This window comes from Cyanobium gracile PCC 6307, from assembly GCF_000316515.1.
In the GTDB taxonomy this organism is placed as follows: domain Bacteria; phylum Cyanobacteriota; class Cyanobacteriia; order PCC-6307; family Cyanobiaceae; genus Cyanobium; species Cyanobium gracile.
The window spans coordinates 2,686,034-2,798,141 of the sequence record NC_019675.1 but is presented as its reverse complement, the minus strand read 5'-3'; the positions used below and the strand labels follow the sequence as shown (position 1 = coordinate 2,798,141).

General features: G+C 70.0%; 102 protein-coding genes and 3 pseudogenes (2 of these 105 cut by a window edge). 53 read left to right on the top strand and 52 right to left on the bottom strand.

Going from position 1 to position 112,108, the window contains the following annotated elements:
- The 3 genes in view from CYAGR_RS16640 to cysC are tightly spaced (at most 44 nt apart) and all read left to right on the top strand, a layout consistent with a single transcriptional unit that may run on beyond the window.
- Window positions 1–697, top strand: the 3' portion of a protein-coding gene (locus CYAGR_RS16640; protein WP_015110392.1) for a phytanoyl-CoA dioxygenase family protein. Its footprint begins 314 nt before the window's first position; 697 of the gene's 1,011 nt are visible here — the last part of the coding sequence; its start codon lies beyond the left edge, outside the window; its stop codon occupies window positions 695–697.
- A complete protein-coding gene (locus tag CYAGR_RS13465; protein WP_015110391.1) occupies window positions 690–1,013 on the top strand; it encodes a translation initiation factor in 324 nt (107 codons plus the stop codon). The genes CYAGR_RS16640 and CYAGR_RS13465 overlap by 8 nt, the downstream gene beginning before the upstream one ends.
- Before the next feature lie 44 nt (window positions 1,014–1,057).
- Entirely contained in the window at window positions 1,058–1,684 is a 627-nt protein-coding gene (gene cysC / locus CYAGR_RS13460) for an adenylyl-sulfate kinase (RefSeq protein ID WP_015110390.1), read from the top strand.
- Here the strand turns inward: cysC and CYAGR_RS13455 are convergent.
- Window positions 1,659–2,744, bottom strand: a complete 1,086-nt coding sequence (locus tag CYAGR_RS13455; protein ID WP_015110389.1) for an AI-2E family transporter — start codon at window positions 2,742–2,744, stop codon at window positions 1,659–1,661. The two genes, cysC and CYAGR_RS13455, sit on opposite strands and share 26 nt — an antisense overlap.
- A 94-nt stretch (window positions 2,745–2,838) precedes the next feature.
- Window positions 2,839–3,396, bottom strand: a complete 558-nt coding sequence (gene purE / locus CYAGR_RS13450; RefSeq protein WP_015110388.1) for a 5-(carboxyamino)imidazole ribonucleotide mutase — start codon at window positions 3,394–3,396, stop codon at window positions 2,839–2,841.
- A 48-nt stretch (window positions 3,397–3,444) separates the two neighbouring features.
- Here purE and CYAGR_RS13445 point away from each other — a divergent pair, with 48 nt between their 5' ends.
- Window positions 3,445–4,680 carry an N-acetylglucosamine-6-phosphate deacetylase gene (locus CYAGR_RS13445; RefSeq protein WP_015110387.1) on the top strand — a complete coding sequence of 412 codons (1,236 nt, stop codon included), beginning with the start codon at window positions 3,445–3,447 and terminating at the stop codon, window positions 4,678–4,680.
- Window positions 4,681–4,711: 31 nt separating this feature from the next.
- Entirely contained in the window at window positions 4,712–5,452 is a 741-nt protein-coding gene (gene bchM, locus CYAGR_RS13440; protein WP_015110386.1) for a magnesium protoporphyrin IX methyltransferase, read from the top strand.
- Between the two features lie 135 nt (window positions 5,453–5,587).
- Here the strand turns inward: bchM and CYAGR_RS13435 are convergent, their stop codons facing one another.
- From CYAGR_RS13435 to CYAGR_RS13425, 3 genes are read right to left on the bottom strand one after another with little or no spacing between them, the layout of a single operon-like run.
- Window positions 5,588–6,646 (bottom strand): pseudouridine synthase, encoded by a 1,059-nt coding sequence (locus tag CYAGR_RS13435; protein ID WP_015110385.1) that lies wholly within the window; start codon window positions 6,644–6,646, stop codon window positions 5,588–5,590.
- On the bottom strand, window positions 6,630–7,427 hold the full coding sequence (locus tag CYAGR_RS13430) for a response regulator transcription factor (protein ID WP_015110384.1): 798 nt from the start codon (window positions 7,425–7,427) through the stop codon (window positions 6,630–6,632). Before CYAGR_RS13430 ends, CYAGR_RS13435 begins: the two co-directional genes overlap by 17 nt.
- A 9-nt stretch (window positions 7,428–7,436) precedes the next feature.
- On the bottom strand, window positions 7,437–8,015 hold the full coding sequence (locus tag CYAGR_RS13425; protein ID WP_015110383.1) for a hypothetical protein: 579 nt from the start codon (window positions 8,013–8,015) through the stop codon (window positions 7,437–7,439).
- Between the two features lie 6 nt (window positions 8,016–8,021).
- Between CYAGR_RS13425 and CYAGR_RS13420 the strand changes: the two genes are divergently transcribed.
- Both CYAGR_RS13420 and CYAGR_RS16635 read left to right on the top strand, forming a co-directional pair.
- Window positions 8,022–9,164, top strand: coding sequence for a cysteine desulfurase family protein (locus CYAGR_RS13420; protein WP_015110382.1), 1,143 nt, complete (start codon window positions 8,022–8,024; stop codon window positions 9,162–9,164).
- Between the two features lie 25 nt (window positions 9,165–9,189).
- Complete coding sequence (locus CYAGR_RS16635; protein ID WP_015110381.1) at window positions 9,190–10,023, top strand: hypothetical protein; 834 nt, start codon at window positions 9,190–9,192, stop codon at window positions 10,021–10,023.
- Window positions 10,024–10,048: 25 nt separating this feature from the next.
- On the opposite strand, the gene CYAGR_RS13410 is transcribed toward CYAGR_RS16635, so the two are convergent.
- Together CYAGR_RS13410 and rsmH are read right to left on the bottom strand one after the other, a co-directional pair.
- Window positions 10,049–10,633, bottom strand: a complete 585-nt coding sequence (locus CYAGR_RS13410; protein ID WP_015110380.1) for a DUF456 family protein — start codon at window positions 10,631–10,633, stop codon at window positions 10,049–10,051.
- A gap of 10 nt (window positions 10,634–10,643) precedes the next feature.
- Window positions 10,644–11,558 carry a 16S rRNA (cytosine(1402)-N(4))-methyltransferase RsmH gene (gene rsmH, locus CYAGR_RS13405; RefSeq protein WP_015110379.1) on the bottom strand — a complete coding sequence of 305 codons (915 nt, stop codon included), beginning with the start codon at window positions 11,556–11,558 and terminating at the stop codon, window positions 10,644–10,646.
- 43 nt (window positions 11,559–11,601) lie between these two features.
- On the opposite strand from rsmH, the gene CYAGR_RS13400 reads away from it, so the two are divergent.
- From CYAGR_RS13400 to CYAGR_RS13390, 3 genes are all read left to right on the top strand, one after another.
- Window positions 11,602–12,786 (top strand): NAD(P)H-quinone oxidoreductase subunit H, encoded by a 1,185-nt coding sequence (locus CYAGR_RS13400; RefSeq protein ID WP_015110378.1) that lies wholly within the window; start codon window positions 11,602–11,604, stop codon window positions 12,784–12,786.
- Window positions 12,783–13,196 (top strand): DUF2752 domain-containing protein, encoded by a 414-nt coding sequence (locus CYAGR_RS13395; protein WP_015110377.1) that lies wholly within the window; start codon window positions 12,783–12,785, stop codon window positions 13,194–13,196. The genes CYAGR_RS13400 and CYAGR_RS13395 overlap by 4 nt, the downstream gene beginning before the upstream one ends.
- Before the next feature lie 157 nt (window positions 13,197–13,353).
- Window positions 13,354–14,172, top strand: a complete 819-nt coding sequence (locus CYAGR_RS13390; protein ID WP_245552528.1) for an acyl-CoA desaturase — start codon at window positions 13,354–13,356, stop codon at window positions 14,170–14,172.
- A 12-nt stretch (window positions 14,173–14,184) separates the two neighbouring features.
- Here CYAGR_RS13390 and CYAGR_RS13385 read toward each other — a convergent pair whose 3' ends face one another.
- The gene (locus CYAGR_RS13385; RefSeq protein WP_015110375.1) at window positions 14,185–14,871 is read right to left on the bottom strand and encodes a hypothetical protein; all 687 of its coding nucleotides are present in this window, start codon (window positions 14,869–14,871) and stop codon (window positions 14,185–14,187) included.
- 130 nt (window positions 14,872–15,001) lie between these two features.
- Here CYAGR_RS13385 and CYAGR_RS13380 point away from each other — a divergent pair, with 130 nt between their 5' ends.
- Entirely contained in the window at window positions 15,002–15,445 is a 444-nt protein-coding gene (locus CYAGR_RS13380) for an acyl-CoA thioesterase (RefSeq protein WP_015110374.1), read from the top strand.
- Here CYAGR_RS13380 and CYAGR_RS13375 read toward each other — a convergent pair.
- The 5 genes and pseudogenes from CYAGR_RS13375 to menA all read right to left on the bottom strand — a co-directional run bounded on the left by CYAGR_RS13375 (window position 15,442) and on the right by menA (window position 19,258).
- On the bottom strand, window positions 15,442–15,633 hold the full coding sequence (locus tag CYAGR_RS13375; protein WP_015110373.1) for a hypothetical protein: 192 nt from the start codon (window positions 15,631–15,633) through the stop codon (window positions 15,442–15,444). The two genes, CYAGR_RS13380 and CYAGR_RS13375, sit on opposite strands and share 4 nt — an antisense overlap.
- Window positions 15,633–15,899, bottom strand: a complete 267-nt coding sequence (locus CYAGR_RS13370) for a TM2 domain-containing protein (protein ID WP_015110372.1) — start codon at window positions 15,897–15,899, stop codon at window positions 15,633–15,635. Before CYAGR_RS13370 ends, CYAGR_RS13375 begins: the two co-directional genes overlap by 1 nt.
- Before the next feature lie 564 nt (window positions 15,900–16,463).
- Window positions 16,464–16,790 (bottom strand): annotated as a pseudogene (locus CYAGR_RS19650) (AMP-binding protein); the annotation flags it as partial.
- Between the two features lie 462 nt (window positions 16,791–17,252).
- The gene (locus tag CYAGR_RS13360) at window positions 17,253–18,272 is read right to left on the bottom strand and encodes an enolase C-terminal domain-like protein (protein ID WP_015110370.1); all 1,020 of its coding nucleotides are present in this window, start codon (window positions 18,270–18,272) and stop codon (window positions 17,253–17,255) included.
- Window positions 18,269–19,258, bottom strand: a complete 990-nt coding sequence (gene menA, locus CYAGR_RS13355; RefSeq protein ID WP_015110369.1) for a 2-carboxy-1,4-naphthoquinone phytyltransferase — start codon at window positions 19,256–19,258, stop codon at window positions 18,269–18,271. The genes CYAGR_RS13360 and menA overlap by 4 nt, the downstream gene beginning before the upstream one ends.
- A gap of 71 nt (window positions 19,259–19,329) precedes the next feature.
- Between menA and CYAGR_RS13350 the strand changes: the two genes are divergently transcribed.
- Window positions 19,330–20,721 (top strand): isochorismate synthase, encoded by a 1,392-nt coding sequence (locus CYAGR_RS13350; RefSeq protein ID WP_015110368.1) that lies wholly within the window; start codon window positions 19,330–19,332, stop codon window positions 20,719–20,721.
- Between the two features lie 12 nt (window positions 20,722–20,733).
- Here the strand turns inward: CYAGR_RS13350 and gshB are convergent, their stop codons facing one another.
- Together gshB and CYAGR_RS13340 are read right to left on the bottom strand one after the other, a co-directional pair.
- Window positions 20,734–21,723 (bottom strand): glutathione synthase, encoded by a 990-nt coding sequence (gene gshB / locus CYAGR_RS13345; RefSeq protein WP_015110367.1) that lies wholly within the window; start codon window positions 21,721–21,723, stop codon window positions 20,734–20,736.
- On the bottom strand, window positions 21,720–21,998 hold the full coding sequence (locus tag CYAGR_RS13340) for a glutaredoxin domain-containing protein (RefSeq protein WP_342662065.1): 279 nt from the start codon (window positions 21,996–21,998) through the stop codon (window positions 21,720–21,722). The genes gshB and CYAGR_RS13340 overlap by 4 nt, the downstream gene beginning before the upstream one ends.
- Before the next feature lie 177 nt (window positions 21,999–22,175).
- Between CYAGR_RS13340 and CYAGR_RS13335 the strand changes: the two genes are divergently transcribed.
- From CYAGR_RS13335 to CYAGR_RS13300, 8 genes are all read left to right on the top strand, one after another.
- Window positions 22,176–22,970: an FUSC family protein gene (locus tag CYAGR_RS13335; RefSeq protein ID WP_015110365.1), complete on the top strand. Its 795-nt coding sequence runs from the start codon at window positions 22,176–22,178 to the stop codon at window positions 22,968–22,970.
- Window positions 22,943–23,998, top strand: coding sequence for an FUSC family protein (locus CYAGR_RS13330; protein ID WP_245552527.1), 1,056 nt, complete (start codon window positions 22,943–22,945; stop codon window positions 23,996–23,998). The genes CYAGR_RS13335 and CYAGR_RS13330 overlap by 28 nt, the downstream gene beginning before the upstream one ends.
- Window positions 23,999–24,030: 32 nt before the next feature.
- Window positions 24,031–25,156, top strand: a protein-coding gene (gene prfB, locus CYAGR_RS13325) for a peptide chain release factor 2 (protein ID WP_156818482.1) whose coding sequence is annotated in 2 segments (ribosomal slippage) — window positions 24,031–24,105 and window positions 24,107–25,156 — 1,125 coding nt in all. Because the reading frame shifts where the segments join, the coding sequence is not laid out codon by codon here.
- 21 nt (window positions 25,157–25,177) lie between these two features.
- Window positions 25,178–25,372 carry a DUF3285 domain-containing protein gene (locus tag CYAGR_RS13320; protein ID WP_015110362.1) on the top strand — a complete coding sequence of 65 codons (195 nt, stop codon included), beginning with the start codon at window positions 25,178–25,180 and terminating at the stop codon, window positions 25,370–25,372.
- Window positions 25,369–25,905 (top strand): rRNA maturation RNase YbeY, encoded by a 537-nt coding sequence (gene ybeY / locus CYAGR_RS13315; RefSeq protein ID WP_015110361.1) that lies wholly within the window; start codon window positions 25,369–25,371, stop codon window positions 25,903–25,905. The genes CYAGR_RS13320 and ybeY overlap by 4 nt, the downstream gene beginning before the upstream one ends.
- Before the next feature lie 68 nt (window positions 25,906–25,973).
- Window positions 25,974–26,447: a diacylglycerol kinase family protein gene (locus CYAGR_RS13310; RefSeq protein WP_015110360.1), complete on the top strand. Its 474-nt coding sequence runs from the start codon at window positions 25,974–25,976 to the stop codon at window positions 26,445–26,447.
- Between the two features lie 9 nt (window positions 26,448–26,456).
- Window positions 26,457–27,053, top strand: a complete 597-nt coding sequence (locus CYAGR_RS13305) for an anthranilate synthase component II (RefSeq protein WP_015110359.1) — start codon at window positions 26,457–26,459, stop codon at window positions 27,051–27,053.
- Window positions 27,054–27,096: 43 nt separating this feature from the next.
- Window positions 27,097–27,891 (top strand): MBL fold metallo-hydrolase, encoded by a 795-nt coding sequence (locus CYAGR_RS13300; RefSeq protein ID WP_015110358.1) that lies wholly within the window; start codon window positions 27,097–27,099, stop codon window positions 27,889–27,891.
- Between the two features lie 22 nt (window positions 27,892–27,913).
- Here the strand turns inward: CYAGR_RS13300 and CYAGR_RS13295 are convergent, their stop codons facing one another.
- On the bottom strand, window positions 27,914–29,083 hold the full coding sequence (locus CYAGR_RS13295; protein WP_015110357.1) for a pyridoxal phosphate-dependent aminotransferase: 1,170 nt from the start codon (window positions 29,081–29,083) through the stop codon (window positions 27,914–27,916).
- Window positions 29,084–29,160: 77 nt separating this feature from the next.
- On the opposite strand from CYAGR_RS13295, the gene speG reads away from it, so the two are divergent.
- Entirely contained in the window at window positions 29,161–29,706 is a 546-nt protein-coding gene (speG, locus tag CYAGR_RS13290; RefSeq protein ID WP_015110356.1) for a spermidine N1-acetyltransferase, read from the top strand.
- A gap of 124 nt (window positions 29,707–29,830) precedes the next feature.
- Here the strand turns inward: speG and CYAGR_RS13285 are convergent, their stop codons facing one another.
- The gene (locus tag CYAGR_RS13285) at window positions 29,831–31,249 is read right to left on the bottom strand and encodes a hypothetical protein (protein ID WP_043325890.1); all 1,419 of its coding nucleotides are present in this window, start codon (window positions 31,247–31,249) and stop codon (window positions 29,831–29,833) included.
- 175 nt (window positions 31,250–31,424) lie between these two features.
- Window positions 31,425–35,063 (bottom strand): hypothetical protein, encoded by a 3,639-nt coding sequence (locus CYAGR_RS13280; RefSeq protein WP_015110354.1) that lies wholly within the window; start codon window positions 35,061–35,063, stop codon window positions 31,425–31,427.
- A 180-nt stretch (window positions 35,064–35,243) separates the two neighbouring features.
- On the opposite strand from CYAGR_RS13280, the gene CYAGR_RS13275 reads away from it, so the two are divergent.
- The 3 genes and pseudogenes from CYAGR_RS13275 to CYAGR_RS19305 all read left to right on the top strand — a co-directional run.
- Window positions 35,244–35,912, top strand: a complete 669-nt coding sequence (locus CYAGR_RS13275; RefSeq protein ID WP_245552526.1) for a Crp/Fnr family transcriptional regulator — start codon at window positions 35,244–35,246, stop codon at window positions 35,910–35,912.
- Window positions 35,913–36,053: 141 nt separating this feature from the next.
- Window positions 36,054–36,569: pseudogene (locus tag CYAGR_RS19645) on the top strand (adenylate/guanylate cyclase domain-containing protein); the annotation flags it as partial.
- A 150-nt stretch (window positions 36,570–36,719) separates the two neighbouring features.
- Window positions 36,720–37,190 (top strand): annotated as a pseudogene (locus tag CYAGR_RS19305) (AAA family ATPase); the annotation flags it as partial.
- Window positions 37,191–39,138: 1,948 nt separating this feature from the next.
- Here CYAGR_RS19305 and CYAGR_RS19300 read toward each other — a convergent pair.
- From CYAGR_RS19300 to argS, 6 genes are all read right to left on the bottom strand, one after another.
- Complete coding sequence (locus CYAGR_RS19300) at window positions 39,139–40,404, bottom strand: hypothetical protein (protein WP_245552525.1); 1,266 nt, start codon at window positions 40,402–40,404, stop codon at window positions 39,139–39,141.
- A gap of 35 nt (window positions 40,405–40,439) precedes the next feature.
- On the bottom strand, window positions 40,440–41,522 hold the full coding sequence (locus CYAGR_RS13265) for a saccharopine dehydrogenase family protein (protein ID WP_015110350.1): 1,083 nt from the start codon (window positions 41,520–41,522) through the stop codon (window positions 40,440–40,442).
- Window positions 41,522–42,544 carry a polyprenyl synthetase family protein gene (locus CYAGR_RS13260; RefSeq protein ID WP_015110349.1) on the bottom strand — a complete coding sequence of 341 codons (1,023 nt, stop codon included), beginning with the start codon at window positions 42,542–42,544 and terminating at the stop codon, window positions 41,522–41,524. The genes CYAGR_RS13265 and CYAGR_RS13260 overlap by 1 nt, the downstream gene beginning before the upstream one ends.
- A 33-nt stretch (window positions 42,545–42,577) precedes the next feature.
- Complete coding sequence (locus CYAGR_RS13255) at window positions 42,578–42,877, bottom strand: hypothetical protein (RefSeq protein WP_043325882.1); 300 nt, start codon at window positions 42,875–42,877, stop codon at window positions 42,578–42,580.
- A gap of 268 nt (window positions 42,878–43,145) precedes the next feature.
- Entirely contained in the window at window positions 43,146–45,305 is a 2,160-nt protein-coding gene (locus tag CYAGR_RS13250) for an NAD(P)-binding protein (protein ID WP_015110347.1), read from the bottom strand.
- Window positions 45,306–45,358: 53 nt separating this feature from the next.
- Window positions 45,359–47,182 (bottom strand): arginine--tRNA ligase, encoded by a 1,824-nt coding sequence (gene argS / locus CYAGR_RS13245; protein ID WP_015110346.1) that lies wholly within the window; start codon window positions 47,180–47,182, stop codon window positions 45,359–45,361.
- A gap of 260 nt (window positions 47,183–47,442) precedes the next feature.
- Here argS and CYAGR_RS18555 point away from each other — a divergent pair, with 260 nt between their 5' ends.
- The 5 genes from CYAGR_RS18555 (at window position 47,443) to CYAGR_RS16630 (ending at window position 55,666) form a co-directional block, all read left to right on the top strand.
- Window positions 47,443–48,213 carry a hypothetical protein gene (locus CYAGR_RS18555; protein WP_156818481.1) on the top strand — a complete coding sequence of 257 codons (771 nt, stop codon included), beginning with the start codon at window positions 47,443–47,445 and terminating at the stop codon, window positions 48,211–48,213.
- A gap of 362 nt (window positions 48,214–48,575) precedes the next feature.
- A complete protein-coding gene (locus CYAGR_RS18550; protein WP_156818480.1) occupies window positions 48,576–49,433 on the top strand; it encodes a hypothetical protein in 858 nt (285 codons plus the stop codon).
- 436 nt (window positions 49,434–49,869) lie between these two features.
- Entirely contained in the window at window positions 49,870–50,631 is a 762-nt protein-coding gene (locus CYAGR_RS18545; protein ID WP_015110343.1) for a hypothetical protein, read from the top strand.
- Between the two features lie 257 nt (window positions 50,632–50,888).
- Window positions 50,889–51,764 (top strand): hypothetical protein, encoded by an 876-nt coding sequence (locus CYAGR_RS13240; protein WP_015110342.1) that lies wholly within the window; start codon window positions 50,889–50,891, stop codon window positions 51,762–51,764.
- 1,349 nt (window positions 51,765–53,113) lie between these two features.
- A complete protein-coding gene (locus tag CYAGR_RS16630; RefSeq protein WP_015110340.1) occupies window positions 53,114–55,666 on the top strand; it encodes a zinc-dependent metalloprotease family protein in 2,553 nt (850 codons plus the stop codon).
- A 16-nt stretch (window positions 55,667–55,682) separates the two neighbouring features.
- Here CYAGR_RS16630 and grrM read toward each other — a convergent pair whose 3' ends face one another.
- From grrM to mnmE, 6 genes are all read right to left on the bottom strand, one after another.
- A complete protein-coding gene (grrM, locus tag CYAGR_RS13230; protein WP_015110339.1) occupies window positions 55,683–56,858 on the bottom strand; it encodes a cyclophane-forming radical SAM/SPASM peptide maturase GrrM/OscB in 1,176 nt (391 codons plus the stop codon).
- The gene (grrA, locus tag CYAGR_RS13225) at window positions 56,855–57,286 is read right to left on the bottom strand and encodes a GrrA/OscA1 family cyclophane-containing rSAM-modified RiPP (RefSeq protein WP_015110338.1); all 432 of its coding nucleotides are present in this window, start codon (window positions 57,284–57,286) and stop codon (window positions 56,855–56,857) included. Before grrA ends, grrM begins: the two co-directional genes overlap by 4 nt.
- Before the next feature lie 56 nt (window positions 57,287–57,342).
- Complete coding sequence (grrP, locus tag CYAGR_RS13220; RefSeq protein ID WP_015110337.1) at window positions 57,343–58,296, bottom strand: extracellular substrate binding-like orphan protein GrrP; 954 nt, start codon at window positions 58,294–58,296, stop codon at window positions 57,343–57,345.
- 110 nt (window positions 58,297–58,406) lie between these two features.
- Complete coding sequence (gene nadC, locus CYAGR_RS13215; RefSeq protein ID WP_015110336.1) at window positions 58,407–59,282, bottom strand: carboxylating nicotinate-nucleotide diphosphorylase; 876 nt, start codon at window positions 59,280–59,282, stop codon at window positions 58,407–58,409.
- 11 nt (window positions 59,283–59,293) lie between these two features.
- On the bottom strand, window positions 59,294–60,031 hold the full coding sequence (locus tag CYAGR_RS13210; protein WP_015110335.1) for a DUF4079 domain-containing protein: 738 nt from the start codon (window positions 60,029–60,031) through the stop codon (window positions 59,294–59,296).
- A 106-nt stretch (window positions 60,032–60,137) separates the two neighbouring features.
- Window positions 60,138–61,556, bottom strand: a complete 1,419-nt coding sequence (gene mnmE, locus CYAGR_RS13205; RefSeq protein ID WP_051017143.1) for a tRNA uridine-5-carboxymethylaminomethyl(34) synthesis GTPase MnmE — start codon at window positions 61,554–61,556, stop codon at window positions 60,138–60,140.
- Between mnmE and CYAGR_RS13200 the strand changes: the two genes are divergently transcribed.
- Both CYAGR_RS13200 and CYAGR_RS13195 read left to right on the top strand, forming a co-directional pair.
- Window positions 61,555–62,040 (top strand): DUF2062 domain-containing protein, encoded by a 486-nt coding sequence (locus tag CYAGR_RS13200; RefSeq protein ID WP_015110333.1) that lies wholly within the window; start codon window positions 61,555–61,557, stop codon window positions 62,038–62,040. The genes mnmE and CYAGR_RS13200 overlap by 2 nt on opposite strands.
- A 14-nt stretch (window positions 62,041–62,054) precedes the next feature.
- The gene (locus tag CYAGR_RS13195) at window positions 62,055–62,576 is read left to right on the top strand and encodes a GNAT family N-acetyltransferase (protein WP_015110332.1); all 522 of its coding nucleotides are present in this window, start codon (window positions 62,055–62,057) and stop codon (window positions 62,574–62,576) included.
- 4 nt (window positions 62,577–62,580) lie between these two features.
- Here CYAGR_RS13195 and CYAGR_RS13190 read toward each other — a convergent pair whose 3' ends face one another.
- Complete coding sequence (locus tag CYAGR_RS13190) at window positions 62,581–62,769, bottom strand: hypothetical protein (protein WP_015110331.1); 189 nt, start codon at window positions 62,767–62,769, stop codon at window positions 62,581–62,583.
- 112 nt (window positions 62,770–62,881) lie between these two features.
- Entirely contained in the window at window positions 62,882–64,348 is a 1,467-nt protein-coding gene (locus CYAGR_RS13185; protein ID WP_015110330.1) for a protein adenylyltransferase SelO, read from the bottom strand.
- 328 nt (window positions 64,349–64,676) lie between these two features.
- On the opposite strand from CYAGR_RS13185, the gene CYAGR_RS13180 reads away from it, so the two are divergent.
- Both CYAGR_RS13180 and CYAGR_RS13175 read left to right on the top strand, forming a co-directional pair.
- A complete protein-coding gene (locus CYAGR_RS13180; protein ID WP_015110329.1) occupies window positions 64,677–65,747 on the top strand; it encodes a glycosyltransferase family 4 protein in 1,071 nt (356 codons plus the stop codon).
- Window positions 65,740–67,857: an amylo-alpha-1,6-glucosidase gene (locus tag CYAGR_RS13175; protein WP_015110328.1), complete on the top strand. Its 2,118-nt coding sequence runs from the start codon at window positions 65,740–65,742 to the stop codon at window positions 67,855–67,857. Before CYAGR_RS13180 ends, CYAGR_RS13175 begins: the two co-directional genes overlap by 8 nt.
- A gap of 17 nt (window positions 67,858–67,874) precedes the next feature.
- Here the strand turns inward: CYAGR_RS13175 and CYAGR_RS13170 are convergent, their stop codons facing one another.
- The gene (locus CYAGR_RS13170; RefSeq protein WP_015110327.1) at window positions 67,875–70,196 is read right to left on the bottom strand and encodes a RelA/SpoT family protein; all 2,322 of its coding nucleotides are present in this window, start codon (window positions 70,194–70,196) and stop codon (window positions 67,875–67,877) included.
- 97 nt (window positions 70,197–70,293) lie between these two features.
- Here CYAGR_RS13170 and CYAGR_RS13165 point away from each other — a divergent pair, with 97 nt between their 5' ends.
- Both CYAGR_RS13165 and CYAGR_RS13160 read left to right on the top strand, forming a co-directional pair.
- Window positions 70,294–71,904 carry an ABC transporter ATP-binding protein gene (locus tag CYAGR_RS13165; protein WP_015110326.1) on the top strand — a complete coding sequence of 537 codons (1,611 nt, stop codon included), beginning with the start codon at window positions 70,294–70,296 and terminating at the stop codon, window positions 71,902–71,904.
- 23 nt (window positions 71,905–71,927) lie between these two features.
- Window positions 71,928–72,452: a YqhA family protein gene (locus CYAGR_RS13160; RefSeq protein WP_015110325.1), complete on the top strand. Its 525-nt coding sequence runs from the start codon at window positions 71,928–71,930 to the stop codon at window positions 72,450–72,452.
- 26 nt (window positions 72,453–72,478) lie between these two features.
- On the opposite strand, the gene CYAGR_RS13155 is transcribed toward CYAGR_RS13160, so the two are convergent.
- Entirely contained in the window at window positions 72,479–72,973 is a 495-nt protein-coding gene (locus CYAGR_RS13155; RefSeq protein ID WP_015110324.1) for a DoxX family protein, read from the bottom strand.
- Window positions 72,974–73,122: 149 nt separating this feature from the next.
- Here CYAGR_RS13155 and glgX point away from each other — a divergent pair, with 149 nt between their 5' ends.
- Window positions 73,123–75,252 carry a glycogen debranching protein GlgX gene (glgX, locus tag CYAGR_RS13150; protein WP_015110323.1) on the top strand — a complete coding sequence of 710 codons (2,130 nt, stop codon included), beginning with the start codon at window positions 73,123–73,125 and terminating at the stop codon, window positions 75,250–75,252.
- On the opposite strand, the gene CYAGR_RS13145 is transcribed toward glgX, so the two are convergent.
- Entirely contained in the window at window positions 75,191–76,165 is a 975-nt protein-coding gene (locus tag CYAGR_RS13145; protein ID WP_015110322.1) for a VOC family protein, read from the bottom strand. The genes glgX and CYAGR_RS13145 overlap by 62 nt on opposite strands.
- On the bottom strand, window positions 76,162–77,031 hold the full coding sequence (locus CYAGR_RS13140; protein WP_216593351.1) for a DMT family transporter: 870 nt from the start codon (window positions 77,029–77,031) through the stop codon (window positions 76,162–76,164). Before CYAGR_RS13140 ends, CYAGR_RS13145 begins: the two co-directional genes overlap by 4 nt.
- 233 nt (window positions 77,032–77,264) lie before the next feature.
- On the opposite strand from CYAGR_RS13140, the gene CYAGR_RS13135 reads away from it, so the two are divergent.
- The gene (locus CYAGR_RS13135; protein WP_015110320.1) at window positions 77,265–78,071 is read left to right on the top strand and encodes an SDR family NAD(P)-dependent oxidoreductase; all 807 of its coding nucleotides are present in this window, start codon (window positions 77,265–77,267) and stop codon (window positions 78,069–78,071) included.
- A 26-nt stretch (window positions 78,072–78,097) separates the two neighbouring features.
- Here CYAGR_RS13135 and CYAGR_RS13130 read toward each other — a convergent pair whose 3' ends face one another.
- Window positions 78,098–79,549: an NAD(P)/FAD-dependent oxidoreductase gene (locus CYAGR_RS13130; protein ID WP_015110319.1), complete on the bottom strand. Its 1,452-nt coding sequence runs from the start codon at window positions 79,547–79,549 to the stop codon at window positions 78,098–78,100.
- A gap of 161 nt (window positions 79,550–79,710) precedes the next feature.
- On the opposite strand from CYAGR_RS13130, the gene CYAGR_RS13125 reads away from it, so the two are divergent.
- The 10 genes from CYAGR_RS13125 to CYAGR_RS13080 are packed head-to-tail and all read left to right on the top strand — an operon-like array spanning window position 79,711 to window position 91,475.
- Window positions 79,711–80,208 carry a DUF2231 domain-containing protein gene (locus tag CYAGR_RS13125; RefSeq protein WP_015110318.1) on the top strand — a complete coding sequence of 166 codons (498 nt, stop codon included), beginning with the start codon at window positions 79,711–79,713 and terminating at the stop codon, window positions 80,206–80,208.
- Window positions 80,208–80,831: a DUF2231 domain-containing protein gene (locus tag CYAGR_RS13120; protein ID WP_015110317.1), complete on the top strand. Its 624-nt coding sequence runs from the start codon at window positions 80,208–80,210 to the stop codon at window positions 80,829–80,831. Before CYAGR_RS13125 ends, CYAGR_RS13120 begins: the two co-directional genes overlap by 1 nt.
- A 13-nt stretch (window positions 80,832–80,844) precedes the next feature.
- Window positions 80,845–81,783, top strand: coding sequence for a cytochrome c oxidase subunit II (locus CYAGR_RS13115; RefSeq protein WP_015110316.1), 939 nt, complete (start codon window positions 80,845–80,847; stop codon window positions 81,781–81,783).
- Window positions 81,784–81,787: 4 nt separating this feature from the next.
- Window positions 81,788–83,458, top strand: a complete 1,671-nt coding sequence (locus tag CYAGR_RS13110) for a cytochrome c oxidase subunit I (RefSeq protein ID WP_015110315.1) — start codon at window positions 81,788–81,790, stop codon at window positions 83,456–83,458.
- Window positions 83,455–84,063 (top strand): cytochrome c oxidase subunit 3, encoded by a 609-nt coding sequence (locus CYAGR_RS13105; RefSeq protein WP_015110314.1) that lies wholly within the window; start codon window positions 83,455–83,457, stop codon window positions 84,061–84,063. The genes CYAGR_RS13110 and CYAGR_RS13105 overlap by 4 nt, the downstream gene beginning before the upstream one ends.
- Before the next feature lie 3 nt (window positions 84,064–84,066).
- Complete coding sequence (locus CYAGR_RS13100; protein ID WP_015110313.1) at window positions 84,067–85,581, top strand: GMC oxidoreductase; 1,515 nt, start codon at window positions 84,067–84,069, stop codon at window positions 85,579–85,581.
- Between the two features lie 59 nt (window positions 85,582–85,640).
- A complete protein-coding gene (locus CYAGR_RS13095; RefSeq protein WP_051017237.1) occupies window positions 85,641–88,310 on the top strand; it encodes an MGH1-like glycoside hydrolase domain-containing protein in 2,670 nt (889 codons plus the stop codon).
- Window positions 88,311–88,318: 8 nt separating this feature from the next.
- Complete coding sequence (locus CYAGR_RS13090; RefSeq protein WP_015110311.1) at window positions 88,319–89,959, top strand: GMC family oxidoreductase; 1,641 nt, start codon at window positions 88,319–88,321, stop codon at window positions 89,957–89,959.
- Between the two features lie 8 nt (window positions 89,960–89,967).
- Complete coding sequence (locus CYAGR_RS13085; RefSeq protein WP_015110310.1) at window positions 89,968–91,263, top strand: NHLP bacteriocin system secretion protein; 1,296 nt, start codon at window positions 89,968–89,970, stop codon at window positions 91,261–91,263.
- The gene (locus CYAGR_RS13080; RefSeq protein ID WP_015110309.1) at window positions 91,260–91,475 is read left to right on the top strand and encodes a hypothetical protein; all 216 of its coding nucleotides are present in this window, start codon (window positions 91,260–91,262) and stop codon (window positions 91,473–91,475) included. The genes CYAGR_RS13085 and CYAGR_RS13080 overlap by 4 nt, the downstream gene beginning before the upstream one ends.
- Here the strand turns inward: CYAGR_RS13080 and CYAGR_RS13075 are convergent.
- From CYAGR_RS13075 to CYAGR_RS13050, 6 genes are read right to left on the bottom strand one after another with little or no spacing between them, the layout of a single operon-like run.
- Entirely contained in the window at window positions 91,436–93,136 is a 1,701-nt protein-coding gene (locus CYAGR_RS13075; RefSeq protein ID WP_015110308.1) for a TolC family protein, read from the bottom strand. The two genes, CYAGR_RS13080 and CYAGR_RS13075, sit on opposite strands and share 40 nt — an antisense overlap.
- Window positions 93,133–93,402: a hypothetical protein gene (locus CYAGR_RS13070; protein ID WP_071881597.1), complete on the bottom strand. Its 270-nt coding sequence runs from the start codon at window positions 93,400–93,402 to the stop codon at window positions 93,133–93,135. The genes CYAGR_RS13075 and CYAGR_RS13070 overlap by 4 nt, the downstream gene beginning before the upstream one ends.
- 5 nt (window positions 93,403–93,407) lie before the next feature.
- Window positions 93,408–93,680 (bottom strand): hypothetical protein, encoded by a 273-nt coding sequence (locus CYAGR_RS13065; RefSeq protein ID WP_015110306.1) that lies wholly within the window; start codon window positions 93,678–93,680, stop codon window positions 93,408–93,410.
- 42 nt (window positions 93,681–93,722) lie between these two features.
- A complete protein-coding gene (locus tag CYAGR_RS13060; protein WP_015110305.1) occupies window positions 93,723–94,673 on the bottom strand; it encodes an RluA family pseudouridine synthase in 951 nt (316 codons plus the stop codon).
- Entirely contained in the window at window positions 94,673–95,629 is a 957-nt protein-coding gene (gene ylqF, locus CYAGR_RS13055; RefSeq protein WP_015110304.1) for a ribosome biogenesis GTPase YlqF, read from the bottom strand. Before ylqF ends, CYAGR_RS13060 begins: the two co-directional genes overlap by 1 nt.
- Window positions 95,629–96,012 (bottom strand): universal stress protein, encoded by a 384-nt coding sequence (locus tag CYAGR_RS13050; RefSeq protein ID WP_015110303.1) that lies wholly within the window; start codon window positions 96,010–96,012, stop codon window positions 95,629–95,631. Before CYAGR_RS13050 ends, ylqF begins: the two co-directional genes overlap by 1 nt.
- A gap of 142 nt (window positions 96,013–96,154) precedes the next feature.
- Between CYAGR_RS13050 and CYAGR_RS13045 the strand changes: the two genes are divergently transcribed.
- Entirely contained in the window at window positions 96,155–97,360 is a 1,206-nt protein-coding gene (locus CYAGR_RS13045; protein ID WP_015110302.1) for a phosphoglycerate kinase, read from the top strand.
- A 49-nt stretch (window positions 97,361–97,409) separates the two neighbouring features.
- Here the strand turns inward: CYAGR_RS13045 and CYAGR_RS13040 are convergent, their stop codons facing one another.
- The 4 genes from CYAGR_RS13040 to CYAGR_RS13025 all read right to left on the bottom strand — a co-directional run bounded on the left by CYAGR_RS13040 (window position 97,410) and on the right by CYAGR_RS13025 (window position 100,796).
- Window positions 97,410–97,796 carry a hypothetical protein gene (locus CYAGR_RS13040; RefSeq protein ID WP_043325876.1) on the bottom strand — a complete coding sequence of 129 codons (387 nt, stop codon included), beginning with the start codon at window positions 97,794–97,796 and terminating at the stop codon, window positions 97,410–97,412.
- A gap of 98 nt (window positions 97,797–97,894) precedes the next feature.
- A complete protein-coding gene (locus CYAGR_RS13035) occupies window positions 97,895–99,292 on the bottom strand; it encodes an ATP-binding protein (RefSeq protein ID WP_015110300.1) in 1,398 nt (465 codons plus the stop codon).
- A complete protein-coding gene (locus CYAGR_RS13030; protein WP_015110299.1) occupies window positions 99,270–99,995 on the bottom strand; it encodes a response regulator in 726 nt (241 codons plus the stop codon). Before CYAGR_RS13030 ends, CYAGR_RS13035 begins: the two co-directional genes overlap by 23 nt.
- Before the next feature lie 3 nt (window positions 99,996–99,998).
- On the bottom strand, window positions 99,999–100,796 hold the full coding sequence (locus CYAGR_RS13025; RefSeq protein ID WP_015110298.1) for a hypothetical protein: 798 nt from the start codon (window positions 100,794–100,796) through the stop codon (window positions 99,999–100,001).
- A gap of 77 nt (window positions 100,797–100,873) precedes the next feature.
- On the opposite strand from CYAGR_RS13025, the gene CYAGR_RS13020 reads away from it, so the two are divergent.
- Window positions 100,874–101,956, top strand: a complete 1,083-nt coding sequence (locus tag CYAGR_RS13020; protein ID WP_015110297.1) for a UDP-N-acetylglucosamine--N-acetylmuramyl-(pentapeptide) pyrophosphoryl-undecaprenol N-acetylglucosamine transferase — start codon at window positions 100,874–100,876, stop codon at window positions 101,954–101,956.
- On the opposite strand, the gene CYAGR_RS13015 is transcribed toward CYAGR_RS13020, so the two are convergent.
- Window positions 101,940–103,076, bottom strand: coding sequence for a pyridoxal phosphate-dependent aminotransferase (locus tag CYAGR_RS13015; RefSeq protein WP_015110296.1), 1,137 nt, complete (start codon window positions 103,074–103,076; stop codon window positions 101,940–101,942). The two genes, CYAGR_RS13020 and CYAGR_RS13015, sit on opposite strands and share 17 nt — an antisense overlap.
- A 109-nt stretch (window positions 103,077–103,185) precedes the next feature.
- On the opposite strand from CYAGR_RS13015, the gene CYAGR_RS13010 reads away from it, so the two are divergent.
- The 4 genes from CYAGR_RS13010 (at window position 103,186) to CYAGR_RS12995 (ending at window position 107,686) form a co-directional block, all read left to right on the top strand.
- Window positions 103,186–104,097: an AAA family ATPase gene (locus tag CYAGR_RS13010; protein ID WP_015110295.1), complete on the top strand. Its 912-nt coding sequence runs from the start codon at window positions 103,186–103,188 to the stop codon at window positions 104,095–104,097.
- The gene (locus CYAGR_RS13005) at window positions 104,084–104,995 is read left to right on the top strand and encodes a DUF58 domain-containing protein (protein WP_015110294.1); all 912 of its coding nucleotides are present in this window, start codon (window positions 104,084–104,086) and stop codon (window positions 104,993–104,995) included. Before CYAGR_RS13010 ends, CYAGR_RS13005 begins: the two co-directional genes overlap by 14 nt.
- Window positions 104,965–106,836: a transglutaminase TgpA family protein gene (locus CYAGR_RS13000; protein WP_051017142.1), complete on the top strand. Its 1,872-nt coding sequence runs from the start codon at window positions 104,965–104,967 to the stop codon at window positions 106,834–106,836. The genes CYAGR_RS13005 and CYAGR_RS13000 overlap by 31 nt, the downstream gene beginning before the upstream one ends.
- Before the next feature lie 70 nt (window positions 106,837–106,906).
- Window positions 106,907–107,686, top strand: coding sequence for a pentapeptide repeat-containing protein (locus CYAGR_RS12995; RefSeq protein WP_245552523.1), 780 nt, complete (start codon window positions 106,907–106,909; stop codon window positions 107,684–107,686).
- A 13-nt stretch (window positions 107,687–107,699) separates the two neighbouring features.
- Here the strand turns inward: CYAGR_RS12995 and CYAGR_RS12990 are convergent, their stop codons facing one another.
- The 4 genes from CYAGR_RS12990 to CYAGR_RS12970 form a co-directional block, all read right to left on the bottom strand.
- Window positions 107,700–109,928: a type II secretion system protein GspD gene (locus tag CYAGR_RS12990; RefSeq protein ID WP_015110291.1), complete on the bottom strand. Its 2,229-nt coding sequence runs from the start codon at window positions 109,926–109,928 to the stop codon at window positions 107,700–107,702.
- A 133-nt stretch (window positions 109,929–110,061) separates the two neighbouring features.
- Window positions 110,062–110,499: a hypothetical protein gene (locus CYAGR_RS18540; protein ID WP_043325874.1), complete on the bottom strand. Its 438-nt coding sequence runs from the start codon at window positions 110,497–110,499 to the stop codon at window positions 110,062–110,064.
- 381 nt (window positions 110,500–110,880) lie between these two features.
- Window positions 110,881–111,603, bottom strand: coding sequence for a PilN domain-containing protein (locus CYAGR_RS12975; protein WP_015110289.1), 723 nt, complete (start codon window positions 111,601–111,603; stop codon window positions 110,881–110,883).
- On the bottom strand, window positions 111,600–112,108 hold the 3' portion of the coding sequence (locus tag CYAGR_RS12970) for a type IV pilus biogenesis protein PilM (protein WP_043325868.1). 370 nt of this gene lie beyond the right edge of the window; the window shows 509 of its 879 coding nt (coding positions 371–879); the start codon falls outside the window, past its right edge; the stop codon is at window positions 111,600–111,602. Before CYAGR_RS12970 ends, CYAGR_RS12975 begins: the two co-directional genes overlap by 4 nt.

The following is a 112,108-nucleotide window of genomic DNA, read 5'->3' as shown; positions in this document are numbered from 1 at the left end:
GGGGCTGAAGCTCAACGACCTGCACCGTTACTTCGAGGCGGCCCGCTCGCTGGCCTTCGCTGATCCCATCATCCACTTCCTCGATGAACTCTTCGGATCGGCGCCGGGGCTGATCCAGACGCTCACCTTCTGGAAGAGCAGCGAGCAGTCCCTCCACCAGGACTTCTCCTACGTGCACCACCACAGCCGCCTGGGCCACCTGGCCGCCGCCTGGATCCCCCTGGAGGACATCAGCGATCGGGCCGGACCGCTCGTCTATTACAAGGGCTCCCATCGGCTGGAGGCCGATCAGTTCTACGACTGGAACGGGGGCGGCATCCTCGCCAGCCGCGACGGCGATCCCCGCAGGGCGGCAGGCTACGGACCGTACCTGGAGGCCCTGATCGACGCCCAGGGCTGGACCCCGAGCATCTACCTGCCCCGGCGGGGGGATGTGCTGATCTGGCACGGGGCCCTGATCCACGGCGGCACCCCGATGCGCGATCCCAGCCTCACCCGCCGCTCCTACGTCTGCCACTACACGGCCGCCGCCGGCCACAAGGCCATGGCCCGGCACCGCGTCGGGGATGGCTACGACTTCTCCGAGCCCCCCACCCTGCCCGAGACGATGCACCCCAGGTCGCTGCCCTCCCGGCTGGTCGCCGCCGCCGGCCGCCGCCTCAAGCAGCTGATCGCCGGAGGGCCCGTCAATGCCTAAGGGGGGCTGGCGGGAGTTCAGCGGGCCGGACAGCCTGGAGCGGCCGGAAGCCGCATCGGCGACGACGCCCAAGGCCCTCCAGAAAGTGCGGGTGCAGCGCACCCGGGCGGGCAAGGGGGGGAAGCTGGTCACCGCCATCACCGGTCTGGAGGCGGCCGAGGCCGAGGCGCGCCAGCTGCTCAAGCGACTTAAGGCCACCGCTGGCACCGGCGGCACCCTCAAGGACGGGGTGATCGAACTGCAGGGCGACCACGTGGCCGCCGCCCTGGCCGCCCTGGAGAAGGACGGCTACCGACCGAAGCAGGCGGGGGGGTAGGGGAGAATGCGGCCCGAAGCCACCGCCCCGTTTCCGTGTCCGAGATGACCTCGCCGGCCAAGGCCACCAACATCGTCTGGCACCACTCCACCGTGACCCGGGCCGCCCGGGCCCACCAGCGGGGCCACCGCAGCGCCATCCTCTGGTTCACGGGCCTGTCGGGGGCGGGGAAGAGCACCCTGGCCAATGCGGTGAATTCGGCCCTGTTCGAGCAGGGGCTCGCCTGCTACGTGCTCGATGGCGACAACGTCCGCCACGGGCTGTGCAGCGATCTGGGCTTCTCCGACGCCGACCGGGAGGAGAACATCCGCCGGATCGGTGAGGTGGCCAAGCTGTTCCTGGATGCCGGCGTGGTGGTGCTCACCGCCTTCGTCTCCCCCTTCCGGGCCGACCGTCAGCGGGCCCGGGAGCTGGTGGCGGCGGGTGATTTCCTCGAGATCCACTGCGCCGCCGACCTGGCGGTCTGCGAACAGCGGGACACCAAGGGGCTCTACGCCAAGGCCAGGGCCGGCCAGATCAAGGAGTTCACCGGCATCTCCAGCCCCTATGAGGCCCCGGAGGCCCCCGAGCTGCGCGTGGCCACCGGCGAGCAGAGCCTCGAGGACTCGGTGGCCCAGGTGATGAACGAACTGGAACGGCGCGGCATCATTCCGGCGCCGGCGGATCCCTGAACGGTTCGGCGCGCAGGCGCAGGGCCCAGGCATCGAGGAAAGTCTTGGCGCAGCTGGCCACCGGCACCGCCAGCAGCAGACCCAGCAGTTCCCCCAGGCCCAGCAAGCCCCCCAACCGGGCGCCGATCGGCAGGCTGATCAGCAGCCAGGCCGGCTGCAGGCCCACGATCGACCCCATCAGCCGCGGCTGGATCACCTGGTCGACCACCTGGCCGACACTGATCGCCACCGCCAGCACCTCCAGGCCGGTGCGCGGATCCTCGAGGGCCAGCAACACGCTCACCCCCACGATGGTGAGGGCACTGGCGTAGGGGATCAGGGTGGTGAAGCCGATCGCCACGGCGAATAGGACCCCATAGGGAATCCCCAGCAGGGTGAACACCAGACTCTGGGCGCCGCTGAGGATCAGGGCGAGCACCACCTGGCCGGCGAAGTAGCCCCGGAAGGTGCGATCCAGGGTGCTGAGCACCAGGGCGCGGGTGCCGGAGGGAAGCCATTCCGCCAATCCCTTGGCGATGCCTTCGCCCCCCAGCAGCAGGAACACCGCCAGCACCAGCACGATCACCGTGTTGACGGTGATGCTGACGGTGGCCCCCAGGATTCCCAGCACCTGCTGGCTGAGCTGGGAGGCGATCTTGCTGGTGCGGGTGATGAGATCGCTGCTCAGCCCGCCGAAATCGGTGGGCAGCCCCCGCTCGGTGGCCCAGCGCTGCAGCTGCCCCAGCAGGGTTTCCCCCTCCGCCAGCCAGCCCGGAAGGGCGAGCACCAGGTCGCCGAGCTGCTCCACCAGGCGCGGCACCAGCACCAGGGCCGCCAGCACCACCGCCGAGAGGCTCAGCCCCAGGACCAGCAGCAGGGCCAGGGCCCGCGGCAGCCCCCGCTGGATCAGCCAGCGGCTGGGGATGTCGAGCAGGAAGCCCAGCAGGGCCGCCGTCAGGAACAGGGCCGGGAACGGCGCCAGGGGCACCAGCAGCTGGCGCAGCACCCAGAGGTTGAGCACCAGCAGGGGCAGGGCAAGGGAGAACCGCAGCCAGGGGGGCAGGACCAGCCGCTCGAGCATCTGCGGGAGCGGGGCCTGGCCCCGGAGGATCGACGATCGCCGACCAGCTTGGCCTGCCGGACCGGCACCAGCCAGGGGGAAGGGGCCCAGGTCCTCATCCCCGGCCCATCTGCTCCAGATAGGCGGCGCCGCCCAGGGCCTGGAGGCGTGCATCCTTCGCCACCACCTGGTCGTGCAGGCCCCGGCGGTAGGCCTCCAGGGCCTGGGCGAGCACCGGATCGGCGATCGCCAGCATGGCGGCCGCCAGCAGGCCGGCGTTGAGGCCGCCGCCGATCGCCACCGTGGCCACGGGGATCCCCGCCGGCATCTGCACGATCGAATGGAGGGAGTCCACCCCGGAGAGGGCCTGGCTGCGCACGGGCACGCCGATCACCGGGAGCATGGAGAAGGCCGCCACCATGCCGGGCAGGTGGGCGGCGCCGCCGGCTCCGGCGATGATCACCTTCAGGCCCCGGGACGCGGCCGCCTCGGCGAAGGCCGCCATCTCCCGCGGGGTGCGGTGGGCCGAGAGCACACGCACCTCGCTGGCCACCCCCAGCTGCTCCAGGATCCGCGCGGCCGGCTCCAGGGTCGGGAGGTCGGAATCGCTGCCCATGACGATCGCCACCCGGGGCGCTGGGGCGTCGGCGGACGGGGCGGCTTCGGGGTCCATGGGGCGGGGGCGGCGAGGATGGCATTGTCCCGTCCCGCCGCTGCCCGGATGCGCTGGCTGACCAACCTGCGACTGGCGGGCGATGACCCGGCCCGGGCCGAGGCGGGCTGGCGCTGGCGGGTCGGTGTCGACGACGGGGGGCGGATCGCCCGGGTGCGGCCGACGCCCCCGGGCAGCCGGGCCGGAGGCGAGGACTGGGACGGCGACTGGCTGTCCCCGGGAGGGGTGGACCTGCAGATCAACGGCGGCATGGGGCTGGCCTTTCCCGAACTGAGCTTCGACGACCTGCCCCGCCTGGAGGCCTTACTGGAGCTGCTGTGGAGCGACGGGGTGGACGCCATCTGTCCCACCCTGGTGACCTGCGCCCCGGAGGCCCTGCGCCGGGCCCTGGCGGTGCTGGCCGAGGCACGCCGCCGGCACCGGCCCGGGCGCTGCCGTCTGCTGGGCGCCCACCTGGAGGGACCGTTCCTGGCGCCGGAGCGCCGGGGCGCCCACCCGGCCCAGCACCTGCAGGCCCCCAGCCGGGCCGCCCTCGAGGGGCTGATCGCCGGCTTCACGGGCGGCCCGGACGCCGATGTCGCCCTGGTGACCCTGGCCCCGGAACTGGAGGGGGCCGACGCGGTGATCGCGGCGCTGCGGGCCGCTGGCGTGGTGGTGTGCCTGGGCCACAGCGGCGCCGATGCGGTCCAGGCCCGCCGGGCCTTCGCCCTGGGGGTGGGGATGCTCACCCACAGCTTCAATGCCATGGCCGGGCTGCACCACCGTGCCCCGGGCCCCGTCGGGGAGGCCCTGCTGCAAGGGGAGGTGGCCCTGGGGCTGATCGCCGACGGCGTCCACGTCGACCCCACCATGGCGGTGCTGCTGCAGCGGCTGGCGCCCCGGCAGGTGGTGATCGTCAGTGATGCCCTGGCCCCCTACGGACTGGCCGACGGCCGCCACCGCTGGGACGAGCGCGTCCTGCTGGTGGAGGACGGCAGCTGCCGGCTGGAGGACGGCACCCTGGCGGGGGTGACCCTGCCGCTGCTGGAGGGGGTGCGGCGACTGGCGGGCTGGGGCGGCCTGGTGCCGGCGTCGATCGCCGCCGCCACCCTGGCGCCGCGGCGCCTGCTGGGGGAGCGGCAGCCGCTGGAGCAGCTGCTGCTGGGGCGGCCCCTGGCAGACACCCTGCGCTGGAGCACGGCGACCGACGGGCACCTGAACTGGCGACGCCCCGCGGCGGTGGCCGGCGGATCTGCGGCGATGGCCGGTGGATCCGAGGCGGTGCCCCAGGCCCCAGCTCCCTAGGATCCGGCCCACCTGAACGGCCCTGCGCCCCATGCCCCCGGAACTGCAACCCCCCGCACCCGCTGAGGTACATGCCGAGACGCAGGCCGAGAAGGCCGAGGTGCAGGCCTACTTCGAGAGCACCGGCTTCGAGCGCTGGAACCGCATCTACAGCGACAGCGAGGAGGTGAACCGGGTCCAGCGCAACATCCGCCTCGGCCATCAGAAGACCGTGGACGCGGTGCTGGCCTGGCTGCAGCAGCAGGGCGACCTGGCGAGCCGCAGCTTCTGCGACGCCGGCTGTGGCGTCGGCAGCCTCAGCTTGCCCCTGGCGGCCCTCGGGGCCGGCTCGATCGCCGCCAGCGATCTCTCCGCCGCCATGGTGGCCGAGGCCAGCCGCCGGGCCAGCGAGGCTGGTGTGGCCTCGGAGCGGCTGAGCTTCAGCGTCTCCGATCTGGAGAGCCTCCAGGGCCGCTACGACACGGTGATCTGCCTGGACGTCTTCATCCACTACCCCCAGGCGGCCGCCGAAGCGATGGTGCGCCACCTGGCCGCCATGGCCGAGCGGGAGCTGATCGTCAGCTTCGCCCCCTACACGCCGCTGCTGGCGGTGCTCAAGCAGATCGGCCAGCTGTTCCCAGGGCCCAGCAAGACCACCCGCGCCTACACCCTGCGGGAAGACGGGATCGTGGCGGCGGCGGCCGCCGCGGGCTTCCGCCCCGTGCACCGCAGCCTCAACCAGGCGCCGTTCTACTTCTCGCGCCTGATCGCCTTCGAGCGCACCCCGGCCTGATTCGCCCCTGCGGGGATGTCTGGAGCGATTCATGGTCCAGGGACTTGGCCTGTGGGCCTCGCTCAAGGGGATGTCTGATTCTGTACAGGTTGTACAGGCCTTGACGGGATGCCTCGAACAGCCCTGCAGGGCCGATCAATCGAGGCCCTCCGCCGGTGGGGCCTCCAGCTCCAGGGCCAGCCCTTCCGGCGGCTGCAGCCGCAGCCAGCGGGCCTGGAGCCGGTAGCCGCCCTCGCCGGGCAGCCCCCCTGGGCGGGCCCGCCCGCCTGGCACATACAGAGGATCCCCCCGCAGCGGCGCCCCGATGGCGGCGCAGTGGATGCGGATCTGGTGGGGCCGTCCGCTGACGATCGCCACCTCGACCAGATCGGCCTCGCTGCCCTTCGCCAGCAGGGTGAGCTGGCTGCGGGCCGGCAGGGCGCCCGGATCGCCGGCCTCGGCCGCACACCAGATCTCCCCGAGCGGCGGGTGGGGCCGCCGACCGATCGCGGTGGTGATCGCCAGGCTGTCGCCGGTCGCCAGCGCCAGCCGGCCCGGCACCAGCAGGGCCCGGTAGAGCTTGCGGCAGGGCGGGGCCCCGCCACCAACGCCGCCACCGACCCCGCCACCCACGCCACCACTGGCGCCATTGGCGAGGGAGCCCGTGCTTTCCCGCAGCTGGGCGCTCAGCCAGGCGCGGCTGGCCGGCCGGCGGGCACACACCAGCAGACCGGAGGTGAAGCGCCCGAGGCGGTGCACCGGCCGCGGAACGCCGCCGGGGTCGCCGCCATGGCGGCGCTCCAGCAGCCGCAGCACCGTGTGCTCCAGGAAGCCGCCCGCCGGCAGCACGGGCAGGCCGCTGGGCTTGTCGATCACCAGCAGATCCCCGTCGTCATGGATCACGCCCCAGTGGGCCGGGACGGCGGGCTCCGGCCAGGGGGGACGCTGCCATACGAGTCGATCAGCGCCGGCAAGGATCGCATCGGCCCGCAGCGGCACCCCGTTGCGGCTGATCTCGCCGGCCGCCAGACGCCGTTCCCATACCGTCGCGCTGGTGTGGCCGTAGCGGCCGGCGTAGAAGGCGACGACCCCCAGGCCGGCCGCCGCGGGGGAGATGCGGTCGCGGTAGGCCCAGCCGCCGTTGGGGCGGGAGGGCAGCCAGCCCGGCGGCAGGCTCAGAGCCAGGGACGGGGGAACATCAATCCACCAGCCCATGCTCAAGGGCGAAGCGCACCAGTTCGGTGCGGCTGGCGGTGCCGGTCTTGATGAACAGCCGGCTGACGTACTTCTCGACGTTGCGGATCGAGGTCTCCAGGCGGCGGGCGATCTCCTTGTTCATCATTCCCTCGGCCACCAGCTGCAGCACGCTCGCCTCGCGGGGGGTGAAGTCGAGGCGGACATCGCTCACGGGCTTGCGGGTGCTGCCGCCGCTGCCGGTGCCGGAGCCACCGCCGCCCCCCAGCATCGAGCGGATCTCGGTGATCTGGCGCGCCATGGCGCCGATGTCGGCATCGGCGAAGCGGGCCGCCTCCGCCAGCAGCCGCTCCTGGCGCCGCACCACGTTGCGCACCCGGGCCACCAGCTCGTCCGGATCGAACGGCTTGGGGATGTAGTCGTCGGCGCCGGCCTGGAAGCCGGCGATGCGATCGGCCGTCATGCCCTTGGCGGTGAGGAAGATCACCGGCGTGCCGCCGAGCCGCTCATCGGCCCGCAGACGCTTCAGCAGGCCGTAGCCGTCGCAGCGGGGCATCATCACGTCGGTGATGACGACATCGGGCATCTGGGCCTGGGCGGCCGTCCAGCCCTCCTCGCCGTCATTGGCGGTGGTGACGGCGAACCCCTCGTCCTCCAGGTAGGCCTTGACCGCCGTGCGCAGGCCGGGCTCGTCATCGACCAGCAGCAGCCGCACCGGGGTGCTGACGGCGGCTTCGGACCCCTCCGGCGGCCCGGACGGCTCGGGAATGGGGCCGGCGGCGGCGGAGGGTTCCTGGCTCATGGGGGAAATCTATCGACCAGGACCAAGCACCACCTGTTCCCGCTCGGGCAGGAGGCCGCTGTAGCCCAGCTGGCGGGCCACCGGACCGAGGCTGGCGGGGTCCCTGCCGGCCTGCTCGGGCACGCACACCGCCCACCACATCAGATGATCGAGGCGGTTGGCCGGGGTGATCACCCCGCCGGGGTTGAGCTCGCGGATGATCAGGCGGCGGGAGCTGCCGGTGATGCGCAGGGGGGCGGTGACGCTGCAGCCGATCTTGTCGGTGGCGACGGTCACCCGGTCGTCGAGCTCCTCCCACACCTGCACGCGCCACATCCCCGCCTGGGCCGGCTCGGGCACCAGGCCGTAGATGCCCACCACCTCCCGGCCCCGGTGGGTGACCCGGTCCAGCAGCACCCGGAAGCCCTTGGGCCGGTTCTCCTCGTTGCTGCGGGACGGCTCCTGGGCGACCGCCGGGCCGGGCAGGGCCAGGGGGACGGCCGCCGTCACGGCGACCGCGGCCAGGGTGAGCGCCACCAGCGGGGCGATCGGCAAGGCCGACCCCAGCCGCAGGGGGGGGGCACCGAAGCAGCGGGGACGGATCAGCATGGCCCCATGCTGACGTACCTCGACCACCACGCGAGCACCCCGTGCGATCCGGCGGTGGTGGCGGCCATGGCGCCCTGGTGGACGGCGAACGCCGCCAACCCCTCCAGCCGGCTGCACCGGCCGTCCCTGGAGGCGGGCGCGGCGGTGGACATCGCCCGCCACCGGGTGGCCGGGGCGCTGGGCATGGCCGACGACGCGGTGATCTTCACGAGCGGCGCCACCGAAGCCAACAACCTGGCGTTGCGCGGGGTGGCCGAGGCGGCCCTGGAGCGGGGGGAACCTCGCCGCCGGCTGGTGACCCTGGCCACGGAGCACCGGGCCGTGCTGGAGCCGCTGGCCTGGCTGGAGCGCCATGGGTTTCCCCTCACCGTGCTGCCCGTGGCGGCCGATGGCCTCGTGGACCCCGACCGGCTGGCGGTGGCCCTGGGGCCCGACACCCTGCTCCTGTCGGTGATGGCGGCGAACAACGAGATCGGTGTACTGCAACCCCTGGCCGGCATCGGCGCCCTCTGCCGCGACCGGGGCGTGCTGTTCCACTGCGACGCCGCCCAGGCGGTGGGCCACATCCCCCTGGCCATGGCCGACCTCGGCATTGACCTGCTCAGCCTCAGCGGCCACAAGCTCTACGGACCCAAGGGGGTGGGGGCCCTGCTGCGGCGCCCGGGGGTGCCCGTGGCCCCCCAGCAACTCGGCGGCGGCCAGGAGGGCGGGCTGCGGGGCGGCACCCTGCCGGTGCCGCTGATCGTGGGCCTCGGCGCTGCGGTGGCCGGCGCCCTGGCCGACCGGGAGGAGAGGGCCGGACGGCTCGGGGCCCTGCGGGACCGGCTCTGGGAGGGGCTGGCGGCCCTGGGCGGGGTGCGCCGCAACGGCCATCCGCGCCAGTGCCTGCCCCACAGCCTCAATGTCAGCGTCGGGGGCGTGGACGGCGCCCGTCTGCACCGCCAGCTGCGCCGGGTGCTGGCTGTGAGCAGCGGTTCGGCCTGCAGCCAGGGCAGCCCCTCCCACGTGCTGGCCGCCCTCGGCCTCGACCGTCGCGGGGCCGGTGCCGCGATCCGCTTCGGCCTGGGCCGGGGCACCACGGCGGCGGACATCGACCTCGCCGTGGCGGCGGTGGGCGAGGCGGTGGCGGAGCTGCGGGGGCCTGTCTAGCTTTCGGGCCTGCGCCCTTCCCCTGATGTCCACACCCGGCGGTCGGCAGGGGCCCCGGCTCAACTTCGGTGATGCGCTCCAGGAGGGCTGGAGGGCCTTCAGCCGCAGCCCAGGCCCCTTCGTCGGCTTCCCCCTGCTGGTGGTGGCCCTCCAGTTCCTGATCCAGCCCCTGCAGAGCCGCATCAGCAGCGGCGGCGTGGCCTCCAGTGACCCCGTCGACTGGGTGTTGTACCTGATCGGGCTGACCGCGAACCTGCTGCTGAATCTCTGGTGCGCCATCGGGCTGGTGCGCGGCGCCGGCAGCGCCCTGCAGGGCGGCCACCCCTCCCTCGGGCAGCTGATGCGCTGGGACGGGGAGGCCTTCCTGCGGCTGCTGCGTGCCTGGCTGGTGCTGGTGGCGATGGTGGCGGTGCCCCTGCTCGGCCTGCTGCTGCTGGTGGGCGGGCCCCTGGCCCTGCTGAGCCTTTACGCCGACCAGCTGGTGCCGTTCAGCCGCACCCTGGTGGAGGTGCTGGGATTGAGCCTGGCGGTGGTGTTCGCCCTGCTGCTGGGGGTGGTGCTGCTAGGGGTGATCTACCTGGCGATCAACCAGAGCTTCCTCACCCAGATCGTGCTGTTCGAGCGCGCCGGCTCCCGGACCGCCGTGCAGCGCGGGCGGGCCCTGGTGGACCCCAGCTGGCTGATGGTGCTGCTGCTCACCCTGATCGAGAGTCTGCTGGTGCTGCTGGGTCTGCTGGCCTGCCTGGTGGGCGGCTTCGTGGCCTGGCCCCTGGTGGTCTGCATTGCCACGGCGGCCTACCGGCAGCTGGTGCTGGCCGGCGGTGGCACCGATCCCCTGCCGCCCCTGCCCGGCCGCTGAAGGCGCTGGGGCGGCCGCCGCCGTCTCAGCCTCCGGGCCCGGGGGCGAAGGGGCCCGCCGTGAGCAGCACGAAGCCCAGCACCCCCACCAGGGCCAGCAGCAGCTGGGCCACCCGGCTCACGAGCATCCCGGCCACCACCGCCAGGCCCACCAGCAGGGACCGCCGCAAGCGGCCCAGGCCGGGCGGGCCGAGGGACGGCGGGGCGGTGATCAGCTCTCCCAGGCTGGCGCCCAGCAGCGGCCCCACCAGGGCCCCCAGCAGGGGCCCGCCCACCGGCAGGGCCGGCAGCAGCCCCAGCAGCCCCACCACCAGCCCCACGCCGGCACCGACGTAGCTCCAGCGGGTGGCCTGCAGCCGGGCCGGGCCGAGCAGCAGGCCCAGGGCCTCGGCCCCCCAGCCCAGGAGCAGCAGCACCACCGCCAGCACCAGGGCCGGCCAGCCGGCCGCCCAGCCGACGGCCCAGCACCAGAGCAGGGCGCCCACGGGCAGCAGGGTCAGGCCGGGCGCCACCGGCAGCACGGCGCCGGGGATGGCGAGGGCCTGGATGAGCAGGGCGATCCACCAGAGCAGATCGGCGCGGTCGAGGCTGGGCAGGTAGGCCGGGGTCATGGCAAACGGCTCAGGCCACGCGGCGGGCCACCCGCAGCTTGGCGGAGCGGCTGCGGGGGTTGGCCTGCTCCTCCTCCTCACTGGCCACCAGCGGCTTGCGGGTGAGCCGCTCCAGGCGGGGGTCACTGAGGAAGGCGGTCTTGACGCGCCGGTCCTCGAGGGAGTGGAAGCTGATCACCGCCAGCAGACCGCCGGGCACCAGCCAGTCGGGGGCCCGCTCCAGCAACCGGTCGAGGGCACCGAGCTCGTCGTTGACCGCGATCCGCAGGGCCTGGAAGGTGCGGGTGGCCGGGTGGATCCGGCCGTGGCGCGCCTTGGGGGGGAAGCAGCCGGCCACGGCATAGGCCAGATCGGCCGTGGTGCGGCCGCTGCCGGCCCAGGGGCGTTCGGCCACCAGGCGCCGGGCGATCCGGCGCGACAGCCGCTCCTCGCCATAGCCGTGGATCAGGTCCGCCAGCGCCGACTCCTCCAGCCGGTCGATCAGCTCGGCGGCGGTCTCACCGGCGGCAGGATCCATGCGCATGTCCAGGGGGCCGGGGGCGCGGAAGCTGAAGCCCCGGCCGGGCTCGTCCAGCTGGGGACTGCTGACGCCCAGATCGGCCAGCACCCCCACCAGGGGGGCGGGCGGGGTGAAGTCGGCGAAGTTGGCGGCCTGGATCATGGCCCGATCGCCGAAGGGGGCGAGCCGCTCAGCAGCCGCGGCCCGGGCGGCGGGGTCCCGGTCGAGGCCGATCAGGCGCAGAGCGGGGTGCTCCGCCAGCAGCAGGGCACTGTGGCCGCCTCCGCCGAGGGTGCAGTCGAGCAGCAGCGCCTCCCGGGCATCGCCAGCCCCGTCACCGGCGCCGGCCGGTTGTCCAGGCAACCCGGAGAAGGCTGCAAGCACCGAATCGGCCAGAACCGGGAGATGGGCGAACGAAACGGCCATCTCACCTTCCTAAGATCCCGGCACTCCGTTCCTTGCGAAGGGCATGACCCAGCTCGAGACCCGCACCGAGCCGATGGTGGTCAATTTCGGCCCCCATCACCCGTCGATGCACGGGGTGCTGCGGCTCGTGGTGACCCTCGATGGCGAGGACGTGATCGACTGCGAGCCGGTGATCGGCTATCTCCACCGCGGCATGGAGAAGATCGCCGAGAACCGCACCAACGTGATGTTCGTGCCCTACGTGAGCCGCTGGGACTATGCGGCGGGCATGTTCAACGAAGCGATCACGGTGAATGCGCCGGAGAAGCTGGCCGACGTGCCGGTGCCGAAGCGCGCCAGCTACATCCGGGTGCTGATGCTGGAGCTCAACCGCATCGCCAACCACCTGCTCTGGCTCGGCCCCTTCCTCGCGGATGTGGGCGCCCAGACGCCCTTCTTCTACATCTTCCGGGAGCGGGAGATGATCTACGACCTGTGGGAGGCCGCCACCGGCCAGCGGCTGATCAACAACAACTACTTCCGCATCGGCGGGGTGGCCGTGGATCTTCCCTACGGCTGGCTGGAGAAGTGCGCCGACTTCTGCGACTGGTTCGGCCCCAAGATCGACGAGTACGAGAAACTGATCACCAACAACCCCATCTTCCGCAAGCGGATCGAGGGACTGGGTGTCATCGGCAGGGAGCAGGCGATCAACTGGAGCCTCTCCGGTCCGATGCTGCGGGCCTCCGGCGTGCCCTGGGATCTGCGCAAGGTGGATCACTACGAGTGCTACGACGACTTCGAATGGTCGGTGGCCTGGGAAAAGGAGGGCGACTGCTATGCCCGCTACCGGGTGCGGATCGAGGAGATGCGCCAGTCGCTGAAGATCCTGCGCCAGGCCATCACCATGATTCCCGGCGGCCCCACCGAGAATCTGGAGGCCCGGCGGATGGCGGAAGGCAAGAAGAGCGAGTGGTACGGCTTCGACTACCAGTACGTCGCCAAGAAGGTGGCGCCCACCTTCAAGATTCCCGATGGTGAGCTCTACTGCCGGGTGGAATCCGGCAAGGGCGAACTGGGTGTGTTCATCATGGGCAACAACGACGTCACACCTTGGCGCTGGAAGATCCGCGCCGCCGATTTCAACAACCTCCAGATCCTTCCCCACATCCTCAAGGGGGCCAAGGTGGCCGACATCATGGCCATCCTGGGCTCGATCGACGTGATCATGGGATCGGTGGATCGGTGAACACCGCCGGTCGGCGCTGGATCCGCCGGCTGGAACGCTGCGGCCCCCTCCTGCCGCTGGGGGCCACCGGCCTGCTGGTGCTGAAGGGTCTGCATCCTGGCCTGCCTGGCTTCAGCTGCCCGTTGCGGGCGCTCACCGGCATCCCCTGTCCCACCTGCTACCTGACCCGGGCCACGGCCGCGAGCCTGGTGGGTCGCTTCGACGACGCCATGGCCCTGCACGCCTTCGGCCCGGTGGTGGCCGCCGGCCTGGTGGTCTGGTCGCTGGCGGCCCTGCGGACCCGCCGGCTGGTGCCCCGGGTGCTGCGGGGCTGGCACTTGGCGGCCATGGGCGTGCTGCTGCTGCTCTACTGGGCCGGCCGGATGGGCCTGACCTATGGCATCGGCCTGCAGGCGTTTCCGCTCCGATGAGCACCAGGCACGCACGGCCAGGGCCAGCCTGAGGAGCGGAACTCGGCTTCAGAACTGGAATGGCTGGCTCGGCGTCCCTAAGCCAGCGCCTAGTGTGAAGCCGTGTTTACAGAAGTTCCCCCTGGACAGCGGTCGTGTTCGATTTCTTCTCTATGCCTTGGGGCCGCTCTTCATCCTGGTGTCGCACCTCGGTTGCCTGCTGCTGCTGGTCACCGGGCTGAGCCTGACAGCAGCGGGCTGGGCGCTGGCGCTCTACCTGATCCGGATGCTGGCCACCACCGCGATCTACCACCGCTTGATCACCCATGGCAGCTACCGGGCGCCAAGGCTGGTGCACTGGATCGGTTCCCTGGTGGGGGCCTCGGCGGGGCAGATGGGACCGAGCTGGTGGAAGGCCCATCACCTGGCCCACCATCGCCATGTGGACACCGACCTCGATCCCCATTCGCCCTTGAAGCCACAGGCGGGCCTGGGTGGGTTCTGGCGCTCCCAGGTGGGCTGGCTGCTGGAGCCCTCGTTCTTCCCGGAGCGGTTGCCCGCCGATGTGGAGGCCGATCCTGTGCTCAGGCTGATCGATCGCCTGCATTTCGTTCCGCTGCTGGCTCTGGGCTGGGTCTCCTATCTCCTTGGCGGACCCGAGTGGCTGGCGGCCTTCTTCCTGAGCACCACCTTGCTCTTCCACGGAGTGGCCACGGTGAATTCCCTGGCCCACATCGCCGGTGAGCGGCCGTTCATCACCGACGACATGAGCCGGAACAACGGCTGGGTGGCGCTGATCACCCTCGGTGAGGGCTGGCACAACCTGCATCACGCCTTCCAGTGGTCGGTGCGACAGGGCTACGGGGTGCGGGGCGGCCGTATCAGGCCGCTGCCCGATCCCACCTACGTCTTCATCCGCGGCCTTGAGCGTCTGGGCTGGGCGGATCGGCTGCGCCTGCCGGCGGCGGAGGATCTGCTGGAGCGGGCACGCCCGTGAGTGGGTGGCTCCTCAGCTGAGCACTCCCCGGTGGTAAGCGGCGTTCTGGATGTAAAAGGTGGCCACCGGCACCGCCACCAGCGAGCCCAGGAAGCACGTGAAGATCGAGACCACCAGCACCAGCAGCCAGGCCAGAAGCTCGATGCCGGCGAAGATGCGGCCCTGGGGGGATCCGTAGACGGCCTGGAACGAGGAGGAGAAGGCGTCCAGGATGGGGCTGTCAGTGAGAAACACCTTGTTGACGTAGATCGGCATCACCAAGGTGACCGCGAGGCCCGGCAGGATGCAGAGGACGAAACCGACGACGGCCACCACGGTGAACAGCACCCCCGCCAGGAGATAGCGGACCGGCCGGTGCAGCAGCACCCGCAGGGCAGCTTCGGTGTCGATGATCTCGCCGCTGGCGTAATGCATCGCCGGGACGGCCACAAACAGCACCCCGACAAGATTGGAGAGGATGGTGAAGGGCAGCTGCACCAGGTTGCCGAGCACCGCCGCCAGGCCGGCCGCGGACTCCGCACCCGCGGCGCCGCTGGAGAGACCCACCCCCAGGGCGGTGAGGGCCAGGGAGGCCACGACGCCGATGACGCCGATGACGATCGTGACCACCCAGATCAGCAGGATGGTGGGGATGTGGGCCAGGAAGGCCGCCCAGGCCTTGGAGATGCTGGGGGGCTCGTAGGCGATCTCGGCGGCCAAGGGGGAGGGTTCGTACTGGGCGGAACCTAGAGGCGTTCCGCCAGGCCAGCAACGGAACCGGGAGGCCGGCGGCGGCCGAGGGGCGCCAGCATGGGGCCTGGGAGCGCCCCGCCGGCGCAACGGAGGTTGCATGTCCCCATCGGACCCGGCCGACTGGCTGCTGCTCTGCCGCACGGTGCGCTTCGGTGACACCGATGCCGCCGGGGTGATGCACTTCCACCAGCTGCTGCGCTGGTGCCATGTGGCCTACGAGGAAAGCCTGGAACGGTTCGGCATGGCCGCCGGCGCCCTCTTCCCCGGTCCGGGGCGGACGCCGGCCGTGGCCCTGCCGATCGTGCATGTGAGCGCCGACTACCGGCGGCCCCTGGCCTGCGGCGATCCCTTGGCGATCGAGCTGCGGCCGCTGCAGCTTGATGGCGGCAGCTTCGAGATTGGCTACCGCTTCCTGCACGACAGCCAGGAGGCGGCCACCGGCCTGACCCGGCATGTGGCCATAGACGTCGCCAGCCGGCGGCGGACGGCCCTGCCCGACGCCATCGTGCGGTGGCTGGAGGCCAGCCGCACGGGCCCCTAGCGGCGGTGGATCCCGGCCCAGGCCAGGGCGCCCAACTGCAGCGGCAGCAGCGCCGCCATCAGGGCCAGGGGGTGCAGGCCATCATGGGGCGTGGATGCCAGGGCCAGGAAACTCACCAGACCACCTCCCGCCACTAGGAGGAGGGCCAGCCGCCGCGGCCGACCCGCTGCGGGCCGGAGCACGGGCATCAGAACCACTCCCGGGTGGCGTCGATGTACTGGGCCTGGAACTCCTCGGGGGACTTGGTGAGGTAGATGACGCCTTCGATCACGCCGATGATCCCCATCACCGAGGCCCCGAAGCCGCAGGTGAGCACCGTGACCAACAGCATGATCAGCCCGGCCTTGCTGTAACCCAGGACGAACTTGTGGATGCCAAGCGACCCCAGGAAGATGGCCAGCAACCCTGCCGCCAGCTTCTTGTTGCTGGTCTCGACCTGTTGACTTTCGGTCATGGCGGCAGGCGCGGTTCAGAAGGCTTCTAGCGAGTCCAGCCAGCGCTGCCAACGTCCCCGTTGCCATTTGCCTGCGGCGGTCGGGGCCAGCGAGGGGCAGAGGTGCCAGCTCCGGGGCCGCTCGGCGGGGGGCCAGGCGGCCGTGATGGCCTGCAGCTGCCCCAGCAGCTCCGCCCCTTCCTCCTTCAGGCGTGGCCGAACAAGGGCCACCAGCCGTTCCCCCCACTCCGCATCGGACCGGGCCAGCAGCAGCACCGCGGCCGGGCCCGCCCCCCGCTCCGCCGCCTCGGCCTGCAGCCGTTCCTCCAGCCGCTCAGGAAACACCGTCTCACCGCCGCTGTGCAGGGCCCCATCGAGGCGGCCGAGCAGCTCCAGCCCCTCGGGCCCGATCCGGCCGCCGTCGCCGCTGCGCCACCAGCCATCCGGCTGCAGCGGCAGGGGCTGCAAGCGGCCCGCCACCAGCCGGCCGGGGCTGAGGCGACCGCAGCGCACTTCCACGGCCCCGGAGGCGCCATCGAGGCGCAGGACCACATCCGGCAGCGGCGCGCCACAGCCCGGCACGCCGGCCAGAAAGCGCTGCGGGGGCAGGGCACACACCATGGCGGCGGTCTCGGTGGCGCCGTAGCAGGGGGCCAGGGGCAGGCCGGCGCGGCGGGCGGCGGCGGCCAGCGGAGCCGGCAGCCCCGCCCCACCGACCCAGATCAGGGCGCAGCCGGCCAGCCAGGCCGTGGCGGCGGGGCTGGCCATCAGCCGGGCCAGCTGGGTGGGCACCAGCGAGAGCAGCACGGGACGCCCCCGCGGCAGGGGACAGGCCTCGGGCAGGAACTCCGGCCGGCGCAGCAGCGTCGGGGCCAGCCAGCGCCACTCGCCCCCCCAGCGGCGGGCCCGCACCAGCGGCAGCAGGCCGCTGACGTGGTGCAGGGGCAGAGGGTCGAGATGGAGGCAAGACGCCGGCTCCAGGCCCAGGCCCTCCAGCCAGGCGGCGGTGGCGTCGGCGGAGGCCTGCAGGTGGGCCAGGGGCTGCAGACACCAGTGGCGCCCCCCGCTGCTGCCGCCGCTGCCCACCACCACGGCGGCCCCGAACCGTGCCAGGTCCGCCAATTCCTCCGGGGCGCCGCCGAGGGCCGCGGCCAGCTCCCCCTCCTGCCCCGGACCCGCCAGGGCCACCAGCCGATGCCGCCCCCAGGCCTGCTCCAGGCGGGCCGCCGCCGCCTCGGGGTCGGCCCGGGCGGCATCGAGCAGCAGGGGCGCCCAGGGGGGATCGGCCACGCGGGGTCTCGGTGGAGCGCCACGGGCAGGCGGCGCTGTGGGGGCACGCTAGGGCTGGTGGGGGGCGGGGGCGCCCGCTCCGACTCAGGCCGCCGCCGCCCAGACCCGCTCGGGGTCCGGATCGAACAGGGGGCCGGCGGGGGACCAGTCGGGGGCCAGGCCGGGGGCCACCGGCGTCGGCCCCCGCCATTGCAGGGCCGCCAGGTGGGCCGTCCAGCGGGCACCGATGCCGGTCTCAAAGCCGGTGCTGAGCATCAGCCGGGGCGCCCCCCGGCCCAGCTGGGCCAGCAGGGGCCGGGGATCCCCGTCCTGGGACGGACGTCGCACCTGCCAGCCCGCCCACCGCCCTCGCAGCTCGGGCCACTGCCGCAGGGATTCATCCAGGGCCACCGGAATCCGCAGGGCCAGCGCCTCGAGGCCCACCTGGTCGTTGGCGGCCAGGGGCTGCTCCAGCCACTGCAGCCGCGGCTCCTGCTCCAGCCGTTCGGCCCAGGCGACGGCGGTGGCCCGGTCCCAGCCGCCGTTGGCGTCGAGCCGCAGACGGCCATCGTCCGGCAGACGCTCCAGCAGCCGCTCCAGCAGGCGCCGCTCCAGCCCATCGGCCGCCGCCGCCACCTTCCACTTGAAGGTGGGCGGCGACGGGGGCAGCAGCGTTGGCGACCGGGGAGAGCCGGTGAGCCCCCGCTCCAGGGCGGCGAGCATCGCCTCACCAGCGGGGAGCAGCCAGGCCGATGGGGGAGCGGCCAGCCAACCACCGGCGGCCTCGCCCACCTCGGCATCGATCTCCGCCAGGGCGCCCCCCAGGGCGAAGGCCAGGCTGGGTGGAAGGGCGGGCAGGCTGCGCTCCAGGTCGTCCCGCTCCACGGCGGGGCCGAGGCCCTCCATGGCGGCGGCAACGGCGTCGATTTCGCCCGGGTCGAGCGGGGCCGCCTCGCCCCAGCCGACGCCGCCCCCTTGGCCCTGCAGCCGCAGCAGCCAGCCCCGCTTGGCCGCCACCGCACCCGCGGCCGTCTGCAGGGGGCGGGGCAGCCGGAAGGCGAAGGGCCTCACCCCCAGCTCCAGGGGCCCCTGCGGCCCCGCCCTCCCGTCCGCCCTGGCGCTCACCGGCCCGCCAGCGCCGTCAGCCAGGGGCCCAGGGCCAGGCCGCAGGCGAGCCCCAGGCCGTTGAAGGCCTGGAAGCGCAGAGCCAGGAACTTGCTGCCGATGATGCGCTCGGGCTGGTGGTGCTCCTCGCCAAGAAGCCGGATCAGGGCCCGGGCCGGCGGCAGGCCGATGGCCCCCAGCAGGGCCGTGAGCGGCCACCAGCCCAGCAGCACCGGCGCCCACTGGAGCGCCAGGGCCGCGGCCACGAACCAGGGCACCAGGCCGGCGGCGCGCCGGGTGCCGAGGCGCACCACCGGCGAGCGCTTGCCGTGGGCGGCGTCCTCCTCCACCTGGTGGAAATGGGAGCAGAACAGCACCAGGGTGGTGGCCAGCGCCGGTCCGCTGCCCAGCAGCAGGGCGGCCCCCCAGGGCACCCCGCTCGCCCCCTCACCGGCCGGACCCAGGGCCAGCAGGGCGGCGGCGGTGGCGCAGGGGCCGAAGGCCAGCCAGCAGAGGGGTTCCCCCAGGCCCCGGTAGCCGAGGCGGAACGGGGGCCCCTGGTAGAGGTAACCCAGGCCGCAGCAGAGCAGCACCAGCAGCAGCACGGCGGTGCTGCTGCGCAGCGCCACCAGGGTCATCAGGGCCAGCCCGATCACCAGGCAGCCGTTGGCCAGGGCCAGCACCCGGTCCCGCCGGCCGGTGAGGTTGACCAGCGAATGGGGCTTGCCGTGGGTGTCCACGCCGGTATCAGCGTCGAAGACGTCATTGGCGAGGTTCTCCCAGGCCAACAACAGCACGGCCGCCAGCAGGAACAGCAGCAGCTGCTCGGGCCTCAGGCCCAGACCCTGACCCAGCCGCCAGCCCGCCGCCAGCAGCACCGGCATCACCGCCACGGCATACATGGGCCACTTCACCGCCGCCCGCCAGAGGCGACCGCGAGAAGAGGCCTCCGAGGCGGCCCCACCCCCCGCGGCGTAACGGCTTGCGACGACCTGTGGCTCAGACATGGGGGCCGCGGGCGTTGGGCGGGGAAAGGCCCATACATTTGAGCAGCCTTCCGCCCCGGTCCCGCGGCCCCTTGGTGCAGGCCCCTGCCACCTTCTCCGCGCTGCTCTCGACAGCCACCGCCGCCAGCCGGCGTCTGGAGGAGGCGGGAGTGCTCAGCCTGGCCCTGCCGATGGCCGCCCTCGACCCCCTCGTGGCCCTGACCCACCTGGGCACGGGCGGCGACTTCCGCTTCCTCTGGGACGGCGCCCCGGGGCTGAGCATCGCCGCCGCCGGCCAGTGCAACAGCCTGGAGCTGAGCGGCCCGCGGCGCTTCGAGCTGGCCCAGCGCTTCAGCAGCCTCAGCCTCAGCCGCCTGGCCACCGCACCGTCCCCCTGCCCGGCCCTGGCCCGGCCCCGGGTGCTGCTGGCCTTCGCCTTCTTTGAGAGCCCCCTGCACCCCGGCACCGGGGCGGCGGGGGTGCAGGCGGTCCTGCCCACCTGGCAGCTGAGCCGCCAGGGCCGCCACTGCTGGCTGCGGCTGCAGCGCAGCCTGGGGGGCGATGTCACGGCCCGCAGCGTGGCCGAGGAGCTCTGGGACACCCGCCGGCGGCTCGAGACCCTGGCCGGCCGCGGCCCTTCCGCGGCGGGCCGGGGCACCCCGGTGGGCATCGCCCATGGCTCCCCCTGGCACGCGGGCTACCGCTCCGCCCTCGACCGGGCCCTGGAGCTGGTGGAGCGGGGCGAGCTGCAGAAGCTGGTGCTGGCGGTGCGCCAGCACCTGGTGCTGGATGGTGCCCTCGATCCCCTCAGCCTGCTGTCGCACCTGCGCCGCAGCCAGCCCGGCAGCTGCCGCTTCCTCTGGCAGCGCTCGGAGCGGGAAGCGCTGGTGGGGGCCTCGCCGGAACGCCTGCTCACCCTGCGGCAGGGGCAGCTGCGCAGCGATGCCCTGGCCGGCACCGCGCCGCTGGGGGAGCCCGCCGACCTTCTGCTCCAGTCGCGCAAGGACCGCCACGAACACGAGCTGGTGGTGGAGACGATCACCGCCGTGCTGCAGAAGGCGGGCCTGGATCCGCGGCGACCGCGGCGGCCGCGGCTGGCCCGCCACGGCTCCCTTGTGCATCTGCACACCCCGATCACGGCGTCACTGCAGGGTCAGGCCCCGCTCAACCTGGCCGAAGCCCTCCACCCCACCCCGGCGGTGGCGGGCCTGCCCCGGCGCGAGGCGATGGCCTGGCTGCGCAGCCTGGAGCCGTTCGAGCGGGGGCACTACGCCGCCCCGATCGGCTGGATCGACACCGAGGGCGACACGGACCTGCGGGTGGCGATCCGCAGCGGCACCCTGCGGGGCCGGCAACTGGAGCTGACCGCCGGGGCGGGTCTGGTGCGGGGCTCCCACCCCGAGCGGGAGCTGCAGGAGGTGGCGCTCAAGCTCGGGGTGCTGCAGCAGCAGCTCAACCTGCCGGTGGCGGCCGGCTTCGGCTGAGCCGGTCGGCCCTCAGCCGGCCAGCAGGCGCTCGATCACCTGATCGGCCAGGGGGCGGCGGCCCAGCCGCTCCACCTCCCGCACCCCGGTGGGGCTGGTGACATTGATCTCGCTGAGCCGGCCGTCGATGACGTCGATGCCGACGAAGAACAGCCCCTCGGCCCGCAGCACGGGCGCCAGTTCGGCGCAGATGCGCCGCTCGGCGTCGGTGAGGTCGGCGGCGACAGGAGCACCACCCAGGGCCAGGTTGCTGCGGAACTCCCCCGCCTTCGGCAAACGGTTCACGGCGCCGAGGGGCTCCCCGTCCACCAGCAGGATCCGCTTGTCGCCGGCGGTGACCGCGGGCAGAAAGGCCTGGACCATCACGGGCAAGGTCTCCTGGAGGGTGACCAGTTCCAGCAGGGACCGCAGGCCGGGGGCCGCCGCCGTGGCCCGCACCACCCCCTGGCCGGCCCGGCCCGCCAGGGGCTTGAGCACCACCTCCTCATGGCCGGCGGCGAAGGCGGCCAGCTGCTCCACCCGGGCACTGACCAGCGACGGCGCCATCAGATGGCTGAAGCGCAGCGCACCCAGCTTCTCGTTCCAGGACCGCAGGGCCGCCGGACAGTTGAGCACCCGCACCCCGAAGGGCTCGGCCAGCTCCAGAAGCTGGGTGGCGTAGAGGTAGGCCTCATCGACCGGCGGATCCTTGCGCATCCAGATCCAGCGGAAGTGATCCAGGGGCAGGTCGCGGGGCTCGTCGGCCTCGACCCAGGGATCGGGCACGCTCCAGCCCTCGGCGGTGGCGGCCATCTCCGCCAGTCGCACCGGCTGGGCCCAGGCCCGGGGCCGGTGGCGGCCGTCCTCCGCAGCGGCGCTGGAAAGATCGGCCTGGGTGCAGACCCACACCGCCAGACCGGCCCGCTGGGCCGCCTGCATCAGGGCCACGCTGGAGTCCTTGGCCGGCCGCAGCCGCGTGATCGGATCGACCACGAACAGCTGGGCGTCCCGATCGCGGCTCACGCGCTCAGACGCAGGATGGGGCCCAGCTCACCGGCCGTGTGGAGCTTGGCGAGCTCCACATAGCCGCCGATGGCGATGCCGTCGATGAAGATCTGGGGAACGCTGGTGCGCCCGCCGGAGCGCTTCATCATCACTTCCTTGTTGATCTCGTCGTCGTCGATGATGAATTCGTTGTAAGTGACCCCGAGCCTGTCCAGCAGACCCTTGGCCCGGATGCAGTCAGGGGAGAAGCGAAAGGTGTAGATCTCCACCTTGGCGGGGGGCTTCACCTCCACGGCGTCCTGCCCGGATTGCTCTGGGGGGACTCCTGGGATCTCCATCCGGTCACTCGTGGGGCGTCGTGGCGCAGCTTAAGGGGATCGCCCACGCCCCACCAGATCCGCCTGTGCCGATCCGCGCAGGCCCGGCATCCTGTGGCCTGATCTCCCGGCGCTGCATGGTCCGTCGGCTCGATGCGCCCCCGTCCCCCTTCACCCCAGCAGATCCGCAACGCCCTGCAGGTGGGGTTCGCCGGGTTCCTCGCGGCCGGCATCCACGCGGCGGCCGGACCGGACGTCAACGCGATCGACGGCTTCTATGTGGTCTATGGCGCCGCCCGGAGCCTGCTGCCCACACCGGAGGCGTCACGGGAGGCGGCGTTGGCGCGGATCGTGGGGACCGTGTTCGGCGGCGCCGTGGTGGTGCTGCTCACCCTGGCCCTGCACAACTGGCTGGCCATCGGCATCGGCTATGTCCTGATCCAGCGGCTGGGACGCCGGCTGGGGCTGAGTCCGGCCACGCTGATGAACGCCGTGATCATGACCGTCCTGATCCTGGCGGTGCCGGCCCACGAGCGGATGGGGGGCTGGTACGTCGTCGACAGGACCGGCTGGCACCTGCTCGGGCTGCTGCTGGGCATGGCCGTCGAGCGTCTGTTCTGGTTCCGCTCACCGCTGCAGCGCCTGGAGGACAGTGAGCGGGGTCTGGAGGGCCGGATCGATGCCCTGCTGGCCGGAACGTCCCGCGACGGGGCGGAGGAGCTGATCGGCGCCTACGGCGCCCACTGCGCGGTGCGCGCCGCCGTGCTGCGCAGCCCCCAGGCCCCCGGCCTGGCGAGTGAAGGCATGCAGCAGCGGCACGAGGCCCTCGAGCAGGCGCTGCGCCACGCCGTCGCCATGGTGCGGGCGCCGGCCGTGCTGCGCTCCATCGATGCCGACGCCTGCCGCGAGGCCCTGCTGCGGTGGCGGGCCCTGACGGCAGCGCCATGACAGCCCAGGGACGGTCGGCCGTGATCGTGCGCAACGGGGCGGTCCTGGCGCTGGTGGTGGCCGCCTGCCACCATCTGGCGCTTCCGGAGGGCCTGTTCCTGGCCTTGGGGGTGCTCACGATTCTCGAGACCGACCTCGGCGGCGGCGTGCTGGCCGGGCGGGAGCGGATCATCGGCACCCTGCTGGGACTGCTCGCCGTGGTGATCGGCGCGGGCATCCTCGGCGGCCTGTCCAGCGCCCTCGGCGTCTTCGTGGGTCTGACCCTGGTGCGGCTGTTCGGCTTCGCCGCCGGTCTGACCAGCGGCTTCGTGGTGGGCGGGCACATGGTGGCGGGCAGCCTCATGAACCACGGCGACGCCTGGTGGCACTACGTCTTCTGGCGGATGGTGATGACGATCCTGGGGGTGATCCTCGGGTTGCTGGTGTCGCGGCAGATCTACAGCCAGCGGTCCGCCAGCGCCTGGCAGGCCTCCTGTGACGGCTGGCTGCTCGATCTGGCCCGGTTCCTGGCGCGAGTGCCGGACAGTCCCGAGCCGGAGGAGGCGTTTGCCGCCCTGCGGGAGCGCCGCAATGGCCTGCGCCGCCGGTTGCCCCAGCTGGCGGCGGAGCGGACCCTCATCCACGGCCAGCCGGACGAGGCGGTGCTGCGGGCCCAGCAGCAGCTGCAGCACGGCAGCACGGTGATGAGCGCGGCCCGGGATCTCTGCCTGCTGCTCCGGCAGGGGGCCCCGGCGGAGTGGATGCCGCCCGGGCTGATCCCGCGCCTGCTGGACAGCGGCCGGAGCCGGATCGAGGCGCTCATCGAGGGGCGGGACGCCCCTGACGCGGTGGCGGACCTGGGCCGCTGCCGGGAGCAGCTGAGCGCGGCGCTACCGGAGTCGCCGGCGGCGCCCCAGGCCACCGATCCGCAGCCCAAGGAAGCCCGGACCCAACTGCTGATCGCCAGTCGGCTGCTGCTGCTTGCGGAGGCCCTGATCCGGCTGCCCCGCTCCCCGCAGCGCCCGGGGCGGCCGGAAGCGGGGCGCTGATAGGGTCGAGCCATCGCCGGATTCGCTTCCCCTTGCTGGATCTCACCGACTTCAAGCGCGACCTCTCCGAACTCACCGACCGCCTGGGCCATGCCCAGGACTGTCTTTGACGTACCGGCCCTGAAAGCCCGCCAGCGGGACCTCGAGCAGCTGGCCTCCCAGCCCGGCTTCTGGGACGACCAGCAGCAGGCCCAGAAGCAGATGCGCCAGCTGGATGAGGTGAAGGCCCAGCTGGAGCAGTTGCAGCAGTGGCAGGCGGCCATCGATGATGCCCGCGCCACCCTGGAGCTGTACGACCTGGAGCCCGATGAGGAGCTGCTCGGCGAGGCCAACGGCGGCCTGCAGAGCCTCAAGGGGGCCCTCGACCGCTGGGAGCTGGAGCGCCTGCTGAGCGGCCCCTACGACAAGGAGGGGGCGGTGATCTCGATCAATGCCGGTGCCGGCGGCACCGACGCCCAGGACTGGGCCCTGATGCTGATGCGGATGTACACCCGCTGGGCCGAGGACCACGGCATGAAGGTGACCGTGGACGAGCTCTCGGAAGGGGAGGAGGCGGGCATCAAGAGCTGCACGATCGAGATCGACGGCCGCTACGCCTACGGCTACCTGCGCAACGAGAAGGGCACCCACCGGCTGGTACGGATCTCTCCCTTCAACGCCAACGACAAGCGCCAGACCAGCTTCGCCGGCGTCGAGGTGATGCCCAAACTCGAGGAGGAGGTCAAGCTCGACATCCCCGAGAAGGACCTGGAGGTCACCACCTCCCGTTCGGGCGGCGCCGGCGGCCAGAACGTCAACAAGGTGGAGACGGCCGTGCGGATCCTGCACATCCCCACCGGCCTGGCGGTGCGCTGCACCCAGGAGCGCTCCCAGCTGCAGAACAAGGAGAAGGCGATGGCGCTGCTGATGGCCAAGCTGCTGGTGATCGCCCAGGAGCAGCGGGCGGCCGAGATCGCCGACATCCGCGGTGACATCGTCGAAGCGGCCTGGGGCAACCAGATCCGCAACTACGTGTTCCACCCGTACCAGATGGTCAAGGACCTGCGCACCGGCGAAGAGACCACCGACGTGCAGGGGGTAATGGACGGGGATCTGGATCCCTTCATCCAGTCGCTGCTGCGCCAGGGTGTGGAGATCGCCGCCGACGCGGCCGCCTGATCCCCCACCGCAGCGCCCCCCATGCCCGAGCGCCCCAGCCCCCCGCCCGCCCCCGCCGCACCGGGGGAGGAGAGCCCCAGCTTCGTCAAGCTCGCCATGCGCAACATGGTGCGCAAGGGCCGCCAGAGCCTGCTCCACTTCGGCCTCACCGCCCTGGGCCTGAGCGGTTTCCTGCTGCTGATCGCCTGGCTGGGGCGTCCCAGCCTGCCCGGATGACCACCCCGGTGGCGGCGCCGGAGATCGACCTGGCCTTCAGCCTGGAGTCCGGGGGCTCCGGCGACGCCCCGTCCCCGGAGCCGCTGGCGGACCCCACCGTGGCCGAAAGCCTCTGGAGCGCCCATCTGGGGGCCTGGCTGGCCCAGCTGCTGCCCGAGCTGCCGCCAACCCTTCGCGCCGCGGGCTACAGCCTGGGGCTGGAGCTCACTGGCGACGCCACGATCGCGGAGCTCAACCAGGCCTGGCGCCAGCACAGCGGCCCCACCGACGTGCTGGCCTTCGCCGCCCAGGAGGAGGCGCCGCCGGCCCCGGCGGGGGCGGAGCCGGACTGGCTGGAGCTTGGCGATATCGTCATCTCCCTCGACACGGCCCGGCGGCAGGCCGAGGCGGCCGGCCACGGCCTGAGGGAGGAGCTGCTGTTCCTGGCCAGCCACGGCCTGCTGCACCTGCTGGGCTGGGATCACCCTGATGACGACAGCCTGGAGGCGATGCTGGCCCGGCAGACGGCGCTGCTGGAGGCGTCCCCCTCCTGACAGGGGCTGTTCCCAGCGACCATCGGCGGTAGGGTGCCGCTTGTCCCTCCAACGGCGGTGCGATGCCGATGTTCGTTCCCGAGGAACATCCGCCGGCCCTCCGCCAAGTAGCCAGCGACGTGGCCAGCGACGTGCACCGCCGCGGCAGGCGCCTGAGGGTGGGGGCGTGGAAGGTGGCGGGCGACCTGCCGGCGAGCTTCCGCTACGCCGCCCAGGGCCTGGCCTACGGCTTCGCCAGCCAGCGCAACTTCCGCATCCATGTGGTCACCGGCGCCGTGGTGTTCGGCCTGGGACTGTGGCTGCGGCTGGCCGCCGACCGCCTGGCGGTTCTGGTGCTCACGGTGGCGGCGGTGCTGGTGCTGGAGCTGCTCAACACCGCCACCGAGGCGGTGGTGGATCTCGCCATCGGCCGCCAGTTCCACCCCCTGGCCCGCATCGCCAAGGACTGCGCCGCCGCCGCCGTGCTCGTCGCCGCGCTCTCCTCGCTGCTGATCGCCCTGCTGCTGCTTGTGCCCCCTCTGCTGATCCGCCTCGGCGTCTAGACCGTCCCCATGCTCCTGGTCCTCGACAACTACGACAGCTTCACCTTCAACCTGGTCCAGTACCTGGGTGAACTGGCCGCCGACCACCCCCTCGCCGCCGAGGTGCGGGTGGAACGCAATGACGCCCTCGACCTGGAGCAGATCCGGGCCCTCGACCCGGCGGCGATCCTGATCTCCCCCGGCCCCGGCGACCCGGACCAGGCCGGGGTCTGCCTGGAGGTGCTGCGGGAGCTGGGGCCCACCGTGCCGGTGCTGGGGGTGTGCCTGGGTCACCAGTGCCTGGCCCAGGTGTTCGGGGGGCGGGTGGTGCGGGCCGGCGAACTGATGCACGGCAAGACCTCACCGGTCCACCACCGCGGCACCGGAGTGTTCGAAGGGCTGCCCGATCCCCTCACCGCCACCCGCTACCACAGCCTGATCGCCGAGCGGGAGACCCTGCCCGACTGCCTGGAGATCACCGCCTGGCTGGAGGACGGCACGATCATGGGCCTGCAGCACCGCGAGCATCCCCACCTGCAGGGGGTGCAGTTCCACCCGGAGAGCGTGCTCACCCAGGCCGGTCACCAGCTGCTGGCCAATTTCCTGCGCCAGGCCTCCCACTGCTAGTTTCGCGCCACATCCCGGGCCCGGTGGGGCCAGACGCAACTCCATGGTTGACCCCACCAGCCGGTCCGCGACAGCGCTGACCGGATCCGCGACAGCCCTGCGCAGGACCACCACCGCAGGGCTGCGCCTTGGCGCAGGTCTGGCCCTGGCGGCCGGGCTCACCCTGCCGATGCCGGCGGTGGCCCAGAAGGGCGGCGGCGTCTCGATCACCCATCTCGGGCACAGCGCCCTGCTGATCCAGGGGGGCGGCGCCCGGGTGCTGGTCAACCCGTTCCAGGCCGTCGGCTGTGCCGCCGGCCTTCCCGTGCCCCGCGTCAGCGCCGATGTGATCCTGGCCAGCAGCCTGCTGAAGGATGAGGGCGCCCAGGTGGCCAGCGGCAAGTTCCTGGTGAAGCCTGGCTCCTACCGGCTGGCCGGTCTGCAGATCGAGGGCATCGCCGCCCCCCACGACCGGGTGGGCGGCCGCCGCTTCGGCAACGCCACCCTCTGGCGCTGGCGCCAGGGCGGCCTCGACATCGCCCACCTCGGTGGCACCGCCGGCCGCCTCGGCCCCGCCGATCGGGTGCTGCTGGGACGCCCGGATGTGCTGATCATCGGCGTGGGCGGCGGCGGCAAGGTCTACACCGGCCAGGAGGCGGCCGAGGTGGCCCGGGAGCTGCAGGCCCGTCGGGTGATTCCCGTGCAGTACACCACCGGCAAGCCCCCGGCCGGCTGCGACCAGGGGTCGGTGGAGCCGTTCCTGAAGGCGATGGTGGGGGCCACGGTGCGCCGCAGCGGCCGCACCATCTCGGTGGTGCCGCCCCTGGGGGATGGGGTGGTGGTGGAGGTGATGCGCTGAGGCCGGCAGCGGCCCTCGCGCCTCACCCCAGGCCGTCGATCCGGCGGTAGGCCTCCCAGAAGCGCTCCATCTGGGCGCCGGTGCCGAGGCTGACCCGCAGGGAGCCGTCGATCAGCGCCTTGCCGGCCATCGAGCGCACGAGGATGCCGGCCTGGCGCAGGTCGGCCTCCACCGCCGCGGCCGGCCGGCGGGGCCAGAGCAGCAGGTAGTTGCCGCCGGCGGCATGGTGGCGCACGCCCGACTGGCGCAGCTGGGCCACAAGCCGGTCGCGGGCGCGCAGCACCTCGGCCACGTAACCGTCCACATAGGCCTGGTCGGCCAGGGCGGCATGGGCGGCGGTGACCGCGAAGCTGTTGATGTCATAGGGCCCGCAGACCCGGCCCACCCGCTCCACCAGCGCCGGAGCGCCGATGGCGAAGCCGATGCGCAGGCCCGCCAGGCCGGCCGTCTTGGCCAGGGAGCGCAGCACCAGCAGATTGGGAACGGCGGCGAACGGGTCGGCCTTCCCCGCCGCTCCCTCCGCCCCCGCCAGCAGGGGCGGCAGCACGCTGTCGCCGGTGAAGGCCTCGTAGAGCTCATCCACCACGACCAGGGTGTCCGGCGCCGCCGCCGCCAGCTCCAGAATCCGCTCGGGCTCCAGCCGGGTGCCGGTGGGGTTGTTCGGGTTGCAGATCAGCAGGATCCGTGGGGCACCCGCCGCCGTTCCCGGGGCCTCCAGGGCCGCCCGGATCGCCTCGAACGGGAAGACGAAATCCGGCAGGCGGTAGGGAATCGCCTCGATCACCATGCCCTGCATGCGGGCACAGGGGGTGTAGTAGCCGAAGGTGGGGCTGGTGGTCAGCAGGCGGTCGCCCGGCGCTCCGAAGGCCTGGAAGACGGCATGGATGGCGGCATCCACGCCGTTGAACAGGCCGATGTGGCCCGGCGTCAGGCCCAGGCCCCCGAGCGAGCGCACCACCGCCTCCCGCAGGCCGTCGTACTCCGGATAGATGGCGTAGTGATCGGCCGGGATGGCGCGGATCGCCTCCACCACCTGCGGACTGGGGCCGACGGTGTTCTCGTTGAAATCGAGCCGCAGCAGACCGCGGCGCCCCTCCAGGGGGGCGCTGTAGGCCGTGAGGGTCTCCACCTCCGGCCGGGCCCGGGGGCAGGGGGGAACGGTCGGGCTCTCGCCAGGGGTGGGGCTGGGCACGGCGGCGGAGCTCAGATCGCTGCGACTGCCATCCTGCAGCGCAGCCCTACCGTCTGTGCACGTCGAACTGGAATCCGGTGACGCGATCAGAGCTGGCCCTGCGGGCCCTGGAGCGGGGCGACCTGAGGTTCATCCACGATCAGGTGAACAACCGCAGCGTGATGGCCTACTGGTTCGAGGAACCCTACGAGTCGTTCGATGAGCTGGAGGATCTCTACAACCGCCACATCCACGACAATGCCGAGCGCCGCTTTGTCGTCGAGAACCGGGCCGTGGAGAACGGGGCCAGGGAGCTGATCGGCCTGGTGGAGCTGATCGAGATCGACTACATCCACCGCCGGGCCGAATTTCAGATCATCATTGCCCCGGAGCACCAGGGCAAGGGCTACGCGCGCCTCTGCATCCACAAAGCCCTCGACTACTCCTTCACCATCCTGAATCTCCACAAGATCTACCTGTCCGTTGCCGTTGACAACGCCAAGGCCCTGCACCTCTATCAGCAGTGCGGCTTCGTCGAAGAGGGCCACCTGGTGGGTGAGTTCTTCATCGAAGGCCAGTACCGGGACGTCAAACGCATGTACATGCTTCAGGAGAATTATCTGGCCAGAATGCCCAAGGACTGAGGGCCAGCGCATCGGCCGCGGATGGCGACCGGGGAGGGCCTGAACGGCGCCCTCCAGCGCCTGGAGGAGCTCAGAGGCGCTCAGAAAGAGGAGCTCAGAGGAACTCAGAGAAGCCCAGCGGAGGTCAGACGATCCCGGAGGCGGCAATCGTGGCGTTCGGGATGTCCAGCTTCCGGGCGATCTGATTGGCGATCTTGGCGCCCAGCCACACACCACCGATGTGGCCCAGTTCACGGGGGGTGGCCGGGACACCGATGACATCATCCTCGCTGCCGGGAAGGCGGGTGGTGATGCCATCGCATAGCCGATGCACACCCAGGTAGACCCGGCTCACCGCGTTATCCACCATCGCCTCCCACAGGCTGCCGTAACTCAGGGTGAGATGGTCCCGCGGCCACGGGATGCAGGGATCCCTGTTCCGACCATCGAACTCATCGGAGACGAATTCGAAGCGCACATCATCCAGGCCGCTGCCGGTTGGATCGAAGCTGCTCACACCCCGGGCCACCAGGAACAGGCGCAGCAGTTGGAAGGCCGCCGCACCGAGGGTGGCGTGGCCGGAGGGATAGGAGGGAAGATCGGGCGTCAGACCCGCCCCGGTGGCGTTGGCATCCGGACGGCCCAGGGGCAACCGGCTGGATTCGGCGAGCCCCTTCCCCACAACGGCCTCCCGGATCCCCACCGCCGGACGGCCCATCCTGGGGGTCGGGGCGTATTTGTAGTACCAGGCATCAATGCCCGCATCGGCCATGGCCACGGCAGCGCCAGCGATGACAGCCAGTCCATCCAGCCCCTGGAGCTGGCCGGGATGGCGTTTCTCGATGCCGTCGAGCACCGTCAGCACCACCTGCAGATAGAGGCGGGGTGGGGTTCCGAGCTCCTGGGGGCCGTCATACGCCCAGGCGATGCCGATGACCTCTTCGGCGAGGGTGCGGAAGGCCGGATCGCCGGTGGCGTGGTGGATCTCACCCTGGGCGGCGACGGTCTCGGCGTCGAAGCGACCGGGGGGCGGCGGGACATCCATCACCCGGGTCGCGGCCAGTGGTGTGGCGTTTCCCCAGTCGGCCCCCGCAAAACCCTGGGTCGGCTGGGTCGGTGCCGGCTTGTGGTGGCAGGGCGTGCCGTCGGGCGTGCCTGCGGCGCGCGCCTTGCTGAGGTCGTCGATGCCGAACTGGTGAACGGCCTTGCCGTAGGCCCTGCCGGCCATCTCCACCGGCGTCCTGGCCGGACCCATGGCGAAGTCGTCGAGCCATTGGCGCCAGGCCCGCTCCAGCATGGAGGCCTGGTTGGGATAGCGAAGCCGGAGCACCTGATGACAGGCGGCCGCGGCGGCCAGATCCCTCTCCTTCGGGCTGGGGAAGGGGAGCAGGCCGGCGGGGATGGGAAGGCTGAGCAACTTCATGGCGGAGCCAGCGACGACGGACCTGACGTCATGCAGGGCCGCCAGGGCCATGCCGAGGGCCCGAGCCGTGAGGAAGGGGCCCCTCTGGTCACCGGAGGACAGGGAATGGGTGTGGTCCCGGCGAACACACTCCAGGCTCATGTCAACCCAGAAGCGCGTTCTGGTGCCACCTGCCGTCATGGTTCTGTCCGTGAAGGGCCACCTGATTGTGTGGAGGCATCCCGGAACGACCTGGGCCTGGGATCACCCAATCCCGTCCTGTTGATGGTGGCTGGGTGTCATCACGATGACAGCACGATGACCGAGCTCTCGATCCTCAACAGCGCAGCTGATGCACCAGCCTGCCCCGCAGCGGTGGCTCGATCGCCGCCGATTCGGCACGGATGAGCCTGACCGCGAGGGCCAGGGGTGGGGCGGCCAGCGCCAGCTTCGGACGGCTCTGGGAGCTCCACCACTCGAAGCCCAGCCCCGGGACCGTGGCCACCCGGTGGGCCATGGCATGGAAGAACACGTAGGCGGCCAGCAGCCGCCGGAGGGATCCGAAGCGGGATTCCCGGATCGCCTCGATCCCATCGTCGCTGGGGAGGCGGATGCCGTTGCCGCAGCCCCCATGGATCGGGCTGGGGATCACCAGGGCGGCCTGAAAGCGCTCGGCGGTGATGCAGGGATCGGAACTCAGGGCGACGATCTCTGGACCGGCACCCAGGTGACGGAGGCCTTCGGCCTGCCGTGCCGCCCCGATCACCGCATCGGCGTGGGCCCGCTGGCGCTGGCTGCAGCGGCCATCGGGAACCCCCAGGAACAGCAGGGTGCCGCGCACCAGCCGATGGGCGTAGCCGTGGGGGAGGGAATCGGCGGGATCCGCACCATGAACATCGACGGCCGTGAGGCCATAGCTCAGGGCGAAGAGCTTGCTGACGAAGTGGCTGAGCAGTTGGTGCAGCCCCTCGGCCTCGCCGATCACCAGGCTCCGCCGACCGATACGGGCCAGGGGCTGGCGCCCCTGAAGGAACCTCAGGCCCAGGGTCCAGCACCAGGGACCCAGGACGTAGAGGGCCACATCGGCGGGCAGGCTCAGGGCCAGCAGCAGGGAACCCATCCCCTCCCCTTCGACCAGGCCGGCCAGCGGCAGCAGGGCGAGGGTGAGGCCCCGGAACAGGGGCATCCCCCATCCCAGGCTGCCGATGACGTAAAGCGCGTGGATCAGCCAGGCGGCCGGGGTCTCCAGGACATGCCAGGCCCACCGCCTGCCTTCCTGCACCAGCCGGCGGGAGACGGCGCTGGGGCGGGGCTGCCCGCCCTCGTCGGCACCGATGATCTCGCGGACATCGTTGACCAGAAGCTGGTCCTCCATGGTCTCGAGAGCCAGCAGCGCCTCCGGTCGCAGCCGCAGCCCCAGGGGGCGCTGGTCGGGGAAGGCCTGCTGGACCTGGCGGCAGAGGCTGAACAGCAGCTCGGTGAGGGTCTGGTGCATGGCCGCCACCGTGGCGGTGGCCGCCTCGGAGGTGCGGCGGCCGGCCGCCGTGGTGAACAGCCGATGGCGGCGGGCCTGGTCGGAGCCATCGGGGCCTTCGGGGTCCGGCAGCGGAGACGCCGGCAGGCTGTCCGGGTCGCCGATGATTAGGAAGACGTCCTCGATCAGGGCCTCGCGCACCAGCCGGTCGCAGGCATCCAGCACCTGGCGGCAGGGGGTGCTCTGGCCGGAATCGCTGAGCACCAGCACGATCGACTGGCGGGACAGATTCAGGGACGACCCGTCGCCGTGCAGATGCTGGAGAACGGCGCTGGCGGAGAGCGCTTTGACGTGGAGCAGGGGCATGAGCCCCTCCAGATCCCGCGCGAAGTGCGCCCCCAGCCAGAGGTTGTTCTCGAGGCCTGTGACCAGCAGATCCACATGGCTGGATCGGGCCAGGGCCGGATCCAGTCCTTCGCGCGTGAGCAACGCCTGCCTTTCGGCCAGCCGCATCGCCGTGGCGATCAGCAGCCGGGCCAGGGCCTGGGCGCTGGCGCGGTTGGCCGAGAGGGGATGGATCCAGTCGTCCTGGATCCTGGACAGCAGACCGGGGATCGCCGCCAGGTCCGCACCCACCGGATCCAGGCCCCCGCGTCCAGCCCGGGGTGGGGGCTCGTCGGATCCGGGGCGGGCGCGGGACGCCTGGCGGCGGCGACGGATCTCCTCGGCGGTCAGTTCACGCTCCTGCGACAGCGAGTGGATGGTGAGGGCCGTGGGGGAGAGAACGGCGATCTCGCCGGCGACCGGATCCAGGTCGATGCGGTGGCAGCCGGGTCGCCCCCCCAGCACCGCATCCACCGCCGCCGGCTCGGTGGCGTAGAGAGCCACGGCACCGGGTCCGTCGACGCCGATGGTGATCGACTGCCCCAGGCTGCAGAGAACCAGCCGGTCGGGCCAGGTGGCAGAGATCACGACGAGCCCGAAACGGCCCCGGGCACAGGCCAGGAACTGGCGGGCCGCGGCGAAGGGATCGTGATGCAGGAACGCCCCGATGGCCGCCCGGATCCATCGCTGGGTCCGCGAGGAGCTGTAACGCCGCAGCAGGGGATCAGCATCGAGTCGGTGCAGGATCCGCAGGGTCAGTTCCTCGATCACGGCGGGGTGGTCGAGGCAGGCATCAGGGCGGGAGGCGATCAGGTCCTGGAAGGCGGCTTCGAAGCCGGTGGCCCAGGGCGCGAACGCCTCGCTGGCAGGGGCGGAGGCGGGCTCCGCCAGAAGCCGCAGGGACGCCAGCCGCACGGCGGCGAGCCAGTCGCCCTGGCAGATCAGCAGATCCATCAGTCCGGCCACCGTCGGCGCAGCCCCGGTCGCCGGAGGGCCGCCGCGGAGGGCGACCCGCAGCCAGGTTCCCAGGCCCTGGACGGTCGTTTCGGTGCCGAACAGGCTGAATCCGTGGAACTCGCCCTCGAGGGCGATGCGGTGCTGAACCGCCTGCCAGCCGCTCACCCAGCGTCCCATGGACCTGGACCAGAGACGGCGCCGCTGGGGTGGGGACCAGCGCTGCCAGTGGGACTCGAAGTTCCCGGGGGGGCCGCTGGAGCCGGGGCCGTACTGCCAGGCTGCGATCAGCCCGGAGGGCAGGGGTCGGCGGCCCGTCCGCAGGGCCCGGTGCCCGGCCCGGCGGACGCCGCGCTCCAGCGAGCGGGTGAGGTGGCCGCGCTTGCGGTTGATCCTTCCGTGTCCGACGACATCGATCCGGCCCCTCCGATCCCGCACCACCACCAGACCAGCGCCTGCGGGGGCTCCCCGGGTCTCCATCTCCAGGCCCATGGTCCGGAAGCGATCGATGGCGGGCGGCGGCAACAGCTCGCCCCGCACCAATGGATCGGCACCACTGATGAAGCCGAAATGGCCGCAGTGAAAGCGGGCGGCCCGGCCGCTCCCGATCGCCTCCCAGTCGGTGCGGGAGGCCAGCAGCAGGGCGCCGTTGGCCGCCGCCACGCTGACCAGCAGGGCACGGACGAGGGCGGGGCTCCCTGCGGTGAAGAACTCCAGGCCGCCCCAGGCCAGGGCGAGGGCCAGCAGGTTGAACAGCAGACCGCCGCCGGCCTTCAGTCGCACCCGCCAGGGCGTCGGGTCCCCGACCGCCACCCAGGGCCGCGATCGCCCCCGGCCGTCCCCCGGACCGATCGGCCCCAGCGGCAACAGGCTCCCCAGAACCTCCCCGGGGGAGCGATGCTCCAGAAGGCTGACCACGGCCAGGGCGGCGCCGTCGCTGTCGACCATGGCGCGCATCAGCGCATGGCCGGTCCCGTGCAGCAGCTCCGCCGAGCACCAGCTGAGCCGGATCAGCGAAGACAACACGAACAGCCAGGGCGTCGCCAGGCCAGGCAGCCCGGCCACCACCAGGGCCAGCAGCTCTGGCCAGCAGTGGCCGATCCACCCGTCCGTCCCAGCGGGCGCGGGCCACCGACGCCGGTGACTGGGGACGAGGGACGTCATGACAGGCAGGCCAACGCACTGCCGCCACTGTCCGGGCATCGCTGTCGGTGTGTGTTGATCCCCGTCGCCTCTGGCTGGGAGATGGCTGCCACCCCGCTGTCACCTGGATGACAAGCCAGGCAAACCATGGGAAGGTGGCGGGATAGTTGGAGGGAGATGGGAGGCTTCGAGGCTTGTGAGTTGAGGTCCTTCCCCCTGTTCGAGGGACTGGAGATCGAGCAGCTGGAGAGTCTTCTCGGCGAACACAGGACCCTGCAGGTGCCAGCGCAGCATCAGCTGGTCTTCGAGGGTGACTGGAACGATGGATTGTTCCTGATCCGCTCAGGGGTGGTTAAGGTTCGACACCTCACGATTCAGGGGGAGGAGGTGGTGATCGCGTTGATGGGCGCCGGAGAAATGTTCGGAGAGCTGGCGATGCTTCTCGGCAACAGCCGGCGGTCTGCCGATGTGGTGGCTCTCACCCCGCTCGAGGTGGTGAAACTGCGCTGGAAAACGGTCCAGGACGAGTTGGATCGCTCGACGGGATTCGCCATCGAGATGGCCCGGCTGCAGGCCAGGCGACTGCTCTGCCTGGGACGCCGCTTCAGCCTGCGGGGCGAGGATGCCTCCACCCGCGTCCTGGCCACCCTGCTGGAGCTGGCCTACTGCAGCGGCTACGGCAACGATCCGCTCGCCCCGATTCCCGACCTGAAGCAGACGGAGATCGCCGCCATCGCCGGGCTGGCCCGAGGCACGACCTCCCGGATCCTCACCCAGCTCCGCTCCCGGGGAACCATCGTCGAGACGGCGGAAGGGCTGCGGCTGGCGAATCTCGAGCCCCTGCATCGGAGGGGACTGCTGGAGCCCTGATGGCCCCACGCGGACGCCGCCTGCCGGATGGTGGGAAATGACAGAAGGTCGCCGGAAAAAACTGGCGGCCGTTAAAATGGATAGGAGGGTTTGGCACCTCTCAACGTTGGCCGCAGTCTCGCGCAGGGCGATGGATCAGCCATGGGCCCAAGGGTGAAACCTGTCAAGCGACCCCCGGAACGACGTCAGGTCACTGTTCTGTTCTGCGACCTCGTCAACTCCACATCCCTCGCAGAGCAACTCGACCCCGAGGAGCTGATGGAGACGGTGGAATCCTATTACGCCGTTTGTGATGACATTGTGTCCTCACACAGCGGCTACATGGCCCAGTACCTGGGTGATGGCATCCTGGCCTACTTCGGCTATCCCGATGCCTCGGAGGAGGCGGCCCCCAATGCCGTCAGGGCGGGCCTGCGGCTGCGGGAGGCGATTCGGGGCCTCCCGTCGCCCACCGGTGAACCCCTGCGCAGCCGCATCGGCATTGCCACGGGACCTGTGGTGGCCACCAGCATCCGGAACATCGAGACGCCGCACAAGGCCGGTCTGATGATGGGGCAGACCCCGAATCTGGCCGCCAGGCTGCAGTCGCAGGCGGCCCCCGACCAGATCCTGGTGTCGGAGAGCACCCATCGGATCACACGGGAGTTGTTCCATCACCAGAGTCTTGGGTCAAGGGAACTGAAAGGCTTCCCGCAAGCCGTGCAGATCTATGCGGTGGTGGAGGAAACCGACGTGTCCTGCCGCTCCCAGGCCCGCTGGAGAACCAGTGATCTGCCGCTGATCGGCCGCCTGCAGGAGATGGAACTGCTGTGGAACGCATGGCAGGCCGCCACCGCAGGGCGGGGCCAGGTGGTGCTGCTCCAGGGGGAAGCGGGAATCGGCAAGTCCCATCTGGTCGGTGAACTGAAGCGATCCCTGCTGGATCAGGGTCACCGCCAGATGAGCTGGTATTGCGGTCCGAACACCAGGGAAAGCACCCTCCATCCCATCGCCGAACAGATCAACAAAGCCGCCGGCTTCGAGAAGGGCGAAGCCGATGGGTGCCGCCTGGAGAAGCTGGCCCGACTGATGGAGCGCTACGGCGCCACCGAAGCCAGCAGCCTGGAGGTTCTGGCCGATCTCATCGGCCTGCCCGGAGGCCACCGATCAGCGCTGGACGGACTGACCCCCGAGAAGAAACGACAGATTCGACTGGACACGCTGCTGGCCATGATCCAGGCCTGGAGTCAGGGTCAGCCGAGCCTGATCGTCGTCGAAGATCTCCACTGGATCGATCCGACAACCCTGGAACTGCTGGATCGTCTGATCGCCACTGCCGATCAGCAGCCCTGGATGGTGCTGGCCACGGCGCGGCCCGAATTCCATGCGCCCTGGCCCCCGGGCGACAACAGTGCCCATATCAACCTCCGGCGACTGGACCGCACGGCCTCCGAACAGATCTGCTCCTGTCTGAACGCCGATGAAGCACTCTCCCCCCAACTGACCCGGCGCATCGTCGAACGCTGCGATGGGATTCCCCTGTTCGTGGAGGAAACGACGAAGTTCATGCTCGAGCAGATTCGTGCCAACGGATCCGGCGGCGGCGATGGCGCCGACCCCATCCCGGAGACCCTGCAGGACTCCCTGGCCGCCCGCCTCGATCGACTCGGTCCGGCCCGTCGGCTGGCCAGTATCGCCGCCGTGATCGGCAGAAGCTTCACCTACGACCTACTGGAAGCCGTTTCCAGCCAACCGGAGGGACTGCTGCGCCAGCAGATGGATGATCTTCTGGTGTCCGGGCTGCTGCAGTTCTCTGATCAGACCGCCGGTGAAGCCTACGAATTCAAGCATGCGCTGATTCGTGATGCGGCCTACGAAACCATGCTGAAACGGGAACGGCAGATCCTTCACGAACAGATCGCCGAGACTCTCTCGGGTCAGTTTCATGAGCTCGTTGATGCGGAGCCCCAGCTGCTGGCCCATCACTTCACCCGCGCAGGAGCCTTCGAACAGGCGATCCCCCACTGGATCAGCGCGGGGGCACGGTCAGCTGAAATGGCTTCCCATGAAGAAGCTGTGCAGCACTTCCAGACGGCCCTCGATCTGCTGCGTCGCGAAGCCTGTCGTCAGGAGACGCTGCCAGCCTCCCTGGAGCTGACACTGCTGCTGGGCCTGGCCATGAGCCTGGCCGGATCCCGCAGCTACTCGGCACCTGAAGTCGGGCGGATTCTGGAGGAATCCCGGAGACTGGCGGAGCGCCTCGACGATAGCCAGTCGTCCTTTGCGATCCTGCGGGGAATCTGCAACTTCAGCATCGTCTCCTGTGATCTGGATCATGCCGAGCACTCGGCTGGCCAATGTCTCCAGCTATGGGAACAGGGCCGGAATCCCATCCATGGGATTGAAGCCCATTTCTCCATCGGTTACGTCCATTACGTCAAGGGATCCATGACCCTGGCACGCCAGCATCTGCGTGAAAGCATTGACCTTTACCACCTCCACGAGGGCTGGGATCTGAGCTTTCCGTCCACCCATGATCCGATGACGGGCTCCCTCACCGCCCTCGCCATGGTGGAGCAGGCCGCCGGCGATCCTGATCGGGTGGCCGCCACCCTCGAACAGGCGAGGCGGCATGCCGCACGGCTGGGCAGGAACTACGAGACGGTCTACACGCTGAGCCACGAACTGCTGATTCTTGTTCTGCAGGGTCGCTATCTCGAGGCCATCGCCCTCAGCGAAACCATCCTGAAGATCTCCGATACCTACGGCTACCTGACATGGCGTGCCATTGCCAAGGTCTACAAAGGCGTCGCTCTGGCCCATGCCGGACAGGCCGAGCCGGGTGGAGAGGCGCTGGCGATCGCCACCGAAGGCATGCGGGAACAGCAGCGCCTGGGTGTCATGACACTGGAGGGCTTTCGACTGGCCGAGATTGCCACGCTCCACTCTCTGGCCGGCTCCACCTCCGAAGCCTTCGCCACCATTCAGGCGGCAGAGGAGGCGGTCAGACGCTCGGGTGAGGCCTACTTCCAGCCCCTTGTCCGTGTCCGCAAAGCGGACGTTATCGCCAGGGCCAGGGGCCATGACGAGCCATCCGTGATGGAAACCCTGGATCAGGCCCTGGCCATCGCCAGGGCCCAGGGGGCCACAAGCTTCGAGACGATGATCAACGACAAGAAACAGCTCTACGCACGCGAACGGATCGGCGGATCGGCGGATCGGCGCCGTAACCCGCCGCATCCACCACTCAGGGTTTCAGGCCAAGCACTTGTCGCGCCAGGGAAACGGACAGGCCGGCCCACTGGATCGAGGCATCCGCCAGGTCGGCGCTCAGCGACAGGCAGGCCCTGGGGATGGTGGCGAGATCCCGGATCAGGGGGCTGCCCGTCGTCGGCCCATCAGCGTTCGCTTCCGCCAGGACGGAGGCACTCACCATGCGCAGGTCGGCGCTGAGGGAATAACTGGAGCCCAGCCCCACCAGCTCAATGAAGTCACCATCGCGCTTGTGCTCCCCCAGACCGAGCTGGTTGACCAGGGGAAGGCCAGCTTGATTGAAGATCTGAATGCGGAAGTGGCCGAGCCCCCAGAATCTGAGTTGACGCACGTTCTCCGACTGCCAGACCGTCTCGAGCAGGGCCTGATGGTCGGAATAGGCTGGATCCACACTGCTTCTGGTCTGCTTGAGGCTGTTGATGACCAGCTTCGGAGACAGGAAGGTGAATCCCTGCACCAGCTCGGCGATCCGGTTCAGGACAGCGCCCGCGTCGGCCGCATCCGGAGCAGGCCATGGCGGGCCGAAGCAGGCCCTCGCCTCGGCGGCAGCACGATCCAGAACCGGCGATTCCTGGAGGGGGGGCACCTCACCATCGAGCAGGGCAGCCGCCTGGAACTTGGGATCCGCCTGGACGCGAATGATGGGCAGCATCTGCTCGTGGATGTCCTGTCCGTAGCGCATGTAGGTGGGCACACTGATCCCCATCGAGTCCGTATCGTCGCCGAACAGTTCTCCGGAGAGGGAGTCGCGGGACGGGGGGTGAGGCGCGCCCGACGGGCGGGAGTCCAGGCAATCGAATCGGCCCACCAGCTTGGACAGCCCGATCACTTCCCGACCCGTGATCGCCGAACGGATGTTGTCCACGCAGATGAATGGATAGACCCAGCAGATCCTGTCTGGGAATCCATTGTTGAAGCGAAGAACGGGGAATGAGAAGAAAACCTCGTGCTGCTGGGTGAAGCGCTCAGGGTGGAAGCTGCCGGAGCGCATGTCTGGATAGAAGAGCACCCCTAGAACAACGAACGGCTGTCCGAAACCGGCACCCAACAGCGGCAGGGACGACAGCGGCCAGTAGGTGAAGGCGTTGGAGGCTGGATTGAGATAACGTGAGCAGAAGCTCTCCAGGGCCCTGGCCTCGGCCCTGAGCTTGAAATAGTGCGACTGGATCCCCTTGAAGACGTAAGGGGGGGCCTCCTGCTGGCCATCCAGTGGATTGTCGAGATAGGGAAGATCGTTCACAGATGCAGGAGCGACTGGTCCCGGCACGCGTGGACTCACCCTACCCGCAAAACACAGCCGGATTCCTCCAGCAGCGAGCCTCCGTAGAGGTGGGCGGGCGACTGAAAACCCGCCGCGACATGGCCGTTCAGGACACGCCTGACGATCGCCGACACCGTCGCAGCGGTGACGGTATAACCATCCGGTGTCTGGATGCGGAGGGAGCGGCAGCGTCGCCAGCGATCCTCTGCTTCCACCACCAGGGTGAAGCCGGAGCGCTGCCGTTGCGTTGCGGAGGGGGCCTCGGGCCAGCCCTGGCTCAGAAGATCCAGCAGCCGCTGGCCCAGGGGCGACTGGGGGAGAGGGGCCAGGCTGGAGCCGGCCCGCAGGGCGACCTGAACCGGCCAGTCCGCCTCGGCATACACCTCCAGGGTGGGGATGCCGCGGGTGACCTGGCTGATGACGACGTCCGGCCAGGTGACGGCCACCGCCGTCCGCAACCCGGCGCCGAAATCGAAGCAGCGCGACAGCGACCCCGCCGGCACGGACGTGGGCGTCCCCTGCCGGCGCACCAGAACGGTGGAACTGGTGAGTCCCATCAGGCTGCGGAAGGTGCCCCGCGACATCACATCAGGCGCGGACAGGGCCAGCCGCAGCGCCACCGCATCCGGGAACCTGGCGCGGGCCAGCGCCAGGAGACAATCCGACGCCACGATCGAAAAGCCGATCCCCGGCATCAGCATCACGCCGTTGCCGGCGGCCTGATCACCGTGATCCATCGCCTGCTGAAACACAGGCCATTCCCCGGCCAGATCGAGATAGTGGGTCCCGCTGCGAAGGCAGGCGGACATCATCGGCAGGGCCGTGCGCTGAAAGGGGCCCGCCGCATGCAGAACCACGCGAATCCCGTCGAGGGCAGCCTCCAGCTGCAAACGGTCGTCGAGGGAAACCACACGACCGTCCAGATGCCACCGGCGGGCCATCTCCGTGACCCTGCCGTGGTGCCGGCCGGCCAGCACGACATCGACACCCTGTTCCCGAAGCGCGCGGGTCAGCAGGCGGCCGCTGAAGCCGGTGGCGCCGTAGAGCAGGACACGACCGACAGGCTCGGCGACAGGGACGCCAGGGGTCTCAGCCATCAGGTCGTCCGGTTGAACACCCAGGGGACCAGATCCTCGATGAAGTCCTTGTCCGGAGAGTCGGGAAGGTGCCCGTAGGCTCTGATGAATTCGTGGCGCGCGGCGCCCGCCAGGGACTCCGCCACCATGCGCGCATAGTCGGTCGAGCCTTTGCTGACCATGAGGTCAGCCAGCCAGGCCACGGCATCAGCGGTGCGCTCCTCGCGGCGCAGGTTCATGAAGTGATCGAGGTCCCGGCGTTCGCGTTGATTGCATTGGTCACGGACATGAATCAACAGCAGGGTGTGCTTGGCCTCAAACAGATCCCCTCGCGGCTCCTTGCCATAGGCCGCTTCCGAGGAGAAGTTCAACAGGTCATCCTGGATCTGGAAGGTGGCACCGAGAAAGAAGCCGAAGCGGACCACGGCCTCCGGGTCCACCAGGCCATGGGTGCCGAGCAGCATCCCCACCTGGGCCGGCCAGATGGTGGCCATCCATGCCGTCTTCTTCAGCACCATGGTGAGATAGTCCGCTGTGCTGATGTCATGGCGACGGTCCATTCTCCAGCCGATATCCAGCGCCTGCCCTTCCGCCGTTTCCCTGGCCATCCGTCGCGTCACGTCCAGGATCCTTCTGGCAAACGTGCCGCCCCGGCGGCCGACATGGTCGAGCAGGGGACCAAAGGCCATCAACAGCATGGCATCGCCGGCGTTGATCGCCAGCGGCACACCATGCAGGGCATGCAGGGTGGGAAGGCCACGACGCTCCACACTTTCATCCTGGATATCGTCGTGAATCAGCAGGGCATTGTGGAGAATCTCCACGGCACCGGCGAAGGGGATGGCGTCCTCCAGCCTTCCCCCGAAGGCGCGCGCATTGGCCATGCAGATGCACGGCCGCATCATCTTTCCGCCCCGGCTCGGATAATCGGCGAGCAGTTCATGGAGATAGGGAGCCCGGGGCTGGCTCGTGAGGTAGCGCTCCACATACTCACGAATCAGCCGCCCATAGGCTTCGAGCAGGGGCTGGATCGTTCTCGTCATGGCCCCCACGCGCCCCTTGGGCGACCGCCTCTCCTAACGCGGCTCGCCGGCATCGTCGCGTCCCGTCTCCGCAGGGGGATCCCGCTGCTCCGACGAGCGCTCACGGTCGGCGCGCCGCTGATCGACCTCCTGCAGGAGGACATCCATGGCATCGAAGTAGGTCGTGGCCATGTCCCGCCCCAGCTGGATCATGCGACTGGCCAGCGTGCCAAGGTCGCCGGAGGCGTCGCCAGCGCCGCGGGTCGTCTCCCGGCTGTAGCGCTCGGCGGCGTCATGACCCTGACGAACGTTCTCCCCAAGGACCCGATACGCCGTCCGGATGGTGTCTTCCACGGTCTCGGTGATGGGCCGGCCACCGAGCTGCGGACCGCCGTCGGACCAGCCGCTCCGAAAGGGTTGGTCACGCTCCAGTGGTGGGCGCTGCCAGCGTCCGTCCGAAGTCGCCTCATCCCCTAGTCCCGGTTGATTCTCTGGCTTTGGGTTATCCGGCATGGGGCCATCAGGCATGGAGCGATCTAGTTCTGGTAGGGAATGGCTTATGGTCTGACGGGTCGTGCTGCAGCGGAGGCCGTGCTGCGGCGGAGATTTGATTCTGAAATCTTCAAGGATGATCATAGCCATGAATCTCTGCCAGCGAAGGTGAAGCAGACAGGGCATGGGCCGCCAGTCGCCCGGAGATCACGGCGGCTTCGGTGCATCCCTCGTTGAAGCCGCAGTCGGTCCAGTCTCCCGCGATGGTGAGGTTGTCGTAGGTGGAATCCAGCGGAGACATCCGATACTTCAGGCTGCCCGGCAGCGCCAGCACATAGCGGTCGGTCGGATTGACGTTCGCCCGCCAGTACTGACTCAGGAATCGCTGCTCGCCGAGGTTCGCTTCGCCGGGGAGCCCTCCTGCACCCTCCGGTGCCGTGGGATCGGCCAGCAGCTCCCAGCGGAACGCTCCGGCGGCGTCATAGGCCCCGGGCCAGAGGGCCGAGCCACTATTTCGCAGGAAAGCCAGGGCGTTCTCCCTGACCTCCTCCGCCCTGCGGAGCGGGTAGGGGGTGTCGGTATCCGCCGGCGGCACCGGAGGATCCCTGAGCACGCCGCAGAAGTAGAGGGCGGTGGCGGGCGGCCGCGCCCACGCCTCTTCAGGAATGACGTGCGCCATGTCACACCAGGTGTCAAAGGGCTTGTCGAACGCCGAGACGATGTAAGGAGGACCCTGCCATCCCAGCTGGGAGAGATCCTCCTGCAGCCAGAGCTGGAAGGCCTGGGTCGCCGTGGTTTTCACCTTCTCCACCATGGTGGCCCAGCGCTGATCCCTGGCCAGGATCCCGGAGCAGACATGGGGGATGGCGCCGATGCTCACACCCAGGACCACGGCATCGAAATCCCGCTTCACTTCGAGGCGGCGCCTGGAGGTGAACGTGCGATCCCAGTGGGACTCGAAATCCCGCTGTTCGCGTCGGAGGCGATCCCCGTCGACCAGCTGGTCATCGTCGGGCTGGGATGGCCAGCAGGGGCGACCGCCGACGCTGATCAGGGGGTCATAGTCGCGATTGCCGTGGATCTCTGCCTGAACATCAAACTCAAGGGCTTCCACATGGCTGCGATCACCCGGCTGGATGGGTGGCCCCGCCGGAATCTGCACGTTGGTGAGCTTGTGGAAGAACTGGAAACGCACCCCCCGACGGCGCAGCAGTTCATAGAGCGGCGCAAACACCACATCGCCCATGCCCGCCCGCAGACGCCAGAACAGGGAGCCCCGATAGCCGAAGAACATGCGCAGCGAACCCCGGATCGCCTGGCCGGCAGCCAGGGCAGGCTTGCTGGCATCGCCGTCCTCATAGGCCAGGGCAAGGTCATAGAGACCGACGACGAAAGGAGAGCGCACGGCCCGCTCCGAGGCCCCGTTCAGGCGCAGCCATTCCCGGCACTCGTAGTGGTCGATCGCCTCCAGTCCCCGGGGATCCCGGAGCAGGTTGAATCGCACGCTGCCCACGACAATGGCCAGCACGAGATCCACGATCTCCCAGATGTGGCGCTTCGGGTGGTCCGCGAGCCAGCGCTCCTCCAGCCAGGATCGGGTGGCGATGTTCAGCTCCTCGACGAAGCGGACCAGGGGGGCTTCCATCGGCAGCGGCAGGATCCGCAGGGCGCTGCTCAGCAGAGCGAGGCCCTCCACGATCAGGGCCGCTCCGGTGAAGGTGCCCCCCGAGAGCCAGCCGGCCATGGCCTCGAGGAGGTCTGCGGGCCGGCGCCCATCAGGGGCCTCCGTCGGCGTGCTCACGTCCACGTCCAGGATCAGGGTCCGCAGCATGGCGATGGCCTGCTGCAGATACCCCGCCATGGAATAGGTGGCACCGGGTGGCAGGGGATCCCCGGGCAGTCCCGGGCGGGGTGGGAACCGGGCGCTCCACTTCCGCCAGTCCGACGACCCCGATCGCGAGAACAGCCCCACATCCCTTTCCGGCAGAAAGGCGTCCTGCCAGGGACCGAAGGGTGAGCCCTCCGGCGACGCCTCCAGCTCGGCGTAACACTCCCGCATCATGCGGAAGGAGTTCTCATAGAAACCCAGCCACACATGCAGTCCGTGCTCCTCCACCCGACCGGATGGACCACGGCCCGAGGCCCCCTTCCCTCCCAGCCTCCAGCCCTGCTGGTAGACGGTGATGGCGTAGCGGCCGTTGTGCTCGGGTCTGGAGAGTTCATAGGCCGCCGCCATGGCGCCACAGCCACCGCCGATGATCACGACTCTGACGGGCTCTTCCACGACCATCCGGACGAATCAGCCGCTGTGCCGGCAAACGCTACCGGACCTTTCCGCTGGCCTCACATCCGCTCCAGGGTGGGAATGCCCAGCAGGCCCAGGCCCTGCTTGAGGGTGTCGGCGCTGAGGCGGCAGAGCGCCAGCCGGGACGTGCGGGCCGGCTCCTCGGCCCTGAGCACCGGCACCTGGTCGTAGAAGCGGTTGAACAGCTGGCAGAGCTCAAACAGGTAGCTGCACAGCCGGTTGGGCAGCAGCTCCTCCTCCACCTCCTGGATGACGGCATCGAACTGCAGCAGCTGGCGCACCAGCGCCCACTCCTGGGGCTCAGTGAACGCCAGCGACGCCGGAGCCTCCGGGCCGCTGGTGCCGGCCGCGTCCTCGCCGTCGCCGCCGCCCTTGCGGGCGATCCCGGCGATCCGCACCACCGCATAGAGCAGATAGGGGGCGGTGTTGCCGCTCAGGGCCAGCATGCGATCGAAACTGAACTGGTAGTTGGTGATCCGGTTGGTGGACAGATCGGCGTACTTCACCGCCGCCAGGCCCACGGTGGTGGCGACCTCGCTGGTGAAGGCCTCCTCCTCCTGGCGCCCCTCCTCCTCCAGGCGGCGGCGCAGGTCGGCGTCGCAGCGCTCCACCGCCTCATCCAGCAGCTCCTTCAGCCGCACCGTGTCGCCGGCGCGGGTCTTGAGCTTCTTGCCGTCCTCCCCCTGCACCAGCCCGAAGGGCACGTGCTCCAGCCGCCCGCCCTCGGGGATCCAGCCGGCACGGCGGGCCACCTGGAACACGCCGGCGAAATGGCTGGCCTGGCCGGCGTCGGTGACATAGATCACCCGGCGGGCACCGTCCCCGTCGGGAGGCGCCGCGAAGCGGTAGCGGATGGCCGCCAGATCGGTGGTGGCGTAGTTGAAGCCACCGTCGCTCTTGCGTACGATCACCGGCGGCGCCTGGCTGGCCGTGCCGTCGTCGGCCTCAAGGAACACGCACTGGGCGCCCCCGTCGCTGACCAGCAGGCCGGCGGCGGCCAGATCGGTCACCACCCCCTCCAGGTAGGGGTTGTAGAAGGATTCGCCGCGTTCGTCGAGACGGATGTCGAGGCGGTCATAGAGGCGCTGGAACTCCCGGCGCGACTGGTCGCACAGCAGCTGCCAGGCCCGGCGGGACACCGGATCGCCACTTTGCAGCTTCACAACCTCCTCGCGGGAGGTGGTCTGGAAGGCGTCGTCGCTGTCGAAGCGGGCCTTGGCCTGGCGGTAGAAGGCCACCAGATCCCCCAGGTCGACCGCATCGGCGGTGTCGAGGGCCTCGGGCGCCACCTGCTTGAGGTGGGTGATCAGCATGCCGAACTGGGTGCCCCAGTCGCCGACATGGTTGAGCCGCAGCACCGGATGGCCGCGGAACTCCAGCACCCGGGCCAGGGCGTCGCCGATGATCGTGGAGCGCAGGTGCCCCACGTGCATCTCCTTGGCGATGTTGGGGCTGGAGAAATCCACCACCACCGGCGCGCCGCCGGGGGCCACGGGCTCCACCCCGAGACGAGGATCGGCCAGGCGGCGGCCCAGCTCGGCCGCCAGCACCTCAGGGCGGACCGTGAGATTGATGAAGCCCGGGCCGGCGATCTCCGGGGGCAGGCAGAGGGCCAGGAACGCGGAATCCGCCTCCAGCCCGGCCACGATCGCCGCGGCGATCGCCCTGGGCGCCTGCCGCAGGGGCTTGGCCAGGGCCAGGGCCCCGTTGGCCTGGAAATCGCCGAACTCCGGGCGCGACGCCGGCGCCAGCTGGGGATCGAGAGGCTGGCCGCCCTGGCGGGCGGAGGCCGCGGCCTCCGGAAACGCCCGCTCCAGGGCCCCCAGCAGCAGGCTGTTCAGGGCATGGGCGAGTCGGAGCATGGCGAAGGTTAGAACTGATTCGGATCATCCTGCCCGGAGGGGGCCATGGCTAGGACAAACCCAGCTCCCGCAGGGCCTCTCAGCGGGAAACCGCCTAAGGCAAGCCGCCCGAGAACAAGGGCAACACGCCATTGTGAAAATCCTCAAACTGCCTGAAGAAGCGCGAAGGGTTTGTGGTGTAAGGTTGGAAGGTACTGAGTAAAGCCCTGATGTCCTCTGCAAGTGCCGCGTCGCTACGGAAAGCTGCCCGTATCGGTGGCATGTCGCTCGCGGCTGGTCTGACGACTCTCCTGGCTGCAACACCTGCATTCGCCGCAGACCCCTTTTTCAAAATTCACTTTGCCTCCGGCCCTACAAGCAGCAGCAATGGGCCGAACGGATATCCTGGCATTCAAGGCGTGGCAACTTATACCTTTTCGACAACGAATATCGGTCAAATGGTTCTCAACCTAGAGAACACTTCCACGGTTGGCACTTCTAAGCTCGTGGGCACTGGCTTTGACATCCCCAGCGCCACTTCCAGCCCATCCTTTAGTCCCCCTATCACAGTTGCCAACGCTACATCAATCCCCAACTGGGGGATTAATACTGGTGATAGCCTTCCTCCCTTTGGCCAATTCGATATTTGCGTAACAACTAACGATCCCAATGGCACAACTCTCAGTGGTTGTGATGCTGGGGCCCAAGTGTTTGGCCTGAGCAATGGACAAAATCAGAACGTTGCAACATTCAATTTTACCGGCTTATCCAATACAGCCTCAGCCACAGACTACCGCAACGCCTTCGCAAGCCTGTTCACCACAGCTCCTGATAACAGTTTTGTGATGCGCTTCAAAAACGTCGATATTCCAGGAGTCGTCACTGATGGAAGCGACAAAATCCTGGCAACCAGCATAGAGAGGGGCGGAAACGGCGATCAAGCCCCTGGAGACTCCGTACCAGGTCCACTTTCCGTCTTTGGAGCAGCTGCCGCTTTCGGCTACAGCCGCAAACTCCGCCAGCGGATCAAGTTGCAGCAAGTTACTGACTGAGAACCACATAACCTCTCTATAGCCATCATCTTTGCCTCTCGCTCAGTCAACTCACAAGCCTGTTCGTTATGAACAGGCTTTTTTTCTCAGAATTACAGTCGATGGCCTGCTTCAGAATAGCTGAATCTGCAGACTGATACTCCTTCAGGCCCGGAAGCCTAATTCCCCAACAGGCTCAAGTCTAGCTGTGCCCTAATCTGAAAGCATAGATTCCTGGCTAGTCGCAGGCTTGGCATCGAATTCAACCATTGGAATCTTGGCCTCTTCTCATGCACACACTGGATGGCCACGCCTTCAAAACCTGACTTCCCGCCAAATTCTCAATAATGTCACCGACCCAACCAAGCAGAGAATTGGATGCCGTGATCTTTGCCGACCGCCTAGCCGTGGTCGCTATTTCTCTGTTTATTGTTTATCTCTTCTCTGTTCTGGCTGTCATCCTGCCCTTCAGGCTGCTAGATCCACTATGGCAGATAAGCGCCATCAAAGTGGCAACAGAAGCAGGATCTATTCCCTTGATCGGCTTGGCTTTACTCCACCTAGCCGCCTACATTTGTCCTGACAACATCCCTGTCCAACATCGGCAGAATGGCTTGGCACGGCTGGCCATTCTAGCGTCGATTGGCTTTCTACTGTTTGTTCCCCTGCAAGGCTATGCAGTCATTAAGTCTTATCGCATCGCCAATGAAGTTTCAAGCCAGCAGCAAGGAACTGCGACCCAACGAGCCGACACAGTACGCAAAGCGATTGAGCAGGCATCCAGTTTTGATGACCTTAAGAAACGACTTCTCGAGTTGCAGCGCAGCAACATTCTTCGCACGCTGGACATCGAACGCATTCCATCGATTCCCTTGCCACTGCTGAAACAACAGCTGCTGGCCCAAGTGAATCAGGCGGAAGGTCAGTTCAAGGCAGCCGTGGGGCCCCTCGATGCCGCCGCGGTTGACCGCATCACACGAGATAGCCTGCGAGTGATGGTATCCTCCCTCGCCTTCAGCATCGCTTTCGCTGCCCTTGCCCAGCGCCGAAACAGCAGAGTTCCATTCCTCATGGAACTTCCGACGCTGCCCGGTCGTCTGATCGGATCGTTGCAGCCTCGGCGGGCCCGGCCTGGGCAGGCGGGTACAGGTCTGGACTTCCTGAAATCACCCACGAAACGTGAGGAGGAATTCTTCGAATCCCTTGCCCCTCCGGAGGATGAGCATCCCAGAACCCGGTGAGTGGAACCACCGACCTCGAATCAGAGCTTCCATCCGTCCGCTTCCAAACCCACTGAAGCCACCCCCTCGGCCGAGTCGGGCCCTGAGAGCCCAACTCTGTTCTTACGCCGGAAACAAGGGGCTCCTGGTCCGGCTTCCAGAACCACAAGCACCTGGGCCTCGCCATGGCTTGTTGTTCCAGGCAGCCCCATTACAGTCAACGCAATCTTGAAAGATCGAGGGGCTCCACAGGGAGAGCCGCGGCTGTTCCTGTGCTCGCAGGCTCCTGGCCTTGTCCGGCCCGTTCGATCGGAGGCCCGCGGGGACACCCAATGGTGAGACCACTGCCCAGAACCGCTCACCTTCTGCTAAAATTTTGGTGAAAGCAGTCTGAAGCCTGATCCGGCCGCCACCTATCATGCGATCTCTTCTGGCTTCGCTCGTCTCCTTGGCAGGGATGTCGACGCTGCTGAGCGGCGGATCCGCCTTCGCCGCCACCAGTAGTTTCGTCGTCGATCTGAACAAGTCGTTTGGCGACAGCTACACAGGCGTGACGGGCACGATGAATTTCCTGTTCGGCGATGCGGGCGACTCAAATCCCAGCACCTACACCCTTGATCTTACGATCAAAAATACCTCCGGATCTCCGATCACCTCCTCTTCTCTTACCGGTTTTGCGTTTGACACTCCAACGAGTGTGTCCTCCCTCGTTTACAACCGGAACGGCACCAATTTCTATCAAGCCACCGATCTGACGATCGCTCCGGCGCCCTCTTTCACTTTCTGCGCAAGTACTGATAACAACATCAATAACGGAACCCAGTGCGGGGCTGGCTCAGTTCCTCAAGGTCTTTCGAATGGGCAGTCAGCAACCGTTAAATACACCTTCAACTTTGCTGGCCTCAACCCGGGCGTTAGCGACGTTTCCACCGCATTCTTCAATCTGTTCAACGGACTGGTCGTTTCCCCTCCCCCTAATGACACCAAGGTGGTGAACAGCACCGTTGTCCTAGCCGCTCGATTCCAGGAAATCAACACTGCAAGTTCTACAGGTGGCAGCGACAAGGTCACCGGAAAGCCCCGAGGATCTGATCCAGCCCCGGGCGATGCCGTTCCGGGCCCGCTCCCCTTGCTGGGCGCTGCAGCGGGTTTCCTCCAGAGCCGCAAACTGCGCAAGCGCTTGGCCAAAGCCCGTCTTGCCAATCACGGTCAGCTCTGAAGAGCCCCACCCTGGCCACCACCCCTGAGCAGAAGCTCTTCGGCAAAGTCTGTCCGCAAGCGGTTCGAGGTCCTGCCCATTGGCGATGCTCGCCCTAGGGTCTTGATGTCTCCCTGGTTGGCCCGCCCGCACCCATCGGGCCAGCGGCCCCATCCGTTCCATCGGATCTGACAGGCTGGGAAGAAGACATTGGCACCTCAGGCAGCACGCGCTCCTGACGCTCCTGTCTCACACCTCCTCGTCACCTGCGCAAGACCATGGATGAGTCCTCGGAGTTCAAGGGCTACGAAGCATCCATTCTTGCCGACAGGTTGAGCCTTTCCTCCCTGGCCCTCCTGATCCTCTACATCGCAGCCGCAGGGGCCGCGCTTCTGCCCCTGGCCTTGCTTAACGCCGACTGGCAACTCAGGGCCATCCGCACGCTCCTCGATACCGCCTTCCTTCCGCTGCTTGCTCTCGGGCTGCTGCATCTTGGCGCCTACCTCGACCCACAGAACCCCGTGCTTCAGAAACGGCGCATGCTTGTCGCACGGCTGGCCATCATTGCGGTGGTCGGATTTCTGCTTTTCATTCCCCTGCAGATGTCTGCTGCATGGAGAACGGTGGCCGCCGGCAATGCCAATGCGTCACGACAACTGGCGCGGGCCAACGAAACGTTCAACATCCTCCGCGACATCATCGTGCAGGCGCCCACTCTCAATGATCTTCAGGAACGGCTCGACAACCAGGAGAACCGTGGAGTGCGCCTGAACCTGGAAGCCAAGGGAGTCTCGCTCGAGCAGACGAAAAAGGAACTCCTCGAGCAACTGGCCGTGGTGCGCGATGCCGTCATCGCCCGTGTCAATAAGCCGGATCGGCAGGCGACAGAAGCGCTGGCGCGCGAGAGCGTCAGAGTCGTGATCTCCTCCCTCGCCCTGGCCCTGGCTTTCTCCGCCGCTGCGCAGCGCAAGGGGAGTTCCGTGCCCCTGCTGGTGGAATGGCACACCCTCTTGGTGCTGAGGGGCGCCCACAAGGCCGATGCGGACAATCCACTGTCGAAAAGTCTCTCGCTGGGTACCCGCTCAAGACCTATTGAAGACAATTATATCGAGCAACTCGTCCCCGCAGAAGACGAGCCTCCTAAGCAAGGCTGAGGAACGAACGGATCCTCGATGTCTTTCTCCCTTTGCAGGGACTGGGGTCCAGGTTCCTGGGATCGTCGCAGAGTTGCCGTTGACTGCCGAACGGACCCTCCGATCAAGGGGCTGCGGATGCACGTCTGAACAGACCCAGACTGAGCTCAACCCGTATCGGCAGCGTGTTGCGGTTGATCGCGCCATGGTCCTGCCCTTGCATAAAAAAAAGGCTCCCTGGCTTGATTCGATGGAACGACGACATTGAGCTCCTGGTCGGTTGGCAGACTGGCAACATTCGTCGCTACGGCATCAGGCGATTAGGGCAGAGTTCGCCATTGCGAATCTGCATCATTTCGTGCCGCCCACCTTCCACCAGGCTGACTTCCCGATTGGAGTTTCTGAAAACATCGTTCGGGGCGCCGCGGCTCCCCGATGGACCCACGGCAATCCTGATGACGGGCACCATGGAATTCCTGGCCTCTGATGGCGGTGCGGCACACGGCGATCAGTCCGAGGGGCCCGAGGGCGCATCAGCCCGGGGCCGGCGGCTCGCTTGATCTGCTGCCTCCTTGGGACTTGCCGCCCGTTGGCCTGGGTGGCACCATCCCAGCAGGATGGTCCTTCCATGGGTCATCAGCGCCATGGCTGTGGATCCGCCATGGGAGGGTGGCCATGCTTAAAGCCGCTTAGGGCGATCGTCCACAGAGCCTCAGGTTCGGGGGAGCCATCCCACACGGCTGGGAAGCCGGGAAGCCTTCGGCCGGAGGTCTTGGCACGACTGGGATGGGGCCTCCAACACTCACTCCGGGTAGCCCCTCGCCCCACCAGGGAATGGCGCCCGGGCAGCCATCGCTCCACCTCCCGGGCACGGCCACAGCGGCCGCCCCACAGTGTTTTTTGAATCCGAAATCACAGGGGAGGTGGTGAAATTCCAAGCCAATGCTCAGCCTCGATCACGCAACTCTCCCTGGGAATTGGCCTGAGCGCAAAGGCAGTCAGCCTGCACAACGCCGATACTCTGACGGGAAAAAAGCCTGCCTTCGGGCAGTCCCCCGGCGAAAAGTCGATCCCTCCAGTGCTCTGGGCGCAACGACTTTCAAGATCTCCTGAAGCACCCACCTTTCGAGGATTGGGTGCTTCAGGTGCCAAGGATCACGCTGCCTGTTTACCCTCCGATCACAATGACTTCCAGCGCATCCGCAAAAGGCCAACCATCGCTTTCCGCCCTGTTCCCTGAACCATCGAGCCAAGCAAGACGTTCCTCCGACACAACGCTCACCCTGCTGGCTGATGGGGCTCCGGCCCTGTCGCAGGCGCCCGCCGCCCCGATCAAGCCCGTTCTGGCGACGGCCAAGGCCTCCCCTCTCTTGCGGGGCTCAGGCAACACCCTTGCTGGCCTGGAGGCCAGCGATGCGGCTCCTGTCGCGCAGGCCGCCGCCTTCCGGCAGAACGTCACCATCGACGCCTCACCGGCGGTGGCCACAGACAGCCACCAGGTCCTGAGCGATCCCTGGCCGGGGGAAGCGAGCGGCACCACCGCCGCTGCGACAGGGCCCTCCTGCGGTTGCCGCTCCTGCAGCGTGCTGGCCGTCACCAGCGGTGATGGCGCCGCCGCCTGGGATACCGCCAGCGGCCAGGCGCCACTGGTGCTCGACGGCCAGGTCACCCTTGGCGCAGGAGTGGATCTGAGCAAGGTGTTCCAGCTGCACAGCAACCCGACCGCCACGAAGACGATCTTTCTCGACTTTGACGGCTTCAGTATCAGCAGCACCCCCTGGGAGAATGGCGGTGCCCTCAGCCTGGGCAGCTTCTACAGCAGCTTCGATACAAACGCGCTCACGGAAATCCAGCGGATCTGGCAACGGGTCGCCGAAGACTTCGCGCCCTTCCATGTCAACGTCACCACCGAGGATCCGGGCAGCGAAAACCTGCGCAAATCCGGCACCGGCGATGAGCGCTGGGGCATCCGCGTGGCTTTCACCAGCAATCTCAACCTGCTCACCGGCACGGCCATCACCAATGCCGGTGGTGGCGGCACCGCCTACTACAACAGCTTCAACTGGAGCACCGACGACGTCGCCCTGGTGTTCAACCGGGGCGAATACACCGCCGCCGAGACAGCCAGCCACGAAGTCGGCCACACCCTTGGCCTCAGCCACGATGGCGCCGGCTCCACCACCTACTACGGCGGCCACGGCGGTGCCGGGCCCACCAGCTGGGGCACGATCATGGGCGCGGCCTGGCTGGGCGACGACGAGAACCTGACCCAGTGGAGCAAAGGGGAGTATTTCGGCGCCAACAACACCCAGGACGACCTGGCCACGATCACCACCGGCAACGGCTTCACCTATCGGGCCGATGACCATGGCAACGCCTTCAGCACCGCCACGGCGCTCACCGGACTGAGCTTCAGCAGCTTCGGGGTGATCGAGCGGAACACCGATGTGGACATGTTCCGCTTCGATACCGGCGCCGGTCTGGTGAGCTTCAACATCGTCAACGCCTCCAGGGCCTTCGTCGGCAGCGGCGGCAGCTACACCACCGAATACCTCACATCCCGCGGCGCCAACCTGGACATTGGCGCGACCCTCTACAGGGCCGATGGCAGCGTCCTCCAGATCTTCAACCCGGCCGACCTCACCACGGCCAGCTTCTCCCTGAACCTGAGCGAGGGGACTTACTACCTGGGCATCGACGGCGTGGGTGCCGGCACCCCCATGGCCAGCTCCCCCAACGGGTACACCGACTACGCCAGCCTCGGCCAATACATGGTCAGCGGCACCGTCCAGGCCACCTCCGGGACCTTCACCACCCCGCCGCCGCCGCCGGCACCCACCCTCGTGGTGTCGGGCGCCACGGGCCTGGTGACCACCGAGGCCGGCGGCGCGGCCAGCTTCCAGGTGGCGCTCTCCAGGGCCCCCTCCAGTGACGTTACGGTTCGGTTCAGCAGCAGCGACGCCACCGAGGGCCTGGTGTTGACCAGCACCCTCCTGTTCACCGCCGCGAACTGGCAGACGCCCCAGACGGTCACGGTGCAGGGGGTGGACGACACCCTCCTCGACGGCAGCCAGACCTACAGCATCCTGATGAGCACCTCCAGCGCCGATCCCGCCTTCCAGGGACTGAGCGGCCCTGCGGTCACGATCCAGAACAGCGACAACGAGGTGGCCACCACGACAACCACCACCACGACCGTCCCGGTGACCTTCCAGGCCTCGGCCGGGGGATTCGCAAACAACATCACCTACAGCAACGCGCCGACGGTGGCGGGAAGCCTGACGGCGATCCACGGCAGCGACGATCAACGCCTGGCGATCACCGAAGGGGCCCAGAGAACCAACAAGGGCATCGTCTCCACCCTCAACGCCTACCAGTGGACCTTCGACAACCTCAGCGGGGCCAACCAGCTGGTCTTCGAGGGATACCGCACGGCCAGCTCCTCCGAAAGCTTTCAGATCCAGTACTCCTCCAACGGCAGATCCTGGACAACGGCTTTCACGATCCGCAGTGGCACCGAGAGCACCTACACCCTCAATCTGGCCAGCCCTGTCAGCGGCAGGATGTTCGTCCGGGCCCTCGACACCAAGACCAGCAGGGAGGACGGGACCTACGACACCCTGTTCGTGGACCGGCTGGTCTTCCTGGCCACCACCGGGGCCGGGAGATCCTCCCGCAGCCTGGAGGACCCCATCATCGGAGGCGAGGTCAGCCTGGCCCCGGAGCTCGCTCACGCGTTCGACCATGGCTTCGACCATGACTTCGCCCCCATCGAAGCGGGGCTGTCCGCGGATCCGGCCTTGGGCGGGGAACCCCTGTCGCCCCTGCAGCCAGGTCTCTCCGGCTACGGGGAGCCACTGGTCGGCTTCACCGAGCCTCTGGAGGCCACCCCCTGGCTGATCGCCAGCTCGACGCTGGTTTGAGCGAGGCCTGGCGGGCTCAGCGAGCCAGACCCAGCGCCTCCTCCAGGCCGTCAAGGACCACATCGGCGGTGATCTTGATCCGGTAACGGCAGGCCTGGGTTTCGCTGCAGGCGAAAGTGCCGTGCTCCCAGTACTTGTTGCTGCCGGCGCCGCCGCCGCAGAGGCCGAAGTAGGCACACTCCGCCCGGCAGCGCTCGGTGCCGGCGCGCATGTCCGCCAGGATCCGCCGGAACTTGGCGCTTTCAGCGATCGACACCAGGCTGTCGTGCTGCACATGGCCCAGCACGAAGTCGCCGTAGGTGTCGGTCTGCACCGCCAGCAACTCCGGATCGAAGGTGGAGATCCGGCCCCGCGCATCCACGTTGACGATGGCGAAGGGGTTGTTCATGTCGGTGCACTCCAGCCGGGCATCGGCCTGGGCCAGGCTGCAGATGCCCTCGAACTCCCGCACCCGCATCCGTTCGGGTTGCTCCTGCCACAGCGCCCAGAAGCGCTCCAGAAAACGGCGATAGGCGGCCTCGGCCCGGGGGCGGCTGAGGGTGGAGACGCGGTTCTCCCCTTCGGTCTCCTCCATGTTGAAGGCCACGTCGGTGATGCCGTTCTCCACGAAGAAGGCAAAAAGCGCGTCGGCGTGGCCGAGGGACTCCTCGGTGATCACCGCGATCACCTGGAAGGGGATGCGGCGGCGGCGCAGGTGTTCGATGCCACGGAGCGTGGCGGCATGGGTGCCCAGGCCGGTGCGGGTGCGGCGGTGGACGTCGTGCAGGAAGGCCGGCCCGTCCATGCTCACGCCCACGGCGATGCCGTTGCGCTCGAAGCAGTCGCACCAGGCCTCGTTGATCAGCGTGGCGTTGGTCTGCACCGACTGGTGGATCGTCAGCGGCTCCCCGGCCCAGCCCTCCAGCGCCCGCCGCACACACGCCGTCGCCTCGTCGTAAAAGGCGATCGGCACGGTGAGCGGTTCACCGGCGTGCCACAGGAGGGTGAAGTCACCGCCCACATACGGGCTCTCGAGCACCCGCTCCAGGGCGGCCTCCAGCAGCTCCAGCGATAACCGCTGCCGGTCGTCGCGGTTGGGCAGGTAGCAGTAATCGCAGTCGAGGTTGCAGTAGGGCGTCGGCTGCACCACCAGCAGCTGCAGCGGCCCGAATCCTTCCGGGTTGGCCGGTGGCGGGGCGCCAGTGGCGGTCACCAGAAGTTGCGGAAGCCGCCATTGCGGAAGCCGCCGTTGCCCCAGCCGCCATTACGGAAGCCACCGTTGCCCCAGCCGCCGTTGCGGAAACCGCCATTGCCCCAGCCGCCGTTACGGAAGCCGCCGTTGCCCCAGCCGAAGCGGGGCCCGCCCCCGTTCACGAAGATGTAGCCGAGGCGGCCGTCAGGGGCCTTGGCCCGGCCCTCCGCCCCCGCGGGCTGACCGGAGGCGTGTCCCATGGCCTCCGAGATGCGCCGCAGCCGGGCGTCGATGGAGCCGGGCGCCGCCTCCAGGGGGGACGAGGACGGGGCGGCCGTCGCGGGCCGGGAGGGTCCGTCGATCACCGCCCTGGCCCCGGCGCCGGCCGGCGCCAGGGCGGCCAGCAACAGCAGGAAACCGAACAGACCGGAACGGGGGTGGTTCGTCATCGGGTTGCTGCCAGGAGGGAACGGGGAGGCGGAAGGGTGGGGCGGAACCGGACGGTTCAGGGACGGGGCGCCGGCGCGGGGGCCACCAGCTGGAGGCCTTCGCGGCTGATCAGCACCGATTCGAAGAAAGCCCGCATCCGCTCGCTGGGGACCGCCAGCACACCGGTGGGGCCGAACCAGGGGGCGACGCTGGCCACCGCATCGGGGCGACCCTCCAGGTAGCCCTGGAAGAGGCTGGCGATGGCCAGGTTGACCACGTTCAGCAGCCGGGAATTGTTCTCCGGCACGATGCAGCCGACGCCGTAGCTCACGTAGGGCTGCTCAGGCACCAGGGCCACGCCGGAGAGCCGGCGCTCGTGCCGCAGGCCGGCCAGCACGTTGGCATCGCCCAGCACCCCCGCCACCTTCTTCTGCTCCAGGGCCGTGACGGCCTGGGGCAGGGTGGGGAAGCTCACCGCCTTGGCGCTGGGCTGGAGGGAGCCGAGGAAGCCGGCCCCGAGCGAACCCTCCACCACCGCGATTGGCTGACCGGCGAGGGAGGCGGGGGACCCGTCGAGGCCGCCGCTGCGGGTGAGCAGCCTCAGGCCGGAGAGACCGATGGGCAGGGAGAAGTCCACCAGCTTCTCCCGCTCCCAGCTGAAGGGCACCCCGCAGGCCAGGCCGGCCCGGCCACTGGCGACGGCCTCCACCGTGACGCCGGTGTTGTCGACGGGGGCGAAGCGGATCCGCACCGACTCACCGAGCTCCGCCTTGAGCTGGCGATCGATACGGCGGGCCAGGTCGATGGCGTAGCCCTCCGGCTCCCCCTTCGGCCCCATCCGGATCAGCGGCGGGCTGTCGGCGGGACCCACCATCAGCACCTCACCGGTCTTGGCCGCCTGCTCCAGCACGGCTTCGGCCGCGCGGGCCGGCAGCCCCAGGGAGCAGAGGCAGGCCAGGGAGCCCAGGGCCAGAGCCCTGCCGCGGCGGGATCGGAGGGAACCGGGGGCCACCGCAGCGGGAGAATCCATTCGCCGATCCGTGCACGTGCTGCACCTTAATGGCGGTTGCCGGGCTTGCCCACGGAAGCTTCCGGGCTTGAAACGCAGGCCACGCTGCGGGCAGGCTCTTGGGCCGGGGCTCAGGCCAGCGTCGCCGCGAAGCGCATGCTCAGATCCAGCCAGGGGCTGCGGGTGATCGGGGCACTGGTGGAGATCAGGTCGATGCCGGTGGCGGCATAGGCGGCCAGCTGCTCGGGCCGCACCCCGGAGGCCTCCAGCACCACCGCCGGCGCCAGGGCCCGCAGCCGGGGCACCAGGTCCGCCAGGGCCGCGGGGGCAAAGTCGTCAAGGAGCACCGCATCGGCCCCGGCCCGCACCGCCGCTTCCGCTTCGGCGGCGGTTTCGGCCTCCACGATCAGCCGCGCCGGCCAGGGGGCCGAGGCCCGCACCGCCGCGACCGCGGCCGTCACCCCGCCGGACCAGGCCAGGTGGTTCTCCTTGAGCATGGCGGCATCGTCGAGGCCGAGACGGTGGTTGCAGCCGCCGCCGCAGCGCACGGCGTATTTCTCCAGCACCCGCAGGCCGGGGGTGGTCTTGCGGGTGTCGGCCAGGCGCACGCCGGTGCCCGCCAGCACCCGCACTAGGGCGTCGGTGGCGGTGGCGATGCCGGACAGGCGCATGGCCAGGTTGAGGGCCGTGCGCTCCACCGCCACCAGGGCGGCCGCCGGCCCCTCCAGCTCCAGCAGCCGCTGGCCGGCCAGCACCGGCTCCCCGTCACCCACCAGCAGCCGCACCGACGCCCGGGGATCGAGGATCGCCAGCAGCGGCCCCACCAGCACCCCGCCGCAGAAGACCCCGTCGGCGCGGGTCACCCAATGGGCCCGGCCGCTGCGGCCGACCAGGGCCGGAGCCGTCAGGTCGCCGCGGCCGAGGTCCTCATCTAGCCACTGACGCAGCTGGGCCTCGAGCGCCGGGGTGAAGGAGAGCACCGGGGCCGGGGCCCCACCGGGTGGCATCACGGGCGGCCTCAGCTGCCGGCCGGTCCGGCCGGAGGGGCCGGCACCGGGGGCGGGGCGAAGGGCGGACAGACCCGCTTCACCGGATCACAGGCATAGATGGTGGGCTTCTGCCAGGCCAGGGGAATCTCCAGCAGGTCGCGACTGCCGGTGATCCCCTGCGCCACGAACAGCACCGCCGCCAGGATCGAGGCGCTCAGGTGGATCCGTCGCCAGCGCAGATCCTTGAGGATCTCCGGGCGGGCGGCCAGGGAGAAGATCATCAGCCCCACCACCCCGACCCCGGCCCAGTAGTGGGACTGCCAGAACTCGGGGCTCAGAGGGTTGTCGCTGAGGCGCCACACCTCCGGCTGGGCGCCGAGGCCGAGCACCCCGGCCCAGGTGAGCAGGGCGAAGACGAGCCGGTAGCCCTTGGCCTTCACCCGCCAGAGGGCGAGAAGGGAGACCACCGTGCCCACCAGCACCAGCAGCAGCTGCAGGGCGCGGCCGGGGCCGCCCGTGAAGCCCTCCGCCGGCTGCTTGGTGACGATCACCACCGTGAGGGCCACGAGCACCACCAGCACCACCCCCGCCGAGAGCCACTGGCCCAGGTCGGCGTGGTCGCGGCCGGTGGTGGGGGGCAGCTTGGCCTTCTCGACCCGGCGCTGGCGGGCCTGGACCCCGAGCCGCACCACCATGCCGATCAGGGGATAGATCAGCACCACCGCCAGGGCGGGGTGCAGGATCCAGAGCCAGTCGACCGTTTGCATTCGACGCTGGGAATCGTTTCCCAAAGCATTGGCGCTGGAGGTTAAGCGGTCAACAGGGGTGAGCGTTTCGTGATGGCAGCCGGAGGTGGCCTGTCATCGCCGGGAGCTACTTGCCGATGCAGAAGCGGGAGAAGATCCGCTCCAGCACCGCCTCGCTCACTTCCTCGCCGGTGATCGCCCCGAGGCCGGCGATGGCGCCGCGCAGGTCGATGGTCCAGAAGTCCCAGGGCAGATCCAGCGCGGCGGTCTCCAGCGTTCGCTCCAGGCTGGTGGCCGCCGCCGCGGCCAGCTCCCGCTGCCGGCCGTTGAGGGCCACCTGCAGCCCCTGGACGTCGCCGGCGCCGCAGAGGCCCAGCAGGGCCGCCACCAGGTCGTCGCGACCCGCGCCGGTGAGGGCGCTGATGGTCACCAGGGGAGCCTCCCGCGGTGCCGACGGGACGCCGGTCGGAGCGGCCCCCGGCGGCAGGGCATCGCACTTGTTGCCCACCAGCAGCAGGGGCACCCCCTCGGGCACGAGCTCCCTGAGCTCCTGGTCGGCGGCGGACCAGCCGGCCACCCGATCGAAGAGCAGCAGCACCGCATCGGCTCCGGCCAGGGCCTGGCGGCTGCGTTCGATGCCCAGCCGCTCCACCCGGTCGTCCGTCGCACGGATCCCGGCGGTGTCGAGCAGGGTGAGAGGCACCCCATCGAGCACCAGGTCGCTTTCGAGCAGGTCGCGGGTGGTGCCGGGCAGGTCGGTGACGATGGCCCGCTCGCGGCGGCTGAGCAGGTTGAGCAGGCTCGATTTTCCCACGTTGGGACGGCCGACGATGGCCACCCGCAGGCCCTCGCGCAGCAGCTCCCCCTGGCGGGATTCGGCCACCAGCCGCTCCAGCTCGCCCCGCACCGCCTCTAGCTCGGCCCGCACCAGCGTCCCGTCGAGGGGGGGCAGGTCCTCCTCGAAGTCGACCCTGGCCTCCAGTTCGGCCAGCTGGTCGAGCAGGCGCTCCCGCAGACCGCTGATGCGGCGCTGAAGGCCGCCGTCGAGGCCGGCCATGGCCAGCTCGGCCGCCCGCTGGCTGCGGGCGGCGATCATCTCGGCGACGGCCTCGGCGCGGGTGAGATCGAGGCGGCCGTTCAGAAACGCCCGTTGGCTGAATTCCCCCGGGCCGGCCAGGCGGGCGCCGGCGGCCAGCACCAGCTCCAGCACCCGCCGCACGGCGACCAGCCCCCCGTGGCAGTGGAACTCCACCACGTCCTCCCGGGTGAAGCTGCGCGGGGCCCGCATCGGCAGCAGCAGGGCCTCATCCACCCGCCGCCCATCGGCCGGATCCACCACGTGGCCGTAGAGCACCCGGTGGCTCTCCCAGACCTGGGGGCCCGGAGCCTCGAACAGGCGCCGCCCGATCGCCTCGGCCGCCGGGCCCGAGAGGCGCACGATCGCCACGCTGCCGGCCCCCGCGGCCACGGCGGTGGCGATGGCGGCGATGGTATCCCCGTTAGGGTTCGGCCCATCCGTGCCCTCACCCCGCGTCACTGGTCGCATGGCACCGTTTCGCCCCCAGTCTCTGTCCCTGCCGCGGCTGGTGCGGACCGTGCGACGAAAGCTCCGCCAGGCCATTGAGTGGGTCTGGCGCCAGGAGGGCAGCCATGGCCAGCGGGCCCGGGGGCTGGCGGCCGGGGTGTTCATGGGCTGTTTCCCGATCTTCGGCTTCCAGACCCTGCTGGGGGTGGCGCTGGCCAGCCTGGTGCGGGGCAACCACCTGCTCGCCGCCGCCGGCACCTGGATCAGCAATCCGATCACCGACATCCCCATGATCTGGTTCAACTACCAGCTGGGCAGCCTGCTGCTGGGGCCCGGCAGGGGCTGGCCGGGACGGTTGACCCTGCACCACGAGACCCTGCGCCAGCTGGGATGGGACTTCACCTCCCGCCTGCTGCTCGGCTCGGCGGTCGTGGGGGTGGTGGCGGCCACGCTCAGCGGTTTCCTCTGCCTGCGGTGGCTGGAGCGCCGCCAGCGGGCCTCCTGAAGGCCGCAACACCGATGCCGGACATCCCCGTGGCCCCGTCACCCCTGATCGAGATTCGCGAGGCCGACCTCAACAACCCGGTCGATGGCGCGGCACTGCTGGCCCTGATGGAGATCTATGCCCGCGACCCCATGGGTGGAGGCCACGACCTCTCCGAGTTCACCCGGGCGAATCTGATTGAGGCCCTGGCGAGGCGCCCTTCAGCGCACGTCATCCTGGCCTACGCAGCGCAGGAGCCGGCCGGGCTCCTGATCAGCCTGGAGGGCTTCTCCACCTTCGCCTGCCGGCCCCTGCTCAACGTCCACGATCTGGTGGTGGCCGAGGGATTCCGCCGGCAGGGGGTGGCCCGGCGACTGCTGCAGCGGGCCGAAGTGATCGCCCGGCGGCTCGGCTGCTGCAAGCTCACCCTGGAAGTGCTGGAAGGCAACAGGTCCGCCCAGGCCGTCTACACACGTGCGGGCTTCCGGGCGTATCAACTGGACCCCGCCATGGGCCGGGCCCAGTTCTGGGAAAAGCGGCTCCCGGATGGAGACTGAAACCTCAGGATTCGGCCAGCCCGGGAAACACCATCAGATCGATGTGGCCGCCGGAGGGTTGACGCCACTCACGGAATTCCGCCGCCAGGGCCCGGTGCTCGTGGTCGAGGGATTGCGACTCCAGATCCATCAGGCGCTGATGCACCAGATCGAGCGTGTTGTCGATGAGCTGGGCAGCCTGTTCGGAAGTCATGGCATCGCTGCGATGGAGAAAGCCTGAGCTTCGAGGTGTTGTAGAAGACGCCGCCCCGGTGGGTTGTAGCCCCTGACACGAGCCGTCCCCCCCGTCGGAGGACCCGCACCGATCACAGCGTCTGCACCAGCCACGTCTGCAGCGGCCTCCAGTCGTCCGCTTCGTCGATGGCCGCCCAGATCCGCTCGATCACGGGCCGCACCGGCGTCTCCGGCAGGTTCCAGCGCTGCAGGCCGGCGGCGATGGCCGCCTCCGCGGTGGTGCCCTGCCGGGCCGCCACGGCCTGGCACCGGTGCCACCAGCAATCCCGCCAGGCGAGCCATTCGGCCCGGGGTGGCGCCGGGGCCCCAGCCACGAAGGGCTCCAGCTCCTCGGCCGTGGCCGGCAGCCCGCCCGCCCGGACGCGCCCGGCCAGGGCGGCGAAGAAGGCGCCATAGGGAACGGGCCAGCCCGCCAGCAGCCGCAGGGTGGCGGACAGCGGATCGGGGAGATCGGCGGCCGCCTCGGCGCTGATGGGGGCGTCGATGCCGAGGCGGCGGAGCAGGCAACGGCGGAAGTGGGCGTCGTAGACCTCGCCGAATGGCTCCAGCGCCGCCTCCATGGGCGCCCGGGGCAGCAGCATCGCCAGGGGCTCCTGCAGGAGCCGCAGGTTGTGCCGGCAGACGAGCGGCTGGCGGCCGTAGGCATAGAGGCCGTCGTGGTCGAAATAGGCGGCGGTGAAGCCCGGATCCCAGGTTTCGAGGAAGGCGAAGGGGCCGTAGTCGAAGCTCTCGCCGGCCAGGGACATGTTGTCGGTGTTGAGCACCCCGTGGGTGAAGCCCGCCGCCATCCATTCGGCCGCCAGCCGCGCCACCCGGTGCACCAGCTCGGCGTAGAAGGCCACCAGCCACGGCTCGCCGTCGCCGTGGCTCGCCGCCAGGTGCGGGTAATAGCAGGCCACCACGTGCCGCAGCAGCCGCTCCAGCTGGGCCGGCTGACGCCGGAACAGCAGCCTCTCGCAGGTGCCGAAACGCAGGTGGGTGCGGGCCACGCGCACCATCACCGAACTGCGGGTGGGGGAGGGCTCATCGCTGCGCCAGAGGTCTTCACCGGTCTCGATCAACGCCAGGGTGCGGCTGGTGGTGACGCCGAGGCGCTGCAGGGCCTCGCTGGCGATCACCTCCCGCACCCCGCCCTTGAGGGTGAGGCGGCCATCACCGCCCCGGCTCCAGGGGGTGGTGCCTGATCCCTTGGTGCCCAGGTCCTGGAGCTGGCCGTGGCGATCGCGCAGCTGGCCGTAGAGGAACCCGCGGCCGTCCCCCAGCAGGGGGTTGTAGGTGCCGAACTGATGGCCGTGGTAGCGGAGGGCCAGCAGGGGGGTGCGGCCCTCGAATCGCCCGTAGGCCGCCTCCAGGTCGTCGTCGCTGACGCTGGCCACGTCCAGACCCAGCTGGTGCAGCAGGGGGTCGTTGCGGAACCGCAGGCGCGTGAGCGAGAAGGTCGCCGCCTCCACCACGTCCCAGTACTCAGGCCCGAGATCCTCGAGGGGCCCCTCGAAGGGCAGCCCCAGCAGCGGATTGGGGCGGGTGGACATGGGCATGGCGGTGACAGGGGCGACCCTAAGGAGCGGGCTCGGGCGGCCGGAGCACGATCACCATCGACGCGGCGACGGGCAGGATCCTCAAGCAAGAGCGCGCCGACTAGACCGGGCCTTCATCAGTTTCTCCATCCCCGCTATAAGGAAATGATCGCCATGGCTCCCGATCTCTGGGTGGCCGTCGTGCTTCTTTCCAGCCTCTCGCTGCGCCCATCGCCCGCGCCTGAACAACAACCTGCCGGACTGCAGCAGATCTGCAGTGTCACCATCCGGCCTGGGATTTCTGCATAAGGTTAAGGGGAGAAGCAGACCCGAAGAGGAAGGTGAAGTGATGAGAATCGCGCAGATTTCAACGCTCCATGAGAGAGTTCCACCGGTTGGCTATGGGGGAACAGAACGGGTTGTTCACTATCTCACCGAAGAACTGGTGCGACGCGGGCATGATGTGGTTTTATTTGCGAGCGGCGACTCTCTGACCAGCGCCAAGCTCTGCGCCTGTGTCCCCCAGGCCCTGCGGCAAAGCGGACAGGTGTCTGACGCCAGCGTTCACAACGCGATTCAGCTCGATCGTGTGCTCGAGAAACTGGATGACTTCGACATTCTCCATTTCCACAACGGCCATTCCCATTTTCCCCTCTCCAACCTGCTGGGCATTCCCCATCTGAACACCCTTCACGGCCCCTTGCATGCGCCCGAGCAGAAGCTGCTGTACACCCATTTCCATCGGGTGCCCCTGGTCTCGATCTCCGAGACCCAGCGTCAGCCCGTGCCCAGCGCCAACTGGCTCGGCAACGTTTACCACGGGCTCCCCAACGACCTCTATCGCTACCAGCCCACACCCAGGCCCTACCTGGCCTTCATCGGCCGCATCTCACCGGAGAAACGGCTGGATCGCGCCATCGCCATCGCCACGGCCGTAGGCCTGCCCCTGAAGGTGGCCGCCAAGATCGATCCAGTGGATACCCCCTATTTCCACGATCACATCGAGCCGCTGTTGCTGAACAATCCCCTTGTGGAATTCATCGGTGAAGTGGATGACGCCGGCAAGCAGGATCTGCTGGGCCATGCCCTCGCGCTGCTGTTCCCGATCGACTGGCCCGAACCCTTCGGCCTGGTGATGATCGAGGCCAACGCCTGCGGCACGCCGGTGATCGCCTGGCGGAACGGCTCGACCCCGGAGGTCATCCGCCAGGGGGTCAACGGTTTTCTGGTGGACTCGACCGAGGAGGCCATCGCCGCGGTCGGCCGGCTGGAGCAGCTGGATCGATCGCGGATCCGCAGCCACTTCGAGGTCTGCTTCTCGGTCACGCGCCAGGCCGAGGACTACGAACAGCTCTACCGGCACCAGATCCAGGCCCGTCGCTGCCACAGCCCCGCCCACCGGACTCCGGTGCATGCCTGATCCGCTTCCTCCCTTCGTTCTGAAGAACGAGGAAACCTTCGCGATCCTGGATTCCCGTGGAGAGATCTGCCCGGACCTCCAGCAGGAGGCGGGCATCTTCCACCGCGGCACCCGTCATGTCAGCCGGCTGGAGGTGCTGTTGTGGGGGCGAGCGCCATTGGTGCTGAGCTCCACCGAGCTCGGCGCGGTGGGCGTGCTGGTGAGCCACCTCAGCAACAACGATGGCGGTCCCGAGGGCGCGGCGGCCATGACGATTCACCTGGAGCGCAGCACCGTCCTGACGGCAACCGCCTGCCTGCAGCAGCTCTGCTTCACCAGCTACGGGGACCGGCGGGTGGCGATGCCGCTGACCCTGCGGCTCGATGCGGATTTCCGTGACATCTTCGAGGTGAGGGGGTACGCGAGGGCGGAGCGAGGCCGCACCATCCGCCGCGGCGTCGACGGCAGCCTGGAGCTCATCTACGGGGGCCTCGATGGGGAGGATCGGGTCACGGTCCTGCGCCTCAGCGATCCTGTGCAGGACGTGGGTGTAGAGCACATCGGGCTGGAGATGACCCTGGAGCCCCGGCAGACCCGGCGGCTGTTCCTGGTGCTGGATTTCCATCCCCTCGCCGTGCCGCTGGGCGCGGAGGATCACTTCAACGCCGCCATGGCCGCGACGATCGAGCGTTTCCGGGACGCCCGGCGCAGCGCCGCCTCGGTGGTCAGCGACAACCCGGCCTTCAACAGCTGGCTGATGCGCTCGTTCTCCGATGTGCACCTGCTGGCCAGCCAGGTGGAGGATGGCCTCTACCCCTACGCCGGCGTGCCCTGGTTCAGCTGTCCCTTCGGCCGTGACGGGCTGATCACGGCGCGCCAGATGCTGATGGTGGAACCCCGCCTGGCGCGGGGGGTGCTGGGCTACCTGGCCAGCAGCCAGGCGGCGATCGACGATCCCGCCCACGACGAGGAGGTGGGCAAGATCCTGCACGAATCACGGCTCGGAGAGATGGCGGCGCTCGGGGAAGTTCCGTTCTCCAGGTATTACGGCGCCGTAGACTCCACGCCCCTGTTTCTGATGCTGGCGGGCGACTATCTTTGCCGCAGTGATGATCGGGACTTCATCGCCGGCCTGCTGCCCGAGCTGGAGGCGGCCATGGCCTGGATCCACAAGGCCGAAGCCGGCAGCGCCGATGGCTTCCTCCGCTACTTGCGGGTGGCCGAGAACGGCCTGCGCAACCAGGGCTGGAAGGACTCCGACGATTCCATCCACCACGCCGACGGCCGGCTGGCCGAGGGTTCGATCGCCCTGTGCGAAGTGCAGGCCTATGCCTATGGCGCCCGGCGCGCCTTCGCTTCGATCCTCCACCGCCTGGGCAGGCCCGCCGAAGCTGAGGGGCTGCTGGAGGAGGCCGCGGCTCTGCGTCACCGCTTTCACCGGGCCTTCTGGTCGCCCTCGATCGACTCCTATGCCCTGGCCATCGACGGCGACGGCCAGCCCTGCCGGGTGCGGAGCTCGAACGCGGGCCACTGCCTCTGGACCGGCATCGCCTCCACGGAGGCGGCGGCGGCGGTCGCCCGGCAGCTGATGGCCCCCACCAGCTTCAACGGCTGGGGCGTTCGCACCCTGGATGAACGGGAGAGCCGCTACAACCCGATGAGCTACCACAACGGCTCCGTCTGGCCCCATGACAACGCCCTGATCGGCATGGGCCTGGCCCGGTACGGCCACCGTTCCGAAACCCTGCAGATCCTCACCGGCCTGTTCGAAGCCGCCAGTGCGGTGCCGATGTTCCAGTTGCCGGAACTCTTCTGCGGCTTCCAGCGCCGGGAGGAGGAGGGACCCACCTTTTACCCGGTGGCCTGCAGCCCCCAGGCCTGGGCCAGCGCCAGCGTGTTCGGCCTGCTGGAAGCGATCACCGGCATGGCGATCGAACGGGAGCACGGCAGCAGCCGGGTGCAGGTGCGCCTGCACAACCCCTGCCTGCCGAGGGGCCTGAACCTGCTCGACATCAACGGACTGCGGCTGGGGGATGAGGAGATCAATCTGCAGTTCCACCGCAGCGACCACGACGTGGGCGTGATGGTGCGGGGGCGATCCCCCGGGGTGGACGTGCTGATCATGAAGTGACAGCCTGGATCGGGGCGTCAGCCGATGCCGGTCCGGCAGAGGTCGAGCACGTCGGCCATCGAGCGGATCTGGTCCATGGTGGTGCGCAGCTGGGCAGCGCTGAGCAGTTCGACCCGCAGGTCGATGCGGGCCGGCTTGCCGGCGCTGGTGCGCACCCGGGCATCGCTGACGTTGATGCGGTGGTCGGAGAGGCGCATCAGGATGTCCTTCAGCACCCCCACCCGGTCGAGCACCTCGATGCGCAGCCGCACCGGGTAGCGCCGTTGCTGGGCCTCGCCGAGCGGGTTCCAACGCACCGGCAGCCGCCGCTCCACCGGCACCTGGGGCACGTTGGCGCAGTCCTGGCGGTGGATGGTGATGCCGTGGTTGCCCAGGGCCACGGTGCCCACGATCGCCTCCCCGGGCAGGGGGCTGCAGCAGCCCCCCAGGCGGTATTCCAGCCCCTCCAGCCCCAGGATCGGGCTGTTCGAGGGGTGCCCGTGGGGGGCCTGGCGCGGCTGGGCCGCGGCCACCCCGGCGGCCACCTCCTCGTTGGTGGGGACGGGGGCGGCGGCGGCGGTGCTGAGGCGCACCTCCTCCCGCAGGCGGTTCAGCACCTGCTGCAGGGTGACGCCGCCGAAGCCCAGGGCCGCCAGCAGGTCCTCGGTGCCCACCAGGTTGCAGCGCTTGGCCACCCGGGCGATCGCCTCGCCGTTGAGCAGGGCGTCGAAGCCGTCGCGGCCCAGCTCCCGCTCCAGCATCTCGGTGCCTCGCTGGATGTTGTCGTCGCGGTGGCTGCGCTTGTACCAGCCCCGGATGCGGTTGCGGGCCGTGGGGGTGGCCACGAAATTGAGCCAGTCGAGGCTCGGGTGGGCGTTCTTGGCGGTGATCACCTGCACGAAGTCGCCGTTCTGCAGCGGGGTGGCCAGGGGACAGAGGCGGTCGTTGATGCGCACGCCCTGGCAGTGGTTGCCCACCTCCGAGTGGATGCGGAAGGCGAAATCCACGGCGGTGGATCCCTTGCGCAAGCCCACCACATCCCCCTTGGGGGTGAACACGAACACCTCCTCGTCGAAGAGGTCCTCCTTGATCGAGGCCAGGAAGTCGCTGCTGTCCTCGCCGCCGTCGTCCTTCTGCCAGTCGACCAGCTGCCGCAGCCAGTTGAAGCGCTCGGTGTCGCCGGCAGCCGGCGAGCCCCCCTCCTTGTACTTCCAGTGGGCGGCGATGCCGTACTCCGCCACCTGGTGCATCTCGGTGGTGCGGATCTGCACTTCGATCGGCCGATGGCGGCCGATCACCGCCGTGTGCAGCGACTGGTAGCCGTTGGGCTTGGGCAGGCCGATGTAGTCCTTGAAGCGCCCGGGGATCGGCCGGAAGATGTCGTGCACCACCGCCAGGGCCCGGTAGCAGCTCTCCACGCTCGGGCAGAGGATCCGCAGGGCCGCTACGTCGTAGATCTCGTGGAAGGCCTTCTGCTGGCGCTGCATCTTGCTCCAGATGCCGTAGAGGTGCTTGGGACGGCCGCTCACCTCGCAGTCCTGCAGCCCCGCCGCCACCAGCCGGTCGCGCAGCAGCTGCACCGTGGCCCCCAGCCGTTCCTCCCGTTCGCTGCGCTTGGTGGCGACCTGCTGCTGCACGTCGCGGTAGGACTCGGGCTCCAGCACCTTGAAGGCCAGGTCCTCCAGCTCCCACTTGAAACGGCCGATGCCCAGACGGTTCGCCAGGGGGGCGTAGATGTCGCGGGTCTCCCGGGCGATGCGCTGCTGCTTCTCGGGCTTGAGGGCGCCGAGGGTGCGCATGTTGTGGAGCCGGTCGGCCAGCTTGACCAGCACCACCCGGATGTCGCTGGCCATGGCCAGGAACATGCGGCGCAGGTTCTCCGCCTGGGCCTCGGTGCGGTTGGTGAAATGGATGCCGCCCAGCTTGGTCACCCCCTCCACCAAGGCGCGCACCTCCTCGCCGAAACGCGCTTCGATCTCGTCGGGGGTGACCTGGGTGTCTTCCACCACGTCGTGGAGGAAGCCGGCGGCGATCACCGCCGCGCTGGCGCCGATGTCGCGCAGCAGACCGGCGACGGCGATCGGATGGACGATGTAGGGCTCGCCGCTGGCCCGGAACTGGCCGTCGTGGAGCTGGTAGGCGAAGTCGAAGGCCGTGGCCACCAGGGCCTCCGGATCGACGGGGCGCGCCTCCGCGTCGGCGGGCTGCCGTTGCTGGAGGCTCTGGCGCAGCCAGGCCGGCAGGGGAACGCCGTAGTCGCGCTCGGGGACGGCGTCCCGCGTCCCCTCTGGAGCAGCAGAAGTTGCGGCCGAGGCGTAAGCCAGCGGAGAGGAACCTGGATCCGGCGCCACCCTCAGCATCACACCCTTCAGGGTGCACCCATGGTATGGGGCAATCGTCACGAACCAGGGGATTTGCCCATTCGGCCATCCAGACTGTGCGCCGCCGGTGTCGTCCATGGCCCTGCCCGCCCCGTCCCTGCCAGCGGCCCCGGTGCTGCGCATCGGTGGTCTGCAGGTGCGCTACCCCGGCAGTGAACGGCCCACCCTCGATGGGCTCAACCTGACCCTCAGCGCCGGCGAACGGCTGGCCCTGGTGGGTCCCTCCGGCTGCGGCAAGAGCACCGTGGCCCGGGCCGTGCTGCAGCTGCTGCCCCCGGGCAGCGTCTGCGACGGCGAGCTGCTGCTGGCGGGGCAGGACCCCCGCCGCCTGCGGCGCGCCGCCCTGCGTCGGCTGCGGGGCGAGGCGGTGGGCCTGGTGTTTCAGGACCCGATGACGCGGCTCAACCCCCTGCTCACCATCGGCGAGCACCTGCGCGACACCCTGGCTGCCCACCGCGGCGGGGGCCGTGAGCGGGCCCGGGACCTGCTGGCCCGGGTGGGGATCGCCCCGGAGCGCTACGGCAGCTTCCCCCACGAATTCAGCGGCGGCATGCGCCAGCGCCTGGCCATCGCCCTGGCCCTGGCCCTCCACCCGCCCCTGGTGATCGCCGACGAACCCACCACCAGCCTGGATGTGGCCGTGGCCGGCCAGGTGATGGCCCAGCTGAGCGATCTCTGCACCGAAACCGGCAGCGCCCTGCTGCTGATCAGCCACGACCTGGCCATGGCCGGCCGCTGGTGCGACCGCATCGCCGTGCTCGATCAGGGGCGGCTGGTGGAGGAGGCCCCAAGCCTCCGGCTGCTCACGGCCCCGGCCTCGCCCCTGGCCCGGCGGCTGGTGGACGCCGCCCGGGAGCGGGAGGGCGGGCACAGCGAGGCCCCCGCCGCCGCGCCGGTGCTGCTGGAGGTGGAGGAGCTGCGCAGCTGGCACCCCCTGCCCTCACTGCCCTGGCAGCCCCGCTGGATCAAGGCAGTGGATGGGATCAGCCTGACCCTGCACGAGGGCGAGACCATCGGCGTGGTGGGGGCATCGGGCTGCGGCAAGAGCAGCCTCTGCCGGGCCCTGATGGGGCTGGCACCGGTGCGGGGCGGTGCGGTGCGGCTCCAGGGGGTCGACCTGCGGCGCCTGGGGGGGCGGTCGCTGCGGCGGGCCCGGCGGCGCCTGCAGATGGTCTTCCAGGATCCCCTGGCCTGCCTCAACCCCCAGATGACCATCGGCGAGGCGGTGGCCGATCCCCTGCTGATCCATGGGCTGGCCCGCCGCCCGGAGGCCCGGCGCCGCGCCAGGGAGCAGCTGGCCCTGGTGGGGCTCGATCCCCCCGAATCCTTCGAAGACCGCCTGCCCCGCCAGCTCTCGGGGGGCCAGCAGCAGCGGGTGGCGATCGCCCGCGCCCTGATCCTGGGCCCCCAGGTGCTGCTCTGCGACGAGAGCGTCAGCATGCTCGACGCCGAGGTCCAGGCCGACGTGCTGGCCCTGCTGCGGCGCCTGCAGGGCCAGCTCGGCCTGGGCATGCTGTTCATCACCCACGACCTCTCGGTGGCCGGCGGCTTCTGCCATCGCGTCCTCGTGCTCGACGGCGGTCGCGTCGTCGAGCAGGGGGCCGGTGCCGAGCTGCTGGCCCACCCCCAGACGGCGATCACCCGCACCCTGGTGGAGGCCTGTCCGCGCCTGCCCCCCCTGCCCTGAATCACCCTTTACGCCGCACCGCCATGCTGCACCGCCTGCTCCTGCGCGCCCGCTACCTCACCCTGGTGCCGATCCTGGCGCTGCTGGCCAGCTGCCTGGCCCTGTTCGTGCGCGGCAGCCGGCTGATCCTGGAGCAGCTGCGACTGGCCCTGGTGAGCATCACCGACCTGGTGGATCTCAACCGCTTCGAGATGGACATTCTCGAGGGGATCGACCTGCTGCTGGTGGGAACGGGCTGCCTGGCCCTGGCGATCGGCATGTTCTCCCTGTTCATCAGCGAGCTGAAGCTGCCGAAGACCCTGAGCTTCCGGAACTTCCACGAAGTGAAGGGCATGTTCGCCAACTTCATCATCCTGGCGATGGCGATCTCCTTCCTCGAGCTGCTCAACAGCTTCGATCCCGACGACCCCGCCCACTCCGTCGCCGGCGCCGACATCTTCTTCCCAGGCGCCGGCATGGCCGTGGTGACCCTGGCCCTGCTGGCCTTCAAGTACTGGGGCGGCGAGCGGGAGGAGCATCGCTCCGCGGCATCGCCGGAGCGCGACTGATCAAGCCGACGGCCCCGGGAGGTCCCTCAGAAAAGGGCGCGCAGCAGGTCGGCGATCAGCAGGTTGTCAAGAGACAGCAGGCCGCCGCCGGAGGTGATCAACACCAGGCACATCACCACGTACATGGCCGCCTTCTCCCAGCTGGGCGGTTCCCCGACGCCCATCGGGCCGGCGTAGTCGCCCTCGGGAATCTGATAGGGATCCGGTGCAATGAACGGGGATCCGGAGGCCAGCTCCAGCACCATGGCGTAGGCCATCGACACCAGGATCGCCAGGGCCGCCAGGGGGGTGAGCAGACCGGGGATCAGGGCGATGCCCGCGCCCCACATCGAGGCTGCCGAGAGGAAGCAGAGCCACTCCGGCGTCTTCATCGCCGTGGACCAGGTGCGGAGGTTGCGCAGCTTCGGCCAGCCGTGGCGGATGAAGGCCACCCCCACGAACACCCGCAGCACCAGCAGAGCGGCAGCGGCCGCCAGGGACGGGCCGGTGGGCACGAGCAGGGTGACGATCTCGAGGTCCATCGGCGGGCGGAACGGCGGGACGGCGTGCCGGCTCAACGTAAGCAGGGTCGGTAGACGGCGCCGTGGCCGGGTGGGGGCGGGGCGAAACCGGGGGGCCTGGCCATCATGCGGTCCGGGGGCCCCCCATCCCCTCCACCGCCGCTGACGCCATGACCCCAAGCACGGCGGCTCTGCCGTCCCCGGGCAGCAGTGCCCCCCTGGGCGCCTCGATCAGCGATGGGGGTGTCAACTTCAGCCTCTATGCCCGGCGGGCGGCGGCGGTGGAGCTGTGCCTGTTCGCACGCGTCGACGATGCCGTGCCCAGCCAGCGCCTCCGCCTCGATCCCGACCGGCACCGCACCGGCGACTACTGGCACTGCCGGCTGGAGGGGATCGGGCCGGGGCAGCCCTACGGCTGGAGTATCGAAGGCCCCTGGCAGCCCCAGCTGGGGCTGCGCTTCGATCCGGCCAACCTGCTGCTCGATCCCCACGGGCTGGCCCTGGCGATGCCGCCGGGCTACGGCCGCGCCGCCGGCCGCATCAGCGCAGGGGACTGGGGCACCGCCATGAAGAGCGTGGTGGCCGACCCGCTCGCCTACGAGTGGGAAGGGGATCGGCCCCTGCACCGGCCCTCCCGCGAGACGGTGATCTACGAGCTGCACGTGCGCGGCTTCACCGCCCACCCCAGCGCTGGCCTGCCGCCGGAGCAGGCGGGCACCTACCGAGGCCTGATCAGCCGGATCCCCTACCTCCAGGAGCTGGGCGTCACGGCGGTGGAACTGCTGCCGGTGTTCGCCTTCGATCCCCAGGCGGCCCCCGCTGGCCTGCACAACTACTGGGGTTACCAGCCGGTCTCCTTCTTCGCCCCCCACCCCGGCTACGCCTGCAGCGCCGACCCCCTGGGGGTGATCGACGAGTTCCGCGACCTGGTCAAGGCGCTGCACCGCGCGGGCATCGAGGTGATCCTCGATGTGGTGTTCAACCACACGGCCGAGGGGGGCGCCGAGGGACCCGCCTTCTGCTTCCGCGGGCTGGCGGACGGCGACTACTACCTGCTGAACGAAGACGGCACCTACATCGACGACACCGGCTGCGGCAACACCTTCAACGCCAACCACCCGGTGGTGCGGCGCCTGATCCGCGAAAGCCTGCGCCACTGGGTGCAGCACCTCCATGTCGATGGCTTCCGCTTCGATCTGGCCTCCGTGCTGGACCGGGACCAGACGGGCCGCCCCACGCCCCTCTCGCCGATCCTCTGGGACATCGACACCGATCCGGTGCTGGCCGGGACCAAGCTGATCGCCGAGGCCTGGGATGCCGCCGGCCTCTATCAGGTGGGCAGCTTCGTCGGCGACAACTGGCAGGAGTGGAACGGCCGCTTCCGCGACGACGTGCGCCGCTTCATCAAGGGGGATGGGGGCCTGGCGGCCAGCGTCGGCCAGCGGCTGATGGGCAGCCCCGACATCTACGGCCACAAGCAACGGGAGGCGGAGGCCAGCGTCAACTTCATCACCTGCCACGACGGCTTCACCCTGGCCGATCTGGTCAGCTACAACGGCAAGCACAACGAGGCCAACGGCGAGGGCAACCGCGACGGCAGCGACGACAACGCCAGCTGGAACTGCGGTGTCGAGGGGCCCAGCAGCGACGCCGAGGTCCTGGCCCTGCGCGCCCGCCAGAGCCGCAACCTGCTGACCATGCTGCTGCTGGCGGTGGGCACGCCGATGCTGGCCATGGGCGATGAGCTCGGCCGCAGCCAGCAGGGCAACAACAACGCCTACGCCCAGGACAACGCCATCAGCTGGCTCGACTGGTCGCTGCTGGAGCGCAACGCCGACCTGCATCGCTTCGTGCGGGAGCTGCTCGCCTACCGCCAGCGCCGCGACGTGGTGATCAACGCCCGCAACCTCAGCCTCGGCGAGCTGGTGCGGCGCCATCACGTCCGCTGGCATGGGGTCGAACCCGACCATCCCGACTGGAGCGAAAGCTCCCGCTCCTTCGGCGCCACGGTCACCAGCGTTGACCACCGGTTCCGCTGGCACGCCATGGTCAACGCCTGGTGGGAGCCGCTGCTCTTCCGGCTGCCTGCCGCCGAGGGGGACCTGCCGAGCTGGCGCCGCTGGATCGACACCTCCCGGCCCAGCCCGGAGGACATCGTGCCCTGGAGCAGCGCCCCGGCCCTGGAGGCGGACACCTGCACCCTGGACCCCCGCTCGATCGTGGTGCTGGTGGTGGGCCTCAGTCCTGGAGCAGCTGCAGGCGATGGCCATCCGGATCCGCCAGCTGCAGGGCCTGGCTAGCCCCGAGCCATGCCGCCTGATCCCCCAGCGCGACGATCCCCGGCGACATCACCCGCCCCCCCAGGGCCCCGGCCCGGTCGGCGATGGCCTCCAGATCGGCCACCCGCAGGCGCAGCTGCCAGTGGGCCAGGTCCTGGAAGCCCTGGTCGGCGGGCATCGGCCGGCCGCCGGTGGGTGCGCGGTAGTCGAGGCACTCGACACCGGCGCCGCTGGGGCAGCGGTGGCCGGTGATGCGCACCCGGGTGCCCGCCAGACCATCGAGGCCATCCTGCTCCGGGCCGCTGTTGACGCCGTCGCCGCCGGCGGCCAGCCCCAGCAGATCGCGATAGAAGCGGCCGCTGGCGGCCGTGTCGGCGATGCCGATGGCGCTGTGGTCGATGCCGAGCACCGGCCCGGGGGCCTCGCCATGCCAGCGGGCCTCCCCCTTGTCCGGCGGGAACTGCAGCAGCTCGAGGGGATGGCCGTCCGGATCGCGGAACTTGAAGGCGACGATGCCGGCGGCAGCCGCATTCCAGTCCGGCAGGCGCTGGGGCGCCGCGGAGATCGCCGTGATCCGGCCGGCGGCGAAGGCCGGCTGCAGGGCCACCAGGGCCGCCTCCATGCTGTTGACCACCAGGCAGGCGTGCTGGAACCAGCGGTCGTTGCTGCGGGATGCAGCCGGGATCGGCCGCCCCGGAAGGACGCCCGGACCCGGTGTGAGCACCTCGGTGAGCTCCAGCACCTCCGCCCCGATCGCCAGCCGCAGCACCCGGAGGCGGGCATCCGGCAGGCCCACCAGGGCCCCGTAGGCGCCCCCCTCCAGCACCCGGGCCTCGCCCAGACGCCGGAAGCCCAGGCAGGTCTCGAAGAAGGCGGCGCTGGCCTCGGCATCGGCTGTCGTGAAGCCGAGGCTGTCGATGTGGGGAAGGGTCACGGCTGTGGGGCGGCCACAGGGTTCTGCCCCACCAGGCTGAGCACCCCGCCGACGCAGATCAGCACCGTTCCCACCACCACGCCGGCATTCGGGATCTGGCCGAACCAGATCCAGCCGATCAGGCCGGCGAAGACCACCGAGGCATACTGAAAGGCCCCGATCGCGCTGGGATCGGCATAGCTGTAGGCGCGGATCAGCAGAAACTGGAAGCTCAGCAGACAGAGGGCCGAGGCCAGCACCCACAGGAACTGATCCGGGGTGATGGCGTGGAACTGCCCCACCATCATGAGGCTGGAGACCAGGCCGCCGATGGCCAGGAAATAGACCAGCTGCGTCAAGGCGGACTCACTCCTGCCCAGGGCCTTCACCGCCAGAAACTCGATGGCGCAGACGAATCCGGCCGCCAACCCCAGAAGATCACCGGGCTTGTCAAGGAGACTGGCGTTGGGCTGAACGACGATCACCATCCCGGCAAATCCCACCGCCAGGGCCTTCCAAAGGCTGGGGGGAATGCGCTGCCTGAGCACCAGCCAGGCCAGCAACGGGATGAACATGGGGGTCGTGTTCAGCAGCACATTGGCGTTGACAAGATTCACCAGCTTGGCCGCCGACATGAACAGCAGAAACCCTGCCATGCCCATGGCGCCGCGCAGCAGGTGAAGCGGGAACACCCGCGTGGGAAGATCGCGCCCCCCGCGCGTCGCCAGCAAGGGAATCAGCAGCAGCAGCGCCAGAATGAACGTCAGCCAGGTGAACATCAGGGCATCCATGGCGCTGCCCACCGCCCGCGCAAACGCGCTCTGCAACGTATTGGCCAGGAAGGCCGCCACCAGCAGGGCCGCCCCCCTGGCCACCGAAGGTCTCACCGGCCCGCCGCGATTCCCGTTGCTGTCCGGCCCCTGCAACGCTTCGCCGTCCATCGGGCTGGTTCCATTCGGTTCCGACACACCCTAAAGGCCTTCAGCCATGACGCCACGGTCACTGCATCCTGGTGTGGAATTCTGCCTATCCAAAACCATCGATTCGGTGGGCCCGGACGGTGGCCGTCCCTAGGATGAAACCGTGGACATCCCTCCCCATTCCTTTCCGGCCGCCCCCGATGACGAGCTCCAATCCCCTGGCCGGCAAGGCCCTGTCCACCCTGCTGCAGGGCAAGGTCGTCATCGTCACCGGTGGCAACAGCGGCATCGGTAAATCGATCGTGGAATATCTGGCCGAACTCGGTGCCAAGGTGGTGATCGATTACCGCTCCCATCCCGAAGCCACCGAGGAACTGGAGCGTGAAATCGGCGCCTACGGCGGCTGCAGCTTCGGGGTTCAGGCCGATGTGGGCAAGCTCGATGACCTGCAGCGGCTGGTGGACACCACCGTGCAGAAATACGGTCGGCTCGATGTGATGATCAACAACGCCGGCATTGAAACCCGCACCTCGATCCTCACCACCACTCCGGACAACTTCGACAAGGTGCTGGACGTCAACCTGCGGGGCGTCTTCTTCGCCACCCAGTTCGCCGCCAAGCAGATGATCGCCCAGGGCGGCGGCGGCCGCATCATCAACATCTCCTCGGTGCACGAGGACTGGCCGATGCCCGACAACACCCCCTACTGCTGCGCTAAGGGAGGCGTACGCATGCTCACCCGCACCGCGGCCCTGGAACTGGCGCCCCACGGCATCACCATCGTCAATGTGGGCCCCGGCGCCGTGGCCACGCCCATCAACGACTCCACCATGAACAATCCCGAGCTGCTGGCCAGGCTCAACGCCGCCATCCCGATGGGCCGCATGGCCCAGCCGGAGGAGATCGCCAAGGTGGTGGGTTTCCTGGCCAGCGACGCCGCCAGCTACATCACCGCCACCACGATCTTCGCCGATGGGGGCCTGATGCACAGCAGCCCAGGCCTGTGAGCCAGGGACGCAGGCCTCCCGGCCCCTCAGGCCGCCGCCGGCTGCTCCGTGGAGGCCGCCGCGGGTTTCACCGCCGGTGCCGGAGCGGGGTCCTGGGCCCGTTCGGCCCGCTCCAGCCCCACCTCCACACCCAGGTGCTGGTCGGGCCGGCCGGTGATCAGCAGGCTCGCCCGCTGCTGGGTGGCGATCATCCACAGCCACTTGGTCAGCAGCGTGAGGCGGTTCTCGTTGGCGGGCATGAAGGCCAGATGGGCCAGGCCCCACAGCAGCCAGCCGAGGGCGCCGGTGACCTTGAGGCCCCGCAGGTCGGCGACGGCACAGAGGGGGCCGATCACCGCCATGCTGCCGAAGTCGAACCAGCGGAAGGGGGCCTGGCGCCGCCCCCCCAGCTGGGCCAGCAGGTCGAGGGCGACCCAGCCCCCCATCTGCACCGCCGGCCCGGCCATGCCCGGCAGGGGCTGGCCGTCGGCCGTGTGGGCGTAGGAGCAGAGATCGCCCACCACCCGGATCTCGGGATGGCCGGCGATCGAGAAGTCGGGCTCGACCACCACGCGCCCGCCGCGGTCGACCGCACAGCCGGTGCGCTCCGCCAGCAGCTTGCCGAGATGGGAGGCCCGCACCCCCGCGCTCCAGCAGATGGTGGCCGCCTCCAGCACCCGCTCACTGGGGGTTCCGGCCGGCGATGACTTGAAGGTCACCGTGAGGCGTCCCGCCTCGATGCTTTGCACCCGGCCCCCCAGCACCAGCTCCACACCGCGGGAGACGAGATAGTCGCCGGCCGCCTGGGACAGCGATGGATCCATGGCCCGCAGCACCCGGTCGCCGGGGTCGACCAGCACCACGCGGCAGAGGCCGGGATCCAGCTGGCGGAAGTCGCGCCGTGCCGCATGGCGCATCAGCTCGTTGATCGATCCGGCCAGCTCGCAGCCGGAGGGGCCGCCGCCCACCACCACCACCGACTGCAGAAAGCGGCAGCGTTCCGGATCCGGGGTCTGCTCGGCCTCCTCCAGGGCCGTCAGCACCCGCCGCCGGATCTCGTCGGCGTGCTCGAGGATCTTCATCGGCGGCGCCAGTTCCCGCCACTCCTCATGGCCGAAGTAGGTGCTGCCGGAGCCGGTGGCCAGGATCAGGCTGTCGTAACGCAGGCGGCGATCGTTGAAGACCACCTCCCGGGTGGCGGCATCGAGATCGACCACCTCACCGAGCAGCACCTGCACATTGGCCGCCCTGGCCAGCAGCCGTCGCAGGGGCGTCGCCACATCCGCCTCCGACACCAGACCGGAGGCCACCTGATACAGCAGGGGCTGGAAAAGATTGAAGTTGCGTTTGTCCACCAGGGTCACCCGCACCGGCTGGCCGGCCAACCGGTGGGCCGCCTTCAGGCCGGCAAAACCGCCACCCACGATGACCACATGGGGCCAGCCCTTCATCACGGCCTCGCTCGGCTCCAGCTCGAGGAAGAAGCGTTCCTTCGCCATCGATGCGGTCCGCAGGATGCCTGAAAGGTAGGGAGGATCCCGGAAACGGCGAGCTCCCGGTCACGTCGGCATATCGTCACAATCCTGCAATAAAAGCTCACAGACCCGGGCCAGCCGCCGGAGCCTGGCCATGGTGAAGCGGCACAGCGTGGCCGGTGCCCATGCAGCAACTGCTGCCAGCCCTCAATGACCACAACCTGCCCTGGATGGACACCCTCCATCCGATCGTGGTCCACTTCGTCATCGCCATGGCGGTGATCAGCGTGGTCTTCGATCTGATCGGTGTGGTGCTGCGGCGGCCGAATCTGTTTGAAGTCAGCTTCTGGAATCTGCTGTTCGCCACCGGGGCCATCTTCGTGGCGATCATCTTCGGCCAGGTGGAGGCGGGGCTGGCCGATCCCTATGGCGCCTCCCGGGCGATCCTCAACCTGCACAGCACCCTGGGCTGGTCGTTGGCCGGCATCCTCTCGGTGCTCACCGGCTGGCGCTACGTGCTGCGCAACCGGGATCCCGAGACCCTGCCGCTGCCGTTCCTGGCCGCCGGCGGGGTGCTGGCCGCCCTGGTGGTGGTGCAGGTCACCCTGGGGAACCAGCTGATCTGGGTGTATGGCCTGCACACCGTGCCGGTGGTGGCCGCCGGACGGGCCGGGCTGATCTGATGGCTCCCTCCCTGCTCCCGGCCGAGGCGCCGATCCAGCAGCTGGGCGACTGGCTGGGGCCCAACGACCTGCCCTACAGCCTGCCGATCCATCCGAATCTGGTCCACTTCACGATCGGCCTGTTCGTGATCGCCATCGCCTTCGACATCGTCGGCGCCCTCTACCCGATCGAGAAGCGGGTGTTCCGCTTCCTGGCTCTGCCGATCACCCGGGCCGGCTTCCACGACGTGGGCTGGTACAACCTGCTGGCCTGCGCCATCGTCAGCTTCTTCACCGTGGCGGCGGGCTTCTTCGAGATGCTGCTGGCGGTGCCCCTGCCGGGTGTCACCAGCAGCATCGGCCTCCAGAGCATGGAAACCATGCTCTGGCACGGCGTCGGCGGGGTGGCGATCCTGCTGGCGATCATCGCCATGACCGTCTGGCGCGGCTACCAGCGCTTTCTCTGGCGCCGGGACATGGGCCGGCAGGTGCAGTGGCTCTACCTGCTGGTGGGCCTGGCCCTGTTCCTGGTGATCGGCCTGCACGGCACCCTCGGGGCCGAACTGGCGGCCGAATTCGGCGTCCACATCACCGCCGACCAGCTCCTGGCCAATGGCGCCGACCTCCGCGACGCCCTTCCTTGAGGGCCCCTTTCCCATGACCTCCGCCCCCCCGCGTCGCCCCGGCCCCATCGCCCTCGTGGCCCTGGTTCTCTGGGTCGGGCTGCTGCTGCTGATCAGCCTCTGGGTGGCGGGGCAGTCCCTGCGCTGGCTGCCGGTGCAGGCCTCCAATGCCGCCCCGCTGGTGGATGGTCTGTTCAGCTTCGAGACCGGCGTCGGCACCTTCGTGTTCCTGGGGGTGGTCTCGGTGATGGCCTGGGTGGTGCTCGTGCACCGGGCCGAGAAGTACGACGAGAGCGATGCCGAGCCGATCGAGGGCAACACCCGCCTCGAGGTGATCTGGACCGCCATCCCGCTGGTGCTGGTGATGGCCATCGCCTGGTATGCCATCCAGGTGAACACCGAACTGGGGGTGCTGGGGCCGATGGAGCACGTCCATCTGAGCGAACCCCTGTCCATGGCGATGGGCTCCCCGAAGGGCCAGGGATCGGCGGAGGAGGTGGAGGTGATCGCCCGGCAATGGTCGTGGGAGTTCCGCTACACCGCCGAGAACGTCTCCAGCACCGAGCTGCATCTGGAACTGGATCGGCCGGTCACCTTCCGCCTGGTCTCCGAGGACGTGCTGCACGGCTTCTTCATCCCGGCCTTCCGGCTCAAGCAGGATGTGATCCCGGGCCGGGCGATCGATTTCAGCCTCACCCCCACCCGCATCGGGCGCTACCGCCTGCGGGATTCCCAGTTCAGCGGCACCTGGTTCGCCGCCAACCAGGCCGATGTGGTGGTGGAGACGGCCGACGACCACGCCGCCTGGCTGAAGCAGGCCGCCGCGGCCCCCCTGCAGGCCGGCCTCAGCGTCGCGGCCGACGAGTACGCCGCGCGCCAGGCCAAGCCCCGCAGCGGCTGGCCCACGGTGGTGCCGGCCCCGCCGCCCCAGGTGAACACCCCCGGTTCCCGTTCCCTTCCCCACGACGCCTGAGGCCATGACCAGCACCGCCCTCTCCCCCGAACCGCCCGCCTCCTGGCGGCGTTACTTCGGCTTCAGCACCGATGCCAAGGTGATCGGCATCCAGTACATCGTGGTGGCCTTCTTCTTCTTCCTCGTGGGTGGGCTGCTGGCCATGATCATGCGGGGGGAGCTGATCACGCCCGAGGCCGATCTGGTGGATCGCACCGTGTACAACGGCCTCTACACGATGCACGGAACGATCATGCTGTTCCTGTTCATCTTTCCGGTGCTCAATGGGCTCAACAACCTGTTGATTCCCACCATGATCGGCGCCCCCGACATGGCCTTCCCACGGCTCAACACCGCCGCCTTCTGGCTGGTGCCGGTGTTCGGCATCCTGCTGATCGCCAGCTTCTTCGTGCCCAGCGGCCCGGCCACTTCCGGCTGGTGGTCCTATCCGCCGGTGAGTCTCCAGAACCCCCTCGGCCACCTGATCAACGGCGAGTTCCTCTGGGTGCTGGCAGTGGCCCTCTCCGGCGTCTCCTCGATCATGGGGGCGGTGAACTTCGTCACCACGATCCTGCGGATGCGGGCGCCGGGCATGGGCTTCTTCCGCATGCCGGTGTTCTGCTGGACGGCCCTCGCCGCCCAGACCCTGCAGCTGATCGGCCTGCCCGCCCTCACCGGCGGCGCCGTGATGCTGCTGATGGATCTGAGCGTCGGCACCTCGTTCTACCGGCCGGAAGGGGGCGGCGATCCGGTGCTGTATCAGCACTTCTTCTGGTTCTATTCCCACCCGGCGGTGTATGTGATCATCCTGCCGGTGTTCGGCATCTTCTCGGAGCTGTTTCCCGTCTATTCCCGCAAGCCGCTGTTCGGCTACGTCTATGTGTGCCTGGCCTCCTTCATCATCGTCGGCCTGGGGCTGATCGTCTGGGTGCACCACATGTTCCCCAGTGGCGTCACCCAGTGGATGCGCAACCTTTTCATGGTCACCACGATGCTGATCGCCGTGCCCACCGGTGTGAAGGTGTTCGCCTGGCTGGGCACCCTCTGGCGGGGCAAGATCCGGCTCACCACCCCGATGGTGTTCTGCCTGGGCGGCCTGTTCAACTTCGTCTTCGCCGGCATCACCGGCATCATGCTGGCCACCGTGCCGGTCGACATTCACGTCAGCAACACCTACTTCGTGGTGGGTCACTTCCATTACGTGATCTATGGCGCGGCCGTCATGGGTGTGTTCGCCGCCATCTACCACTGGTTCCCCAAGTTCACCGGCCGCATGCCTTACGAGGGCCTCGGCAAGCTGCATTTCGTGCTCACCTTCATCGGCGCCAACCTCAACTTCCTGCCCATGCACCCGCTCGGCCTGATGGGCATGCCCCGGCGGGTCTCCTCCTACGACCCGGAGTTCGCCTTCTGGAACGTGCTGGCCAGCCTGGGGGCCTTCCTGCTGGGGGTGTCGATCATCCCGTTCCTGCTCAACATGATCAGCTCCTGGGCCCGGGGGCCGAAGGCTCCGCACAACCCCTGGAACGCCATCGGCCTGGAGTGGCTGCTGCCCTCACCGCCGGCGGAGGACAACTTCGGTGAGCACGTCCCCACCGTGATCAGCCGCCCCTACGGCTACGGCACCGGCGAACCGCTGGTGGCGCACCAGGCCGAGATCGAGCGCACCCTCACCCTTCAGGACGCCAACCGATGAGCAGCACCCCCGCCACGTCCGGCGACACGGCCGCGCCCCACGCCCACGGCGCGGGAGCGCACGCCAGCCACAACCTCACCGGCTTCATCATCTTCCTGTGCTCCGAGAGCGTCATCTTCCTGGCGTTCTTCAGCGGCTACGCCCTGCTGCGGCTCTCCGCCATCGACTGGCTGCCCGCCGGTGTTGAGGGCCTGGAATGGCGCCTGCCGCTGATCAACACGGTGGTGCTGGTCTCCAGCTCCTTCACGATGGTGGTGGCGGAGCATTTCAAGGGCAAGGGGAAGATCTGGCTGTTCCGGGGCTTCTGGCTGCTGACCATGGCCATGGGGGCCTATTTCCTCTATGGCCAGGCGGTGGAGTGGCGCGGCCTCAGCTTCGGCTTCACCTCGGGCACCTTCGGTGGCACCTTCTATCTGCTCACCGGCTTCCATGGCCTGCATGTGCTCACCGGCATCCTGCTGATGGGCCTGATGCTGGCCAAATCCTTCGTCCCCGGCAATTACGACGGCGGTGAAGAAGGCGTCATCGCCACCTCCCTGTTCTGGCATTTCGTGGATGTGATCTGGATCATCCTGTTCGTACTGCTCTACGTCTGGAGAGCCTGAACCATGATCATCGACGACACCCACTACGACGTGATCCTGATCGGCAGCGGTGCCGGTGGCGGCACCCTGGCCGCCGCCCTCGCCGATGGGGGCCACACGGTGCTGTTGCTGGAGCGCGGTGGCGTCATGCCCCAGGCCGATCAGAACGTCGCCGAGGTGGGGCTGTTCCGCAAGCCGCGCTACCACCCCGAGGAGAAGTGGTTCGGCACCGACGGTGATCCCTTCTCCCCCCAGATGGTGCATGCCATCGGCGGCAACACCAAGATCTGGGGGGGCGTGCTGGAACGCATGCGCGAAGCGGAGTTCACCGGCGTGGCCCTCCAGGAGGGTCCCTCCCCGGACTGGGAGCTGCGCTACGCCGACCTGGCCCCCTGGTACGAGCGGGCCGAAGCGCTCTATCGCGTCCACGGCGTGGCCGGTGCCGACCCCACCGCCCCCGCGCGGGAGGGTCCCTATCCGGCCGCGCCGCGGCCGGTGGAGCCGTTCCTGGTGGAACTGCGCGCCGCCTTCGAGCGCCAGGGGCTCCATCCCTACGACCTGCCTCTGAGCTGGTCCGAGTCGGCGGTCGATCCCACCGGGGATGCCGAGCTGTTCGGCGTGGATCCGGCGCGCGGCTCCAGCACCGTGACGGTGAAAGAAAACGCCCGGGTGCTGCAGCTGCACGTCAACCCGTCGGGCCAGGAGGTGCGCGGCATCGAGGTGGAGATCGACCACCAGCGCTGGCTGTTCCGCGGCCACCAGGTCGTGCTGGCCGCCGGGGCCATCGGCACGCCGGAGATCCTGCTGCGTTCCGCCACCGACCACCACCCCCGCGGCCTGGCCAACGGCTCCGACCAGGTGGGCCGCAACCTGATGAAGCCCCAGCTCACCTCGATCCTGCAGCTGGCGGCCGCCCCCAACTCGGGCCGCTACGGCCGCGGCCATGGCATCACCGACTTCTACTGGGGCGACAAGAACGTCGACTTCCCCCTCGGCTCGATCCAGAGCGGCGGCGGGGTGCTCCAGGACGCCCTGTTCGCCGAGTCACCGCCGGTGCTCTCCCTGGTGACCCGCCTGCTGCCGGACTTCGGCCTCGAGCAGCTGGCCGCCCGCTCGATCACCTGGTGGGCGATGAGCGCCGTGCGTCCCGATCCCCACAACCGGGTCGCCCTGCGGGGCAACCTGCTGCAGATCCATTACACGGCCAACAACCGGGAGGCCCATGACCGCCTCGTCTACCGCTGGATCGACTGCCTCAAGGCGGTGGAGGCCGACCCCCTGACCCAGGTCGCCAAATCCGCCCCCACCCACCCCCGCGGCGAGGCGCCCCTGCCGGTGATCGGCGGCGCCTGCGGCACCTGCCCCATGGGCTCGGATCCGGCCACCTCGGTGGTGAACCTGGAGGGCCGCAGCCACGAGGTGCACAACCTCTGGATCGTCGATGCCAGCGTGCTGCCCTCCTGTCCGTCGGTGGGGGTGGGGCTCACCGTGATCGCCAATGCCCTGCGCATCGGCGCCGCCCTGAAGGCCTCCCTGTGACGGCCGCCGCCCCCAGCGGCGCCTCGATCGACGCCATCACCCCGTCGGAGACCCGGCGCATGGCCGAGCGCGACCACGGCCTCGCCCCCTGGAGCCTCTGGGGCAGCTACCTGAGCGAGCGCCAGTGGGGCACCGTGCGTGAGGACTACTCCGCCGACGGGGACGCCTGGAGCTCCTTCCCCCACGACCACGCCCGCTCGCGGGTCTACCGCTGGGGCGAGGACGGCCTGCTGGGCCTCTGCGACGACCAGTGCCGCCTCTGTTTCTCGCTGGCCCTGTGGAACGGTGTGGATCCGATCCTCAAGGAACGGCCTTTCGGGCTCGGCAATCCCGAAGGCAACCACGGTGAGGACCTCAAGGACTACTTCTTCCATCTCGCCAACACCCCCACCCACAGCTTCATGCGGGGGCTGTACAAATACCCGCAGCGGGCCTTCCCCTACGAACAGCTGCGGGTGGAGAACGGCCGGCGCGGCCGCGACCAGCCCGAATACGAACTGATCGACACGGGGGTCTTCGACGAGAGCCGCTACTTCGATGTCCTCATCGAGTACGCCAAGGCCGGCCCGGAGGACCTGCTGATCCGCATCCGGGCCACCAACCGCGGCCCCGAGCCGGCCCCCCTCACCCTGCTGCCCAGCCTGTGGCTGCGCAACACCTGGCGCTGGGGCTATCCCGATGAAGTCGAGCACCGGATCCGCCCGCTCACGGGCGCCGGCAGCCCTTCGATCGTCACCGATGCGCTCCCCCACCTGGGGGTGTACCAGCTCGACTGCCGGGAGCCCGGACGCTGGATCTTCACCGACAACGAGACCAACAGCGAGCGGCTCTGGGGACAGCCCAACGCCACGCCCTTCCAGAAGGACGGCTTCCATCGCCATGTGGTCGACGGCGAAGCCGGCGCGGTGAATCCGGCGCTGCAGGGCAGCAAGGCGGGGCGTGTGCTGCAGCGCACCCTGGCCGCCGGCGAGGAGTGGCTGGTGGAGCTGCGCCTGCATCGCATCGACGGCCCTTCGCCGGCCCCGGCCGACCACGAAGAGGCGTTCGGGGCAGCGTTCGAGGCGGCGTTCGAGGCGATCTTCAGCGAGCGCGAGCGGGAGTGGCTGGAGTACTTCGAGCATCGGGTGCCGGGGCTTTCCGACGACGACCGCCGCATCCACCTGGCGGGCACCGCCGGGTTGCTCTGGTGCAAGAAGTACTACGGCTGGAGCGTGATGCGCTGGCTCGAGGGCGACCCCACCGGCACGCCCCCGCCGCCGGAGCGGCGCCACACCCAGAACGCTTACTGGGAACGGCTGCACGCCCACGACGTCATCTCGATGCCGGATTGCTGGGAGTACCCCTACTTCTGCCAGTGGGACCTGATGTTCCACGCCGTGGCCTTCGCCGTCTTCGATCCGGCGACCGCCAAGGAGCAGTGCATGCTGCTGCGCAAGCCCCAGTACACCGCCCCCAACGCCCAGACCCCCGCCTATGAGTGGGCCCTTTCGGACCCCAATCCTCCGATCGGGGCCTGGGCGGCGATGCGCATCTATCAGATCGATCGCAGGAACAGCGATGCCGCCGATCTGGCCTTCCTGCGCGCCGCCCTGCGCAAGCTGATCCTGGAGTACGGCTGGTGGGCGAACCGCAATGACCGCTCCGGCGACAACGTGTTCGAGGGGGGATTCCTCGGGCTCGACAACATCGCCGTGTTCGATCGGCGTTTCCCCCTGGCCGACGGCAGCATCATCGAGCAGTGCGACGGCACGGCCTGGATGGCCTCGCTCAGCCTCAACCTGCTGCAGATCGCCGTGGAGCTGAGCCGCGAGGAACCGGAGTACGCCGACATCTGCGAGCGGTTCGTGGTGGATTTCGTGCAGCTGGCGATCGCCCTCAACAATCCCGCCGGCCGCAATTACCTCAACTGGGATGAGGAGGACGGCTTCTACTACGACGTCATCAAGCGTCCCGACGGCAGCGTCGACTATCTGCGCACCCGCTCCATCTCCGGCCTGGTACCCCTGCTGGCGGTGCAGAGCTTCGACATCGACACCGTGGCACGGCTACCGATGCTTGATGTCAGCCGCACCCTGGCCTGGTTCACCCACGAGCGCACCACACCCTCCTGGATGGTGGAAAACCTGGGGATCTGGCACAACGACCGGTTGCTGTTCACCCTGGTGCCCAGGGAACGCCTGCAGCGCATCTGCGAGCGACTGTTTGACGAGGAGGAGTTTCTTTCCCCCTACGGCATCCGTTCCCTTTCCAAGGTGTACGAACAGCACCCCTACACCTACACCGAAGGCAGCGAAAGCCAGACCCTCGCCTACAGCCCGGCCGACAGTCCGGTGGCGATGTTCGGGGGCAACTCCAACTGGCGCGGGCCGGTGTGGATGCCGATGAACTTCCTGCTGATCGAGTCGCTGCAGAAGTTCGCCCATTTCTACGGCGACAGCTTCAAGGTGGAGTTCCCCACCCGTTCGGGCCACTGGATCACCCTCTGGCAGGCCTCCCTGGAACTGGAGAAGCGGCTGGTGGGTCTGTTCCGCCGCGACGGCCGGGGCCGTCGTCCCTTCCTGGGTGATGTGGAGCTGTTCCAGACCGATCCCCACTGGCGTGATCTGATCCTGTTCAACGAATACTTCCACGGCGACAATGGCAGCGGAGTGGGTGCCTCCCACCAGACCGGATGGAGCGCCATGGTCTGCAAGATGCTCAACCAGCTCCACCGCTATCCCGAAGGCTGATCCCCGCCATGCGCACCCCGTCCTCCAGCGCACCGGTCGCCGGTCCGAGCCCGTACACCTCGCCCCTGCCGCAGGCGGAGCAGCTGCAGGTGAGCCAAGGGGCCCACTTCGACGTGGTGATCATCGGCAGCGGCGCCGGCGGCGGCACCCTGGCCCGCCACCTGGCCCCCACGGGCCTGAAGGTGCTGGTGCTGGAGCGGGGCGACTGGCTGCCCCAGGAGCCCCAGAACTGGGACGCCGAAGCGGTGTTCCAGCAGAACCGCTATGTGTCGAAGGATCCCTGGCTCGACAAGCACGGCAAGCCCTTCCAGCCCGGCAGCCATTACTTCGTCGGCGGCGCCACCAAGATGTATGGCGCCGCCCATTTCCGCCTGCGCCAGCAGGACTTCGAGGAGCTGGCCCACTTCGATGGCACCTCGCCGGCCTGGCCCCTGCGCTACGCCGACTTCGAGCCCTGGTACCAGAAGGCCGAGGAGATGTACCACGTGCACGGCCAGCGCGGTGAGGATCCCACCGAGCCGCCCTGCAGTGGCCCCTACCCCCATCCGCCGGTGGCCCATGAGCCGCGGATGCAGCAGCTGGTCGACGACCTGCGGGCCGCCGGGCTCCACCCCTTCCACGCCCCCAGCGGCGTCCAGCTCGATGAGGCCCACATGGCCTTCAGCCGTTGCCGCAAGTGCAACTGCTGCGATGGCTTCCCCTGCCTGGTGCATGCCAAGTCGGACGCCGAGGTGCTGGGCATGCGGCCGGCCCTGGAATGCTCCAACGTCTCCCTGCTGACGCGGGCCCAGGTGAAGCGCCTGATCACCGATGAATCCGGCCGCACGGTGAAGGCGGTGGAGCTGGAGCGTGACGGCGAGCCCCTGACGGTCAGCGGCGATGTGGTGGTGGTGAGCTGCGGCGCCGCCAACAGCGCCCGGCTGCTGCTGCTGTCGGCCAACGACCGCCATCCCCGGGGCCTGGCCAACGGCTCCGACCAGGTGGGTCGCCACTACATGTTCCACAACAGCAAGGCGATGGTGGCCCTGGCCCATGAGCCGAACCGCACCATCTTCCAGAAAACGGTGTCGATCAACGACTGGTATCTCGGGGATGCCGACTTCGACTACCCGATGGGCAACATCCAGATGACGGGCAAGACCAACGGCACGATCATGAAGGGCTACGCGCCACTGGAAACCTTCATGATGCCCGGCTGGAGCATGGACAGGATCGCCGAACACGCCCTCGACTTCTGGATCTCCAGTGAGGATCTGCCCGATCCGAACAACCGGGTGACCGTCACCGGCTCCGGCCAGATCCAGCTGAGCTACACCCCCAACAACCTCACCGCCTCGGCCCGCCTGGTGAGCCGCCTGGAGGGCCTTCTGGATCGCCTCTATCTGCGCCGGCATCTGGTGGAGCGCCAGTTCTACATCGCCAACAGCATGGGCATCGCCGCCGTGGGGCACCAGGCCGGCACCTGCCGCTTCGGCAGCGATCCGGCCACCTCGGTGCTCGACCTCGACTGCAAGGCCCACGAGCTCGACAACCTCTACGTCGTGGACACCAGCTTCATGCCGTCGATCGGCGCCGTGAACCCCTCCCTCACCGCCATCGCCAATGCCCTGCGGGTGGGCACCCACCTGGTGGAACGGCTGCGGGGCTGAGGGTGGCCATGGGCACGCCGGAGGACACCTCGGAGCGGCGGGTGCTGGTGGCCCTGGGCAGCGCCTGGGCCCTGACGGCCGGGTGGTTCCTGTTCTGGCCGGTGCCCACCGAGGTGGTCGGCCGGGGGGTCGTGATCGTGCCCGGAGGCGCCACGGTGATCGATTCCCGGGCCGAGGGCCAGATCCTCAGCCTGCCGGTGCGGGAGGGCCAGCGGGTGAGCCGGGGCCAGACCCTGGTCCGCCTCTACCTGCCCACCCTGGAGCAGCAACTGCGCCGCCAGGAGAAGGACCTGGCCGAGCTGATCCGCATCAACGCCGATCTCGACCGGCGCGACCGGGCGCGGCTGGCCTCGGCCCGGCGCCTGCGGGACACCGCCCTGGCCAAGCTGGAGGGCAACCGGGAGCGCCTGGACGCCCTGCGTCGCGTCTACGACCAGAAGGTGGCCGATTTCCGCCATCTGGCCCGCCGCGAGGTGGTGGCCCCCCTGGCCGCGGAAGTGGTGGCCAGCGAGGACCGGGCCATCCAGCTCGATAACAGCGTCGCCGAACTGGGCATCCGGCAGCGGGAGGCCATCGACGCCTGGGAGAAGGTGAGGCTCGCCATCGACACCGAAGCCCAGCGGCGGCGCTTCGCCATCCAGGACGCCCGCCGCGCCGTCCGGGTCACCCAGACCCGCCTGACCTACGACGGCACCCTCACCGCCACCCGGGACGGGCGGTTGCTCGATCTGCAGGTGGTGCGGGGCCAGACGGTGAAGCCCGGGCAGCGCCTCGGCACCCTGGGGAGCCCCCGGGCGGAGCGCGGCAGCGCCGATGGCGGCAACCAGGCCCTGCAGGCGGTGGCCTACTTCGCCCCGGCCGATGCCCGCCGCCTGCGCCCCGGCCTGGCCATGGAGGTGGTGCCGGACTGGAACGAGCGGGGCCGGTTCGGCGGCATCCGCGGGCGTGTGCGCAACATCAACCTGTTGCCCGCCACCCGCGAGGACGTCAACACCACCCTGGGCAACCCCCAGCTGGCGGAGGCCCTGGTACGCAACGGGCCGGTGATGCGCACCGAGATCGCCCTGCTGAGCGCAGCCGGCGGCTCCGGCCTCGACGGCTATCGCTGGACCCTCAGCCGCGGCAGCAGCGTCTTTCCGATCCGTGAGGGGCTGACGCTCAAGGCCCACAGCTACGTCGAATGGCGCCCACCGGTCAGCTATCTGCTGCCGCTGCTGCGCGACCTCACCGGCAGCTACCGCACCCTGCGCCAGCAGGAGCGCCAGGACCTGCCGCCCCTGCGGCAGCGGGAGACCCTGCCATGACCCGGGAACGGCCCTGGCTGGTGCTGGAGGCGGCCCTGCTGGTGGTGCTGCTGCACGCCAATGCCCCGGAGGTGTGGTTCTGGTTCGCCGCCCTGGTGGTGCTGCTGCTGTGGCGCTCCTTCGCCTGGCGCCAGCGCCGCTGGCAGCGGCTGCAGCAACGCCAGGGCGACGCTCAGGAGCCGCCCAGCACCAGCGGCAGCGCCACCGGCTGATCGGGCCGGTCCGGCACCGGCAGCAGTTCGCGCAGCAGCTGGGCGTAGCTGACATTGGCCAGGGTGGTGGATTCGGCCACCCCCTCCATCGCGCCGGTGAGGGTGGCGACGGTGTCGGCCACATCGCTGTAGTCGGCCAGACCCAGCTGGTAGCGGGCCCGCACGTCCCGGAAGGCCTCGCGCGAGGCGCTGTAGGAGGCGCGGGCCGCCACGATCTGGCGCAGGGCGGCCCGATGGTCGTAGAAGGCGGCCTCCAGGCGCTGGCGGATGGCGTTGCGTTCGCGGGCCAGCTGCTGGTCGGTGCGGGCGGCGGCGGAGCGGCTGGCGGCCACGGCGCCGGCGGTGACGCCACCATCGAAGAACCGCCAATGCAGCTGCAGGCCCGCGGCCCAGTCGGAGCGCTGGTTGAGCAGCTGGGGGATGAGGGCCGAGCTGCAGCAGCCCTCCAGCTCGATCACCGGCTGCGTGGTCAGCCCCTGGCCGTAGCCGCCGGTGGCCACCAGCCGCAGGCTGGGCAGCAGCTCGGCGGCGCGGCGGTCAGCCTGGCGCAGCAGGGCGTCGCGGGCGGCCTGCAGGGCCCGCAGCTGGGGATTGTCCCGCCAGCCGCGCACGATCGTCTGCTCCAGATCGAGGGGCCAGGGGGGCTGCAGCCGCACCGCATCGCTGGCCCGGAGGCTGACGTCGAAGGGCACGTTGATCAGGTTGCTGAGCTGGCGCTGGCGACTCAGCTGCAGGGCCTCCGCCTGCTCGAAGCGATAGCGGCTCTGCTGCAGGGCGGCCTCGGCCCGGAGCCGGTCGAGCCGCGGCACCAGGCCCACCTGCTGGAGGGCCGCCACCTGGTCGCGCACCACCGTGTCGCTCTCGACGACGGCCCGGCGGATCCGCAGCAGCTGGTCGGCGAGCTGAAGGCCGTAGTAGGCGATGCTCACATCCAGCTGCAGCTGGCGCAGCCGATCGGCGTAGCGCTGGCGGGAGGCCTTGAGGCTGTCGTCGGCCTCGGCGATGGCGGCGGCGCGGTAGGGGCTGAGCAGCTCCCAGGCCAGCTCCACCCGGGCGGCGGCGGCACCGACATTGGACTGCACCACATTCCAACCCTGGTTGCGGACCAGAAACGGGGAGCCCGCCGGATAGAGGCCGGCGTTGTCGGTCCAGACCTGGTTGTAGGAGCGCTGCTGGCTGAAGCCGCCCGCCAGGTTCAGGCCCAGCTCCGGCCAGCGGCGCCCCCGGGCCGAGCCGGCCAGGTCCTGCTGCTCGCGCACGCCAAGCACGGCGGCGGCCAGATCGGGATCGTTGCGCACGGCCACCGCCAGGGCCTGGGCCAGGCTGAGCCGCTGGCGCCGCTCGATCCGCACCGCCTCGGGCGCCAGGGGAAGGGCCGTCGCCGCCGGCGCCATCAGCGCCGGATCGGGCGGACCGGGGTCGGAACCGTCCGGCTCCTCGGCTCCAGCGGCCTCGGGAGCGGCGGGCAACAGGCTGCGGTCGAGCCGTTCGAGGTCGTCCTGGAACCCCTGGAGGCTGCGCAGCAGCGCCGCGGAGGGGGGCGGCAGGCGCCGGGGCCGGGGGGCGGCGATCAGCTCCTGGCCCAAGGCGTGGGCCATCGGCGCCGCCAGCGCCAGGCCCAGGGCCCGGGCCAGGCAGCGTCGGAGCTGACGCCGGATCACGGCTGGCGTGTCCCTGGGGGCGGACCCGGGGACGGGGCCGATGGCGCGGCGGGTGGCGTGGCGGTCGCGGTGCGGGCCTGCATCAGATCGTGCAGACCCAGGCTGGTGCGGGCCAGGCAGCCGATCGAGAAGCAGATCGCCGCACTGCCGAACAGCCCCAGCTGCGCTTCCCTGGTCTCGCCTTGAATGCGCGTCATCGCCAGCAGCACCACCCCGGCGGCCAGCCAGGGCAGGGTGACGACCAGGCTGAGCTGGGATCGGGTCATCGCCATCAGCGCAGGCCCAGCTCCCGGCGCAGCTGCAGCTCCAGCTGGCGCACAGCATTGACCCGCGCCATGGCCCAGGAGAGCTGGCAGACGCAGCCGATCGAGAAGCAGATCGCGGCGTTCCCGAACAGTCCCCAGGCGTGGCTGTGCAGGTTGAAATCCTCCGCCAGCAGGAGCCGCAGCGCCAGGATCACCAGCAGGCCGGCCACCACCCAGGGGCCGTAGACCCAGCCGACGAAGAACTGGTCGACGAACAGCCGTCGCGGCGGCGGGGCCATGGGACCGGGATCCAGGGTTTCAAGTCTGCCGCAGCAACGCCCTCAGGACGACCGTCGCCGCAGGGCCAGCAGCAGCGTCTCGAACACCTCCGGCAGGGGCGCCTCGCACACCAGTCGCTCGCCGCTGATCGGGTGGTCGAGGGCCAGACGCACCGCGTGCAGGGCCTGGCCACTCAGGGCCACCGGCAGCTTGCGGCAGCGGCCGTAGGTGGCATCCCCCACGATCGGGTGGCCCGTGTGGGCGCAGTGCACCCGGATCTGGTGGGTGCGACCCGTGTCGAGCTTGAAGCGCAGCAGCGCGTAGTCGCCCAGGGGTTCGATCAGGCGCCAGTGGGTGCAGGCATGGCGTCCGGTGGCGTCCGTGACCACCGCATACTTCTTGCGATCGACCGGATGGCGGCCGATGGCCGCCACGATCGTGCCGCTCTCGGCCGCCGGCCGGCCGTGCACCACCGCCAGGTACTCCCGCGAGGCGATGCGCTGCTGGATCTGCACCTGCAGCTTCACCAGCGCCTCCTGGCTCTTGGCGACCACGATGCAGCCGGTGGTGTCCTTGTCGAGGCGGTGCACGATGCCCGGCCGCATCTCGCCGCCGATGCCGGGCAGGTCGGGGCAGTGGTGCAGCAGGCCGTTGACCAGGGTGCCGTCCTTGTTGCCGGGGGCCGGATGGACCGTGAGCCCGGCGGGCTTGTTGATCACGATCAGATGCTCGTCCTCGAACAGCACGTCGAGAGCCATCGGCTGGGGGACCAGGTAGGGCAGGGGCTCCGGCGGCGGCATCCACAGCTCGACGGTGTCATCGGTGCGCAGGGGCGTCTTGGCCCGGCCCGTGACGCCGTTGACCCGCACGTAGCCCGCATCGATGAACTTCTGGATGCGGGCCCGGCTCTGCTCGGGCCGCTGGGACACCAGCCAGCGGTCGAGCCGCATCGGCAGCGGCTTCGGGTAATGGAGCGTCACAAGCTCCCCTTCGCCCTCCCCGAAGGCGCCCATCAGCTGGAGGGCGGCTCCTGGGCAGGCCGCTCGGGTGGCGGCAGTTCCAGGGAGATCGGCCCCAGCAGGGAGCGGCGGAAATCATCGAGCAGCCGCTGGGCCATGCGGGGGGTGTCGCCGCTGGTGTGGCGGGCCGCCGCCGCCGCGAGCCAGGCTTCGGCATCGGGGATCGGTCGCTTGGGGTCCGCTCCGGGCAACGGCGGCACCGTCACCCCGTAGCGGCGCTCCAGCAGTCCCGGCGCCACCCCGGCCGCCGCCACCGGCTCCAGCTGGGCCAGCAGGCGCAGGAAGGCCTGGGCCACCGCCTCGCCGTCATAGGAGGCCTGGCCGATGTCGTCGCAGAGGGCCAGCCGCAGACCGGCGAGCTGGTCATCGAGGCGGGGGGGCAGCACCCCGGGGGCGTCGAGCAGGTCGAGGTCCTGACCCAGCCGCACCCAGCGCAGGCTGCGGGTGACGCCTGCACGGCGGGCGCTCTCCACCACCTTCTGGCGCACCAGCCGGTTGATCAGGGCCGACTTGCCCACGTTGGGGAAGCCGAGCATCAGGGCCCGCACGGGGCGCGGCTTCATGCCCCGGCCAGCCCGGCGGGCATTGAGGGTCTCACCGGCCCGGATCGCCGCCTGCTGCAGCTGCTTGACGCCGGTGCCCACCTTGGCGTCGCACCACCAGGGCACCTCCCCCCGCTGGCGGAACCAGCCGTCCCAGGCCAGGCGGGCGCCGGCGCTGACCATGTCGCGGCGGTTGATCACCAGCAGATGCTGCTTGCCCCGGATCCAGCGCTGCAGCCGCGGGTGTCCGGTGGCCAGGGGGATGCGGGCATCCCGCACCTCGATCACCAGGTCCACCTTCTCCAGGTTGGCGCTGAGGGCTTTCTCCGCCTTGGCGATGTGGCCCGGATACCACTGGATCGGTGGGGCGGCGGTGCTGAGGCGGACCGTGTCGCCGACGTCCGGCATCAGGGCACCACCAGCACCGGACAGGGCGCCAGCTGCAGCACCCGGGCGGCGGTGCTGTGGTGGTCCTCCTCCAGGGTGATGCCGCGGGTGCCCATGACGATCACATCGGCATTGATCTCATCGGCCACATCGCCGATGACGAAGGCCGGCTTTCCCTCCCGCTCCAGCACCTCGCAGGCCACACCGGCCTGGGTGAAACTGGCGAGGGCCTGCTCCAGCAGCTGGGCCACCGCGGCGGGATCGTGCATCACACCCTCTTCGGCCTCCACCACCGACAGGAGCACGACACGGCTGCCGTGGCGCTGGGCGAGCTGCAGTGTGACGGCCGCCGTTTCCATCGTCTGGCGGCTCTGGTCGATGGGGAACAGGACGGTGTCGAACATGGCGGAAGGCCCAGCCCTCTTGTCCTAGCGCCGACCGTTGCGGCCGCCAGGGAGCGGGGGTGGGAAGAACCGAATCCCGCCAGGGGCTGAGCGGGAGGCGCCGGAGGCTAATCTCCCCCCGCCTTAACTCATAAAAGTAACCATGGCGAAGCGATCCCTCTCCAGCCTCAGTGCCGACGATCTCCGCGGCAAGCGGGTGCTGGTCAGGGTCGACTTCAACGTGCCCCTCGACGAGGCCGGGGCCATCACCGACGACACCCGCATCAGGGCCGCCCTGCCGACGGTGCAGCACCTGATCGACCACGGCGCTCGGGTGCTGCTGGCCGCCCACTTCGGCCGGCCCAAGGGCCAGGTGAACGAGTCCATGCGGCTGACGCCGGTGGCGGCCCGCCTCAGCGAGCTGCTGGGCAAGCCCGTGACCAAGACCGACAGCTGCATCGGCCCCGACGCCGAGGCCAAGGTGGCCGCGATGGCCGATGGCGACGTGGTGCTGCTGGAGAACGTGCGCTTCTTCGCCGAGGAGGAGAAGAACGACGCCGCCTTCGCCGAGAAGCTGGCGGCCCTGGCCGACATCTATGTGAACGACGCCTTCGGCGCCGCCCACCGGGCCCATGCCTCCACCGAGGGCGTGACGAAGTATCTGAGCCCCAGCGTGGCCGGCTTCCTGATGGAGAAGGAACTCCAGTATCTGCAGGGGGCCATCGATGAGCCGAAGCGTCCCCTGGCCGCGATCGTCGGCGGCTCCAAGGTGAGCAGCAAGATCGGCGTGCTCGAGTCGCTGATCGACAAGTGCGACAAGGTGCTGATCGGCGGCGGCATGATCTTCACCTTCTACAAGGCGCGCGGCCTGGCGGTGGGCAAGAGCCTGGTGGAGGAGGACAAACTGGAGCTCGCCAAGGAACTGGAGGCCAAGGCGGCCGCCAAGGGCGTCCAGCTGCTGCTGCCCACCGACGTGGTGCTGGCGGACAACTTCGCCCCTGACGCCAACAGCCAGACCACGTCGATCGACGCCATCCCCGACGGCTGGATGGGCCTCGACATCGGCCCCGACTCGGTCAAGACCTTCCAGGACGCCCTGGCCGACTGCCAGACCGTGATCTGGAACGGCCCCATGGGCGTGTTCGAGTTCGACGCCTTCGCCGCCGGCACCAACGCCATCGCCCACACCCTGGCCGACCTGAGCGCCAAGGGCTGCTGCACGATCATCGGCGGCGGTGACTCCGTGGCCGCCGTGGAGAAGGTGGGCGTGGCCGAGAAGATGAGCCACATCTCCACCGGTGGCGGCGCCAGCCTGGAGCTGCTGGAAGGCAAGGTGCTCCCCGGCGTAGCCGCCCTCGACGAGGCCTGAGGCCCCGCTTTCAGGCCCGGACCGGGCTCAGATGCTGCCGGTGCCGGGGCTACGCCCCTCCCCCCCAGCCCCCTTTGCGCTCCCCCTTGCCCCACTGGGGCAGGGGGATGCCGTTGCGCTCGAGCAGGGCCTTCATGGCGGCCCGATGCTGCTCCCGCTGGCGCTGGCTGGCACTGCGCTGCTCCTTCATGCAGGTGCGCAGGGCCTCACTGCTGCCGGCGGCGGACAGGCAGCGCTCACCGCGCTGAAGGATGGCGATGCGGGCCTGCTGGTCGCTGAGCGCGAGGCGCTTCTGCTCGGGGAAGATCTTCTGCATCTGGGCGGGCGTGGGACGGCCGGCCGGGCTGGGGCCGCTCTGGGCCATGGCGACACCGGTGGAGCCCAGGACCATCGCCAGTAGGGCGACGCGGAGGGGGTGTAGCAGGGAGGAGGGCATGGGAGGGATCGTCCTGAACACATCCATGGTGACCGGCAGGTGTGACGGCGATCAGACTGGCCACCGGCCAGGTATGACCGAATGCAACTGAAGGCCCCTCACCCCCCGGCCAGGGGCCAGGCGCGCAGCGCCACAGCGAAGCGTCCCGGCAGCGGTTCGAGGGCTGCGGTGGCCTCCAGCCGGCGCAGGTCCCCGCCGTGGTCCCGGGCCACCTTGGCGGCGATGGCCAGGCCCAGGCCACAGTGCCCCTCGCCGCCGCGGGCCCGGTCGAGCCGCTGGAAGGGGGTCATGGCCTTGCGCCACTGCTGCGGGTCGATGCCCTCGCCGCAGTCCCAGACCTGGATCTCGAAGCCGCTCTCCACCGCTCCGGCCTCCCCCTGGGGCCGCCCCTCCCCGTCCCCCGGACCCAGGGGCCGCAGCACCAGCCGCAGGGGCGGCCGGCCGTAGGTGAGGGCGTTGTCGAGCAGGTTGCCCACCGCCCGCGCCACGGCGATCGGACGGACCCTCCGCACCAGCGGTTCCAGATCCAGCTCCAGGGGCACCTCCCCCACCGCCGCCGCCGCCTCGGCCACCAGGGCATCGAGGGGCACCAGCACCGGCGTCTCGTCGGCTTCGGCGCCGGCGAAGATCATGAACTGGCGCGTGATCCGCTCGATCGAGCGGATGTCGGCCTGGGCCCGCTCCAGCTCCTGCGGCGCCATCGGCCCCTCGGCGGCGAGGGCGAGGCGCAGGCGCAGCCGGGTGAGGGGGCTGCGCAGGTCGTGGGCGATGCCGGCCAGCATCGTCGTGCGCTCCCGGCCGGCCTCCTCCAGCCGCTGCAGCATGGCGTTGAACCGGGCCATCAGCTGGCGCACCGCCGGGGCCCCCTGGTCCGGCAGGGCCTCGGGAAGGGCCTCGAGACCCACGTCGGCCAGGGCCTCCTGCAGGCGGGTGAGGGGCCGCTGGATCTCCAGGGTGAGGAAGAGCAGCAGCGCCCCGAGGGCCCCCAGGCCGATGGAGAGGGTCAGCAGCAGGGGATCGGGCGGCCAGCCGCGGGGGGAGGGCAGGGCGACAAACAGCCAGACCCGCTCCAGGGGGGAGGCCATCTCCACCCACACCCCCCGCCGCGGCGACGAGGCCGGCAGCACCGCCGGGCAGCGCCCCAGGCGGCGGCAGAGTTCCGCCTCCATCCGCAGGGTCTGCCAGCGCAGCCGCCGGTCCCCCCCTCGGACAGGCCAGGCCCCGGGCTCCGGCCGCTGGCCCACCACCAGCTGCATGCCGCTGATCCGGCCGAGCACCTCGGGGCTGAAGCGTTCCAGGGCCACCTCCCCCAGCACCACGTTCGCGGCCACCTCCGAGCCGGTCTGGACCAGCTGCTGCTGGGCCAGCCGGCGACCCAGCAGCAGCTGCAGGAGAAGCAGGCAGAAGGCGGCGGCACCGGTGCCCGCCAGCAGGTACCCCAGGGTGCGCCCCAGCGACGGCCGACGGCCCCGCTCAGGACTGACGGGGCTTGCCATCGGGGACGAACACGTAGCCGTAGCCCCAGACCGTCTGCACGTAGCGGGGCCGGGCCGGCTCCGGCTCGATCAGCCGCCGCAGCCGTGACACCTGCACGTCCATGCTGCGGCTGTCGGTGTCGCTGCCCGGGCCCCGGGCCAGTTCGATCAGCCGCTCCCGCGAGAGGGGGCGGTGGGGGTGCTGCACGAACGCCGCCAGCAGGGCGAATTCACCGCCGGTAATGGTGAGCGCCTCCCCGAGGCGCTCCAGGGTGCGGGCCGCCAGGTCCACCTCCAGGTCGCCGAAGGCGATCCGCTCCCCGTCGGGCTGGGGCAATCCGCCGGGCAGGGTGCCGCGGCGACGCAGCACGGCCTCGATGCGGGCGGTCAGCTCCCGGGGCAGGAAGGGCTTGGCCAGATAGTCATCGGCCCCCTGCTCCAGGCCGATGATGCGATCCACCGCATCGGCCCGGGCCGTGAGCATCAGCACCGGCAGGTCGTCGGCCCCGTCCCGCAGCCGCCGCAGCAGGCTGAGGCCGTCATCGCCGGGGAGCATCAGGTCAAGCACGAGCAGGTCGGGACGCTGGCCCTGGAGCCGGGCCATCAGCTGGGCGCCGTCCCCCATGCAGCGGACCTCGTAGCCCTGCTCCCCGAGGTAGGTGGACAGGAGCTGGCGCAGCTCTGGGTCGTCATCCACCACCCAGATCCGATGCGGTCGGCCCATGGCTCAGGGCTCGAGCGACTTGCGATCGGCGACGACCCGCACCCGCTTGGTGGCGCTGACGATGCCGTCGGGATGGACCAGCAGCACGGCCCAGGTCTGGGAGCCGGGGGACAGGGGGGCCTGGACGATCTTGAACAGCCCGCCGCCACCCAGCGCCCCCAGTTCCAGGCTGGGGCTGGCCATCGCCGCCTGCTGCTGGGGGGTGATAGCCGTGATGCCGCCGGCGGCGAGGGCCCCGTCGAGCGGTTCGTCGAAGATCACGTCGACGTCGTAACGCTGGCCGGTCAGCACCGCATCAGGGATCAGCAGGCTCACCGGCACGGGCTTGTCACCGCTACGCAGCAGGGACCGCTCCCGCAGCACCGTCTGGCCGTTGATGCGGGTGCCGTCGCTCTGCAGGGCGAGCAGCTGCTCCGCCTCCAGCCGGTAGGTGGTGCCGCCCTGGCGCCGGGTGCCCTCCACCCGCAGGGTGACCGTGGGCTGGCCGTCCCGCAGCTGGGTGCCGGAGCTCAGCTGCCAGCGGGCATCGGGGAACTGCTGGCGCAGCAGGCGGCGACGGTTCTCCAGCTGGGCGGGATCCAGGCCGGGGCCGGCCTGCAGCAGGCCGGCCAGGGCCGTGTCGGAGCTGCTGTTGAGGGCGCTCTCGAGGGCCTGCAGCTGGGCCGCCGACGGGGGAGCCGCCAGGGCGGGGGCCACGCCAACGCTGGCCGCCACCGCCGCCAGGCCGACCAGGCAGGCAGCGAGCCGCTGCGGCGTCCGGACCGGGGGCAGGGGGGCGGGCAGCGGGCAGGACGGAGCCATGGAGAGGGAGGGATCCGGGGCGGCGGTGGGCGGACCGGAGTCGGCTTTTAAGTTAGGCGCGCTCGTCCCACCCGCCCATGCCGACCCTGCTGATCGCCGCCAGCGGCACGGGTGGCCACCTGTTCCCGGCCCTGGCGGTGGCCGAGGCCCTGGCGGACGACTGGCAGGTGCACTGGCTGGGGGTGCCGGACCGGCTGGAGACCGAGCTGGTGCCCAGCCGCTACCCCCTGCACACGGTGCGGGCCGGCGGGCTGCAGGGGAGAGGCCTGCGCAAGCTCTGGAACCTGCTCCAGCTGCTGCTGGCCGTGCTGCCGGTGCGGCGCCTGATCCGGCGCGAGGGGGTGAGCGCGGTGTTCAGCAGCGGCGGGTACATCGCCGCCCCGGCGATCCTCGCCGCCCGCTGGTGCGGGGTGCCGGTGGTGCTGCACGAGAGCAACGCCGTCCCGGGCCGGGTGACCCGGCTGCTGGGGCCGCTGTGCACCCGGGTGGTGGTGGGCCTGCCCCAGGCGGTCGAGCGGCTGCCCCGCTGCCGCCCGCTGGTGTGCGGCACCCCGGTGCGGCGCGCGTTCCTCAGCCCCGCGGCCCTGCCGGGATGGGTGCCCCGGGGCGCCGGCCCCCTGCTGCTGGTGATGGGCGGCAGCCAGGGGGCCCTGCGCCTCAACCGCATGGTGCGGCCCCTGCTGCCGCTGCTGGCGGCCAGCGGCTGCCGCGTCGTCCACCTCACCGGCAGCCAGGATCCGGACGCCGGCCAGCTGCACCTCGACGGGGTGGTCGAGCGAGCCTTCAGCGAAGAGCTGCCGGGCCTGCTGCAGCACTGCGACCTGGCCATCAGCCGCGCCGGTGCCGGCAGCCTCAGCGAACTGGCGGTGTGCGGCACCCCGGCGATCCTGGTGCCCTTCCCGGCGGCCGCCGACCGCCATCAGGACGCCAACGCCGCCGCCGCCGCCACCGTGGGCGCCGCGGTGATCGTCTGGCAGCACGACCCCGGGGAACCTGCCCTGGAGCGGGCCGTCTGGCGGCTGCTGGGTCCCCGCCTGCGGGGCAGCGCCGCCGCCGCCGACCCCCTGTTCGCCATGGGCGACGGCATGGGGACCCTGGCGGTGCGGGACGCCGACCGCCGGCTGGTGCAGGTGCTGGAGCAGCTCATCGGCCGCGGCTGAACTGCTCCAGGGCCCCCAGCAGGCGCCGGTTGCCGGCCCTGTCCTGGACGGCGATCCGCAGCCAGTCCTCCCCCAGACCCTCGAAGGAGCGGCAGTCGCGCACCAGGATCCGGTGCCGGCGCTCCAGCGCCAGCCGCAGCGGCTGGAGCGATGCATCCGGCGGGCGGCTGCGCACCAGCAGGTAGTTGGCGGCCGAGGGCAGGGGCTCCAGGCCCGGCACCGCCGCCAGACGGACCTCCAGCCAGGCCCCCTCCCCGGCCACCCAGCGCTGCACCCGCCCCTGCCAGCGCCGCAGGCCGGCCTGATCGGCCATCAGGAACCGGCCCGCCGCCGCCGCCAGCCCGTTGACGGGCCAGGGATCGCGCCAGCCGGCCCACCGGGCCAGCCGCCCGGGGTCGCCCAGGGCGTAGCCGAGCCGCAGCCCGGCGATCGAAAAGAGCTTGGTGAGGCTGCGGATCACCACCAGCCGGGGGTGGTCCGCCAGCAGCGGCACCAGCGACTGCTCCTCCCCGCCGGGCACCAGCGGCAGGAACGCCTCGTCCACCACCACCAGGGCGAACCGCTCCAGCAGGGGCTCCAGCGAGCGCCGGCTCCAGAGCTGGCCGGTGGGGTTGTGGGGATTGGTGAGCCAGAGCACGGCCGCGCCGGACCCGGCAGCCTCGACGGCCTCGGCGGCAGCCTCGGCCAGGGGCCAGGGGCCCGGCCCGGCCCCGGACCAGTCGAGGGGCAGCGGCAGGGAACGCCAGGTGCCGCCCCAGCAGGCCAGGGCGCGGCGGTAGTCGGCGAACCCCGGTGACGGCAGCAGACTCAGGCCGCCGGCCGCCGCGTCCCGGGCCGCCCAGGTGAACAGCTCGGCGGCCCCGTTGCCGGGCAGGACCCGGGCCGGATCCAGGCCGTGCCAGGCGGCGATGGCCTCGCACAGGGCGGCGTAGTCCCGGTCGGGATAGTCCCGCAGATCGCTCCCCAGCGCCCTGATCAGAAGGCGCCGCAGCCGGGGCGGCGGCCCGAAGGGCACCAGGGACGCGCTGGCATCGAGCAGCTGGTCCGGTCGGCAGCCGAGCCGCCGGGCGGCCGCCTGCAGGTTGCCGCCATGGGGATCCGGCGGTTCAGGCGTCCCCATCGCCGGGTGGAGGGCTGGCACCGGCTCCAGCGAACATTAAGGCGGTTGTAACACGGAAGCATGGCCGGGCTGCTGCAATGGGTGGGCCACCGGTGCGCCCCGCTCCCCCGTGCCCTCTTCCCCCCTCCAGCCGGTCATCCGCGCGATCGGCGAGGTGCTGCTGGGCAAGGAGCATCAGGTGCGGCTGGCCCTCGCCTGCCTGCTGGCCCGCGGCCACCTGCTGATCGAGGACCTGCCCGGCATGGGCAAGACCACCCTGGCCGAAGCCCTGGCCCGCAGCTTCGGGCTCGGCTTCAAGCGGGTGAGCTTCACCAGTGACCTGCTGCCGGCGGATCTCACGGGCCTGAACGTGTTCGACCCCGCCGCCGCCAGCTTCCGCTTCCAGCCCGGTCCCCTGTTCAGCCAGGTGCTGCTCGCCGATGAGATCAACCGGGCCAGCCCCCGCACCCAGAGCGCCCTGCTGGAGGCGATGGCCGCCGGTCGGGTGAGCGTCGACGGCACCAGCCATCCACTGCCCCGGCCCTTTCTGGTGATCGCCACCCAGAACGGCCTCGACCAGGGGGGCACCTCGGCCCTGCCGGAATCCCAGCTCGACCGGTTCCTGATGCGCCTCAGCCTCGGCTACCCGCCCCGCCAGGCGGAGCGGGCCCTGCTGCAGGGTGAGGGGCTGCGGCCCGACGGCCTCAGCGGTGCCTTCGGCCCGGAGGACCTGCTGGCCCTGCAGGAGCGCTGCGACCGGCAGCACTGCAGCCCCGCCCTGCTCGACTACGTGCTCGACCTGCTGGAGCGCAGCCGCCGCCAGCCCTCCCAGGCCCATCCCCTCTCGCCCCGGGCCGGCCTGGCCCTGGTGGCCGCCGCCCGCGCCTGGTCGCTGCTGGAGGGCCGCGACCACGTGATTCCGGACGACGTGCAGGCGGTGCTGGCGGCCGTCTGCGAGCACCGCATGGACGGCGGCCAGCGCGGGGGCAGCGACGGGGAGCTGAGCCAGCGGCTCCAGGAAGGCGTCGATGGACTTCGGTAGGCCCCAGCAGGGGGAACGGGTGCGCCTGCGGATGCGCAACCTCTACATCCTGCCGACGCGCTTCGGCTGGCTCTGGCTGGCGGGCACGGTGCTGCTGCAGGTGGTGGGGGTCCAGATGCAGAGCAACGGCACGCTGCTGCTCAGCTTCCTGATGCTGAGCCTGTTCCTGCTCACCCTGCACCTCACCCACTTCAACCTGCAGGGGGTGGAGCTGGCCTGCGGCGCCCCGGCGCCGGGCTTCGCCGGCGAACCGGTCCCCTATCCGATACGGCTGCGCTGCCCGGGCCGCAGCGAGGGGGTGCGCCTGCGGCTGGGGGGGGAGGCCCCGGGGCCGGCCCTGTCGCTGGCGGCGGGGGAGCATGAGCTGGCCGTGGCCTGGACCCCGCCGGCCCGGGGCTGGCAACGGCCCGGGCTGCTGCGGATCCAGACGACGGCACCCCTGGGGCTGTTCTGCTGCTGGTCGCGCTGGCATCCGCCGACGGCCCAGCTGATCTACCCGGCCCGTCGGGCCGGACCGGTGCGGCTGCTGGCCGCAGGCTCGGCCCCCCTGGAGGGCGAACCGGCCCTGGCCAGCCGCCAGGACGGCACCGACGACTGGCGCGACCTGGCCCCCCATCGCCCCCAGGACAGCCCCAGCCGGCTGGCCTGGAAGCTGCTCGCCCAGGGGCGGGGGGAGTACGCCAAGCGCTTCCTGGATCGCCCCGAAGCGGCCCCCCTGCTGGCCCCCGAACCCGGGGTGCCCTTGGAGACGGCCCTCGAACACCTGAGTGAGCGCATCTGGAGCTGGCACGGCCGGGGCCTCAGCTACGGCCTGGAGCTGAACGGCCAGAGCGTCGCGCCCGGCCGGGGGGTGCTCCACCGGGACCAGTGCCTGACGGCCCTGGCCTGCTGCCGATGAGCCGCGCCGCCGCCCCCCTGCAGTGGCTCACCATGGGCTTGCTGGCCGTGGGACTGCTGGGCCTGTCGCCGGCCCTGTCCCTCAGCCTGCTGGCCTTCGGCCTGGCCGTGCTGACGGCCCTGAAGCTGCGCGAGGCCCGCAGCCTCGAGGAACGGCGGGTGGTGGCCCTGCTGCAGCTGGTCTGCGCCGGCCTGCTGGCGGCCCTGCGTCCCGAACTGGCCCCGAGCCTGCTGCAAGGCCTGGCCATCCTGATGGCCCTGGCCGGGCTGCTGGCCCTGGAACTGGGGGCCGGTCCCGACTGGAAGGCGCTGCTGCGCCGCAGCCTGCAGGTGCTGCTGGCGGCCCTGCCCATCGCCCTGGTGCTGTTCCTGCTGCTGCCCCGCCTGATGCCCTTCACCACCTTCGGTGCGGGCCAGGGCATGGGGGCGATGACCGGCCTCAGCGACAGCATGGAGCCGGGCTCGATCGCCAGGCTCGCCGTCAGCCGCCAGGCCGCCGCCCGCGTCGCCTTCCCCCTCGGCGGCGAGCCGCCCCCCCTTGAGCAGCGTTACTGGCGGGTGCTGGTGCATGAACGCTTCGACGGCCGCAGCTGGCGCAGCACCGCTCCGACCTTCCCCCGGCCGGCGGCCGGCCAGCCCACCCCGCCGCCGCCCCCCGCCGCCCCGGGGGAGGGGATCCAGCTGTGGCTGATCGAGCCCAGCGGTCTGGCGGCGGTGCCCTGGAGCGGATCCGGCCGGCCCCTGTCCGCCGACCTGAGCCTGCAGCGCAGCGGCGAACTGCTGAACCGGGCCCCGGGCAGCCAGCGACGCGTCTACGCCCTGACCCGGACGGCGGACCAGCCCGGCTGGCGCACCGCTCCCCCCGGCCCCGTCGACCTGCTGCTGCCGCTGGGCGAGAACCCACGGCTGGAGGCCCTGGCCGCCGACTGGCGGCGCCTCGGCAGCGACCGGGAGCGGCTGGACGCGGCCGCCGGCTGGTTCCGCGGCCAGCCCTTCCGCTACACCCTCGAGCCCGGGGCCCTGCCTCGAGAGGCCCCCCTCGACCACTTCCTGTTCGAGAGCCGCCTGGGCTTCTGCGGCCACTACGCCAGCGCCTTCACCACCCTGATGCGGGCGGCGGGGGTGCCGGCGCGGGTGGTGAGCGGCTACCGCGGCGGCCAGTGGGTGCAGCCGGTGGGCGGCACCGGCTACGTGGACCTGCGCCAGGCGGACGCCCATGCCTGGAGCGAGGTGTGGCTGGCCGGGGAAGGCTGGCGGCGCGTCGATCCCACCGCCTGGGCGGCGGGGGACCCCCTGGTGCGTTCAGGGGCGGCGGGCGCCGGGCGCCGGGCCGGAGGCGGCCCGCTGGACTGGATCCAGCAGCAGTGGTGGGGGCTCGACATCGCCTGGGCCCGGTGGTGGTTGGGGTACGACGGCGAGCAGCAGCAGGCCCTGGTGGCCCGGCTGCTGGGCGAGCAGCGCCACCTGCTGGGGGTGGTGGTGCTGCTGGCGGTGGCCGTCAGCCTGGCCGTCGGCCTGGGGGGCCTCGGCTGGCTGGGCCGGCGCCACCGCGGCGATCCCCTGCGCCTGGAGCTGGAGCGGACCGTGCGGGCCTTCGCCCAGCAGGGCATGGCACCGGCGGCGGGGGAAACCCTGGGCGGCTTCGCCCGGAGGCTGGCCGCGCGCTGGCCGTCCCTGGCCGATCCCCTGGAGGCCTTCGTGGCGACTTACCAGCAGCAGCGCTTCACCAGCGCCCCCAGCCGGACAGGACGACGGCAGGCTCAACGGCTGGGACGGGTGCTGCGCCGTTCCCTGCGGACCGGCAACCGCCCAGCGGAAGCGGTACAACGGGACCACCCCTGAACTGGCGACCATGACCACGCTCCAAGGGTCAAGCCATGGGTCCGCCCGCCACGCCTTGACGGGGCTGCTGTTGACCGCTCCGGCGCTGCTGGCCCTGCTGATGGCCGGACCTGGGCAGGCGGGCAGCGACGGCGATCTGATGCGGCTGCTGAGCCAGCGCGACTGCCCCCGCTGCAAGCTGCAGGATGCCGACCTGGTCCATGCCGACCTGCGCGACGCCGACCTGCGCAGCGCCAAACTCCAGCGCGCCAACCTGGGCCAGGCCCGGCTGGACGGGGCCAACCTCAAGGGTGCCGACCTGCGCTTCACGAGCCTGCAGGGGGCGTCCCTGCGGGGTGCGGATCTGCGCGGGGCCAATCTGGAGGGCACCGACCTGCGCCAGAGCGACCTCAGCGGCGCCCAGATCGATCCCGGCGGGCTCGCCCGCAGCCATTGGCAGGACGCCCGGGGCGTGGCCCCCACGGTGCTGAGCTATCCGGAACTGCACAACGCCGGGGTCACCGCCGCCCTGGAGGGCCGCCATCCCCAGGCGGAGCAGCTGTTCTCCGAGGCAATCCGGCTGCAGCCGGACGCGGCGATCAGCTGGGTGGCCCGGGGCCTGAGCCGCACGGAACAGGGCAAGACCGAGCTGGCGGCCGCCGACCTGAACTACGCCGCCGTGCTCTACGGCCAGGCCGGCGAGGAGGCCCAGGCGAAACAGCTCAGCGAGGTGGCCATCGCCCTGCTCAAACCCGGCAAGAAAGCCAACCAGGGCAGCGGCATGGGCGGCCAGATGCTCTCCGGTGCCGCCTCCTTCGCCTCGGCGGTGGCCCCGCTGGCGATGAAGTTCCTGCTGCCACTGGCCTTCTGATGCGAGGGCCTGCTCAGGGGGTCATCGAAGGCTGGGGTGACCCGCCGAGGAAGGCCCGGGACGCAGGAGTGGAGGGCTGATAGCCATAGCCGTAGGTGCCGCCTTCGGTGTCATTGATGATGCGCGGCGTCACCATGATCACGAGCTCCCGCTTCTCGCGCTGGCTGGACGAGGCGCGGAAGAACTGGCCGACGATGGGGATGTCCCCGAGAATCGGCCACTTCGAGACCACGGCCCGATCGAAATCGGAAATCACGCCCGTCAAGATCAGGGTCTGGCCGTCGCGGACTCTCAGGACACCCGTATCCAGACGCCGGACCCGCAGGATGCTGATCGGGGGGCACTGGGCCCCGGCGCTGACCCTTTCCTCCACGGCGGAAATGCTGGGAGAGAGGGAGAAGGTGACGAAGCCGTTGTCATCGATCTTCTGGACGCGGGCCCCCAGCACCAGGCCAGCCGTCGAGAGTTCGCTGATGGTGCAACTCACGGTCGCCGAGGTTCCGGTCACATTGGAGGTGACATTGGTGGGCACATTGATCCCCACCCGAACGACGCCTTCATTGCCCCGCTTCCGGCCGATCGGGGCATCGATATTGTCGAAGGAGGAGGAGAAGATGCTGGATCCGGTGGTACCGCCACCACTGCCGCCGCCGCCACCTGCATCATCGCGCAGGATCGAGGGATCCTCCTGCAGGATCAGGGTGGGACTGGCGAGCACCTTGGAGTTGTCGGCGAGGATGCGAGCCTGGAAGAAATCGAAGAAGTTGTTGTTGGGATAAAGGGGTTGCCCGTTGGCTCCAACGCCGGCCCCTGGGTTGGTCTGACCCACAAACCCCGCAAGCGGCACCCCTGGCAGCAATGGAGCATCAAGGTTGCGCTGAACAGAGGCACCACCGAGAACGCCGCCGAAGTTGGCGGCCAGGGTGCCGTTGTCGTTGACGATGAAATTGTTGCCCCAGCGGAAGGCAAAGCTGTTGTAGAGATCGGTATCGTTCTGGAGGTTCACATCCAGGATCTTCACCGACAGGGCCACTTGGCGCTGGCGCAGATCGAGCTGCCGGAGGTACTGCTCGGCGATGGTGACCAGCCGCGGGGCGCCCACGAGGGTGATGGTGCCCAGACGGGTGTCGGTGGTGGCCCGCAGGCCGATCAGGGGGCCGTTGGTGGCCCCGAAGGATTCCACCGTGGTGGTGGTGCTGGCGGTGGTGGTGGAGGCTGTGGGGCCGCCGACGGGGGCGGCCGTGGCGGCGACCCCCTCGGACACCGCCGTGGTGATCGTGTTGGTCTTGGTGACCTGGGCCCCCAGGTTGGCCAGGTAGTCGGCCGCGGAGTTCGCCGGCACCTGGTTGAGCCGGTAGACCTTGGAGAGCTGGGCGCCGAAGCTCTTGGCCAGCACGTTGGGGCCGGCAAAGATAGTATTGCCGTCGCGCTTGCCCTGGAGCCCCGCCGCCAGCAGTGCCGAGTTGATCGCCCGGCCGTAGTTCTCGCGACGGAAGGAAATCGAGATCGGCCGCATTCCCGGTGCCGCGGCCGCCGCAGCGCCGGCAGCATTGGGTTCATCGACATAGACGAACCCGTAACCGCCCAGCTGGCTGAGCGCCATCAGCACATCCCGGGCCGGGGCGTTGCGGAGGGTCATCGTCACCGGCGGGCCGCTGACGGTTACATAGCTGGGGTTGCTGATGGTCATGGTTCCCACGGCCATGTCCCCCAGCGGTGGCGCCACGGCGCGGGGCTGCAGGGGGGGGATGAAGCCAGGCTGCGGCACCCGGCCCGGGGTGGTGACGTTGGGGGTGAGGGTCTGGAGGGTGCTCAGTGCCGGAGCGTTGAAGGTGAGAATCAGGCTGCGGCCGTCGGCACTCACCACGGGTCGGCCCACCGGAAATCCGGGGGTGGGGGACACCTGCAGCTCGAACAGATTGCCCGAACCATCGAAGCGGATGCTCTGCAGCCCGGCCTCGGGAAGGGACAGCTGGACCGGACCACGACGCAGGGTCATCGGCTGGGCCGTCTGCAAGCGGCCCAGCCACACGGCTCCCTGGGTGGTCTGCTGGAGCACGGGCGAAGGGCCGGCCCCTTCGATCACCACTTCCACCGCATCAGGCAGTCGTCGCAGCTTGATGTCGAGGGCGCCGCCGGCCTGGGCCATCTCCGTCGCCCGGGTGCTGGAGGTGGCTCCGGAAAGGGAGGGAACGACGGCTGCGGACGCGGCAGTGATACCGATCCCCTGGGGAACAACCATCAGACCCAGCGATGCCGAAAAAACGTGACTCCACCTACGTTTTGCCACGTTCCGCTGAACTCCGAATCCGTCGCATGGTATCGGCGAATGTGGGAATCGGCCAGTTGACGGATCCGGTTGCATCGGCATGGATTCAGTTGGGGGCTGCGGGCGCTGCGGGAGCAGGTGCTGGGGCCGGCGCAGGGGCCGGTGCTCCCGCCGGTGCCGGGGGGGTCGCCGCCGGGGCCGGGGTGCGGCTGTACAGGCCCAGGGTGAGCTTCATCTGCACCGGAGGGGTGGCGATGGTCTGCGGCGGCCGGCTGCCGGAGGGCCCCGTTTCGGGGATGGTGAGACTGAGATCGCTCTGAACCACGAGCACGTTGAGGGCCTCCAGACGACGCAGGAAGGCCAGCAGAGAGGGGAACGTGCCGCGGGCCGACACCAGCAGGGTGCGCAGGGTGAGCCCCTGCAGCGCCAGGGGATCGGCCGGTGGTGCCCCAGGGGCAGGGGCACCTCCCGCCGGCGGGGCCTGGCCCGCGGGGGGGGGTGGCAGGGGCCGCGGGCGGGGCGCCGGGGGCAGGGGCCGCGGCACCGGCAGCGGCGGGTGCCTGGGTGGGCTCGAACAGGGTCAGCTCGACGCCCGAGGCGGCGGCCTCACGGTCGAGCATGGCCAGGAAGGTGGACAGGTCGCCGTTGCCCGTGATCAGCCGCTCGATCTTGGCCTTGCTGGCCATGGCGGCCTCGGTGTTCTCCTGGGTGGTCACCAGCTGGCCCCGCATCAGCGTCACCTGGTCCCGCAGCTGCTCCAATTCCTGGAGGCGCTGGCTGTCGCGCTGCAGGCCGGCCCAGAGGGGCACGAGCCCCGCCAGGATCAGGAGCAGCCCGAGCCCGCCGAGCACCCCCGCCGGCAGCAGCAGCCAGATCAGGCGGAGACTGGCGACCGGTAGGCGCTTGGACCCCTGCTGAAGGTTGGTCATGGGATGAGGCCCTCCGCCTGGAGAAGTTGCAGCCGGCGCACCATGCCCTCCGATCCCAGCTGGCGCATGACGCTCAGCTGGCGGGCGGGGGGCAGGGTGGCGAACGCCCCCGACAGCTCGAAGCCGACCTTGGCGGGGGTGGGCGGCAGGGTGGCGGTCCCGGCCTGCCCGGCCGGCGCCTCGCTGGGCGGCACCCGCTCCAGCTTGACCAGAGCGACCCCCTTGGCTTTCAGCAGGGGGGAGCGAGAGAGCTCCAGCTGCAGGGCATTGATGCGGGCGAAAGCCAGCGGATCGAGGGCCTGTCCCTTGAGCACCAGATTCGTGCCTTCGGTCGCGGCGCTCTGGATCTGAATGCCTTCGGGGGTGCGCAGCTGCAGGTCGGCCAGAAGGGCCGAGGAGGTGCGCAGAGTGGTAAGGCCTTCGGTGAGGCGGCGGTTGGTGGCGGTGATCTGGTCGAGCTTGGCCCGGCTGGCGGCCATCTCCGCCTGCATCTGGGTGGACTCGGCCTCGAAGCGCGTCAGCTGGGCGGTCTGCATCCGGACGTACTGGAAGCGGAGGAACACCAGGGCGGTGGAGACGACAGCGCCCACCAGGACAGCTGCCCCGATCAGGGCACCGCGCAGCAGCAGGGGCCGTCGATCGAGCAGGGCTGAGACCATGCTCTCCTGGCCCAGTTCCTTGCGCCTCTCCCGAAGCAGATCGAGGATCGGTGGGCTCATCGGACCGACTCCGCCATCGCCAGCCCCTGCAGCACCAGGGACCCGAAGGGTTCAGGGGCGAGGATCTCGGCCCGCACGCCCAGGGCGTCCTGCAGGCGGTCCTGGCTGGGGAGAGGCGCGCTGAGCAACAGCCGGAGCCGACGGATGGAGGGGTCCCGGCGACGGTAGAAGGTCAGGCAGCGGTTCACCTCCCGGGCAAGGGATGCGTCGTCCTCGGGCAGCGACCAGTCGAAGACCGGCTCCGTCCCGCGCAGCAGCAGCAGCTGGCCGCCGGCCGGCAGCGGATGGATCAGCACGGTCAGTTCATCCTCGGGAGCCGCTTCCAGCAGGGAGGTGACCGCCGCCAGCCGGCAGGACTGGGCCGGGGCCAGCCGCTCCAGCTGCACTCCGGCCAGATTGAAGACATCGATCCAGTCGTTCACCAGCGTTCTGGGGGCCACCGCCATCAGCAGCCGGGGAGTGGATCCGGGCAGGGGCCGCAGATCGATCGTGGACTCCGCCAGGG

Excerpts from the sequence above, each read along its gene's own strand:
- CYAGR_RS18555 (WP_156818481.1), top strand. The coding sequence starts at position 47,443 with ATGTCGCTCGCGGCTGGTCTGACGACTCTCCTGGCTGCAACACCTGCA.
- CYAGR_RS13200 (WP_015110333.1), top strand. The coding sequence starts at position 61,555 with ATGGCACCGTTTCGCCCCCAGTCTCTGTCCCTGCCGCGGCTGGTGCGG.
- CYAGR_RS13400 (WP_015110378.1), top strand. The coding sequence starts at position 11,602 with ATGACCCAGCTCGAGACCCGCACCGAGCCGATGGTGGTCAATTTCGGC.
- CYAGR_RS13020 (WP_015110297.1), top strand. The coding sequence starts at position 100,874 with ATGCCGACCCTGCTGATCGCCGCCAGCGGCACGGGTGGCCACCTGTTC.
- CYAGR_RS13015 (WP_015110296.1), bottom strand. The coding sequence starts at position 103,076 with ATGGGGACGCCTGAACCGCCGGATCCCCATGGCGGCAACCTGCAGGCG.
- CYAGR_RS13250 (WP_015110347.1), bottom strand. The coding sequence starts at position 45,305 with ATGGTCGTGGAAGAGCCCGTCAGAGTCGTGATCATCGGCGGTGGCTGT.
- CYAGR_RS13115 (WP_015110316.1), top strand. The coding sequence starts at position 80,845 with ATGACCTCCGCCCCCCCGCGTCGCCCCGGCCCCATCGCCCTCGTGGCC.
- CYAGR_RS12990 (WP_015110291.1), bottom strand. The coding sequence starts at position 109,928 with ATGGTTGTTCCCCAGGGGATCGGTATCACTGCCGCGTCCGCAGCCGTC.
- menA (WP_015110369.1), bottom strand. The coding sequence starts at position 19,258 with ATGTCTGAGCCACAGGTCGTCGCAAGCCGTTACGCCGCGGGGGGTGGG.
- CYAGR_RS13375 (WP_015110373.1), bottom strand. The coding sequence starts at position 15,633 with ATGCCCGTGCTCCGGCCCGCAGCGGGTCGGCCGCGGCGGCTGGCCCTC.
- CYAGR_RS13070 (WP_071881597.1), bottom strand. The coding sequence starts at position 93,402 with ATGACCCGATCCCAGCTCAGCCTGGTCGTCACCCTGCCCTGGCTGGCC.
- CYAGR_RS13060 (WP_015110305.1), bottom strand. The coding sequence starts at position 94,673 with ATGGGCGCCTTCGGGGAGGGCGAAGGGGAGCTTGTGACGCTCCATTAC.
- CYAGR_RS13180 (WP_015110329.1), top strand. The coding sequence starts at position 64,677 with ATGAGAATCGCGCAGATTTCAACGCTCCATGAGAGAGTTCCACCGGTT.
- nadC (WP_015110336.1), bottom strand. The coding sequence starts at position 59,282 with ATGCCACCCGGTGGGGCCCCGGCCCCGGTGCTCTCCTTCACCCCGGCG.
- CYAGR_RS18545 (WP_015110343.1), top strand. The coding sequence starts at position 49,870 with ATGTCGACGCTGCTGAGCGGCGGATCCGCCTTCGCCGCCACCAGTAGT.
- CYAGR_RS13445 (WP_015110387.1), top strand. The coding sequence starts at position 3,445 with ATGCGCTGGCTGACCAACCTGCGACTGGCGGGCGATGACCCGGCCCGG.
- CYAGR_RS13175 (WP_015110328.1), top strand. The coding sequence starts at position 65,740 with ATGCCTGATCCGCTTCCTCCCTTCGTTCTGAAGAACGAGGAAACCTTC.
- CYAGR_RS13260 (WP_015110349.1), bottom strand. The coding sequence starts at position 42,544 with ATGACGAGAACGATCCAGCCCCTGCTCGAAGCCTATGGGCGGCTGATT.
- CYAGR_RS13155 (WP_015110324.1), bottom strand. The coding sequence starts at position 72,973 with ATGGACCTCGAGATCGTCACCCTGCTCGTGCCCACCGGCCCGTCCCTG.
- purE (WP_015110388.1), bottom strand. The coding sequence starts at position 3,396 with ATGGACCCCGAAGCCGCCCCGTCCGCCGACGCCCCAGCGCCCCGGGTG.
- CYAGR_RS13090 (WP_015110311.1), top strand. The coding sequence starts at position 88,319 with ATGCGCACCCCGTCCTCCAGCGCACCGGTCGCCGGTCCGAGCCCGTAC.
- CYAGR_RS13455 (WP_015110389.1), bottom strand. The coding sequence starts at position 2,744 with ATGCTCGAGCGGCTGGTCCTGCCCCCCTGGCTGCGGTTCTCCCTTGCC.
- CYAGR_RS13165 (WP_015110326.1), top strand. The coding sequence starts at position 70,294 with ATGGCCCTGCCCGCCCCGTCCCTGCCAGCGGCCCCGGTGCTGCGCATC.
- cysC (WP_015110390.1), top strand. The coding sequence starts at position 1,058 with ATGACCTCGCCGGCCAAGGCCACCAACATCGTCTGGCACCACTCCACC.
- CYAGR_RS13045 (WP_015110302.1), top strand. The coding sequence starts at position 96,155 with ATGGCGAAGCGATCCCTCTCCAGCCTCAGTGCCGACGATCTCCGCGGC.
- CYAGR_RS13080 (WP_015110309.1), top strand. The coding sequence starts at position 91,260 with ATGACCCGGGAACGGCCCTGGCTGGTGCTGGAGGCGGCCCTGCTGGTG.
- CYAGR_RS13040 (WP_043325876.1), bottom strand. The coding sequence starts at position 97,796 with ATGCCCTCCTCCCTGCTACACCCCCTCCGCGTCGCCCTACTGGCGATG.
- CYAGR_RS13335 (WP_015110365.1), top strand. The coding sequence starts at position 22,176 with ATGCGCCCCCGTCCCCCTTCACCCCAGCAGATCCGCAACGCCCTGCAG.
- grrP (WP_015110337.1), bottom strand. The coding sequence starts at position 58,296 with ATGGATTCTCCCGCTGCGGTGGCCCCCGGTTCCCTCCGATCCCGCCGC.
- CYAGR_RS13310 (WP_015110360.1), top strand. The coding sequence starts at position 25,974 with ATGTTCGTTCCCGAGGAACATCCGCCGGCCCTCCGCCAAGTAGCCAGC.
- CYAGR_RS13305 (WP_015110359.1), top strand. The coding sequence starts at position 26,457 with ATGCTCCTGGTCCTCGACAACTACGACAGCTTCACCTTCAACCTGGTC.
- CYAGR_RS13065 (WP_015110306.1), bottom strand. The coding sequence starts at position 93,680 with ATGGCCCCGCCGCCGCGACGGCTGTTCGTCGACCAGTTCTTCGTCGGC.
- CYAGR_RS13465 (WP_015110391.1), top strand. The coding sequence starts at position 690 with ATGCCTAAGGGGGGCTGGCGGGAGTTCAGCGGGCCGGACAGCCTGGAG.
- argS (WP_015110346.1), bottom strand. The coding sequence starts at position 47,182 with ATGCTCCGACTCGCCCATGCCCTGAACAGCCTGCTGCTGGGGGCCCTG.
- CYAGR_RS13285 (WP_043325890.1), bottom strand. The coding sequence starts at position 31,249 with ATGAGCCTGGAGTGTGTTCGCCGGGACCACACCCATTCCCTGTCCTCC.
- mnmE (WP_051017143.1), bottom strand. The coding sequence starts at position 61,556 with ATGCGACCAGTGACGCGGGGTGAGGGCACGGATGGGCCGAACCCTAAC.
- CYAGR_RS13190 (WP_015110331.1), bottom strand. The coding sequence starts at position 62,769 with ATGACTTCCGAACAGGCTGCCCAGCTCATCGACAACACGCTCGATCTG.
- CYAGR_RS13160 (WP_015110325.1), top strand. The coding sequence starts at position 71,928 with ATGCTGCACCGCCTGCTCCTGCGCGCCCGCTACCTCACCCTGGTGCCG.
- CYAGR_RS13030 (WP_015110299.1), bottom strand. The coding sequence starts at position 99,995 with ATGGGCCGACCGCATCGGATCTGGGTGGTGGATGACGACCCAGAGCTG.
- CYAGR_RS13185 (WP_015110330.1), bottom strand. The coding sequence starts at position 64,348 with ATGCCCATGTCCACCCGCCCCAATCCGCTGCTGGGGCTGCCCTTCGAG.
- CYAGR_RS13410 (WP_015110380.1), bottom strand. The coding sequence starts at position 10,633 with ATGACCCCGGCCTACCTGCCCAGCCTCGACCGCGCCGATCTGCTCTGG.
- CYAGR_RS13135 (WP_015110320.1), top strand. The coding sequence starts at position 77,265 with ATGACGAGCTCCAATCCCCTGGCCGGCAAGGCCCTGTCCACCCTGCTG.
- CYAGR_RS13240 (WP_015110342.1), top strand. The coding sequence starts at position 50,889 with ATGGATGAGTCCTCGGAGTTCAAGGGCTACGAAGCATCCATTCTTGCC.
- CYAGR_RS13280 (WP_015110354.1), bottom strand. The coding sequence starts at position 35,063 with ATGACGTCCCTCGTCCCCAGTCACCGGCGTCGGTGGCCCGCGCCCGCT.
- CYAGR_RS13195 (WP_015110332.1), top strand. The coding sequence starts at position 62,055 with ATGCCGGACATCCCCGTGGCCCCGTCACCCCTGATCGAGATTCGCGAG.
- CYAGR_RS13435 (WP_015110385.1), bottom strand. The coding sequence starts at position 6,646 with ATGGGCTGGTGGATTGATGTTCCCCCGTCCCTGGCTCTGAGCCTGCCG.
- CYAGR_RS13105 (WP_015110314.1), top strand. The coding sequence starts at position 83,455 with ATGAGCAGCACCCCCGCCACGTCCGGCGACACGGCCGCGCCCCACGCC.
- CYAGR_RS13005 (WP_015110294.1), top strand. The coding sequence starts at position 104,084 with ATGGACTTCGGTAGGCCCCAGCAGGGGGAACGGGTGCGCCTGCGGATG.
- grrA (WP_015110338.1), bottom strand. The coding sequence starts at position 57,286 with ATGACGAACCACCCCCGTTCCGGTCTGTTCGGTTTCCTGCTGTTGCTG.
- ybeY (WP_015110361.1), top strand. The coding sequence starts at position 25,369 with ATGACCACCCCGGTGGCGGCGCCGGAGATCGACCTGGCCTTCAGCCTG.
- CYAGR_RS13120 (WP_015110317.1), top strand. The coding sequence starts at position 80,208 with ATGGCTCCCTCCCTGCTCCCGGCCGAGGCGCCGATCCAGCAGCTGGGC.
- CYAGR_RS13210 (WP_015110335.1), bottom strand. The coding sequence starts at position 60,031 with ATGCAAACGGTCGACTGGCTCTGGATCCTGCACCCCGCCCTGGCGGTG.
- CYAGR_RS13300 (WP_015110358.1), top strand. The coding sequence starts at position 27,097 with ATGGTTGACCCCACCAGCCGGTCCGCGACAGCGCTGACCGGATCCGCG.
- CYAGR_RS12975 (WP_015110289.1), bottom strand. The coding sequence starts at position 111,603 with ATGAGCCCACCGATCCTCGATCTGCTTCGGGAGAGGCGCAAGGAACTG.
- ylqF (WP_015110304.1), bottom strand. The coding sequence starts at position 95,629 with ATGCCGGACGTCGGCGACACGGTCCGCCTCAGCACCGCCGCCCCACCG.
- CYAGR_RS13110 (WP_015110315.1), top strand. The coding sequence starts at position 81,788 with ATGACCAGCACCGCCCTCTCCCCCGAACCGCCCGCCTCCTGGCGGCGT.
- CYAGR_RS13420 (WP_015110382.1), top strand. The coding sequence starts at position 8,022 with ATGCTGACGTACCTCGACCACCACGCGAGCACCCCGTGCGATCCGGCG.
- CYAGR_RS13125 (WP_015110318.1), top strand. The coding sequence starts at position 79,711 with ATGCAGCAACTGCTGCCAGCCCTCAATGACCACAACCTGCCCTGGATG.
- CYAGR_RS13095 (WP_051017237.1), top strand. The coding sequence starts at position 85,641 with ATGGCCGAGCGCGACCACGGCCTCGCCCCCTGGAGCCTCTGGGGCAGC.
- CYAGR_RS13100 (WP_015110313.1), top strand. The coding sequence starts at position 84,067 with ATGATCATCGACGACACCCACTACGACGTGATCCTGATCGGCAGCGGT.
- CYAGR_RS13425 (WP_015110383.1), bottom strand. The coding sequence starts at position 8,015 with ATGCTGATCCGTCCCCGCTGCTTCGGTGCCCCCCCCCTGCGGCTGGGG.
- CYAGR_RS13320 (WP_015110362.1), top strand. The coding sequence starts at position 25,178 with ATGCCCGAGCGCCCCAGCCCCCCGCCCGCCCCCGCCGCACCGGGGGAG.
- CYAGR_RS13085 (WP_015110310.1), top strand. The coding sequence starts at position 89,968 with ATGGGCACGCCGGAGGACACCTCGGAGCGGCGGGTGCTGGTGGCCCTG.
- CYAGR_RS13035 (WP_015110300.1), bottom strand. The coding sequence starts at position 99,292 with ATGGCAAGCCCCGTCAGTCCTGAGCGGGGCCGTCGGCCGTCGCTGGGG.
- CYAGR_RS16635 (WP_015110381.1), top strand. The coding sequence starts at position 9,190 with ATGTCCACACCCGGCGGTCGGCAGGGGCCCCGGCTCAACTTCGGTGAT.
- CYAGR_RS13265 (WP_015110350.1), bottom strand. The coding sequence starts at position 41,522 with ATGGCTGAGACCCCTGGCGTCCCTGTCGCCGAGCCTGTCGGTCGTGTC.
- CYAGR_RS13130 (WP_015110319.1), bottom strand. The coding sequence starts at position 79,549 with ATGGCGAAGGAACGCTTCTTCCTCGAGCTGGAGCCGAGCGAGGCCGTG.
- CYAGR_RS13025 (WP_015110298.1), bottom strand. The coding sequence starts at position 100,796 with ATGGCTCCGTCCTGCCCGCTGCCCGCCCCCCTGCCCCCGGTCCGGACG.
- CYAGR_RS13050 (WP_015110303.1), bottom strand. The coding sequence starts at position 96,012 with ATGTTCGACACCGTCCTGTTCCCCATCGACCAGAGCCGCCAGACGATG.
- CYAGR_RS13380 (WP_015110374.1), top strand. The coding sequence starts at position 15,002 with ATGTCCCCATCGGACCCGGCCGACTGGCTGCTGCTCTGCCGCACGGTG.
- rsmH (WP_015110379.1), bottom strand. The coding sequence starts at position 11,558 with ATGGCCGTTTCGTTCGCCCATCTCCCGGTTCTGGCCGATTCGGTGCTT.
- CYAGR_RS13430 (WP_015110384.1), bottom strand. The coding sequence starts at position 7,427 with ATGAGCCAGGAACCCTCCGCCGCCGCCGGCCCCATTCCCGAGCCGTCC.
- CYAGR_RS13170 (WP_015110327.1), bottom strand. The coding sequence starts at position 70,196 with ATGCTGAGGGTGGCGCCGGATCCAGGTTCCTCTCCGCTGGCTTACGCC.
- glgX (WP_015110323.1), top strand. The coding sequence starts at position 73,123 with ATGACCCCAAGCACGGCGGCTCTGCCGTCCCCGGGCAGCAGTGCCCCC.
- CYAGR_RS13370 (WP_015110372.1), bottom strand. The coding sequence starts at position 15,899 with ATGACCGAAAGTCAACAGGTCGAGACCAGCAACAAGAAGCTGGCGGCA.
- bchM (WP_015110386.1), top strand. The coding sequence starts at position 4,712 with ATGCCCCCGGAACTGCAACCCCCCGCACCCGCTGAGGTACATGCCGAG.